Origin of the sequence: Microbacterium sp. CFBP 13617, assembly GCF_014839445.1 — a bacterium.
Lineage (GTDB): Bacteria > Actinomycetota > Actinomycetes > Actinomycetales > Microbacteriaceae > Microbacterium.
In genome coordinates this window covers 1-112,672 of record NZ_JACYNW010000005.1, presented here as the reverse complement: position 1 = coordinate 112,672, position 112,672 = coordinate 1, and the positions used below count along the sequence as shown (strand labels likewise).

The window sequence follows — 112,672 nt, the reverse complement described above, 5'->3', positions numbered from 1 at the left end:
TCGACGGCAGCATGGTGACGATGACGCCGAAGAGACGACTTCCGATCGCCTGCAACTTATCGACCGCCGCCGTCAGCTGCGGCTTCTTGGTCGTGCCCGACGCGGCGACCATCAGCACGCCGCTGGTGAAGCGAGAGATGACGGCGGCGTCGGTGACGAGCAGCAGCGGCGGAGCGTCGACCAAGACGTAGTCGAATGCATCGGCGAGGGCCTCGAGAGTCCGCTGCATGGCCTGGCTGCCGAGAAGCTCGGAAGGGTTGGGAGGCGTCCGGCCCGAGGGAAGGACGAAGAGTTTGCCGGTGCCCCACTGCTGAAGGACGTCCACCAGCTCGGCGCGTCCGATGAGCACATCGGTCAGCCCTACGCCGCCCTCGATTCCCATGTAGTCGGCAACGCGAGGGAGACGCAGGTCGCCGTCGACGAGGACCACTCGGGCACCCGTCTCCGCGAGCGCGATTGCCAGGTTCGCCGTTGTCGTGGACTTACCCTCGCCGGGCCCGGCGCTGGAGACAACGAATGACCGAGAGGTTCCGTCGACATCGATGAATTGAAGGTTCGTACGGAGGCTGCGGAAAGACTCCGCACGAGGGTTGCGCGGATCCGCGTGGACGATGAGTGGACGCTTTTTGGCATCCGGGTCCAGTGCGATACCTCCGAGAACCGGGGCTTCCGTTGCGGCCTCAATGTCATGCAGAGAGTGGATGCGGGTGTCGAGAACCGATCGCAAGAGGGCCACGCCGAGGCCGAGGGCCAGGCCAAGAACCACACCCACGGCAATGTTGAGCGCGGTGTGGGGCGCAGCCGGCGACGTCGGGACGAGAGCCGGTTCGATTGTCTCGACACGAACAAGGCTCGTGGCTTCGCCTTCCGGCTTCTCCAGCTGATTGACCACGACGTTCGCGAAGTTCGTGCCGACCGAATTTGCGATGGCGGCGGCGAGCTCAGCGTCGGTATTGGTCACCTTCACCGAGATGATGACCGAGTTGAGAGGTGAAGACGCCTCGACCGATCGGGCAAGCTGCTGAGGCGTCGTGTCGAGGTTGAGGTCGTCGACGACTCGATCCAAGACGACGGCGCTGTCCACGACGTCGACGAAGCTCACCACGGCTTGACGAGCGAAGTTCGTTCCTTGCGCCAGCTCACTGACCCCAGAGCTATCCGAGCGCACCGACACATAGAGCTGGGTGTTCGCTTCGTACGAGGGCGTCTGGAGCAGCGAGTACCCGAAGGCTCCGGCCCCTCCGAGAATTGTCAGTGCAAGGATGAGAATCCAGTTGCGGTGAAGGATTCTGAGATAGTCGCGCAGTTCCAAGCCTCGTCCATTCGCCGGTGGGGAGATGAGCGGGTGCCCGGAGGATACGCACGGATTCTCGGGCTATTCTGTCCCGGAGCAATCCGCGCCGTATCCGGCGCCCCCTCGACTACCCTACGACATTCGCAGAACGGCGCCGGAGATGGCGCCCGGGAGACGCCATGACCGATCTCAGAACGCTCTTCGGGCCCGACGCGGACTCCGAACGAAACGCTCGACCGGCGGGGGAATCATCCACCGACACGGCGTCGCTTCGTGCATTAGTTGGAGCGCCCACGACGGCGGCGCAGTCGCCGCTAAACGACCGGTCCATAGGTCTGAGGGCATTGGTGGGCGATTCTGAGGCTCCGCACGACGAGAGCACGGCGTCGGAGTTGGCCGCACTTGTAGGAGGGACTCGTGCGGGGGCGCGGCCGTCCATCAAGACGGACCTTTCCTCTCTCGTGGGCTCGGGCGGCGTCGCCGCCGAAGGGTCAGGCTGGCAGGCGCCGGAGCTTGCGCAGGTCGGTAAGCGCCCGATGTTCGGTGGCCGTCGCAAAGCGGGCGCCGTCAATTACCTGAGCGTTGCTGCCGCGGTGATTGCGATCGTTGCCCTTGTGGGGACGGCATCGTTCGCCGTCATCCAGCGAGCGACGGCGAATCCGGCCGACGACGCGATGGTGAGTCTCCGAGAGCGCGAGGCGGAGCTTGCGAATGAGACCAAGACGTTGCAGACGGCGGCTGATTTGTTCAACGCATCCGTTTCGGAGGCGGCCAGCCTCGGTCAGGCCAGTGGGTCCGTCTTCATCTCGCTGCAAGGGCGCGTGGATGCGGCGCCACTCGCGACGGCCGAGGCCTCGCGGCTGAATCTGCTTCAGGTGGCAGCAGCAGCAGAGCCGGTGTCGATGCCGACCTATCAGCGCGGCTCCATCGATGAGAAGGACCTCGCGGACGTCGGAGAGGCGATTGATGGCGTGCGGCTCTCTCGCGAGTCACTGCCCCCTCTAGTGACGCAGGCGCGGGAGGCCCGATCCACGGTGACCGCCGCCCTGAACGCGTTCCGTGGTGAGCTGTCCAACCTCGGCTCAGCCATCGAGTCCGAGGCTGCGAAAGCCGTGACGGTCAACGACTCCGCATCGCAGAGCTTCCGTGCCGCGGTCACCGATGCAGCGGCGCGTGTCAAGGCGGCGCAGCAGGCCGGCGGCGACGGACTGGCGGAGATGCCGGTCTACGCGGCGGCGCTCGACGCGCTCCGCACCGAGAATGCGCGCATCGTGGCCCTCGAGCAGGCGGAGAGGGATGCGGCACCCACGACTCCCCGTAACCCCGGAAGCGGGTCGAACACCGGTGGCGGAACGAACTCGGGTGGCGGTTCGAACACGGGTGGTGGAAACCAGGGCGGCTCCCCGGATACGGGTACCAATCCCGACCCGGCGCCGTCTCAGCCCGCGCCGGATCCGGATCCGGAGCCGGTCCCCGACCCGACGGAGTCAGAAGAGCCCCCCATCATCATCGATCCTGAGCCCGCCCCGTCCGGCACCGTCCCGGGTGCCACCTCATGACGGACGCACACGACACGCCATCGAGGCGTCGGCGTCGCGTCGACGTGGAGCCCGAAGCGGCGACTTCCGGGCGTGGACGCGTGGCGGCAGCCATCGCGGGCTGGACTCTCGGGGCCCTCGGCTTCGCCGTCTGCGCGACCGCCGCGGTCGCCCTCGCCTTCGCTCATCAAGCGGGCGTCGTCCGCACCGACCTTCTCGGCGCCCAGGCCAAGCTCTCGTTCGTCCCGCAGATCGTCGCCAATCGCGACATCGCGGGCCTCAATCAGGTCTCGAACGAAGTGCTCGAGCAGACGAACCGCGCGGATGCCAATTCCTCCGGCCCGCTGTGGGATCTGGCATCCTCGATTCCCCTCGTCAAAGACAACACCGAGGCGGTGCAGAGCCTCACCGCCATGACCCGCGAACTGACCGGGCGCGCCCTGCCGCCGACGGTCGCCCTGCTGTCGGCGTCGGACTTCTCGTCGCTCGCGGTCGAGGGCGGTGGCATCAACCTCGAACCGTTCCGCCAGGCCGAGGGTGCGCTTCCCGAGATCACCGCGGCGTTCACCGACGCCAAGGTCGTCACCGACGGCATCGACCGCACCAATCTGCTCCCGATCGTCACCGAACCCCTCGATCAGGTCGCCCAGATCGTCGACCAGGCGGCACCGTCGCTCACTCTCGTGCAGAAGTACCTGCCGTCACTTCTGGCTGCGGCGGGCGGCGGCGGACCCAAGACGTACCTCGTGTTGTTCCAGAACAACGCCGAGATCCGCGCCACCGGCGGAAACCCCGCGGCGTCGAGCGTGATGGTCGTCGACAACGGACGCATCGAGCTCAAGGAACAGTCGGACTCGATGGCGTTCTACGCGGCCGGGCAGGCGGGGCGCTCGGCGCTCGACCTCCCCGAGAGCACGCTGGCGCTGTACCCCGACACCTTCACGCGCTACTCGCAGGACTTCACGTTCACGCCCGATTTCCCGACCACCGCGCGTCTTTTCGAATCGCTGTGGGATCGCACCGACGGCTCGCAGTTCGATGGCGTGATCTCGATCGACCCCGTCGTGCTCGCTCACATGCTCGAGGTGCTGGGCCCCGTCGATCTGCCCACCGGCGAGCAGATCACGGCCGAGAACGCGGTTAAGCTCGTGCTCAGCGACGCCTATCAGCGTTACGGCGACGCGGGTGACAACGGGCGCTCGTCCGACGAGTTCTTCGCCTCGGTGTCGTCGACGGTGTTCTCCCGCCTGTCGGGGGGACAGTGGAACCCCATCGCGATGTTCGACCAGCTCACGCGCAGCGCTCAGGAGCAGCGCATCAACCTCTGGTTCACCGACGAGCAGGCACAGGCTCTCGTGACGGAGGTCGGTCTCGACGGCGGTCTGCGTACGGACAACGCCGCCTCGACGCAGGTGGGCATCTACCTGAACGACTTCTCGGTCAGCAAGCTCGAGTACCACCTCGCCACCGAGGTGTTCGCGAGCTGCAACGCCGCGGATCGCACCGTCAACGTCTCGATGAACCTGCGCAACAGCATCACGGATGACATCACCAACGCCTACACGCTGGGTGCGCGTAACGGCACCTACGGTCTGCCGCGGACGACGATGATGCTCGACACGCTGTTCTTCGCGCCTCCGGGTGCCACCATCACCGCGATGGACCCCTCCGACGGTGACATCCCGTCGCTGTCGCGCAGCGGCACCGAGAACGGCAACACCGGTGAGAGCCGGATGGTGACGCTCGGCCAGAACCAGACGCGCACCGTGTCGTACACGGTGCAGCTCCCGGGCGGACCGCTCGGCCCGCTCGACCTTCGTCACACGCCGACGGCGAGTGATACACCGGTGACGGTCGACGCGTCGTGCGACCCGTTCCTGGCGGGTTTCGCGAGCTGACCAGCAATCGTCCGTGCCGCCGGGATGCCAGAGCGTATGGTGGTCGGAGTCGTCGGGTGCGGCTGGTCGTTCTTATGCGCGACAGCTCCTCATTGAAATGTAAGGAAGACATGCCTTCGTTGAAGAAAATCGCGCCGCGTGCGTTGCGCCGATCGTTGAAGCAACTCAAGGTGCGTCTCGATGTTCGCCGGGAGTTCGCTTCGGATCGGCGAAGGTACCTGGCCTCAATGCTTCCCGATGACAAATCCGTCGGCGCAACTCTTTCAGGTATGAATCTGGAAGCGCAGATCACAAAGGATTACCACCGCATCGAGAAGGGGCTCGCGCTCCAGTCTCCGCGCCGCCCGTTCGGCGTTGAGGTGCAGAGGCGACTGGAGCGGCTGATTCCATTGGCGGATCAGACCGCGCCGTTCGTTCAGCATGCGCGAAGCGCGCTCGCCGCTCTTCAAGACTGGAACACCGGTGGAGGGGTTGCGGACGAGATCAGCCCCGTCCGAGACACGTCGCTTGCGCCGCCGCTCCCCGACCCCGCGTCTTTCTTCGCCACACGCCACAGCGTGCGAGATTTCTCCTCACGCGTCGTAGAACCGGCCGTGCTCGAACGCGCCGTCGAGCTTGCGCTCTACTCACCCTCGGTCTGCAATCGGCAGAGTTGGCGCATCCATATCCGCCACGGGGAGCAGGCCCACGAAGTACTCGGGTTCCAGAATGGCAGTGCAGGTTTTCGCGACATCGTTCCCTCCGTCGCCGTGATCACGGTAGACGCACGCGCATTCGCTGGTGCGAAAGAGCGTAATCAAGGATGGATCGACGGCGGGATCTTCGCCATGTCATTCGTGTGGGCTCTGCACGCACTCGGCTTGGACTCGTGCATGCTCAACATGAGCGTGCCCACCGCCAAAGCCGATGCTTTGCGGCGCCACCTCGGTGCGGATCAATCGGAACTGATCATCATGATGGTCGCGATCGGATACGGCAGCGAAGGTCACCGCCGAGCCCGATCCCCACGGCGTGACGTCTCCGCAGTGATCGAGGAACGGCGGGCTGGCTAGCGGCAGCAGGCCTAGCTCGCGCGAACCCAGCCTCCGGTGGTCCACGCAAGCGTGACCGACCGACCAGGTTGGAGGATTCGTTCCGACTCGTCCGTGAGGACAAGGCGGGCTGATGCGTCGTCGCTCAGACGCAGTACCCCGCTCTCGGCAGCGCACATGAGCGTCACTAGCTGAGAATTGCGTCTGGGGCGTCCCATTACGACGGACATCGGTGCACGGTTGTCGGACTGAAGCTCCACCAACAGATGAGGATCCGTCGCTCTCCACAGCTGTGGCATCTGGGCGCTCAGGTCACCTCTAAAGCTGTACGCCGCCGACGATTCGACGGGCGTAGTGGGGCTGGCCGGTTGAGTTTCCCACTGGAGTGCGCTGCGGTCATCGACCGCTCCGAGTCCGCTCCGGGGCAGGCCGGAGAAAGAGACCGCCTGCAGACCGACTGTTGGAGGGGAGCCGGTGAAGATCGTTTCCGCCTGCGCGAGAGCGGACGCGCTCATCGTCACGGATACATTTCGCAGAACGATCTGTGCGTTTCGATCGGTACCAGTCGTTGACGCCACCGGTGACCACTTCGCGGAGACATCCGCGCGGAGAACGCAGTTCTCGATCTGCACGTCTGAGGCTTCGTTCTGCACGAAACTGGATCCCTCTTTGTCGCCACTCACGAGGATGGTCGCCCCCGTCATGACAATGGTGGCGTTCCTCGCGCGGACCCCGTTGCGTGCTCCGTCGACCGTGACGCCGGTCACAGTAAGCACGGGGCGCATTTCCAACTCCCCAGCATTCGGATGACCGGTCGGATGGATATCGGCTGCCACGGCGGCTCCGCGGATTGACCGCGCGGTGAACGCCTGCACCACATGACCGAAAGATTGTCCTCCGCGCTTCGCCTCGGTGAAGGCGCGGACACCCATGCCGATGTTCTGGGCCGAGCACCCGATGACACGGTGATTTCGTCCGCGCAGAGAAAATGCGGCAACGTCATCGCCGCCGGCGCTCGCAGTGCAGCCCGAGAACGTGGTCGCTTCACTTGCGTGGTGAGTGTCGAACCCCGCACGCGAGGGCGCCACGGCGTTGCAATCAACAATCGTGTTGCCGTACGAACTGCCGTACCCGTGAGGATTCGTGCTATTCCGGGGGATCGCTGGAGTGTCATCCGTGTAGGCGTGCCGGGCGTGCCGAACGGTACTGTCCTGTACCGTGCCGAACTCGCTGCAGTTATCGAGGACTCCGTACCCGAGCCGGTGGGGTGCGTCGTCTTCCGCGAAAGACACATCGAGCCGTGCGACGTTGAACGCGTAGCAACTCTTCAGATGGACGACTGGTCCGTGTGCGCTAACGCATCGGATGTCTTCTACGAGCGGTGCGAGGAGCCCCGCCAGGTACATCATCGACGCACCGACGACCTTTGCTGAGGGGGATCTACCCTCCAGCGTGAATCCTCTGATTTGTGCCGTTCGACGGCTGGTTTCGACGACCCTCGCGTTGTCAGAATACTTCCCACGAAGAGGCGCAGTCGTCGTGATCTCGTTTCCTCCGCTTGACGCGACGATCGCGTACTCGCCCATCCGCGAGGAGCGACCGTCGGACGGAGTACGAGATCCGGGTATCGAGTCGTTGGAAAAGACTTTGATGAGCGTGCCCGGCGCCCAACTGACGCTACCGTCGACCACGATCTTGGAGGTTGGTCCGGCCGCGCCGTCGCTCCTCGCAGTCGTACCGAAAGATGTGACGGTCAGCGGCGTCGGCCAGCCCGCCTTCACCGAAATCACCGGTGACGCCCCCGTCTGAATGAGAGTGACCCCGTACCCCGAGAGCCGGAAGGACTCGGTGTCCGCAGTAATAGGGCTGCTCAGCAGGTAAGAGCCGGGGGCGATGACCGCCTCCCATCCGGGCGGAACGGAACTGAGAGCCTCGGTGAGGGCTCGCCCGCATTCTCGCCGTCCGGTCGGATCGATTCCCGGATGGCTGTCGGAAGATATGAGAACGGAATTACCGGCTGAGCCGGACCCCGGGGTGGGAATGGGTGGCCGGGCCGCCAGATTCTCTCGGATGGTGCGGTCGAGGAGGACAGCACCGCCAGCCGCGACCACCCCGCCAGCCAGGAGCTCACGGCGGCTCGGGGAGGCGGGGCGAGGGTCAAGATGGCCCGATTCGCCACCCGCCCGCGATGTCACCGCCGGACCCGCTTGGCCATTCGGAGCACGTCCGCGACGTCTCGTCTGATGCTCGGGATGGCGATGTATGCAAGGACGAGGACGGCGCCCATTGTCGGCACGATGGCGAGAATCTGCCACCAGGGCTCGAGGTTCCACGTCAACCAGATGACGGGCGCAGCGATCAGCAGCATTGCTGTGTACAGAGTCATGGGACGAATCGCCGCCACCACGAGTGGCCGCGGCGCGAGACCCGCCTTAGGCATCGCTCGGAACGTCAGAATCACCCAGTTGAGGAGCAGTCCCGCTGTCATACCGATCGCAACCCCGAATGCACCCCAAGGAACCCCGGCGAACATGAGTGCGATCATGAAGCTTCGGGACAGGAGCGTGTACCTCAGCTGCATACCGGTGAGTGCCCTGGACAAGAACACCCAAAAGTAGACGTAGCCGAGAGTTTGAAAGACGCCACCAATGGCGAGTACCGCGAACAGGCCCTTCGTCTCGTCCCAATCCGGCCCGAGAACGATCTCGACGAGTGGGGAGCACAAAGCCGTGGCCGCGAAGAACACTCCGCCGATGACATACATCTGCAGGAGTTGTGCTTGACGGACGTATCGCTGGAAGGTGGCGTCGTCTTCGATCTTCGAGAGCACGGGAAATGCGACCCTCGTCATCGGCGCGGCGAGCTGCTGCAGGGGCAATCGGTACAGCTGATAGGCCCGACTGTAGAGGCCCAGCTGTTCGACGCCCCAGAACCGGCCGATGAGCACGGAGTCGATGTTGTTGCTCGCGTAGGTGATGAGCTGCACACCGAGGTTGTTCACGCCGAAACTCACGAGAGGTCGGATACTGGCCTTCCTTGAGGGCCAGGTCGGCGTCCATCGCGAGGCCACCCACAACATCACGAGGAGCAGGAAGGCCGACAGAACCTGCTGGAGAACCAGGGCCCAGTATGTTGACCCCAGTAGGGCGGCCACGATCGCTGCGCTGAAGGAAAGAAGTTGAGCCACGACGTCGGCGATGGCCATAGCTTTGAATCTGAGCGCCTTCGACGCTTCGGCTCGGAACTGAGCGGTCACCGCGTAGAGCAGGAACACGACAGAAAGAACCTGGGCCACGGGGACCAGTTCCGGCCGGCCGTAGAACCAGGAGATGGGGTAGGCGGCGAAGAACACCACCACAGACACCACGAGGCCTACGGCGGTGTTCAGCCAGAACAGGTTCGATTTCTGCTGGTGGGATATCTCTCGCGCCTGGATCGCCGCAGACGAGAGCCCGAAGTCTGCCAGCAGGAGGGCGAGCCCCGTGATGGCGGTGACGAGGGCAACAGTTCCGTAATCCCCGGGGGTCAAGAGCCTGGCGAGGATCATCAGCGCGCCGAACTGGATGGCGAACCTCAAGAACTGAGCCAGCAGTGATTGCGCGGCGCCTCGAGCAGCGGCACCTGCGAGCGAGGTCATGCGACGAGGGTCATTCCTGGCTTGTAGGTCATGCCACTACCGCCCGTGCACCGGGGGCGCCGGCGGATTGGCTGGAAACGAACGGGGCGCCGCCGATACCAGAAACGTTCTGTCGCCGGAGCATCCCAAAACTGAACCCCATGCACAGGAACCAGATCATAAAGATCGACCCGTTCATCAGGCCCCATCCGGTGACGGCAGTGACGAGAGTGCCTGCGGCTGCGGCGATCGCGCCGCGGCCCCAAGCCCCTCTTTCGTCTAGGCGTCGCATGTGCCGGAGGCTGAGGACAAGGAGACAGATGGCGGGCAAGAAGAAGAAGAGTGTGGTCGGTATGCCGAGCTCGGTGGTCTCGAGCAGGAAGACGTTGTGCACACGCCATCCTTGCGCGGTCAAGTTATCAGTTTGGCCGACAACGGGAATGTAATTCCCGGGACCGACGCCCAGCCAAGGGTTCTTCGAGATGGCCTCCAGAGCCACGTCAGTGAAGTGCTGACGTGCGCCACCCTCAGGGTCGCCTGTGAAGCGGTCGATGATGGTGCCGGAGAAGATCAGAGCCCCGGCCAGGACGACTGCAGGTACGACGAATCGGGATGCGCGCGCAGAGCGGGCGGGCATGATGATGAACCACACGAGGAGTGCAAGGAGGTAGCCGACGAAGTTGGCCCTGCTCTCCGAGAGCCCCACTGGGACGAGCGCTATCAGAACGGCGAAGTATGCGAGCCTTCGAGTTCGACGGGTCGTCGCGGTCGTAAGTGGGAGGAGGATCGCCATGAAAAGGATCATGACCTTGCCCACGGTCCCCGGGTGACTGAAGGTTCCGCTCGCGCGGCCACCCTCGAGTTCCGCCGTCCGACCCTCGAGCGCGAAGATCGGCACACCACTCGCCTGCAGCACAGTCACGACTACCTGGAACAAGATCACGGCGGTCAGCGCCAGAATCAGCACAGTCTCCTGACGTGTGCCAGGGACGTAATGCTTGGCGAAGTAGTGGCCGATCGCCCACGCGGCGACGCCGACCAGGAGATAGACAACGTTCGTCGCGAGTTGCGGACTGTGTTCCCACTCGAAGATCACGCCGATGGTGAGCAACGTGACGAACGGCACGAAGAGCAGGAAGTTGGGGCGGCCGCTCGCGACAAAGCCCACAACCAGCACTGCCAGAATGGCAACGTCGTATGTCTGGGCCGGCACCCCGAAGATCTCGATGCCAAGAGAGCGCGGCACGAGTGTCATCGCGAAGACGACCCCGATCAACGCCGTCGCCCACCAGCGCAGCGTCCCCAGCATCACGATGAAAACGACCACTGCTAATAATCCGAGAAGGAGAGTCGGCACGATGATCCCTCCCACTCGTCACGGTCACGCGCGTCCACGACGATCGTAGGTCACGGAGAACCTGCGCGCGCGCACTACCCATCCGTCGGCCGGTTCGCGGCGTGAGGATGCCGGTGGCGGGTGGCTTTCTTTGCGCTCGTCTAGAATGAAACACGATCGCGTCGTGTGCCAGATTGTGCGTCGTTGACAGAGATGGGGGCTTCGAGGCGATGGTGAACCCGAGAAAACTAATGGTGTCCGCGGCGGAGCGGGTTCGAGCAGCCGCGTTGAATGCATCCGTGCACGGTGCGCTCCTCGGCCGCCGGCAGGGTCGGTACCACGTTCTGTTCGCAGCTCCCGGCGGAGGAAACATCGGCGACCAGGCAATGGCTGACGTATTTTGCGAGCAGGTCGTCGGCGACGTCCGCGTGCTCCTGGTCAAGCCCGATGCCGTAATCGTCCCGCAGTATGGCGAGGGTTCCCGGCGTGGGGTCGTGATCGAAGGACTGATGTCGCGCAATCCGCTCACTTTCGTCGCCGCATTCGCCCGCCTCGCGCGGCTGCTGCGGGGCGCCTCCAGCTTGTCGGTGACGGGCGCGGACATCATGGACGGCGGCTACAACTCGTTCGCGAGCTTGTTCCGGTGGAGACTTGCGCTGGCCGCTCAGCGGGGTGGTCTGCAGACCCGAATACTTGGCTTCAGTTGGAATGGTCGCGCGTCTCGCCCGGTCTCCCACGCGGCTGCCAGGGCTGCTCGCGCAGGGGTCCGGCTCTATGTTCGCGACCCTCTCAGTCGAGCCCGCATGGCGAAGGCCTCGATCGGTCCGACCTACGAAGCTAGCGACACGGTCTTCGCGCTGGGTCAGCAAGATCGAGACACCGACGTCTACCGCCTTCTTAGCCAGGCTCGAGAAGGCGGCGAGCGCATTGCGCTCGTGAATGCCAGCGCGCTCGTGTCGAAGCGTGTGGACCAGCCCCGGGAGTATCAGGTCGTTCTGAATGCCCTACGCGACAGCGGTTATCTTCCCGTTCTCTTGCCTCACGTCCACCGGGGTCCCGGCGGTGACATGAAGGCTGTTCAGGATGTCGTTGCGGCCACTCCCGACGCTCCGTGGTACGTGGTCGAGGAACTCCTGCGACCGGCGCAGATCCGGGCTCTTCTGTCGCTGACGGACGTTGTCGTCACCGGTCGGATGCACCTCGGCATCATGGCCTTGTCAATGGGAAAGCCAGCATTCATCATCTCGACCCAGGGCAAAGTCGAGGGTCTGGGCGAGCTTTTCGAATGTCCTGAGATCGCGGTCGCGGCCGACTCCGGTCTGGGAAACGTCATCGCTGAGCGCATCGCGGATTCTCCTCTTCTCCATTCGATGGGTCATCGGATTGCTGAGCGCTTGCCCCTCGCCAGCTCGCTGTCGATGCAGAACTTCGAAGGGCTGATCGGAAGGCGATCGGAGCGAGCCCCGGTCGGCGACCCGGATCACATCAATGAGACGTCCCGGGTGTCGGTGATCGTTCCCACGCACAGGCGGGCGTCGTTCCTCCCCGCGTCCATCGGGTCTGTTCTGGCGCAATCGCGACCGCCCGTAGAGATCATCGTCTGCAGTGACGTGGCTGACGAGGACACGGAGAAGGCCGTCGCCGACTTGGCGGCGACGACAGACGTCCCCATCCACTACGTCCACGACCCGGAGACTGTCGGTGGGGCCTCTGCTTCGAGGAACGGTGGAGCGAAGGTTGCTCAAGGAGATGTCCTCGCATTCCTGGACGATGACGACTCTTGGGAGCCTGGCTACCTTCTCGCCGCGATCCAGGCGGGGTCCGCAGCCCGGACGGACATGGCCGTCGTGGCGCGCTGGATGGTCAAGGGGGATACGCGTGTCGAAGCGCCCACCCTCGAACCCAATAAGTCCGCTCAGGATGTCGTCGCGGTGAGTCTGGGGACGACCGGGAGCAATATGGTGCTCACGCGCCGGGCGTTCGATCGCTCAGGCGGTTTCGATGAGTCGATCCCCGTCAAGAACGACACGGACTTTTTCTTCAGGTTCCTGCTCGCAGGACATACTTATGTGTCGGTGTCGGATCGTTTGGCGCTCCAGGTGAAGCACGGTACCGGGCAGCTGACAGGGAACACCGAGCGCAGGGCTGCCGGGACGAAAACCTATATGGCCAAGCATGCAGTACATCTCCGTGCTCGCGACAGGCGTCATCTTCGCCTGTCCTACTTCCGGATCCGGTACCACCTCGCGAAGAACCCCTTGACGAAGTACATGTACCTGGCCATGGCCTTGATCAACTACTCGCCGAAGAAGTACCTGGAGGAACGATCCGTAAGACGGGCGTGGATTGAGCTGGAGGGCGCGGGCAAGTGAGTCGCAATTCATCGAAGCGTCGTAGCGTCGCCATTCTGGGGACCCGTGGGTATCCAAGTTTCTACGGCGGTTTTGAGACCGCCGTCCGTGTTCTGGCGCCCTATCTCGCGGAGAATGACTGGGACGTGACCGTCTACGGTCGTCCCGGAGGGACGGTCGCTCCTGACTTTGCTGTCGATCCCCGTGTTACGTCGCGGGCGACGCGAGGGATCGAGACCAAGTCCCTCAGCACTCTGTCCTACGGATTCACTTCGTCCCTCGATGCGATGAGGCGTCGTCCAGACGTCGCTCTTGTCATGAACGTCGCGAACGGGTACTGGCTGCCGTTGCTCAAGGCAAGGGGGATCCCGACGGTCGTCAACGTCGACGGCATCGAGTGGGAGCGGGACAAGTGGGGGCGTGTCGCTAAGACTGTATTCAGAACCGGTGCCGCTGCGACCGCGCGCTGGGCTGATTCGCTGGTTTTCGACGCCGTCGCGATAGGCGACTATTGGGCGAAGGAGTTCAACAAGAGCGGCGTTTTCATCCCCTACGGGGGTGACATCCCCGGGCCGCTCCCTGTGCCGCTGGACATGGAAAGCACACGGTACGTTCTCGCGGTCGCGCGATTCGTTCCTGAGAATACAATCAATGAGTTCTTCGACGCCGTCCCCGTGATCGCACGTCGGCATCCTGTCGTTATCGTCGGGTCGTCGGGCTACGGGGGAGGTTTCGACCAGCGTGCCAAGGCGCTGGCTGAGTCACACGCAAACGTAACGTGGCTGGGCCATGTCCGCGATGACACCCTTCTCCTCGCGCTGTGGCAGCACAGCGGGGTGTACTTTCATGGGCACAGCGTCGGGGGCACCAATCCCGCGCTCGTACAGGCGATGGCCTGCGGAGCGTCGGTGGTGGCCCGCGACACCGTTTTCAATCGAGAAGTACTCTCGCCCTCGGGCGGCAAGTTCGTCCAACCCCAGCCACAGGCGATCGCCGACACCGTAAACGCGCTCATGGACAACCCCGGCGAGCGGGCTCGTCTATCGGGCGTCGTGGCGGCGCGGGCCGCTGAAATGTACTCGTGGGAGCTAGTGAGCGCTTCGTACGAAGCCGAACTCGATCGTGTGAGGCGGAAGTGATCATGGATCAGAGCATTGCGACGTTCCCCATGCATGGGCAGCGCAAATTGTCTAACGAGGGTTATCGCACGAGAGACGGCCACTTCATCGAGTGGTTCGGGCGCCTCCTTTCAGGTCAAGGCCCCGTCGCGGTCCGGTCGCGGCCGGAGCCGCAGGTCCTCCGCCCCGCGTATCGCGCAGGCGCACTCGCGGACAACACGTTCGCCGTCGACAGTTGGAGTTGGCGCGTTCCTGCGAGGGGCCCGCGACAGAGGTGGTGGTGGACCTCTCGCGATTCGTACAGCGCGCAGGGCTTAGGCGGATCTGCTCCCGTCGTGATCTGGAATCCCTTCGTCAGCGTGTCGAATGTGTGGAACGTTGTCGCTGACGAGAACCGTAAGGTCGCCTTCGACATGCTCGATGACTGGACTGATCACTACGCCTTCAAGGCCATCGAAAGCGAGGTCCGGCTTGCGTATCAACGACTGTTCGACCGCGTTGACGTGGTCACCGCGAACTCCGAGGCCACCTTGGCGACCGCACAAGCGTTCGGTAGGTCCGACGCGCAACTGGTTACTAACGGCTGCGACCCAGAGCGATTCCCGACAGAGTCGCTTGCCAAGGGCCCGACAACGGTTGGTTATGTTGGCAAGATCGGAAAGCGTGTCGATCTCGATTTGGTCCTTCGCGTAGCGGCGGCGTTCCCGCAAATCTCGTTCACCTTTGCGGGTCCGATTCTCGATAGGGAGTACGAGGCGCCTCTCCGCTCGCAAAGCAACATTCGTTTGCTGGGCGACGTGCATTATGACCGAGTTCCCGCGCTGCTCCAGACTTTCGACGTCGGATGGGTGCCGCACCGCGTCGGTGAGGGCGAGGTCGGCGGAGACGTCATCAAGACCTACGAGTACAGGGCGGCGGGACTGCCTGTCGTGACGACGCCCGTGCTCGGGGCCAATGACCGCGGTTTAACGGGTGTGCGCGTCGCTGACAGGGATTCGCAAGAAGCTGTCTTCGCTACCTTGGTCGCAGGCGGCGCCCGCGTTCCGCGCGAGACGACAACGATTCCTTCAGGAACCACATGGCGCTACAAGGCCGTCTCACTTCTCGATCGGCTCGGCGTTGAGCACTCCTGAGCCCGTCGCGATTTGCGTCGCGACATATCAGCGACCCGAACAATTGCGCACCCTCCTAGCATCACTCCAAGACCTCATCGCTCCGGGGCCGTTTCGCGTGTACGTGGTCGACAACGACGCGGCTGGGACCGCAGAGCAGGTAGCGAGCGAGTCAATTCTTGACCTGGTCTATCTGCAAGAGCCCACCCCCGGCATCGTGGCGGCTCGAAACGCGGCGCTGATGAACTCCACGGAGCCGATCCTCGCCTTCATCGATGATGACGAGTATCCAGATGCCTCCTGGTTGGCTACTCTCCGGGCTTGTATGGACTCCAGCGACGCGGATGCGGTTTGGGGTCCGGTGGTGTCCGTTTTCCCGGCCGAGACCCCGGAGTGGGTTCACGAAGGCGGGTTCTTCAGCAGGTCGAGATACCCGACGGGCACCGTTTTCGATCAAGCCGCGACGAATAACGTGCTTGTTCGTCGGACGGCGGTGGAGCAACTAGAGCTCCCTCGGTTCGATGAACGGTTCTCGGCGAGCGGTGGCAGTGACTCCCATCTCTTTCACCGCATCCATAACAAGGGCGGCAAGATCGTGTGGTGCGACGAGGCGATCGTCTACGAAGACGTTCCTCTCAGTCGCATGAGCGTCGCTTGGCTGCGTCAGCGCGCCCGGCGCACGGGAAACGTGCGAGGTCGACTTCTGGTGGAAGACGGTCATCGTCTCAGAGCGTGGATCGAAGGCTCCGCACGGCTGGCAGTTGGATTCCTGCGAATGTCAGCGGATCGGGTTCGACGAGTTCCCGTCAACAGTGCCTCACTCAATACGTGGATGCGGGGATGGGGTGTTCTCGATGCGGCGCGGGGACGCGTGGTGATCGAGTACCGACGCCCGCAAGGAGATCAATCATGAAGGCATTCATCGCCGCCCACGGGCAGGCGGACAATCTGGGCGATTCGGTACTGCGTCGGGCGATGCTCGACGTGTTCATCCACCCTGGAATCAAGCGCCACGTACTCGTCGGCCAGAGCGTGGGCGACTATGCGGCGGGCCTAGGCCTGACCGACGGCGACGAAGTGTACGAGTCCAGGGGGAGTTGGCAGCGGGCAGCTCTCTCCGCAGGCGTGTCGAGCCGGGTTGGTTTTGTCACCAACGCGGGAGAGGTCCAGCTCAACAGGAGACGCACCAAGATTGCTGTCGTTGACATCCCTACCGCGGCCATTGTGCGCGTGCGCGGGGGAGTGCCCATCCAGACCGGTATGGCCTTCCGCGAGCCACGCGGTTCCTTTCCCTGGCAGATAGCGGTCGTCTCGCGGCTCAGCAAGATCGCGACGTGGCGGGATCTACCGAGCCGCGACTTTGGGGGAACCGGCGAAGTGACACCGGACTGGGCGTTCGCCCTGAAGGGATCGGGCGAGGCCTCCGTGAGGAGAGACCTCCTCGTCGTGACCATGCGCGGCGACCGCCCTGAACCAACACCGGCATTCCTCGAGTCGGTGACGGCTCTCGCCCAGGCCAAGGGCCTGCGTCCCGTCGTGATTAATCAGGTTGTGAGGGACAAGGCACGATCGACTGCGATCGCCGACGCGCTGGGTGTGGAGTTCATCGCTCCCTGGTCCGGCGGTCCGCATCGAGAATTCGAGCGCGTCATCCGGGACGTCTATGCGCGCGCCGCAGTCGTGATGAGCGACCGACTGCACGCCCTTGTGATCGGGCTGACCGAGGGAGCGATACCCATCGGTACCACGAGCGGTTCGTCCGAAAAGCTTGACCGTACTTTCGCTGCCGCCGGGATTTACGATGTCTCCTTCGACTATCGCGATCTTGACGCGAACGCGATCGTGAGGCGTGGGCTGGCCACCGTCGATCGTGGCGAGGAATTGATTTCGGCGGCAGCGAACGCTCGGCTTCGCCTTGAGGAGCTCGGCCAGAGGGTACGCGCCGCGCTCGTCACCCGGTAGCGGGCCGGCTCTTGGGGACGAGACTCCGATACAGGGACGCATACTGTTCCCCTACGGCCGACCAGGACCGGCCTCGGAGCGCGCGCGCCCCTTCGCGAAGGGGCGCGGAGGACGCGAACTGCTCCACGGCTGCACTCAGGATCGCGGGGGTCAGATCGCCGTCATAGGTCTGCACCCATTGCGGTCCGGACTCGGCCATGAGGTCGTTCATGGTTGCTGACGTGGGTACGAGGATGGGAGTTCCGCAGCTCAAGGAGAGCAACGCGGCGCCGGAGTTGTACATGCGCCGATACGGCAGCACGACGAACCCACTCTCACGGATCTGAGCCACGAGCTCTTCGTACTCGAGCAGTTCGCCACGGAACTCCACCCCTGTCGCGCTTGCGCCCACGCGCTCGTCGACTGCGCGTCCATACTCGGGGTCCACCGGGCGTCCCATAACCGCAAGGCGTACGCGCTCGTCCACATGGCGGAGGGCATCGAACGCGTCGAGGAGTTGCTCGATGCCCTTATACGGGCGTAGAAGGCCGAACAGGAGCATGCGGTGTGGGTCGCGTTCCACCTGCACGTCGCCCATAAGTCGATCAGCGACCTGGCTGTAATCGCCGAACGGAATGAAGGCCGCCCCTCGTTCGTCGGGGGTGACCGATGGGTAGAGGTAGACCCGTCGAGCCGTAGCCCGTTCCCACCATCTCAGCAGAAGGGATTCAAGATGCTTCCCGCGCTCGTGCGGAGATTCATTATGTACGGTCCACACTGCGGGCTTCCGTCCGAACTGAATCCGAAGCAGCAATAGCGCGAAGAGAACGTACTTCAGCCAGCGGCGCGTGCGCGTGGAGGCGCGAATCGCCGATTCGGGCCAATGCAGATGTATGACGTCCCACTTGCCGATCAGGGCACGCCTCCAAGAGAACTTGACGACGTTGATGTCGTCGGGCAGCGCATCGACCAGCGCGTAGATCGGCGCGCGTGGATTGGTACCCTTCGACGGGCGCATGAGGACGTCGACAGATGGCCGGTAATCTTCCTGATGCGTACTCTTCACCACACCACTTTAACGACCCGTGGCTTCCATCTCAGGCGAGCTGCTGCCATATCCTGCCTGTCCAGACGAGCGACATCATGGAATTCGGAGTCATGCGGCGGTTGGCCCCACCTCGGAGGCTCGTCAAATAAGCGGCACCGTGTCGGACGGTCACCGTCGCCGAGCTCTCGCCCGAATTGACGACGTACAAGATCTGACCCGGAACGGCGCTCGCCACGAGGGCCGGCACGGTGCGCCCATCGGTTACGGTGCACAGAAGAATGATCTGCGGATCACCGGCACGATAGATGAGTCGAACCGTCTCGCTGTTGCTGACCTCATCCTGCCGGCGCGTAATCAATCGCGACGCTTGAGTCTTCGCCGTCCAATCGATGGTCGACCCTCGCGCGAACCCGACCGATGGCGTCGCGAGAGGCTCGCTCAGACGGACGTTTCTCACGGTCACCGTCACGGAGGACTCTCCCACCGCCACGCCCTGGACCCGCGCGGCGTCGCCGTCCCGCCATCGCAATTCAATCCCGTCGGCCACCATCTCGCCGGACTGACGACTCTGGAAGCCTCGCAGAGATGATCCCGAAGTGACGTTCTGCAGATCGATTGTCCAATCTCGCGCGCGCACAATACTGTTGCTCAGGATTGCTCCATTCGCGACGTCGTCCACCTGCTCGCGGGCCGTCGCGTGGAACCCGTCGACGTCGAGGACGATGTTGTTCGCCTGGAGAAATGGCATTGCGGAACCGCGGAGGGTGATGTTTCGCAGAAGCACATCCCTTGTCTCGCGACGGTTGTATTGCGAATGTGACGACGATGTCCGGGGGATGATCCGGATCCCGGTGCCGGTCAGACCGTCGCCGTGGAAGTCCGTGATCCGGTGTCCCCATGAGGCGTCAGCGCCGCTCGACTCGGTAATAACCTGGGCGCCCGTCGTGCATCGAACGGCCGCGCAGCTCTTGACCACATGTTTGCGCCCGCGGAGCGAGAACCCTTCACGGCTGTCGACGGCGATACAGTTGTCGAAGGTCACGAACTCGGAGCACGAGTGAGTATCGAAGGCTGCGGCGGATGCGCCGTGGCAGACCGAGTCGATGACGCGGGTTCCGTATGTCGCGCCGTAGAGGACAACGGACGAGTTTGCGGCGATCCGCGGTGTGTCATCGGAATATGCGTGGCGCACCCGCCGAGCATGCAGATTTCGGACCACCCCGTACGCACTCGAGTTGTCCAGGATTCCGTATCCGAACTGGCCGGCGGACGGATTGTCGACCGCACGATCAATCTGGACGTTCTCTATGTCGTAGGCGTAGCACCCGCGCATGAGAATGGCCGTCGCCGTCGAAACTCGCACGTGAATGTCGCGCACCGCGGGTCGCATGAGCGCGGACAACACGATCGTTGTCCCGCCCCAGCCAGCGTTGACGCCACTGGCGTCGGTGTCGACACGAAAACCTTCGAAACGGACGGGGACGTCCCGTAGCCGAGCAGCCCGAATGTTCGAAGTGAACTTGCCGTTCGGAGTACCCACCAGGATGGCCGAGTTCCCCGAGGTGCGATCAACGACCATGAAGTCGCCGACGCGCGACTTGTTGCTCGAGTCCTGTCTCACCTCAGGGATCTCATCGTCGGCAAAGACTTTGACGACGTCTCCACGCGACCATCCAGTAGCGGACGACATCGCCAACTGCACTCCGGGCTGTTGGCCACCGCCGAGCTCCACGGAGACCGGCGAGATTGAGGTCACGCGAATCGGGTCGTCGTAGACGCCCGTGAGAAGCACGGCAGATGAGGTCGGGTGCGCACGAACCAAGGTCGCCTCGTGACCGATGAGGCTGATGCTTTTACCCTCGTTCGAGAGAGTCGATGCGAGGCGGTATGTTCCCGCGGGTACGATCACGGTGCCGCCGTCCGGGCAAGCCGCGATCGCGGCCTTGAGGGCGGGAGCGGAGTCCCCGGCACCGCTCGGGTCTAGGCCCGGAAATCGTTCCGGAGTCGCGACGACTGCAATCTGATCTACCGTCTCGGCCTCGACCGCCGCCAGATCTGCTGCGGTGAGGGCTACCCGTCCGGCTTTCCCGTTTATGGACGAGACTGACCCGCTATCGGCTCTTGCGCGAGTGGGGAACGTGAGCGCGCCCACGCTGAGACCCCCGGCTGCTGCCATCCCCGCGGCGAGCAGCCGCCGGCGGGAATGGGACGCGTCATTCGAATCTGGCGATGGGGAGACAGTCATTGATCGTCCTCTTGTGTGCGGCTGTGTCGCGAGATGCTTCCCGCGCGAGAAAAGAAAGGAAGGTGGTCCGTCGGGGCGTCACCCGAATTGTGGACACAAGTTCTTCTGTGCTTCCGTGACGATCAGACTGTTGTTGGAACGTGCTGCATCCGAGTCCTCGCCGACGATGTAGATCTCTTCAAGGGGTTTACCTGTCTCAAGCTCTGAACAGGCGTTGTTTCCTAATTCGATCCACGTCGACTCAGATGCCTCTTGTCCTTGCCAGCCGTTTCTCGCCGCGTCTAGGAAGGCCTCCTCGGGGCCGATGGCGAGTTCCTCATCGGCCTCGGGACTCACCGGCTGCGCTTCGTTCGGCAGGTCTGGATCAGCCGAGCTCGTCGACTCCGTGGGTGAGGATTGAGGAACCCGCGGTGAAGTTGCGTCTTCCACGGGCGTGCTGGAGCTCGCGCCCTCGACAGTGCACCCGGCGCACACCGTCGCAACAATGAGCGCACAAACAGCTGCCTTAATCCCCCTCATAGGCTGAACTTTACGCGGGCGATAAGCGCGGAGGCGAATGTAAACCTGCTGTCGCGACCGAGTCCGAGCTCCGATGCCCTATCCAGCTGTTGCGGGGTTCACGCTGGGTGGTGTGCATCATCGGTCGTTCGTCGAGAATGAAGGTCGACACGCCGGCATCCCGCCGGCACCGGCACCGAGGGAGACGCACATGGGTGGCGTGGACGACATCATCGCGAAGGGCAAGAAGCTCCTCGACGAGAACCGCGACAAGATCGAAGAGGCGCTGAAGAGCGAGAAGGCCGAAGAGGTCAGCGACAAGGTCCTCGACGGCGCTGCCGAGGCCATCAAGAAGGTCGTGCCGACCGAGCATCACGCGAAGGTCGACGAGACGCGGGCCAACGTCGACAAGCACATCGGCAACGCCTGACGTCGCAGCTCTGCATCGACGCCGCTCCCGCGAACCGGGGCGGCGTCGTCGCGTTCGGGGTCGGCGATCCTGGGTATCCGCCGGGCGCGACACGCCCGGGTTTGCGACTCGCTTCGGGGCTACGTAGACTAATGCAGTTCCACATTCCGGCGTGCGCTCGGCGCGCGCCAGGATCACTGTCAGGGCAGTGCACAGGCGGCGCGAAAGCGCAGGGTCCTGGGCCGCCGGCAGCAGAACAGACACCGAGCCCCTTCCTTCATCGGATTCGCACGCGTGCGTGCGGGGTGGGCCGGATGCCATGGCATCCGGTTTGACAGCTGAACAGCGGTGCAGCATCTCTCGCGTGAGCGAGGGGAAGTGCCAGGGTGCGAGAGCACCACCGTGCGTCCAATGCCCCAGGTCGGGTAAGACGCGAGAAAGAGAGAGAGCAGACAATGGCGGGACAGAAGATCCGCATTCGCCTGAAGTCGTACGATCACGCCGGGCTGGACTCGTCGGCGCGCAAGATCGTCGACACCGTGACCCGTGCCGGTGCCACCGTGGTGGGCCCGGTTCCCCTTCCGACCGAGAAGAACGTCGTGTGCGTCATCCGGTCGCCCCACAAGTACAAGGACAGCCGCGAGCACTTCGAGATGCGCACCCACAAGCGCCTCATCGACATCATCGACCCGACGCCCAAGGCCGTCGACTCGCTGATGCGCCTCGACCTCCCGGCCGATGTCAACATCGAGATCAAGCTCTGAGGTTCGACATGTCTGACATCAACTCCAAGATCTCCAAGGGCCTTCTCGGCACCAAGCTCGGCATGACCCAGGTGTGGGACGAGAACGGCAAGCTCGTTCCCGTCACCGTCATCGAGGTCGCTCCGAACGTCGTGACCCAGCTGCGCTCGCTCGAGAAGGACGGCTACAACGCCGTTCAGATCGGCTACGGCCAGATCGACCCCCGCAAGGTGAACAAGCCCCTCACGGCTCACTTCGACGCCGCCGGCGTGACCCCGCGTCGCCACCTCACCGAGGTGCGCACGGCGGATGCCGCCGACTACTCGCTCGGCCAGGAGCTGACCGTTGACGGTCTCTTCGAAGCCGGCCAGCGCGTCGACGTCGTCGGCACCAGCAAGGGCAAGGGCACCGCGGGTGTCATGAAGCGTCACAACTTCAAGGGTGTGTCCGCTTCGCACGGTTCGCACCGCAACCACCGCAAGCCCGGCTCCATCGGCGCATCGTCGACCCCGAGCCGCGTCTTCAAGGGCATGCGCATGGCCGGCCGTATGGGTGGCGAGCGCGTGACCGTCCTCAACCTCACGGTGCACGCCGTCGACGCCGAGAAGGGCCTGATGCTCGTCAAGGGCGCTGTCCCCGGTGCTCGTGGCCGCATCGTCTACGTCCGCAACGCAGTGAAGGGTGCCTGATCATGGCTGACTCGACTCTCGCGCTCGACGTCGTGAAGGCCGACGGCAAGAAGGCAGGCTCCGTCGAGCTGCCCGCCGCGCTCTTCGACGTCAAGACGAACATTCCCCTCATCCACCAGGTCGTCGTGGCGCAGCGCGCCGCGGCACGCCAGGGCACGCACTCGACCAAGCGTCGTGGCGAGGTCTCGGGTGCCGGCCGCAAGCCCTTCAAGCAGAAGGGCACCGGTAACGCCCGTCAGGGCTCGATCCGCGCGCCGCACATGACCGGTGGTGGCATCGTCCACGGCCCCAAGCCGCGTGACTACAGCCAGCGCACGCCCAAGAAGATGATCGCCGCCGCCCTGCTGGGTGCGCTCAGCGACCGTGCTCGTGGGCAGCGTCTGCACATCGTCGACAGCTTCGCCATCGAGGGTGCCCCCTCGACCAAGGCTGCCGCTGCCGCGCTGAAGGCCTTCGGCGCCGTCAAGAACGTCCTCGTGGTCATCGACCGCGACGACGAGCTGACGGTGAAGAGCGTCCGCAACCTCGCGTACGTCCACGTGCTGACCGTCGGCCAGCTGAACACCTACGACGTGATCGTCTCCGACGACATCGTCTTCACCAAGGCCGCTTACGACGCGTTCGTCGCGTCGAAGTCCGCTGCCACCGAGGAGGTCTCGGCATGACCGCCGTCAACAAAGACCCGCGCGACATCATCCTGAAGCCGGTCGTCTCCGAGAAGAGCTACTCGCTCATCGACGAGGGCAAGTACACCTTCCTGGTGGACCCGCGCTCCTCGAAGACCGAGATCAAGCTCGCCATCGAGAAGATCTTCGGCGTCAAGGTGGCCTCGGTCAACACGATCAACCGCGTCGGCAAGGCCCGTCGCACCCGCTTCGGCACCGGCAAGCGCAAGGACACCAAGCGCGCCATCGTGTCGCTCAAGTCGGGCACCATCGACATCTTCACGTCTGTCGGCTGACGGTCGGGATAGAGGACAAGAACAATGGCTATTCGCAAGTACAAGCCCACGACCCCCGGTCGCCGCGGCTCGTCGGTGGCCGACTTCGCCGAGATCACCCGATCGACGCCTGAGAAGTCGCTGCTGCGCCCCCTGTCGAAGACCGGTGGCCGCAACAACCAGGGCCGCATCACCACGCGTCACATCGGTGGTGGACACAAGCGTCAGTACCGTCTGATCGACTTCCGTCGTAACGACAAGGACGGCATCGACGCCAAGGTCGCTCACATCGAGTACGACCCCAACCGCACCGCGCGCATCGCGCTGCTGCACTACGCGGACGGCGAGAAGCGCTACATCATCGCGCCGAACAAGCTGTCGCAGGGCGATGTCGTCGAGTCGGGTGCCGGCGCTGACATCAAGCCCGGCAACAACCTGCCGCTGCGTAACATCCCCACCGGTACCGTGATCCACGCGATCGAGCTGCGTCCCGGTGGCGGCGCGAAGATGGCCCGTTCGGCGGGCGTCTCCGTGCGCCTCGTCGCCAAGGACGGCCCCTACGCGCAGCTGCGTCTGCCCTCGGGTGAGATCCGCAACGTCGACGTGCGCTGCCGCGCCACGATCGGCGAGGTCGGTAACGCCGAGCAGTCGAACATCAACTGGGGCAAGGCCGGCCGCAAGCGCTGGCTGGGCGTCCGCCCGACCGTGCGTGGTGTCGCCATGAACCCGGTCGACCACCCGCACGGTGGTGGTGAGGGTAAGACCTCCGGTGGTCGCCACCCCGTTTCGCCGTGGGGTAAGGCCGAAGGCCGCACCCGTCACGCGAACAAGGAAAGCGACAAGCTGATCGTCCGCCGTCGCACCGCCGGCAAGAAGCGTAAGTAGGAGTAGAGGAAGATGCCTCGCAGCCTTAAGAAGGGCCCCTTCGTCGACGAGCACCTGCTTCGCAAGGTCGTCTCGCAGAACGAAGCCGGTTCCAAGAACGTCATCAAGACCTGGTCGCGCCGTTCGATGATCATCCCCGCCATGCTGGGACACACCATCGCCGTGCACGACGGTCGCAAGCACATCCCCGTGTTCGTGACCGAGACCATGGTCGGTCACAAACTGGGCGAGTTCTCGCCCACCCGCACCTTCCGCGGCCACGTGAAGGACGACAAGAAGGGCCGCCGCCGCTGACGCGGTGGCGCTAGAGGAGAGAGAAATGGTGGAGTCCATCGCACGCGTGCGACACATCCGCGTGACCCCTCAGAAGGCTCGTCGTGTCGTCGCGCTCATCAAGGGCAAGCAGGCCGAAGAGGCCCTCGCCATCCTGAAGTTCGCGCCCCAGGGCGCGAGCGAGCCGATCTACAAGCTCGTCGCCTCGGCGATCGCGAACGCTCGCGTCACCGCTGACAAGACGAACGAATACCTGGATGACGCCGACCTGTACGTGAAGAACGCGTACGTCGACGAGGGCACGACGCTCAAGCGTTTCCGTCCCCGTGCACAGGGTCGCGCCTTCCAGATCAAGAAGCGCACGAGCCACATCACGGTCGTGCTCGCGACGCCGGAAGACGCTGCTGCGGCCCCGGCGCGCGCCAACAAGAAGGCGAGCAAGTAATGGGACAGAAGGTCAACCCGTACGGCTTCCGCCTCGGCATCACCACCGACCACGTGTCGCGGTGGTTCTCGGACTCGACGAAGGCCGGTCAGCGTTACGCCGACTACCTCGCCGAGGACATCAAGATCCGTCGCCTGCTGACCACCTCGCTTGACCGCGCCGGTGTCAGCAACATCGAGATCGAGCGCACGCGTGACCGCGTCCGCGTCGACATCCACACCGCCCGTCCGGGCATCGTGATCGGTCGCCGCGGCGCCGAGGCCGAGCGCATCCGTGCCGACCTCGAGAAGCTCACCAGCAAGCAGATCCAGCTGAACATCCTCGAGGTCAAGAACCCCGAGGCCGATGCTCAGCTCGTCGCGCAGGGTGTCGCCGAGCAGCTCACCGCTCGCGTGGCGTTCCGCCGCGCGATGCGCAAGGGCCTGCAGGGCGCGCAGCGTGCCGGCGCCAAGGGTGTCCGCATCCAGGTGTCGGGTCGCCTCGGCGGCGCCGAGATGAGCCGCTCGGAGTTCTACCGCGAAGGCCGTGTGCCCCTGCACACCCTGCGCGCGAACATCGACTACGGCTTCTACGAGGCCAAGACCACCTTCGGCCGCATCGGCGTGAAGGTCTGGATCTACAAGGGCGACCTCACCAACAAGGAGCTCGCCCGCGAGCAGGCCAACGCGCCCAAGTCCCGCGGTCGTGACGACCGCGGTGGCGACCGTCGTCGTGGTCCGCGCAACGAGGCCCCCGTGGCAGAAGGAGCGTCGGCGTAATGCTCATCCCCCGCAAGGTCAAGTACCGCAAGCAGCACCACCCCGGCCGTTCCGGCCAGGCCACCGGTGGCACCCAGGTGTCGTTCGGTGAGTACGGTATTCAGGCGCTGACCCCCGCTTACGTGACCAACCGTCAGATCGAGTCCGCTCGTATCGCCATGACGCGTCACATCAAGCGTGGCGGAAAGGTGTGGATCAACATCTACCCCGACCGCCCCCTCACCAAGAAGCCGGCCGAAACCCGCATGGGTTCCGGTAAGGGTTCGCCCGAGTGGTGGGTCGCGAACGTCAAGCCCGGCCGCGTCCTCTTCGAGGTCGCGGGTGTCGACGAGCAGCTCGCTCGTGAAGCACTGACCCGAGCCATTCACAAGCTGCCCCTGAAGGCACGCATCATCAAGCGCGAGGAGGGCGACGCGTAATGGCGATCGGCACCAAGCAGCTCGCCCCGAGCGAGCTCGACACGTTCGAAGACCAGCGCCTCGTCGAGGAGCTGCGTAAGGCCAAGGAAGAGCTGTTCAACCTGCGCTTCCAGTCGGCCACCGGCCAGCTCGAAAGCCACGGTCGCATCCGTGCAGTCAAGCGCGACATCGCGCGTCTGTACACCGTGATCCGTGAGCGCGAGCTCGGCATCCGCGCCACCCCGGCCCCGGTCGAGGCGACGAAGGCGAAGAAGAGCAAGGCGAAGAAGGCGGACGCCGCTGACGACGCCGCGAAGGAAGAGGCGGAGTAATGGCTACCGCGAAGAAGGCAGAGGCCGAGGCGCAGGTCGTCGGTCACGAGCACTCCGAGAACGATGTGCGCGACGAGAACGCCCGCGGTTACCGCAAGGCGCGTCGTGGCTACGTTGTCAGCGACAAGATGGACAAGACCATCGTCGTCGAGGTCGAAGACCGCGTGAAGCACCCGCTCTACGGCAAGGTCATCCGCCGCACCTCCAAGGTCAAGGCGCACGACGAGACCAACTCGGCGGGCATCGGCGACCTGGTCGTCATCAACGAGACCCGTCCGCTGAGCGCCACCAAGCGCTGGCGCCTGGTCGAGATCCTCGAGAAGGCCAAGTAAGCCTCGCGCTTACTTGGAACCCAAGGAGTAAAAAGTGATTCAGAACGAATCCCGGCTGAAGGTCGCCGACAACACCGGTGCCAAGGAGCTGCTCACCATCCGCGTGCTCGGCGGCTCCAACCGTCGTTACGCGGGCCTCGGTGACGTCATCGTCGCCACGGTCAAGGACGCGATCCCCGGTGGAAACGTCAAGAAGGGCGACGTGGTCAAGGCCGTCGTCGTCCGTGTCGTGAAGCAGACCCGCCGTCCCGACGGCTCATACATCAAGTTCGACGAGAACGCCGCCGTGATCCTGAAGAGCGACGGGGAGCCCCGCGGCACCCGCATCTTCGGACCCGTCGGTCGTGAGCTTCGTGACAAGAAGTTCATGAAGATCGTCTCGCTCGCCCCGGAGGTCATCTGATCATGGCGAAAATCAAGAAGGGTGACCTGGTTCAGGTCATCACGGGCGCCAAGCCCGAGCGTGGCGGCGACCGCGGCAAGCAGGGCAAGGTCCTCGAGATCCTGACCGAGCAGAACCGCGTCATCGTCGAAGGCGTGAACTACGTCACCAAGCACAACCGCGTGGGCCAGTCCCAGCGCGGCACCAAGACCGGTGGCATCGAGACGTTCGAAGCCCCGATCCACATCTCCAACGTCGCGCTCGTCGACCCCTCGACCAAGAAGCCGACCCGCGTCGGCCGCCGGGTCGAGGAGCAGGTGAAGGACGGCGTCAAGCGCACCGTCCGCGTGCGCTTCGCGAAGAAGTCAGGCAAGGACCTCTGAACATGAGCACCGTGACTGCCGCGGAGACTGGCAAGATCCAGCCCCGCCTGAAGCAGAAGTACAACGCCGAGATCAAGAAGGCTCTGCAGGAGGAGTTCGGTTACCCGAACGTCATGCAGATCCCCGGACTGGTCAAGGTCGTCGTGAACACCGGTGTCGGCGAGGCCGCTCGCGACAGCAAGGTGATCGATGGTGCGGTCGACGACCTCACCAAGATCACCGGCCAGAAGCCCGTCGTCACCAAGGCTCGCAAGTCCATCGCGCAGTTCAAGCTGCGTGAGGGTCAGGCGATCGGCGCGCACGTCACCCTCCGCGGTGACCGCGCGTGGGAGTTCGTGGACCGTCTCGTCAACCTCGCTCTGCCCCGTATCCGCGACTTCCGCGGTCTCTCGGCCAAGCAGTTCGACGGCAACGGCAACTACACCTTCGGTCTCCAGGAGCAGTCCGTGTTCCACGAGATCGATCAGGACCGCATCGACCGCGTGCGTGGATTCGACATCACCATCGTCACCACCGCGAAGACGGACGAGGAAGGCCGCTCGCTGCTGCGTCAGCTCGGCTTCCCCTTCCAGTCGGCCGACGCTCAGGCCTGAACTCGGGCCCCCGGGTTTCCGGGGGCCCCTCATCGAAGGTCGGCTGTCGCGTAACGGCAGTCGAAACCTCATGAACGAAAGAAGCAACACATGACGATGACAGACCCGGTCGCAGACATGCTGACCCGTCTGCGCAACGCGAACTCGGCTCACCACGACTCCGTGTCGATGCCGAACTCGAAGCTGAAGACGAACATCGCCCAGATCCTCAAGCAGGAGGGTTACATCGCCGACTGGACCGTCGAAGACGCCCGTGTCGGCCAGACCCTCAACATGACGCTGAAGTACGGCCCGAACCGCGAGCGGTCGATCGCCGGCATCAAGCGCGTCTCCAAGCCCGGCCTCCGCGTGTACGCGAAGTCGACCGAGGTCCCCACGGTCCTCGGCGGGCTCGGCGTCGCCATCCTGTCCACCTCCTCCGGTCTCCTCACCGACCGTCAGGCCGAGCAGAAGGGCGTCGGCGGGGAAGTCCTCGCCTACGTGTGGTGATCTGAGAATGTCGCGTATCGGACGTCTTCCCATCGACATCCCCGCTGGCGTCACCGTTTCGGTGAACGGCCGGGAGGTCGCCGTCAAGGGCCCCAAGGGCGAGCTCGAGCTCACCATTGCCCAGCCCCTCGAGGTGTCGGTCGAAGAGAACCAGGTTCTCGTCACCCGCCCCGACGATGAGCGCGAGTCGCGGTCGCTCCACGGCCTGACCCGCACGCTCATCAACAACAACATCATCGGTGTCACCCAGGGCTACACCAAGGGCCTCGAGGTTGTCGGTACGGGTTACCGCGTGGCGCAGAAGGGCAGCTCGATCGAGTTCGCCCTCGGCTTCTCGCACCCCGTCCTGATCGAGCCGCCCGCAGGTATCACCCTCACGGTCGAAGGCAACAACAAGGTCACCGTGAGCGGCATCGACAAGCAGGCCGTCGGCGAGGCCGCCGCCAACATCCGCAAGATCCGCAAGCCCGAGCCGTACAAGGGCAAGGGTGTGCGGTACGCGGGCGAGGTTGTGCGCCGCAAGGCCGGAAAGAGTGGTAAGTAGCCATGGCTGTCAAGACAAAGTCCGTCGCCCGTGCCCGTCGCCACGCGCGCCTTCGCAAGAAGGTCGTCGGCACCGAGCTGCGTCCCCGTCTCGTCGTGACGCGCTCGGCGCGCCACGTGTTCGTCCAGGTCGTGGACGACAGCAAGGGCCACACCGTGGCCTCTGCCTCCACCCTCGAGACCGACCTGCGCGGCTTCGACGGTGACAAGACCGCCAAGGCCCGCAAGGTCGGCGAGCTCGTCGCCGAGCGTGCCAAGGCCGTGGGCGTCGCCGACGTCGTGTTCGACCGTGGCGGTAACCGCTACGCCGGCCGTGTCGCCGCGATCGCCGACGGAGCTCGCGAAGGAGGGCTGAACCTGTGAGTGACAACAAGGAGACCGAAGTGACCGAGCAGACTGCACCGGTAGAGGGTGCGGCTGCGGCCACGGCCCCCGCCGAGCGTGAGCGCGAGCCGCGTCGCGGTGGTCGCGAGCGCAACACCAACCAGCGCGACCGTGGTTCGCGCGACCGCAACGAGAGCCAGTTCCTCGAGCGCGTCGTGACGATCAACCGCGTCTCGAAGGTGGTCAAGGGTGGTCGTCGCTTCAGCTTCACGGCGCTCGTCGTCGTGGGTGACGGCAACGGTGTCGTGGGTGTCGGTTACGGCAAGGCCCGCGAAGTCCCCCTCGCCATCTCCAAGGGTGTCGAAGAGGCCAAGCGCAACTTCTTCCGCGTTCCGCGTTCGGGTTCGACCATTCCCCACCCCGTCCAGGGTGAGGCTGCCGCCGGTGTGGTGCTGCTGCGCCCCGCCGCTGCCGGTACCGGTGTTATCGCCGGTGGTCCCGTCCGCGCCGTCCTCGAGTGCGCCGGCATCCACGATGTCCTGTCGAAGTCGCTCGGCTCGTCGAACACGATCAACATCGTGCACGCGACCGTCGCAGCCCTGAAGCAGCTCGAAGAGCCCCGCGCCGTGGCAGCCCGCCGTGGCCTGGAGTTCGACCAGGTCGCCCCGGCCCGCCTCGTGCGCGCCGAGGCCGCCGCCCAGAAGGTAGGTGCCTGATGGCCGAGCGTCTGAAGGTCACGCAGATCAAGTCCAAGGTGAGCGAGAAGCAGAACCAGCGTGACACGCTGCGTTCGCTCGGTCTCAAGCGGATCGGCGACTCGGTCGTCCGTCCCGACGACGCGCAGACGCGCGGTTACGTCAAGACCGTCGCCCACCTCGTCAAGGTTGAGGAGATCGACTAATGGCTGACAAGAAGGACGAGACCGCAACGGTCGCCGCCCCGAAGAAGGCCTCGGCCCGTAAGACGGCTGAGAAGAAGGAAGCCCCCGCGGCGCGCCCCGGCGTGCTGAAGGTCCACCACCTGCGTCCCGTCCCGGGAGCCCACAAGGCCAAGACCCGCGTGGGTCGCGGTGAGGGCTCGAAGGGTAAGACCGCCGGTCGCGGTACCAAGGGAACCAAGGCCCGCTACCAGGTCCGGGTCGGCTTCGAGGGTGGGCAGATGCCGCTGCACATGCGCACCCCGAAGCTCCGTGGCTTCAAGAACCCGTTCCGCGTCGAGTACCAGGTCGTGAACCTGGACAAGCTCGCCGAGCTCTACCCGCAGGGTGGCGACGTGACCGTCGCCGGCCTCGTGGCCAAGGGTGCCGTCCGCAAGAACGAGAAGGTCAAGGTGCTCGGCACCGGCGACATCTCGGTCGCGCTGACCGTCTCGGTCGACAAGGTCTCCGGCTCCGCTGAGCAGAAGATCGTCGCCGCCGGCGGTTCCGTCAACTGACGCACGACCCCTGAGGGGCCGGCGGCCTTACGGCCGTCGGCCCCTTCTGGGTTAGTCTGATTTGGTGTGCGCCCTGCGGCGTGCCGAGATCGTTCTGGAGGAATCCCCTTGTTCAGCGCCATCGCGCGGGTTTTCCGCACGCCCGACCTGAGGCGGAAGATCGCCTTCACGCTGGGCATCATCGCCATCTACCGGCTGGGTGCCCACGTCCCCACGCCCTTCGTCGACTTCCCCAACGTCCAGCAGTGTCTGAACCAGTCGGGCGGCACCGAGGGGCTGCTGTCGCTGGTCAACCTCTTCTCGGGCGGCGCTCTGCTGCAGCTGTCGATCTTCGCGCTCGGCGTCATGCCCTACATCACGGCCACCATCATCGTGCAGCTCCTGCGCGTCGTGATCCCGCACTTCGAGACCCTCTACAAAGAGGGCCAGGCGGGGCAGGCCAAGCTCACCCAGTACACGCGCTACCTGACGATCGCTCTCGCTCTCCTGCAGTCGACGACCCTCGTCACCGTTGCCCGCTCGGGACAGCTGTTCGGCTCGGCCGGCATCCCCGAGTGCCAGCAGCTGCTCACCAACGACATCTGGTGGGCGCAGCTGCTCATGATCATCACCCTGACCGCCGGCACCGGCCTGGTCATGTGGTTCGCCGAGCTGGTCACCGAGCGCGGTGTCGGCAACGGCATGTCGATCCTGATCTTCACCTCGATCGCGGCGACGTTCCCCGGCGCCATGCTGTCGATCCTCACCTCGCGCGGCGTGGAGGTCTTCCTCCTCGTCCTCGCCGTGAGCATCGTGATCGTCGCGCTGGTCGTCTTCGTCGAGCAGTCCCAGCGCCGCATCCCCGTGCAGTACGCGAAGCGCATGGTCGGGCGTCGCACCTACGGCGGCACGAACACCTACATCCCGATCAAGGTGAACATGGCCGGCGTCGTGCCCGTCATCTTCGCCTCGTCGCTGCTGTACATCCCCGCCCTCATCGCGCAGTTCAACCAGCCGCAGGCGGGCCAGGAGCCGGCCGGTTGGGTGACCTGGATCTCGCAGTACCTCACGCGCGGTGACCACCCGCTCTACATGCTCGTGTACTTCCTGCTGATCGTCGGCTTCACGTACTTCTACGTGGCCATCACCTTCAACCCGGTCGATGTCGCCGACAACATGAAGAAGTACGGCGGGTTCATCCCCGGCATCCGTGCGGGTCGTCCGACGGCCGAGTACCTCGACTACGTGCTGACGCGCATCACCCTGCCGGGATCCATCTACCTCGGTCTGATCGCCCTGCTGCCGCTCGTGGCGCTGGCGACGGTCGGGGCGAACCAGAACTTCCCGTTCGGCGGAGCATCGATCCTCATCATCGTGGGTGTCGGTCTCGAGACGGTGAAGCAGATCGACGCGCAACTCCAGCAGCGTCACTACGAAGGGCTGCTGCGATGACCGCGCGTCTTCTGATCGTGGGGCCCCAGGGCTCGGGCAAGGGAACGCAGGGCGTCCGCGTCGGCGACGCCCTCGGCATCCCGGTCGTCTCGACGGGCGACGTCTTCCGTTCGAACGTCGCCGAGGGAACAGACCTCGGTCTGCAGGTGAAGTCGATCATCGACGGGGGAGACCTCGTCCCCGATGAACTGACGAGCGCGGTCGTGCGCGACCGCCTCTCGCAGGCCGACGCCGCCGAGGGCTTCCTCCTCGACGGGTATCCGCGGAACCTCGCCCAGGTCATGCACCTCGACGAGTTCCTGGGCGGACGCGACGAACGTCTCGACGCGGTCATCGCCCTCGTGGTGCCCCGCGACGAGTCGCTCGCGCGCTTGACGGCCCGTGCGGCCGAGCAGGGCCGTGCCGACGACACCGAAGAGGCCATCGCCACGCGTCTGGGCATCTACGAGCGCGAGACCGCGCCCATCCTCGACGTCTACGGCACGCGCGGCATCGTCGACGAGATCGACGGTGTCGGCGGGCTCGACGAGGTCACGGCACGCATCTTCGCCGCCCTCGAGGCGCGCGGAATCGCCTTGTCGGCTGTCTGACGTGGCGCTGCGTTCCTCCATCTACAAGAAGCCCGCCCAGCTGCGGTCGATGATCGAGCCGGGTCTCATCACGGCTGATGCTCTGGATGCCGTGCGCGCACGGGTCGCGCCCGGGGTGACGACCCTCGAGCTCGACGCCGAGGCATCGCGCGTGATCACATCGCGCGGAGCGGAATCGAACTTCCAGATGGTGCGCGGCTACCGTCACACGATCTGCGCCTCGGTGAACCAGGAGGTCGTGCACGGCATCCCGAACGACCGGCCGCTGCAGGCGGGCGACATCCTCTCGATCGATGCCGGAGCGCAGTTCCGCGGGTGGAACGGCGACTCGGCGTTCACCGTGATCGTGCCCGGGGATGCCCCCGAAGAGGTCGTCGCACCGCGTCGCCGTCTGTCCGAGGTGACCGAGGGGTCGTTGTGGGCCGGAATCGCGGCGCTCAGCCGGGCTTCCCACCTCGGCGAGGTGGGCGCGGCGATCGAGCAGTACATCGACGACAACGCGCCCGACGGCGGGTACGGCATTCTGCGCGACTACGTCGGGCACGGCATCGGACGCAAGATGCACGAGTCGCCGAGCATCTTCAACTACGCCGTGGCGGATCGCGGACCCGTGGTGCGCCCCGGTCTCGCGGTGGCGATCGAGCCCATGGTCGTCATCGGCGACCAGCAGACCTTCACCGAAGACGACGGGTGGACCGTCTCGACCGTCGACGGCACGGCCGGCTCCCACTGGGAACATAGTGTCGCCGTGCATGATGGGGGCATCTGGGTTCTCACCGCACATGACGGCGGTGCCGAAAAACTGGCGCCGTTCGGTGTGGTGCCGAAGGAGATCGATTGATGATGATGGCGGCTGTACGCAAGTCCACGAACTGGTTCGCGATCGGCGTCACCGCCGCCGCGCTCGTGGTCGTGCTCATCGTGGGCGGGGTGGTGTGGTTCGCCAACAGTCAGGCGACCTCGGCCGGCACGCTGCCGCAGGCGTCGGCGGTGAACACCGACACGGGCGCCATCGCCGTCGGCTCGGGCCCCAAGACGGTCGACACCTACGTCGACTTCATGTGCCCCATCTGCAACCAGTTCGAGCAGAGCTACGGGCCCACTCTCGACCAGCTCGTGGAGAGCGGTGAGATCACGCTGAACATCCACCCGATCTCGATCCTCGACCGGCAGTCGCAGGGAACGCAGTACTCGACTCGGGCGGCGTCGGCCGCGTACTGCGTGGCCGTCGACGACGCCGCGAACGTGCCGGCCTTCGTGAAGGCCCTGTATGCGCAGCAGCCCTCGGAGGGGACGGCCGGTCTCGACGACGCCACCCTCACCTCGATCGCGACGACGGCCGGAGCATCGGATGCCGTTGCCTCCTGCATCTCGGATGGCACCTACACGAGGTTCGTCACCGCGATGACGCGCGAGACGCCCCTTCAGCAGGGCGCGGCCGGAATCTCGACCCCGACCATCGCGGTCGACGGCACGGTCCTGACCAACCAGACCGATCTGTCGGGCGATCCGCAGAAGGACATCGTCGCGCGCCTCAACGGGTGAGCGCGGCCCCGGCGAGTTGCCGGGTCACGTGATACCACGTATGCTTGATCTTTGGTGCGTTGCGCCTTCATTGGCGTGTCGAAGCACCGAATCCCCATCCACCGCAGACCAGCCGGTCTGTCCAGAGCGTGAGCGAGTATATGGCGAAGAAAGACGGTGTCATCGAGATCGAGGGCACGGTGTCCGAAGCACTGCCCAACGCGATGTTCCGTGTCGAGTTGACGAACGGGCACAAAGTGCTCGCGACCATCTCGGGCAAGATGCGACAGAACTACATCCGTATCATCCCCGAGGACCGCGTCGTCGTCGAGCTGAGCCCGTACGACCTCACTCGTGGTCGTATCGTCTACCGCTACCGCTGAGCCCGGCTGAGAAGTAACGATCCGCATCCGCGGATCGAAGACAGCGAAACAGGAACATCATGAAGGTCAATCCCTCCGTCAAGCCCATCTGCGATCACTGCAAGGTGATCCGTCGTCACGGGCGCGTGATGGTGATCTGCAAGAGCAACCCGCGTCACAAGCAGCGCCAGGGCTGAGTTCGCTCAGAGCTCGACACTTTTCAACTGAATACACATCGGCAGGATCAGATCTCGTCCGCGTCAGCGGGTGGGGGACACCTCGGGTCGGAGGCCCGAGCACCGATCCTGCTTCACACCTCCACGACACTCTGAGGAGAGCCGCATGGCACGTCTCGCCGGCGTCGACATCCCGCGCGACAAGCGCGTGGTGATCGCACTTACTTACATCTACGGCGTGGGTCGCACCCGCTCCGTCGAGATTCTCACGGCAACGGATATCAGCCACGACATCCGCGTGAAGGACCTCACCGACGACCAGTTGGTCGCGCTTCGCGACTACATCGAAGGCACCTACAAGGTGGAGGGTGACCTCCGTCGCGAGGTCGCCGCCGACATCCGCCGCAAGGTCGAGATCGGTTCCTACGAGGGCATCCGCCACCGCCGCGGCCTCCCGGTGCGCGGTCAGCGTACGAAGACGAACGCTCGCACCCGCAAGGGACCCAAGCGCACCGTCGCCGGCAAGAAGAAGGCGCGCTAGGCCTCCGCCGGCGCAGGATTCAGGAGAACCGCACATGGCACAGGCCAAGTCTGCAGCGCGCAAGCCGCGCCGCAAGGAGAAGAAGAACATCGCCGTGGGTCAGGCCCACATCAAGTCGACGTTCAACAACACCATCGTTTCGATCACCGACCCCTCGGGTGCCGTCATCAGCTGGGCTTCGTCCGGCGGTGTCGGGTTCAAGGGCTCGCGCAAGTCGACGCCGTACGCCGCCGGCATGGCCGCGGAGTCGGCCGCTCGCCAGGCGCAGGAGCACGGCGTCAAGAAGGTCGACGTCTTCGTGAAGGGACCGGGTTCGGGTCGTGAGACCGCGATCCGTTCGCTCACGGCCGCCGGCCTCGAGGTCGGCTCGATCCAGGACGTGACGCCCCAGGCTCACAACGGCTGCCGTCCGCCCAAGCGCCGCCGCGTCTGACGCGTCCGTTCCCGGGGAGTGCTCGTCGCTCCCCGGGAACGCCGCGCTTACGCGCGACTCAGACTTCCGGATGCCGCGGCTCACCCTCGGCGCATCGCTCAGGTGACTCGGCATCCCGCGAGTACAACTCAACACCTCACCCCATTACACGTGTCATATAGCGGGCACGTGATCGAAAGGAACACATAGTGCTCATCGCACAGCGTCCCACTCTGACCGAGGAGAAGATCGGGGAGTTCCGCAGCCGTTTCATCATCGAGCCGCTGGAGCCCGGTTTCGGTTACACGATCGGCAACGCGCTGCGTCGCAGCCTCCTGTCGTCGATCCCCGGCGCGGCCGTCACGAGCATCCGCATCGACGGCGTTCTGCACGAGTTCAGCACCATCCCGGGCGTGAAGGAAGACGTCACCGAGATCATCCTGAACATCAAGCAGCTCGTCGTTTCGAGCGAGCGCGACGAGCCCATCACGGCGTACCTGCGCAAGACGGGTTCGGGCGAGGTCACCGCCGCCGACATCTCCGCCCCGGCGGGTGTCGAGGTGCACAACCCCGAGCTGGTCATCGCCACGTTGAACGACACGGCCAAGTTCGAGCTCGAGCTCACCATCGAGCGCGGCCGCGGCTACGTCTCGGCCACGCAGAACCGCAACGAGTACGCCGAGGCCGGTCAGATCCCGATCGACTCGATCTACTCGCCGGTGCTCAAGGTCAGCTACCGCGTCGACGCCACGCGCGCCGGAGAGCGTACCGACTTCGACAAGCTCGTCCTCGACGTCGAGTCGAAGGCGTCCATCGCGCCGCGCGACGCCGTGGCGTCTGCCGGTCGCACCCTCACCGAGCTGTTCGGCCTCGCCCGCGAGCTGAACGTCGAGGCCGAGGGTATCGAGATCGGACCCGCCCCTGTCGAGACCGTTCTCTCGAACGAGCTGTCGATGCCGATCGAGGACCTCGATCTGTCGGTGCGCTCGTACAACTGCCTCAAGCGTGAGGGCATCAACACCGTTTCGGAGCTGGTCGCCCTTTCGGAGACGCAGCTGATGAACATCCGCAACTTCGGTCAGAAGTCGGTCGACGAGGTGCGCGACAAGCTCACCTCGCTCGGACTGTCGCTCAAGGACTCGGTGCCCGGTTTCGACGGCGCCCAGTTCTACAGCGGCTACGACGAAGAAACCGTCTGACCCTGTCGGACCCGACCGAACCTTCTACTGGAGTAATACGACATGCCTAAGCCCACGAAGGGTCCCCGCCTCGGAGGCGGCCCGGCCCACGAGCGTCTGCTTCTCGCGAACCTCGCCGCAGCGCTGTACACGCACAAGTCGATCAAGACGACCGAGACCAAGGCCAAGCGTCTTCGTCCGCTCGCCGAGCGACTGATCACCTTCGCCAAGCGCGGCGACCTGCACGCTCGTCGTCGCGTGCTGTCCGTGATCGGTGACAAGGGTGTCGTGCACACCCTCTTCACCGAGATCGCGCCGCTGGTCGCCGACCGTGAGGGTGGCTACACCCGCATCACGAAGGTCGGAAACCGCAAGGGCGACAACGCCCCCATGGCCGTGATCGAGCTCGTCCTCGAGCCCGTCGCGAAGAAGGCGTCGAACAAGGCCGCCGCGGCTCCCGCCGCCGCAGCCCCGGTCGCCGAGGAGCCCGTCGCTGACGAGGCCCCCGCCGAAGAATCCACCACCGACGAGGCCGCCGACGCCGGCGCCGAGTCGCACGAAGAGGGCGCAGCGGCCGAGGCCGCAGCCGAGGACGCCGTCCAGGACGACACCAAGGCCTGAGTTCTCCCTCTCGGTACGATGCCCCCACCCTTCCGGGTGGGGGCATCGTCGTCTCACCGGGGCCCTTCGGGCAGGGTGCGCGGGGGAGGGGCGGGAGATCACCCCGCGTAGGCTGATCGGGTGCGCATTCGTCTCGACATCGCCTACGACGGAACGAATTTCCGCGGATGGGCGCGTCAGCCGGGTCTGCGGACGGTGCAGGGGGAGATCGAAGAGGCGCTCGAGCGCATTCTCGGCGGAGACCCGCGCCTCGTCGTCGCCGGCCGCACCGACGCGGGTGTGCACGCCTCGGGGCAGGTCGCGCACATCGACCTCGATGCGGGGCAGATCGCGCGCCTTCCGCGCCGGCGGCGTGACAACGACGAAGCGGATGCCGTGGCGGCCCTGGCGGGCCGTCTGCGCGGCGTTCTGGGCTCGTATGCCGACGTGACGGTGCGCTCGACGAGCGTGGCGCCCGAGGGCTTCGACGCGCGATTCTCGGCGGTCTGGAGGCGCTACTCGTACCGCCTCGCCGACGCCACGACGGGCTACGACCCCCTCGATCGCCTTCGCACGACCGCGGTGCGCAGCACCCTCGACCTCGCGGCGATGGATGCCGCGGCTCAGCGGTTGATCGGCCTGCACGACTTCGCGGCGTACTGCAAAGCGCGAGAAGAGGCGACGACGATCCGCACCTTGCTGGAGTACGACTGGCGCCGTGCCGACGACGGCGTGCTCGTGGCGAACGTGCGCGCCGACGCGTTCTGCCACAGCATGGTGCGCGCGTTGGTCGGTGCGTGCGTGGCGGTGGGCGAGGGGCGTATCGAGGTCGACGATGTCGTCGCCATCCGTGACGCGAGGATGCGCATCCCGGAGACGAAGGTGCTGGCGGCCCGAGGATTGGTGCTGGCCGAGGTCGGATACCCGGCCGACGACCTGCTCGCCGCCCGCGCGGAGCAGACCCGTCGGCGGCGCGACGACGAGTGACGCGACATCCTGATCCCCTCGGGCGGAACGGGTGCAACCCCACCGCCGGCGCAGATCGCGCGGTCGTATGCTGTGATCGCCATGAAGGTCATCTCGTACAACCTCAACAAGCACCGGGCCGCCGGTGAACTCGTCGCTCTCGTCGAGAAGCACGAGGTCGACGTGCTGTGCCTGCAAGAGTGCGACAGCACAGACATCCCGGAGCACATCGGTGGGCTTCGGCTCGCCGACGCGACGCAGCGCAACAGGCTCGGGCTCGCGCTGTACTACCGCGAGAACGCCTACCGCGCCGAGGACGTCCGGGCGATCAGCCTGAAGAAGTCCCTGCACGACTACGTGCTGAAGCCGGCCGAGGAGCGCATGCTGGGCGTGCGACTGCGCGACATCGACAGCGGTCGCGACATCATCGTGGCCTCGTTCCACGCGGCTCCGCTGACGGCGCTGAACTCGTTGCGGCGCCACCAGATCCGCACCGCTCTCACCGAACTGCAGAACCTCGGACCGGGTCTTCCCGCCCTCATGGTGGGGGACTACAACTACCCGGTCTTCAAAGAGAACCTGGGGCAGAAGGTGCGCGACCAGGGGTATGAACTGACCCTCAGCGACACCCGCACGTACACCCGGTACCGCTTCTTCCGCGGGCACTACGACTTCGCGACGTCGATCGGCTTCGACATCGCGCACATCAAGACGCTGCCGCAGGGCCTGAGCGACCACTTGCCCATCCTCATCACCGCCGAGGTGACGAACTCCCGTCCGGCGAGCCTCGAGGCCCACACGGACGGACAACGCTGAAGGGGGCCGCCCGAAGACGGCCCCCTCCGCGTTCGCGGCGGTGACTCAGGCGGAGGCCGCCTGACGGCGACGGCGTACCGCGGCGCCCACGGCGACGGCGCCACCGGCAGCGACCAGCGCTGCGCCGGCGACCCAGAAGCCCGTGGTGCTGTTCGCGTCGAAGCCCGTGACGGCGAGCCCGCCCTTCGAGGTGTTGTCGGAGGTGGGCGCGGTGACGACGACGCTCGAGTGCAGCACGACCTTGCTCGAGAGGCCGGTGAAGGTGAGGTAGTACGTGCCCGTCGCGTTCGAGGGGAGCTTGATCGCGACGTTGAGCTTTCCGAACGCGGCGGTCGTGCTCAGTGAGTTGTTCGTCTGCACCGCGACCGACCCGAGCGTGACGGCGCTCGCGTTGGCTCCCGTGATCGAGATCGCCACCTGCTCGTCGGTCTGGAAGGGGGCCGTCGAGGTGGTGAACGTCGCGGACCCGCCCGGGACGACCGTCGACGGCGACACCGAGACGGCGGCGGGGTCGGTGTACGCGTTGGCGGCCGTCGGCGCCATCAAAGCGGCCGCGGCGAGTGAGAGGGCGGCGACGGCCCGGATGATCGTGGTCTTCATGATGTGCCCCATCTGCTTGGCGTAGTCGAGCCGGTGTGCTGAGTTCGAAGTGGTGCTCGCTCCCCTGAGATGAGGGAAGGCGACTCCTCGTCAGAGTCTCGGGGAACCGTCGCGCGCGAACCCCCGCGCTGCGCCAGGTTTCACGTCTCGCCGTGCCCGACTTCACCCGGGCGTCGGGCGGACTCAGCCTCGCGGGAAACGGCACTCGCCCCCGCGCGGGATCTCCGACGGATCGCGCGTCGGGGTCGCGTGAGCGCCGAGCTCGGCGGTGCGGGGGAGCTGCACCTCGAGATCCAGCTGCGCGCGCTGCCCGGGTGAGAGGGTCACCGACCACTTCACGACCTCCCGCCCGTGCGCGGTCCCCCCGGCGAAACCGGGAGTGACGGCGGTGTCGCCGCCGGTCTGACGATCGAGGAGCCGCGCCCCCTCGGGGAGGTAGACGTAGACCCCCGTCAGGGCGTCGCCGACGGGTACGCCGTACTCGCCGCCTCCGGTGACGTAGGCCGGGAGCGACGCGGGGTCGGGTGCGTCGCTGCGCAGCTCGACGTGCAGCGACGCGCGGTCGGGGCCGCACCAGGCCGTCTCGACCTCGGGGCGCAGGTAGTAGTCCATCTTCGAGCCCGTGCCGTCGTTCAGGTACACCCCGAACATGCTGCGCGTCGCGTCGGTGGCGGGCAGCGCACCCTGCAACGGGGTGCCGTAGAGAATGGCCTGGGTCTCGGCATCCGCGTTCCACACCAGCAGGCGTCGCTCCTCACCCGCTCGCGTCACCGCCGAGATGAGAGCCGTCGGATCGGCGCGCCCTGCGGCGAGCGACTGGAACACCGCCGTCGCGGCGCTCTGGAAGAAGGCGTCTTGCACGTCGGGATCGTCGTAGCGGCGGTAGACCTCGTCGAGCAGCAGCGAGACCGCGTTGTCGGCGGTCAACTCCTCGCCCGAGGGCAGTGCGACCGGACCGGTGGCGCGCAGCAGGTACGACAGCGTGACCGGGTCGAGCGTGACCACCCCGTCGACCGAGACGCCGTGCAGGCGCCGCCACATCTCGCGCGCCAGGGGCGCGCCGACGGAGAAATCGGGGATCTGCGTCGCGTTCTGCACGAAACGGGCCGGGCGCGTGTCGAAGAGCGCGCGGTCTTCGTCGGTGAGGGGGAGGACGGGACCCGCCTCGGCGACGTCGGTGAAGTCGCTCGACGACGCCTGCGACACGAGCGAGATGCGGCCGCCCGCCGTGTCGACCTGGGCCACGGCGCCCACGACACCGCCGAGGGAGCGCCACTCGGCGTTGTTCTGGAAGAGCACCAGGTACGAGCGCGGTCCGTCGGCGCCGAACATGGTCGGCACGATCTCGGTCGCCCGGTGCAGCGCATCGGCGCTGTCGGCGGCGCGGATCAGCAGGGCCGTCGACTGTTCGACGGTGCGGGCGAGATCGCCGAGAAGGGGTGCCCGATCGATTCCGGACAGGTCATCGGCCGCGCGACGCAGCGCCGCCGCCGCGAGGGCGGCGGTGGGTTCGACGGCGGCGATCCGCGCGACGTCGATGGTGCCGTCGACGGGGGTCAGCGCCGCCGGGCTCAGGTCGGACGCCGACGCGGCCAGCGGGGCGAAGGCGTGCGCGGCGACGTCGTCCAGGGCCGCCGCGGAGCGTGAGACGGCGGCGAGCTGAGGGCCGACCCACGGCAGGTGGGTGGCCGCCCGCCAGACCGGATCGCCCGTGAGGGCCGCGGCCGCCGCGGTGTCGTCGCCGATCGTGGCGAGGGACGCCATCGCGGCCGAGGGATCGTCGACCGCGGTGGCGGCGGCGACCGTCGCCTGCGCGGAGCGAAGGTGGTCGGCGGCCAGCCCCGCTCGCACCCCGATCCACGTGGCGCCGCCGAGGCCCGTGACCAGGAGCAGCGCCACGGTCCACGAGAAGACGCGTGCGGCCACGTCGGCCGGACGGCGAGGGGTGTCGATCACGCGAACACCCTAGACGGGGCCTTCGGTGGTGGCGCGACCGGGTCGCCGCGGGCGTCTTACACTGGGCAGAGGATCCGGGGGAGAGTACATGAGGCTCGCAGCGCGCAGAAGCAAGGCGATCATCGGGGTGACCCTGATGGGGGCGACGCTCGTGGCGTTGACCGGGTGCGGAGCCCCTCCGTGGGCCCAGGGCGGCGCGCAGGCGTCGTCGTCGGCGTCTCCCACCGCGGCGAACAGCGCCGCACCGCAACCGGTGCGCAACGATCTCTCGAGCGGCTCCACCAAGAGGACGCTGACCGCGGGAGCAGTCGGCGCAACGGTCGACTACTGGTCCACGCTGTCGATGGACCGCTGGACGCCGACCGCTCTCAAACCCGTCAGCATCTCGATGGTGACAACGGTGACGCCCGACGACGGTCAGAAGGTGTACCTGCAGCGCGCGACCATGACCGCGGTTCCCGGCAACGCCTCGCAGTCGTTCGCCCCCCTGACGGCTCAGAGCGATCAGACGGATGCGCCGGGGTATCTGGTGCTCGCCCCGTACAGCTACTCGCAGACCTTCAACGTCGGCGAGGTCCCCGATGACTCCACGTTTGTCACCCTTCAGTTCACCTTCGAGTTCCTCGTTCAGACCACCCCGAACTCGAGCGAGTTCGCGAAGCAGACCGCGACCGACACCCTGACCGTCGCGATCGCCGGGGGCGGCCAGGCCACACCCGCGAGCTGATCAGCCGCGCACGCGCTCCCAGCGGTCGCCGCCCTGACGCGTGGCCGTGGCGGCGGCATCGTCGGCCGCGGCGATGAGAGCGCGGAGGTCGAAGTCGGCCGCCTCGGCGGGGACCCATCCCACGCTCGCGGAGAGCTGGACGTCGATATGGCCCGAGACGTCCACCTCGGTGATGCGGCGGAGGGTGTCCCTGACGTGCTCCCGCAGGACGGTGTCCGGGCGGGCGAGGACCACCACGACCCGTCCCCGTGTCTCGCGGCCGAGGTCGGCTTCGGCGGGGAAGGAGTCGGCGACGATCCCCTCGAACTCCGTGACGAGCCGGCCCCAGCTGCTCTCGCCCGCGGCGCTGCGCAACTGAGCGGGGTCGTCGAGACGAACGGTGAGAACCGCCCACGACTGCTCACGAGCGCGCCGTGCGCGAGCGAGGCGATCGGATGCCGTGGCGACGAAGTGGGGCCACGACGAGGCGGAACGGGTCCCCGTGGGGGAGACCGAGGTGAAGTACAGCAGGGACACCGTCGCGCAGACGAGGTACACCAGCATGGCGAGACCGTTGAGGACGCGGGGGAGCGTGAGGTCGCCCATCTCGGCGGGGGCGGCGACGCCCGCGACCATCACCGCCGCCCCGAGCGCCACGAACGTCGCCGAGACGATGGCCAGAGGAAGGGCGAGGCGTTCGAGCCGATCGGCCGCCCGGAGCAGCTCGAGGTTCGTCAGACCCGCGAAGACGGCGGCGCCGAGGAACGCGACACGGAAGGCGAAGCCGTAGGCCGAGAGATCGGGGACCACCACGAATACGGCGGCCGTCGCGACCGCCTGCGCGGCGCCGACCCAGGGCAGGGCCCGCACGCCGCGTCGGGCTCGGAAGCCCGACCAGACCAGCGCGGGGGCGCCGAGCATGAGTCCGAGCCCCGCGCGCCGGATCGCTTCGTCTTCGACGATCGATCCGGCTACCGAGACCCAGGTGCTCGTCATCGCCAGCACGAACGCCAGCGACCAGAGCAACGCCGACCGCGAGGGGCGGTGCAGGAAGCCCAACCCGATGAGCATCACGGTGCCCACCGTGGCGACGGTGGCCTGGGCGAGACCCAGGTTGGAGAGGGCGTCGGCGGGGATCACGAGGACTCGGCGGGGGTGTGCGCGGGCAGCACGACGGTCACCGTGGTGCCGGTGCCGAGCTCGCTCTCGATGAGGAGGGAGCCGCCCTCGTCTTCGATGATGCTGCGGATGATGCCCATGCCGAGCCCGGTTCCCGGAGTCGAGCTCTCGCGCACGGACTGCGCGCGGAAGTACGGGTCGAAGACACGCGCCAGATCGGAGGGATGGATGCCGATACCCGTGTCGGCGAAGCGGAGGATGACGTCCTCGGGGGTGAGCTCGCCCGAGATGAGGATCGAGCCGCCGGCCGGGGTGTACTTGATGGCGTTGCTGAGGATGTTGTCGAACGCCTGACGCAGCCGGAAGGCGTCGCCGACGACGGCGGCTGTCTCGGGCAGGTCGTCGACCACGCTGACGCGGCGGGAGGCCGCCGCCGGTCGGAAGGACTCCAACGACGACGCGATGATGCGGGTGGCGTCGGCGACCGAGGGGGTGTTCTGCTCGCGGAAGACCCCGCGCGAGTTCGCGAGGATCTCGGAGATCAGCTTCTGCATGCGCTCGCCGGCGCCGGCGATCACCTCGAGCTGGTCGCGCACCTTGGGGGTGAGGCCCGGGTCGTCCAGCGCGAGGTCGGCGTGACCGATGATGGCGGTGAGCGGGTTGCGCAGCTCGTGCGAGACGGTCGCGGCGAGACGCTCGCGCGCGCGCTCGGACTCGATCAGCGCCGTGATGTCGTGCACGATGAGCAGCGTGCTCTCGGGTTCGTCCGAAGAGATGAGGCGCCGCGTCGACACCGACAGCGCGTGCCACTCGCCGTGGGTGTCGAAGAGCCACGTGCGTTCGTCGTCGAACTGCTCGCCGCGTGCCGCGCGGGTGAACGGGCGCTCCGCCTCGGGCAGCGGGTCGCCGCGAAGAGTGGCGTACTCGACGGCTCCCCCCGGACGCTGGGACTCGTCACGCTCGATGCCGTACAGGTCGACGTAGGTGTCGTTCAGCGCCAGCACCTCGCCGTCGGCCGACAGCCGGGCGATGCCGGTGTCGAGCCCGTTCAGCATCTGCGAGACGCGGCGCTCCTGCCCCGACACGCGCTGCAGGGTGCCCTGCAGGCGGCTGGCCTGCCGTCTGAGCAGTTGCTTGAACGCCCGCGTCTGCCGGGCCGAGAGGAACGACGTGATGGCGATGAACGTGAGCGAGAGCAGCACGACGATGAGTCGCAGAGCGGTGACGGGTCCCGCCGCGTTGACCGCGGCATCCACCACGATGATGAAGCCGACCGTGGCGAGCGCCGAGATCATGTACGCGAGGCTGAAGTGGGTGGCGATCCAGATGATCGGGAAGACCCAGAAGAAGCCGAACCGCAGATCGGTCCCGAAGCTCAACAACCCGATGCCGACGATATCGGCGAAAGGGATCGCGGCGACCGCCGCACGCGGGAGGCGGTGCCAGGGCACGACGATCGCGACGGCCGTCAGGGCGATGATCACACCGACGCCCGACGAGAACGGCCACAGGAGGAACAGGGTCGGTTCGAGGGCCTGCACGAGCAGTACCGTGATGACCACGCTCGCCCCGAGGACGAGCTGCAACAGCCACACGGAGCGTGTGTAACTGCTGGGTCCGGTGCCGTCGTCGTCCTGTGCGCTCACGGGAGGAACCGCCGGCGGCACGCTCCTCATGGATGCCATGAGATCGAGTGTATAGAGAGTGGTGTAGTCTTCTGCGCGCCATCCTGTCTCTGCTCGCCGCACGTGCCCTTCTGGGGCGCGGTGCCCGGTCAGACTCCCCCTGAGGCCTGCATCCCGCAGCGTGATGGTCGATTCTCGACCTCTGCGCGCCTTGCGCCGTTACCTCAGGAGACACCTGTGAGCACGCCCCTCCGTCGTCGCGCCCTGCGCGCGAGCGCCCTCGCCCTCGTTCTGGCTTTCGCCGGGCCGGTCGCGCTGACCGGCTGCGGCCAGATCAGCGACGTCATCGGTGCCTTCCCGGGGCAGGGCGGCAATCAGGCGGCCGTCGTCCCGACCCCTGCGCCGTCGGCGTCCGCTGACAAACCGTTCGACTCGCAGTTCACGTACGACGGCTCGGTGTCGCTCTCGACCGAGGTCGCCGACGGCCTCGAGGTGCGTCTCGACGTGTGGGCGGTCAACCCCAAGCGCACGATGGAGTGGACGCCGACCAACGACAAGCAGTTGGGCTTCGCGGTCAACGTCGTCGACCACCGCGTCGACGAGAAGGCCGTGCTCGCGCAGAAGCGTCGCGTCTACGTCTCATCGCTCTCGGTCACGTCGCAGACCGCGCAGACCAGCGGTCAGGTGTCGAGCCCGTTCCAGTTCAGCGCCGACCCGCGCACGCTCGTCCCCTCGGACACACTCCGTTCCGACCGCGGCCTTCTGCTCAACAGCTTCCAGGGCGGCCTGCTGGTCCCCACCACCTCGATCCGCCAGCTGCCCGGTGACACCTACGGCATCACGCTCGAGTTCGCCCTCAACGTCGCGGTCGAGGGCTCGGCCAACACCGAGACGTCGTTCGGGCAGCAGACGGTGTACCAGTACCTGCCGATCGCGATCTTCGCCGACAGCGAGCAGGGGTCGGCCTCGTCGGGTTCCACCACCGCACCCGGCAGCGGTCGCGCTCCGGGGTGGGGGCAGTCCGGCAGCCAGGGCTGATCCCGCCCGCGCGCCCGCCGCGGGCGGCCGGGTAGGCGCAGCGGCTCAGCGAGGACGGAGGCGGCGGCTCTCGAGCAGGTGGGAGAGCTCACCGACCTCGGTGATCACGACGTGCTGGAAGGCCAGGTCGGGGACGTCGTCGTACCCGATGCCCGGCATGCGGGAGGCGAACGCGCGTCGGACGGCGGCATCCTGCGCGTCGCGGTCCGACGCCACGGGCGCCACGACGACGACGGTGTCGCGCGCGGGGATGCCGGTTGCGGCGCGGGGGATCGCGTCGTTGGCGGCGTCGAGCAGCTGTCGCATCATCGTCTCGGCGCGCTCAGAACTGTGCGCGGTGCGGATGAGGTCGAGCTCGGGCACGCGGATGACGGTGACCTGGGCCGTCGCGGCATCGGCGAGCAACGCCGCCGCCTCGGAGCGCAGTGATCCGCGATCGTGCTCCCGTGTTCCCGGGATCGGAGCGTCGTCGAGGTGGCGACCGATGCGCACGGCCGCGAGCGAGACCAGCGCGATGGCGACGGCGCTGACGGCGGCCGTGGTCTCGGCCGAGACGAGTCCTCGTCCGAGGAGGGGATCGAGGCCGGCGACCGCCACCACGGCCAACCGGGCGATGTTGTAGACGCCGTACAGGCCGAGGGTCCACGTCATCAACCGCGCTCCGGAAAGGTCCGCGAGCGGGCGGCGCGCCATCTCGAAGGCGCCGAGCGGGGCGAGCACCGCGAGGCCGGCGGTCTTGACCAGCGTCGCATCGTCGAGGGGGACGAGGAACGTGAGTCCGAACATCAGGATGCCCCCGGCACCGACGCTGATCGCACCGATCGCCGATCGGGAGTTCAATCGACGTGCCCCGGCCCAGAGCAGACCGACGGCCACGACGTTCGTGGCGTTCCCCGCCGCTGCAGCGGTGGTTCCGCCTCCGGCCGCCTCGAACAGGTTCATCGCTCCGCAGAGCAGCGCCGACACGGCCGACAGGTTGCAGTACCGCACGAGGTCTGCCCGGGCTCCGCCGCGATCGTCGCGGGCGCGACCGTGCGTGAGGACGATCGTGGCGAGAGCGAGACCCGCGGCGAGAATCGCGGCGAGGAGGGCGAGGAAGATCACGGAACTCTCGCCTCCTTCGGGGGGCCGGCGCAATCTTGAGCAAATCTTGCGGGGAAGAACGACGTGTGTCCTGGCCGTCTTGCGGCGAACCTACCAGAGTGGGTCTTGGCCGATCCGCCACCGCTCCCACAGGAAGACCACCGTCATGACCGATGCGCGCAGCTTCTCCTCCCCCTCCCGGGAGTTCTCCCACACCGCGGGCGAGCTGACGACGGGGGCTGTCGAGGAGAACCACGGCTTCGCCGACGACTTCTCCGCCGTGCTCGAGAACACCACGGTGCACCGCTCCACCATCGGGTGCGTCATTCCCGCGTACAACGAGGAAGAGTCGATCGCCGACGTCATCGAGGCACTTCTGTCGCAGACGCGCGTGCCGGACGTCATCCACGTGGTGGTGAACAACACCTCGGACGCGACCGTCAAGATCGCCTCGGAGTACAGCGGCCCGCACGAGATCACCACCGAGCTCGGCGAGCAGTTCACCGAGGTGTTCGTGCACGACATCGGCAAGAACCCCGACAAGAAGGTGGGCGCCCTGAATTACGGGTACTCGCTGGTCGAAGGATACGACTACCTTCTGGGTGTGGACGGCGACACGATCGCCGATTCGAAGGCCGTCGAGTATCTCGAGACCGAGGCCGTCTCCGACTCGCGCATCGGCGGCATCTCCGCCATCTTCACGATCGACGACAAGCCCATCAAGGGCCTCGTGGCGCGATTCCTCACCGCGGGTCAGCGCACGCAGTTCGCCGCGTTCAACCTGCAGAACATGCTGCGCGGTCGAAACATGGCGGTGCTCGGCGGGCAGTTCTCGATCTTCTCGACCAACGCGCTGCGCGAGGCGATGAAGCAGAATCACCAGGTCACGCCGTGGGTGAAGGACTCCGAGGTCGAGGACTCGCTCCTCTCGCTGCAGATCAAGAGCGCCGGGTACCTGACGAAGATCAGCCCCTACGCCCGCGCCGACGTGGGCGGCATGACGACGCTGTCGGGCTACGACGCCCAGCAGGTGAAGTGGACCTACGGCGCCATCGAGCTCATGTGGCCCGGCCAGCGCGGCGACACCAAGGGGCAGCCGTTCCACCCGAACCTCCGTCTGCGGTGGTTCGAGAACTTCGGCATGCTGACCAACCTGTTCGTGCGCGTGGCGTTCCTCACGCTGCTCGCCGGCTCGCTGACCCTCAACGCCTTCGTCTTCTCGCCGCTGTGGCTGATCCCGCCCGTCATCGCGATGCTGCTGAACCTGCGCATCGCACGCACCATCAAGTCGGTGGACCGCTCGGACATCCTCTTCGCCATCCTCTTCTTCCCGGCGGAGATCTTCATGTGGATCCGCATCAGCCACTTCGTGCGCTCCTGGACCCGATTCCTGTCGCGCAAGAAGGTCGACAACTGGGCCATGCAGGCCAAGGCCGAGCGCGGTGGCGGACTCGGCCACTGGACGCCGCTGGTCGTGCTGGTGGCTGTCGCCATCGCCCTCGCCGTCATCTGGATCATGGTCGGACCGATGGTGCAGTCCTCGATCCTCTGGATCGGCTGGCCCATCGTCGGTGTGGTCACCGTGCTCCAGACCGTCATGATGTTCACCAAGCTCGTCCGTCGCCACCACGGCTTCAAGGTCTGACGGACCCACGGTCTGATCGCCCGAATGCATCAGAAAGACGGATGCCTCGGCCCTGGGGAGGGTCGAGGCATCCGTGCTGTCCGCGGGGTTCGCGCGAATCAGGTGGGAGCGAGCAGCTCCGACGTGAGGCGGTATCCGACACCGCGTACGGTCTCGATGTACCGCGGGTTCGCGGGATTGTCACCGAGTTTGCGTCGCAGGTTCGTCATGTGGGCCTCGATCGCCCGCTTGTCGGCCTCGCCGACGAAGTAGCTGGTGACGTAGGACTCCCCGCGGAGCACGAGCGTCAGGTCGGCCTTGCTGCGCACCCGGCGCTTGGACTCCATGAGGGTCGCGAGCAGGTCGAACTCGGTGCGCGTGAGTTCGAGCTCGTCGCCGCCCACCCGCACGAGGCGGCTGTCGGGGTCGAGTTGCAGATCGCGGTGGACCACCCACTGGGCACCGGTGGGGGTGAGGTCGTTCGTGGCCATCGCGCCCGCGGCGGGGCGCGGGACGATCTCGGCGCCCGCGGGTGCGGAGCGGGGGTCGGGGCCCTGCGAGGAGGGCACCACGACGGGAGCGCTCGGGGTCGCTACGGGGGGCGGCGTCTCGGTGCGAGGAGTGGGGAAGGACGGCCCGACATTGTCTTGGCGCGGGGCCGACGACACGGCGGGCCCGCCGCCGCGCGGGCGGCGCAGCAGCGCCTCGATCCGCGCGCGCAGCTCGCGAGGGCGGAACGGTTTCACGACGTACTCGTCGGCTCCGGCTCCCAGGCCCAGCACGACGTCGGCCTCTTCTTCGAGGCCAGTGAGCATGATGATGTAGGTATCGCTCTGCTGCCGGATGCGACGGGCGGCCTCGAACCCGTCGATGCCGGGCATGTTGACATCGAGCGTGGTGATGAGGGGCTGGTAGGCGATCACCGCGCGGACGCCGTCGATGCCGTTGCCGACCGAGACGGTGGAGAAACCCGCCGCTTCGAGGACCTCGACCAACAGGTGTCGGATATCGGGATCGTCCTCGACGATCACCGCGGTCTTCAGCATTTCAGTGCTGTCGCTCATGTCACCCACTCTTCCGGCTTCGCACGCTGGCGTGCCCACGTTCTCCCCCGAGCCGCGGTGTCGCAGAGCGACGAGCGCAATCCTGGCACATATTCGGCCCGTCCCGGCCCGATTGCGCGGGATGCGACGGGCCTCAGCCCCGCTCGCGCGCCAGTTCGGCGGCCGCAGCGGGCCACCAGGTTCCGGCCACCGGGCCGCCGTTGCATTCGCCGTCGCTCTCGCCCGGCGGCTTGATCCAGAGGTTCGTGTCGACGACGTCGTCGCCGTACGATCCCCCCGCGCTGCCCACCAGTCGGCCCGAGGGGTTGCACCACTCCGCGCCCGCGGGTCCCGCGCCGTTGCGCGACGTGTCGATGACGGCGTGAGTGCCGCCGAGCTGTTCGGACAGCGCGTGGGCGTAGGCGAACTCCGCGGCGGTGTCCTGGTAGTTCGAGACGTTCAGGGCCACGCCGCGGACGTCGGAGAGCACGCCCGTCGAGCGAAGGAGATCGGCCATCTCGGTGACGGGATGCCATGCCGAGTGGCCGCCGTCGATGTAGATCCAGGTGTTCGTTCCGCGGATGTTGTCGACGGCTCCGCGCAGGTAGGACGCCCGGTCGGAGAACGAGCCGCAAGAAGAAGACAGTGCGATGCTGTCGGGTTCGAGCACGACGATCTTCTGGATGTCCGACGCATTGCCCAGCGCATCGCCGATCCGGGCGGTCCACTCGCGATAGGCGTCGGGGTCGAGGCCGCCGGCGGAGTGGTTGCCGCAGTCGCGATCGGGCAGACCGTAGACGGCGATCGACAGCGCGGCGTCCTGATCCCGCGCCTCGGCGGCCAGGTGCGCGACGCGGTCCCAGACCTCGTCGATCGGGTCGATCTCGGGGGTGAGCCAGTAGGTCGTCGGTTGGGTCGAGAGCCAGCTGGCGGCGTCGTTCTCGTCGGCGCTGCCGGCGGCGGCGCTCGCTGCCTGCGCGGCCTTGGACTCGTCGGGCGCCACGATGCGCGTGTCGACCGCGGGAGGTCGAGCCGACAGAGTCTGGAAGAGGGTGGTGACGAGACTTCCCACGACGGCGATCACCGCGATGAGCGCAGCGATCACGACGACCGCGCCGATCGCCAGGACGGCCCGGGGAACGCGGCGGCGGGGCCGGTTCGGGCGGTGTGTTCTCACCACGTTCAGGACTCTAGTCGAGCGTTCGGCGGCCGGGGCCGCGTTAGCTAACCTTGGTGCCCATATAGGCTGTATCGGTGGGCAAATTGGTTTACAACACGCTCGGGCACTCGTTCGACATCGAAGACCGGACCCTGTCGCATCTGCGACTGGTGTTCATGAACAAACTGCGTCGCGCGGAGCCGTTCATGTTCCATTACGCCCACGGCGACGGCAGTGGTACGCGGAGTCTGTGGATCCATCCCTCGATCCCGCTGGTCTTCCACTTCTACGGCAGCCGAGCCCCCCAGCTGAATCGGCGCTGGATCGACGACATGATGAACGAGGCCAGTTCACCGAACGGCCTCGCGGTCGGCATCGAACCGGAACCCGACGGAGCCGTGGCGGTCGTGTGATCCGGCGTCAGCCGCACTCGGCGTCGACGACCTCGCGGACGCGGTCGAGGAACGACACGATCTGATCGGCGGTGTCGGCCGGGAGGTCGAGGGCGAACTCGCGGATGCGGGCGGTCACCGGGTCGATGGCATCCGGATCCTGATCCCGGTCGAACGGGACGACGAACTTGCTGCGTCGGTCCGCGGGGTTCGCCACGAAGGTGATGAGCCGGCCCGCGTGAAGGCGGTCGAGCATCCCGGTGACGGATGCCGTCGAGATGCCCAGCGCCTGGGCGATCTCGGTCGGGGTCACGTGATGGCCGTCGTCGGTGCGCTCGAGGATGAGTCGCATCGCCGCGCGCGCGTTCTCGCTCGGGCCGCAGTCGGTCTGCCGACGGCGGGAGAGCCGGGCCTCCGCCAGGCGGAGTCGTTCGACGGCGCGGGCTGCGCTCGTGGCGGGTTCGTCCGTCGCGATCGTCATACGCCTCCTGTCGGATCCGGGCGAGGTGACCGACAGTCTAGTTAGGTTAACGAGATTCCAGGCGGTCGATAGATCTTGGGCGGCGTCCGATAATTCACCTCTGCGGCCGCATATTGTCGGGTTTTCCTGGCCGATAGTTAGGCGGCCTAGTAGAATATGAATGCGAAATATCTCCCGAGGGAGACGTTCCTGGGCTTTCCGTACTCCGGGTCGTCCGTACAGCCCATCTCTCTCCCCGACTCGTCGGGCGGGTTCGTTCTCGACCCCGAGCGCACCGACCTCGACGGCGCCCACGGCGCCCGCCTGACGCGTCCGCTCAGCGTTGGCCGGCGGCGTGCCGGTGAGCGATGACCGACATCCACTGCATCCCCGGACACGGCGGCGCCGAACGGCCGCGCATGCGCTCCCACGCCTCGACGTAGATGCCCTCGAGAAGGGCGTCGGCGGAGGCGGCGACGCCGGTGAGGGAGAGCAGCACCGCGTATACGCGCGGGGCGGTGGCGTCGTAGAACGCGACGAAGGCGTCGCAGTCGCCACTAGCGGCGCGGACGAGCAGAGCGTCCACGTCGGCGTCCTCACTCGCTGTAGACGCTGTCTCGGTCATCGTCATTGTCACCCCCTTCGTCGCGTATCGTCAGTCAACCGCGCAGCGCCTCGAGGACACGGGGCTTGCGCGATCCGGCCGGGTGGCGTAGTCGCCGCGATCCGTCGCGCAGAACGCGCGCGTCGTCGTCAAGCCCACCGGATCCACGTCTCGCGGCTCGTACCGTGGTCGCATGAGATCTGTCGTACGGTGGGCGCTCGCCCTGGCAATGCTCTTCGCCGGTGTATCGCATCTGAGCTTCGCGCGCCGCGATTTCCAGGCGCAGGTGCCGGATGCCTTGGTCGAACGGGGGCCCCTCGACCGCGACGCCGTGGTCGTGGCATCCGGGGTCGTCGAAGCGGGTTTCGGCCTGGCCCTGCTGGTGCTGCCGAAAGAACGTCGCCGGGTGGGGGCCGCCCTCGCGGCCTTCTTCGTCGCGATCTTCCCGGGCAACATCGATCAGTGGCGCAAGCGCCGTTCGGCGTTCGGTCTGGACACGGACCGCAAGCGCCTCGTTCGCCTGTTCTTCCAGCCGGCTCTCGTCGCGGCGGCCTGGTGGTCGACGCGATGACCGCGCGATGAGCGACGTCACCAGCCTGGAACTGCTCTTCGACGACGACACCGACGCGGCCGTCCGACGCGAGTGGGACCTTCTCGTCGCGGCTGACCTCCCCAGCCAAGCTCGGCACACGGGCGAGAGCAACCGCCCGCATCTGACCATGCTCGTGCGCGGGGCCCTCGACGAGATGGATGCCACGGGACTGGCTTCGTCGCTCCCGCTGCCGCTCACGCTCGGGGCGCCGCTGCTGTTCGGCGTCGGTCGCACCCGCGTCATCGCCCGCTCGGTCGTTCCCACATCGGCCCTGCTCGACCTGCACGCGCGCGTGCACGAGCGCGCGGGTGCCGGCGACGACGCCGACCACACGCGTCCGGGTTCGTGGACGCCGCACGTCACCCTGGCGCGACGCGTGCCGGTGGACCGGATCGGCGAGGCGCTCTCGGCGTTGGCACGAGGAGGCGGGGCGGACCTCGCGGGGCGGGCGACGTCGATCCGTCGCTGGGATGCCGCCACGAGAACGGTCTCGGACATCGCGTGACGTGGCACCCTGGAGGAGTGCTGACCGATGACGCCTTCGCCTTCTTGCGCGAGTACCACCTGGCCACCCTCTCGACCGTCGGCCGTTCGGGTCGGGTGCACTCCGTTCCCGTGGGCTTCACGTACGAGGACGGCATCGTGCGCGTCATCGGCTCGCGCGGCACCCAGAAGTTCGTGAACGCCGCGCGCAGCGGCCGCGCCTCGGTGTGCTCGGTCGCCGGGGCGCAGTGGATCAGCTTCGAAGGGCCGGCGCAGGTCACCGATGATCCGGAGGCCGTGGCCCGCGCAGTAGAGCTGTACGCCGCGCGGTACCGGCAGCCCCGTGAGAACCCGGAGCGCGTCGTGCTCGAGATGACGGTCGAGCGCACGCTGGGTTCGGCGGCGTTCCGGGCCTGACGGGCGTACCCTGGAGGTATGTCCCTCGTCACTCCTTCGATGCCCACCGGGCGTGAGGGGGTCGTCGGCGCGCGGAGCGCCGGCGGCACAGGCGTCGTGCGCGCCGCTTCCCCCGCCGTCTGACCGACGGGGCCCGCTCGCCGGTGTGCGAGCGACCACCTCGATCCCGTGTCGTCCTCTCGACCGGTCGATCACCTTCGCGCGTGCGCTCCTTCTCGCACGCACGTCTTCGTTCCGCCCGCGCGGGCGGACCCTCTCTTCGGGATACCTCCATGCACGCTCTCTCCGCCTCCACCCTCCGTTCCGCCTTCGTCAACGTCTCCACCCGTGAGCGCAGCGCCCTCACGGTGCCCACCGACATCGAGGCTTCGCCGTGGGACCGCCTCGACTACGTCGGATGGCGCGACGCCAAGTCGCCCCTGCTCGGGTTCGTCGTCGCCGAGATCGACGGCACGCCGGTCGGTCTGCAGTTGCGCCAGACCGAACAGCGCACCCGCACTCGCGCACAGTGCTCGTGGTGCACCGACGTGACGCTGCCGAACGACGTCGTGCTGTTCTCCGCGCGACGGACGGGCAAAGCCGGCCGGACGGGGAACACCGTCGGTACCCTGCTCTGCGCGGGATTCGAGTGCTCGCGCAACGTGCGTCGGCTCGATCCGCCCGCGTACCTCGGTCATGACGCCGCGGCGGCGCGCGATCGTCGCGTGGCGTCTCTGCGATCGCACGTCGACGCGTTCTTCCGCGACCTGCGCGACGGGGTCTGACCGCGCGGCGCGGGAACGGACTCGTCGCGGCGAGGCCCTCGGCGGTCCGCTCTGCTGCGATACTCGACCCGATGTCCGGGTTTCGTCGTCTGGTGCCGCTCCTCGCCGTGGTTCTCGCGCTGTCCGCGTGCGCGGGCGGACCGGGGCCGGTCGTGCCCGATGCCGGCACGACGGCGGGACCGGCGTGCGCGCCCGGCGCGGTCGAGGTCGGACCCACCGCCGACGCGCTGCAGAGCGCCATCGACGCCGCCCGCCCGGGCGACGCGCTGCAGCTCGCGCCGACGACGTACCCGGGCCGTTTCCACGTCTCGACCTCGGGCACGGCCGAGGCCCCCATCGTGCTGTGCGGCGTGCGAGGGTCGATCATCGACGGCGGCGACACGGGGGAGGGGTACGCCCTGCACCTCGACGGCGTCGCGTACTGGGAGGTGCGCGACCTGTCCGTGCGGGGCGCGCAGAAGGGGGTGGTCCTGGATGCCGTCTCGTACACCGCGCTCTCGGCACTCACCATCTCGGACGTCGGGCAGGAGGGGCTGCACCTGCGCGCGGGCAGCAGCGACAACACCGTGAGCGACGTCACCGTCGAGCGGACGGGGCTGCGTGATCCGCAGTTCGGGGAGGGCGTGTACATCGGTTCCGCCGAGTCGAACTGGTGCCGCTACAGCGACTGCCGACCCGACCGCAGCGATCGGAACGTCCTGGAGCGTCTGCGCGTGAGCGACACCACCGCCGAGGCCGTCGACGTCAAAGAAGGGACCAGCGACGGCGTCATCCGCTCGTCGACCCTGTCGATCTCTCCCGGCGCCGTGGTCGACAGCGCGGTCGACCTCAAGGGCTCGGGATGGTCGCTGACCTCGAGCACGGTGACCGCACCCGCCGAAGCGGTGTCGGTCCACGTCATCCTTCCCCCGTGGGGGTCGGGCAACACCGTCTCGGGCTCCGCTCTGATCACCGACGGGGGAGGGATCGGCGTGCATCTCGTGGGTGCGGCCCGCGCCGCCGGCAACGTGATCGCGTGCGACAACACCGTGTCGAGCGGGGCGTCGCTGGGCTCGTCGTCCTGCCCCTGACGACACCGGGTCGTCGAACACGCTATCGTTCAGTGTCTCCCCCGGGCAGTGGCCGGCGGCATTCGCCGGGTGCGGTGCCGACAAGGGGAGAATGGTGTCGAACGGCTCATTCGGTGAGCAGCTCATGTGGGTGCTGCCCTTCGGCTACCTCGGGATCGTCTCGTGGGGCTTCTGGATCGTGCGTAAGATCCTCGCCGCCACCGCGCGCCCGGTGCGCAACGACTACCGCACGACGGCCACCGTCGTCGTGCCCTCGTTCCGCGAAGACCCCGACGTGCTGCTGCGCTGCCTGCAGACGTGGGTGCGCCAGGGGCCCTCGCGCATCATCATCGTGCTCGACGTCGACGACGTCGAGGCGCAGCGGAGGATCGAAGCCCTGAACATCCCGACCGTCGAGGTCGTGATGTTCGTGCACCGTGGCAAGCGGTCGGCGCTGGGGGTCGGCATCCGGATGGTCGACACCGAGCTCATCGTCTTCGTCGATTCGGACACGGCCTGGGACGAGGGAGTGCTCGCGGCCGTGCAGATGCCGTTCATCGACCCCGCCGTCGGGGCCGTGAGCACTCGGCAGAACGTCTACATGCCCCAGTCGAGCGTCTGGCGTCGGGTCGCGGACTGGATCATCGACCTGCGCTACACCGACTACGCCCCCGCCATGGGGCGCTTCGGGGGCATCATCTGCGCGTCCGGGCGCACCGCGGCGTACCGGCGCTCCGTCATCCAGCCGCGGGTGGAGGACCTCGAGCACGAGATCTTCTTCGGCAAGGAGTGCGTCGCCGGCGACGACGGGCGGATGACCTGGCTCGTCCTCTCGCAAGGGTTCCGGGTCGCCCATCAGGACAGCGCCCGCGCCCTCTCGATGTTCCCCGGCACGTTCCGGGCGTTCGTGAAGCAGCGGGTGCGCTGGAGCCGCAACTCGTACCGCTGCTATCTGACCGCCATCCGCCACGGATGGGTGTTCAAGGTGCCGCTGATCTCGCAGATCACGATGATGCAGATCCTGCTGACGCCCTTCACGATGTTCATCGCGCTGGCCTACATCGCGCTGTCGGTGCGGTCGGACCACCCCTGGCTCGCCCTCGGGTTGGCCGTGGTCTGGCTCTTCGTCGGCCGCGGCATCCGCGGGATGTCGCACCTCTGGCGGCGTCCCGAGGACATCGTGCTGCTGCCCCTGGTCACCCTCGTCATCATCTTGGTCGCCCTCCCCATCAAGGTGTTCGCCCTGTTCACGATGAACACGCAGGGCTGGCTCACGCGTTCGGCCACGACCCGCGGTGGCGAGGGGCAGACGGAGGCGAGCCTGCTCTCGCCCACCGACGACGGAGAGCCCACGGCGGCCTCCGACGGGGAGGTCCGGATCGCGCACGCCGCGGCCGCGGCGACTCCGAGCGCGACGGCCCCGAACGCGGCGACCCCGGACGGGGAGACCACGCATGCGGGATGACGACGGCACGCTCACGGCCGAGGAACGCGGCGACGGTCACGTCACGGTGCGCGGCGCGGCCCGGGTGATCATGGTGCTCGCCGTGATCGTGCTCGTGGCCGGCGTCATCCTCGCCGGGAACTTCGTGCACACCGGCACCTTCCTGCCGTGGCTCAGCTCGCCGGGGCAGTCCGACACCGCCCTGGTCGACTCCGCGCCCGAGCCCGAGCCGACCGCGGGTCCGGACGGCGCCGATGCGGCCCCGCAGACGCCGGCCGCCCGGGTGGCGGCGGAAGACGCGCGCCTGTCGGCGATCTCGGTGCTCTCCAGCGACGATCCGGCGCTGAGGCAGCAGTGGAACACCGTCGTGCTCGCCCCGCGCAATGGGGCGCAGACGGGGTACACCGCGGCGGACCTGATCGCCCAGGGCGCGATGCGGCAGGACGACTCGACGACCTTCACTTTGACCAGCAATGTGGTGGTGCGAGCCGGTGCGGAACTCGACCTGTCCGGCGCGGGCTCCACGGTGCGGATGGCGAGCTCGGCGCAGGCGACGACGAGCATCGTCGCCTGGGGCGGCATCCTGGGGTTCGGTGGCACGCCCGATGCGCCCCTGGTCGTGACGTCGTGGGACGAGTCCGCGAACGCGGCGGACGCCGATGAGAGTGATGGACGGGCCTACATCCGCGTCCGCGACGGGGTCGTCGACGCGAGGTCGACGCAGTTCCGCGACCTCGGCTACTGGAGCGGTCGCACCGGGGGCCTCTCGGTGACCGGCACCGGCTACGGCCAGGCGTACGCGGGCCTGAGCGAAACCACCCTCAGCGGCCTGCACTACGGACTCTTCCTCTCCGACACCACGGGCGCGCTCATCCAGGACTCCCGCATCGAAGGCTCGACCCTGAGCGGTATCGAGGTGACGAACGCCGCGGCCGACACGACCATCGAGCGCACGACGGTCACGGGCTCGGGCGGCGACGGCATCGCGATCTCGCGCCAGTCGAAGAACGTGCGGGTCACGGGGGCCACCGTCGAGGACTCCGCCGGCTGGGGGATCCGCGTCGACGGGGCGGCCCTGGCCGACGGCCCGACCACCGGCGGGTACGCACTGACGCCCTCGACCGGGTTCACCCTCTCCGAATCGCGCGTGCGGAACAGTCGAGACGGAGGGGTCCGCGTCATCTCCACCGATCAGACCGAGATCGCCCGCACCACCGTCGACGAGGCCCGCACGGCCGTGCTCGTCCAAGGGCCGTCCACCGGACTGGCGGTCACGGGCGTCGACCTGTCGTCGAGAGAGCTGCGTGGCCTGGAGATCGCCGGAGACATCGCGGATGCCGAGGTCTCGGGCTCCCGCCTGGTCGGGCGCCGCATCGCGCTGGAGCTGGCCCGGGCCGCCGTGATCGTGCGCGACAACGACCTGACGGTGTCGTCGGGATACGCCGTCGAACTCGCCGACGCCGCGCGGGCCGACATCACCGGCAACGTCTTCCACGGCGTCGGCGAGGACGCCGTGGCGTCATGGTCGGGGGCGAAGACGATGCAGGCAGACAACGACCAGGGCGACTGGAGGTTCCAGTGGGCCTGGGTGGGGTGGATGAACGAGCACCCCATGATGTGGATGTGGGGGCTCGTGCTGCTCGTGCCCGCGATCGGGATGCCGGTGCTCTGGCGTCGTCGGGCGGAGCACCGACGACTGCGGGAGCTGCTGCAGGAAGCGCTGCTGCGTCATGGACAGGAGCAGGTCGCCGCCTATCGCGGCACGGCGGTGCCCGCGCTCGCCGCGGGGATCCCGGCATCCGCTGACCCTCCGACCGCGGGGAAGCCGCAACCTCCGATCGACGACGGGTCGGAGGACGCATCCCGTGCGGGACGCGGCCCCGGATCATGGTCGGCGAGGGGGACGCGCCCCGGCACGCCCGCCGAGCGCGCGGGCAGACCCCGACCGGCGGGTCCCGCGCAGGTGGGGCGCCCGTCGTCCGGTCGCCCCCGTTCTTTCGCGGACCTCCGCACCGGGGTGCTCGAGGGGCGCACGTTCGCGTCGTTGCAGGACTTCGCCGTCGCCGCTGTCCTCGAGGGCGGATACTCGGTGTCGACCATCGCGCGTCTGTTCCGCATCCAGCAGTGGCGTCTGCAAAAGTGGGTCGATGAGGCCGCCGCCGCGCCTCGGGTGAGACGGGGATGACACGGATGACGGACGTGACGGTGGACGATCGACTCGACGGTGTTCTGCGTGGCCTCGCCGACCGGGTGCGGGCACTGCGAAGGGCGCGGGACTTCTCGGTCGCCGGGTTGGCTTTCGAGGCCGGCATTTCGGAGTCACGCGTCCGCGCGATCGAGTCGGGACGCGCGACGGCGTCGCTGGCGACGCTCGTCGCCCTCGCCGAGACCTTCGAGATCGAGATCGCCGAGCTCTTCGGCGGCGTCGTGCGCACGGGGCCGGGCGACGAGGCGGCGCACAGCGAATACGTGGTGCCGAGCGAGGTCGTGTGGGGAGGCGACCTTCCCCCGGCGCCCTGGATGAGCGCGCCCGCAGCGAAGGTCAGCCCGTACGTGGTGCCGAGCGAGGTGGTGTGGGGCGGGGAGCTCCCCGCCGCGCCCTGGAGTTCTGCGGTGGCCGCGCCGACCATGCCCGAGCCGCCCCTCGCGCCCGTCCGGCCCGAGTCGACGGTCTATCCTCCGACGGAGCAGACGTGGGGCGGGCCGCTGCCGCCCGCGCCGTGGGTGCGCCACGAGGCGCCGATACGCCCGCCGGAAGCCGCGTGGTCTGTGATGCACGCACCCGCGCCCATCGAGACGGCGTCCCGCCCGGTCCCGCCGGCGACCGGGGTCGTCGCCTCGCGACCTCAGCCCGTCGCCTCGCGACCTCAGCCCGTCGCCGGCTCGGTCATGACCGGCGTCGAGCGTGCCCCGGCGCCGCGTCGGCAGCCCCGCACCTTCACCGAACTGCGCGAAGGAGTGCTGGCGGACCGCGAGTTCCGCTCGCTGCGCGAGTTCGCCGTCGCCGCGGTCGTCGAGGCCCGGCATCCGGTCTCGGTCGTCGCCCGTGTCTTCCGCCTGCCCTCGTGGCGCCTCGAGAGGTGGATCGCCGAGACCGGCGCCTCTCCGCGCTGATCCCGTGGTCCGGGGCGTCGTCGCCGACGCGCCCCGGACCACGGCTCACAGGGCGCGGAGCTTGTCGAGCAGGGGAGCGGCGATCTCGTCGACGAAGCGCTGCTGCTGCTCGTCGCCGACCTGCACGATGGCGATGTCGGTGAAACCGGCGTCGATGAACGGCCGCACGCTCTCGGCCAGCTCATCGAGGTCGGGGCCGCAGGCGATCGACTCGGCGACGTCTTCGGGCCGCACGAACTGCGATGCGCCCGCGAAGCCCGCGGGGGTCGGGAGGTCGGCGTTGACGGCCCAGCCTCCGGCGAACCAGCGGAACTGGTCGTGGGCGCGTGCGATGGCGGCATCCTTGTCGGGGTCCCAGCTGATCGGGATCTGACCGATCTTGCGCGACGCGCCCTCGTGGTGCTCGTCCCAGCCCTGGACGATCTCGGCATCGGGCTCGGTGGTGATGAGGTGGTCGCCCAGGGGAGCGAAACGTGCGATCGAGTGCTTGCCCGACACCGCCACACCGATCGGCACGCCGCCGTCGGGCGCATCCCACACGCGCGCGGAGTCGACACGGAAGTATTCGCCGTCGTAGGTGACGAGGTCGCCCGTGTGCAGGGCGCGGATGATCTCGATGGCCTCGACCAGCATGTCCTGGCGGGCGTGGACCGCCGGCCATCCCTCACCGACGACGTGCTCGTTGAGGTTCTCGCCCGAGCCGAGGCCGAGAGTGAACCGCCCCTCCGACAGCAGCTGAAGGGTGGCCGCCTTCTGTGCGACGACGGCGGGGTGGTAGCGAACCGTCGGGCACGTCACGTACGTCATGAGCTCGACGTCGGTCGTCGCCTGCGCGACGGCACCGAGCACGGTCCACGCGTAGGGCGCGTGACCCTGGCTGGTGAGCCAGGGCGAGTAGTGGTCGCTCGAGACGAGGAAGTCGTAGCCGGCGCGCTCGGCGCCGACGGCGTAGTCGACGAGCGCCCGGGGGCCGCTCTGCTCGGTCATGAGGGTGTAGCCGAATCGCGTCATGACCGCCACGGTAGGACCGCCGAGGGACGCGTCCGCCGGGGTTGCGCACGACGCCCGGATACGGCAACGGGCCCACGGCGATCGCCGCGGGCCCGTCGTCGTGCGGGGTCAGTCCTCGGGTGCGTGGATGACCTTCTCGCCGTCGAACGTCTCGCGTTCCTTCTTCTGGTCGTCGTTGCGGGTCTTGCGCAGGCTGAGGAACGTCGCCACGGCCACGGTCGCCGCGATGAACAGCAGCGAGAACCAGATCGGGATCTCGGGCACCCACAGCAGCGGCTCGCCGCCGTTGATGAAGGGCAGCTCGTTGACATGCAGGGCGTGGAAGACGAGCTTCACACCGATGAACGCCAGGATGACGGCCAGTCCCTGCGCGAGGTACACGAGGCGCTCGAGCAGTCCGCCGATGAGGAAGTAGAGCTGACGCAGGCCCATCAACGCGAAGGCGTTGGCGGTGAAGACGATGTACGCCTCGTTGGTCAGACCGTAGATTGCGGGAATCGAGTCGACCGCGAAGACGAGGTCGATGAAGCCGATCGCGATGATGACGAGCAGCATCGGGGTGACGAAGCGCTTGCCGTCCTTCTTCACCGTCAGCTTGTCGTCGTTGTACTCCTCGCTCACGGGGAGGACGCGGCGGACGAACTGCATGAACTTGCCGTTCGCGGGGTCGCTGTCGCCGTGCGAGAACGCCTGGCGGTAGGCGAGGAAGAGCAGCAGGGCGCCGAAGATGTAGAAGATCCACGAGAAGTTCTCGATCAGCGCGGCACCGACGGCGATGAATGCGCCACGCATGATCAGCGCGATCACGATGCCGATCATCAGCACCTTCTGCTGATAGATCTTCGGCACGGCGAACCCGGTCATGATGATCAGGAACACGAAGAGGTTGTCGATCGACAACGCCTTCTCGGTCAGGTAGCCGGCGAAGTACTCGCCGCCGTAGGTCCACCCCGAGACGGCGCCGATACCGACGCCGAAGAGCAGGGCCAAGCCGATGTAGAACGCCGACCATCGAGCGGACTCGGCGATCGTGGGCTCGTGGGGCTTTCGCACGTGCGCGAAGAACTCGAAGACGAAGAACGCGATCGTGATCGCGATGGTGATGATCCAGACCAGGGGTGTGACGCCCAAGACGGCCTCCAGGGAGAATAGGTGTACGCCAGAACACCAAGGTCTCTTCCACCCGGCGAAGCGGGCCGACGTCCCGGGTCCACGATGGCGTGGCCGTATTGACGAGATCGTCGCGTGGGAGTACTCCCCTTGCTGCGCACGATTCTACGGGATGAAGGTGTGCGTGGGTGGGCTGGACGCCGTTTCGGGCGATGTGCTATCCGATCCTGAGTCCTGCGGCCGCCGCCGGGTCAGGTGCGAGCACCCACGATCGCGTCGACGAGAGCGAGCATGTCGTCGCGATGGAAGGCCTCGCGACTCAGGGCGCGCAGGATCACTGCTCCGACCAGTGCGTCGGCGGCGGCGTCGAGACGGGGTCCGGTGGCTCCTCCCAGCGCTTCGGACAATCGCGCCATGAGAGGCGCCGCGAGGATCTCGGTGCGCAGTCGTCGGCCGGTCTCGGCGCTTCCGGCGGCCGCGGCGACGAGCGAGTGCAGCATGCCCTCGCCCTCGGGGCTGGCGCGCAGGGTGAAGAGTTCGTCGAGCCAGTCGGCCAGGTCGATGCGCGCGTCTCCGGTGTCGGGGAGGTCGCGCCGGCCGCCGAGCAGGCGGCCCTCGAGGATCGCCTCGGCGATGACGTCTCCCTTGCTCGGCCACCAGCGATAGATGGTCTGCTTGCCGACGCCGGCGCGCCGGGCGATGCCCTCCATCGTGAGGTGGTCGTAGCCGCGCTCCACGAAGAGGGCGACGGCCGCATCGATGATCGCGAGGCGCGCCGCCTCGCTGCGAACGGGTCCACTGCGCGGAAGAGCCATGACACACATTCTGGACGACCTCGAGCCGAATCGAGACGAGACGGTGCGTGTTATCTTCGACGGACTGGTCGGAGCCGACGGTGCTCCTCCGCGCGCACCGCACGAGAGGAACACCCCGCATGGCTGAACTGCTGCACCGTCTCGGAACCTTCGCGGCGCGCCGCGCGTGGACGGTGATCGTCGCGTGGGCCGTGATCCTCGGCGTGGTGGTGGGCGGCTTCCTGCTGGGCTCCAAGGGCCTCAGCTCGAGCTTCGACATCCCGGGCACGGCATCCGGGGACGTCATCGCGAAGCTGCAGGAGGAACTGCCCGACTTCAGCGGCGCCTCGGGAGCGGTGGTATTCCGCACCGCCGACGGCTCGGCGCTGACCGACGAGCAGAAGAGCGAGATCTCGGGGCTGGTCGCCTCGGCAGGTAACCTGCCCGACGTGGCGCGCGTCACCGACCCCTTCTCGACGCAGCAGCAGCTCGACGATCAGCGACAGCAGGTGGTCGACGGCCGCCAGCAGCTCGCCGACGCGCGCGCGCAGGCCGAGTCGGGCGCGCAGCAGCTCGACGCGGGGACGGCGCAGCTCGACGCGGGCCAGCAGCAGCTCGACGCTGCCCGCGCGCAGCTCGAGGCCGCGCCGCTGCCCACCGCGCAGAAGCAGGCGCAGCTCGAGGCCCTCGGCCAGCAGCAGGGGCAGCTCGACCAGCAGCGCGCGGCGCTCGCGCAGCAGCAGACGCAGGTGACCGACGGCCTCGCGCAGATCTCCGCGCAGGAGACCCAGCTCGCCGACGGAGCCGAGTTGCTGTCGTTCGCGGATGCCATCCGTCTGGTGTCCGACGACGCGTCCACCGCGATCGTCAACGTCGGTTTCAGCGAGCCGCGGCTGGAGCTGTCAGAAGCCTCGAAAGACGCCGTCGTCGAGCACTTCACCGCCGAGCCGGTGCCGGGCGTCGACGTGGCGTTCAACACCGAGATCGCGCAGGGTGTGCCCGAGATCCTCGGCGTCGGCGAAGCCATCGGCGTCGCGATCGCCGCCATCGTGCTCGTCGTCGTTCTGGGCTCGGTGCTCGCGGCCGCGTTCCCCATCGTCACCGCGCTCGTCGGCGTCGCCATCGGGGCCATGGCCACGCTGTCGTTCTCGGGGGTGGTGCAGATGGCATCCGTCACCCCGATCCTGGGCGTGATGCTCGGCCTCGCGGTCGGCATCGACTACGCGCTGTTCATCCTCTATCGCCATCGGCGCCAGCTGCTGCAGGGGGCCGAGGTGGTCGAATCGATCGGCCTCGCCAACGGAACGGCCGGGAACGCCGTCGTCTTCGCCGGCACGACCGTGATCGTGGCCCTGCTGGCGCTCAACATCACCGGCATCCCCTTCCTCGGCCTGATGGGAACGGCGGGCGCGGTGAGCGTGCTGGTCGCCGTGCTCATCGCGGTGTCGCTCATCCCCGCGCTGCTGGGGCTGGCCGGTCCACGGATCCTCACCCGCAAGGCCCGTGCCAGGGCGACGGCCGCCGCCGACGCGATGGAGCGCCCGCGCCGGGCCGCGGGCTCGGCCCCGGCTCCCGTCGACTCCGCCGAGCACCCGCGTCGCGCAGCCCGGTCCGCCGAGCCTCCCGTCGACTCCGCCGAGCACCCGCGTCGCGCCGCCCGCACGGGGTCGATCGCGACGGTCTCCGCGGTGAAGCCGATGTCGACGCTGCGTGCCGTGCTCACCATGGTGATCGCGACCCTGGCGCTGCTGGTCGTGGCGATCCCCGCCCTGTCGATGCGGTTGGGCCTGCCCGACGGCGGGTCGGAGGCCGAGGACTCCACCGCGTACCAGGCGTTCACCTGGACCGACCAGGCGTTCGGCGCCGGGGCCAACGCCCCCCTGCTCGTGACCGCGGCGCTGCCCGCCGGCACCGCCGAGGCCGACGTGCAGGGTATCCAGCTCGACGTCGCGCGCGAGCTGTTCGCGCAGGACGATGTGGCCGCGGTAGCCCCGGTCGCGGTGTCGGACGACCGGACGCTCGCGGCGTTCCAGGTCATCCCGAAGGAGGGCCCGAACGCGGTGTCGACCGAGCAGCTCGTGCGCGACCTGCGGTCCCTCCCCGCGGTCGACGGCGACATCGAGCTGGGGGTCGCGGGCGCCGCCGCCATCAACATCGACATCTCCGAGGGTCTCGCCGACGTGCTGCCGATCTACCTCGTGGTGGTCGTGGGGTTGTCGTTCCTCATCATGATCATGGTCTTCCGCTCGCTGTTGGTGCCGTTGATCGCGACGGTGGGCTTCGTGCTGTCGTTGTTCGCGACCTACGGCGCGGTCACCGCGGTCTTCCAGTGGGGCTGGCTGGGCGGCATCCTGGGCGTGCACAACCCCGGCCCGATCCTCAGCTTCCTGCCGGTGATCCTCGTCGGCATCCTGTTCGGTCTCGCGATGGACTACCAGTTGTTCCTCGCCACCGGCATGCGCGAGGCGTGGGCGCACGGGGCCGCGCCCCGACTGGCGGTGGCGCAGGGGTTCCGCGCGGGACGCACGGTCGTGACGGCCGCGGCGATCATCATGATCGCGGTGTTCTCGGGCTTCATCGCGTCGGACGCGGTGATCATCAAGTCGATGGGTCTCGGCCTCGCGCTCGGCGTGCTCTTCGACGCGTTCATCGTGCGCATGCTCCTCATCCCCGCGATCATGCACGTTCTCGGAGGGTCGGCCTGGTGGCTGCCGCGATGGCTCGACCGCATCGTGCCGAACGTCGACGTCGAGGGCTCGGCGCTCGAGCGTCGTCACCCGGCGCATCACGACGCGTGAGCATCTCGGGCCAGGTCGGCGCAAGCCCCGGTCGGCTCGCGACGAAGGGGGTCAGGATGCCAGTCACCACCCTTTCCGAGGAGGACGACGATGACTGACCGCGAAGAGACCCAGGACGCCCCCGTGATGGACGGTGCGACCGACGCCGGGGTCGAAGAGAAGAAGCAGGGCGAGCAGGAGCAGCGCGCCGCTGACGCCCAGGTGAACGACGACGTGTCGAACGAGGACCTGAAAGACGACCTGCGCAGCATCCGCGGCTACGGCGAAGACCGCTGAGAACGGCGGCGACTCCCGTCCGGAGCCGCGTGGGGGAGGGCTCGACGGACGGGAGTCGTCGGTGGCACCGAGATCGGTGCCTTCCGCGCCGGCGATGCCGGGGTGGTGAGAGGAACGTTACGCCTGCGTGGGCCGGATGGGTCCGGATCTCAGCCGATCCGAAGGCGGCGCCGCAACATCTCGCGGGTGCGCCAGGTGGTCCCCCGGAGCCGGTGTCTCCGTCGGGCCCGAGAGAGCGCGCGCCCCCACAGGCGCAGGACCGCAGCCTCGTCGTACGCGCGTGCCCTCTCGACGGCGGCACGGCGCATGCGGGCGAGGGTCGCCGGGCTCGCGGATGCCGCGTGCACGAGCGCCTCACTCAGCGCGGCGACATCACCGGGTGCCACGAGCCACCCGGTGCGTCCGTCGGCGATGAGCTCGCGGGGGCCGTACGGCACGTCGTAGGCGATGGGCAGACAGCCGGCGGCCATCGCCTCGGCCACCACGAGCGAGAAGGCCTCGGAACGACTCGTCAGCAGGAGGGTCGAGGCGCGCCGGAGGGCATCGCGCGCGGCGGGATCGAAGCCGTGGAACACGACGCCGTCGCCGGCCCGTCGCTCCAGAGCGGCGCGGGAGGGACCGTCGCCGTAGACGTCGAGGTGCACCTGCGCGCCGCTCGACCGTGCCAGCCCGATGGCGTCGACCGCGTCCTCGACACGCTTGATCGGCTCGAGCCGGGCCACCACCACCGTGCCGTCGCGCGGTGCACGAGTATCGGTGTCGGGCACGTCGACCGGATGCGGTACCGCGGTCAGCAGGGGGATGGGCCCGACTTCGCGCCGCACGTCGGCCACCTGCCGTGGCGTGCAGAACACGACGGCGTCGAAGGCGCTGAGCCGCGAGAACACCTCCGCGCGGGAGGCGCGGATGGCGCTGCCGTCGTCGGTCAGGTGGGAGCCGTGCACCACGTGCAGCACGACCACGCCGGCTCGGCGATACCCGGCCGCGAACCGTGCCATGGCCTTGCTGTCGACGAGCAGGAACGACCGGGCACCGCCGGTCAGCCGGTCGAGCCACGCGGTGTACAGCTCCCTCACCCCGCGCCACGCGGCGCGGGGGGCGCCGCTCTCGTCGCAGGCGACGATGACGCGCCGGGTACGGCCGGAGCCGTGGGCGACATCGCGGCGGTCGCTGACGGCGAGCGTCCCGTCGGCGCGGAGGTGATCGATCTGCTGCACCGCCCCCGCGGCATCCGTCCGTATCCGCCGCACCAGGATGCCCCCGGTGTACTCGGCGGTGGCCGAGGCCGGCAGGGGCGAGAATCCCGCGCCGGCTGCGACCGGACGGCCTCGCAGCGTGTTCTCGCGAAGCCAATCCCACAGGTTGGTGAGGTGCACCCCCGGGGCGAGGGCACCGCGACGCTCGAGCTGCGCCGACACGGCGACCCGATCGTCGCGGTCGTCGCACGTCAGCACGTGCACGGGGGAGCCGTGGTCGGCGAAGGCGCGCGACCGCTGCAGGAGGGCGGCGGTGAGGCCGCCGTACTCAGCGGGTATGCCCCACGTGAGGACGAACTGCCGACCGCGGGGAAGAGAGGGGCCGCGCGTCATCCGGCGTCGTCGGGGGAGATCTCCCCGGCGGCGATCGCGTCGGCGTACGTGCGGATGTCGGGACCCGGCTCGTAATCGATGAAGCGGTCCTTGATGCGGGCGTTGATCTGCGCGAACGCCTCGTCGGAGGAGATGCCGTCGCTCTCTCGGGCGATGGCGACGACGGCCTCGCGCAACACCGCGTCGGCGTCGTCGAGGATCTTCTGACGGGCGGGCTCGTTCCAGCGGATATCCGAGGTGTCCATGGCCACAGGTTACGACGGGCCGCAGACGCCACGGCGCGGGTTGCGCGCACCGAGCGGGTGTGCCGCCGGGCCTGTGGGCGCAACCCGGTCCCCTCGCGGAACGGCCTCGACGAGGATGGGGAGATGGTGATCGCCAAGCTCCGGACCGGCGTCCGCGACCTCGGGTGGTGGGTGCGCGACTACGTCTACGCCGTGCGCGGTCAAGTGCGGGCGCTCACCGGTCGGGACGCCCCCGATGCGCTCGCCGAGGGGAGCGGAACCCCGATCGTGCTGCTGCCCGGGATCTACGAGACCTGGCGCTTCATGGAACCCCTCGCGAAGGCCCTGCACGACCGCGGGCACCCGGTGCACGTCGTCACCGAGCTGGGCGGAAATCTTCGGCCCGTGGCCGAGGCCGCCGATCGCGTCGCCGCGCTGCTCGTCGCGCGGGGGCTCGACGACGTCGTGCTCGTGGCCCACAGCAAGGGCGGGCTGATCGGCAAGCACGTCATGGCCTTCCACCCGGAGGGCGAGAGGCTGCGCGCCATGGTGGCCGTGGCCACGCCCTTCGGCGGCTCGCGCTACAGCCGGCTCATGCCCACCCCGTCGTTGCGGGCTTTCGCCTCGGGCGACGCGACCATGCGCGCGCTCGCCGCTGCGGCCGAAGCGAACGTGCGGATCGTCTCCGTCTACGGTCCGTTCGACCCGCACATCCCCGAGGGGAGCGAGCTGGCGGGGGCGCGCAACGTCCGGCTCGCCGGTGGCGGGCACTTCCGCGTGCTGGCCGACCCGCGGGTGATCGCGGAGGTCATCCGCGTCGCGGAGTGACGCCTCGCGGACGTCGTCCCGCCACCGTCTCGAGCTGCGGCCCCGACGGCGTCACCGACCGCCGCCTCCGCCTCCGCCCATTCCGCCGCCCGAGAAGCCCCCGCCGAACGACCCGCCCGAGAAGCTCCCGGATCCGCTCGTCGTGGCCGTCGCCGGGGCGCTCGCGGTGCGCATCGATCCCATCGTGGCGAGGAAGGCCGTCGACGAGAAGCCGTTCGAGCCGGCGTACCAGCCCAGCTCGCCGCCGTTCTCGCGCACGCGCGTGTCGAGGACCTGCGCCCATTCGCGCTCGACCCCCCACACCACGGCCCACGGCAGAAGGCGCTCGCACAGGTGCAGCACGTGCGCCGAGTCCGCGGTGTCGACCGGGCGCCGCTCGGCTCCCTCGGGACTCTGCAGAACGCGCAGGCGGTCGGCCTCCGCGAGCTGCAGGTAGTCGCGCAGGCCCCGAAGGTGGTCGCGGGCGGGGGCGCCGGCGTCGGTGACGCGGTCGCGGTAGCGCAGCAGGACGAAAGCCAGGATGCCGAGGACCACGGTCGCGGGAATCGCGGCGATCTGCCACCACGTGGGGGCCGTTCCCATCGCCGCGAAGATGAGGGCTCCCACCGCGACGACGAATGCCGCCACCGCGGTGATGCCGGCGCCGATCGAGAGGCCGTGACGCTGCGGGTGGGTCCATCCCCGCGCCCGCAGTTCTGCGGAGGCGCCGGGGGGAAGCGCCTGCAACGCCTTCGCCACGTCTTGCCGGTCGGGCCCCAGCACGACGCGGGCACCGGGCCGGGCTCCCGAGCCGAAGACGGCCGTGAGCACCGCGGCGTGCAGGGGGCTCGCGTCGTCGGTGCGCACGAGTTCGAGCATGAGGGTCTGTACGTCGTCCGCTGACTCGACGATGCGCAGATGGCCCGCGATCGCCGCGTCGAGCAGAGCGGCGGGGATGCCGGCGCCCCCGCGCTGCACGAGTTCAGCGCCCTGCAGCACGTCGACGTCGGACGGTGGGGCGTACTCGGGCACGATGACACCGCGCCCGGCGGCATCCCGTCCGCGGCGGCGCGCGACGACGGCGGTCCCGATTCCGGCCACCGCCAGGCCCACCGCGCCGAGGGAGAGCCCCGCCAGAGCGGGCGCCGCGTCGACGGAGAACTGCTCCATGGGGGTGCGGACGACTTCGCCCGGGACGAAGGTGCCGGGTGAGAAGCCCACCGCGACCGTGACGTTCTCGCCCGCGTCGAGGTCCCGTGCCCCGGCGGTCCAGACGAGCGACCCCGTTGCATCCGAGGTGCGGGTGATGTCGCACCGCGCGTCGGAGCCCTGCTCTCCGACGTAGCACGCGGCCGCCCCGTCGATCGCCGTCGAGGAGAGCGACGGGTCGACGCTGAGTCGGACCGAGACCTCACCGAACGGCTGTTCCCAGTCGGTGCCGTTGATGTCCCGGTAGAACTCGTCGGTGTCGGTGTCGGCGAACGACCGGATGGTGTCGCGCTGCGTGTACGAGATGACGTAGGTCTGCACGCCGCGCACGTAATCGTCGTCGCCCGTGAGCACCCGCACCTCACGGCGCCCCTCCTCGATCTCGTAGGGCACGTCGGCACCCGACGCGTCGGTGACCGACACGACACGGGTCTGCAACGGCACTCCGTCGTAATCGTCGGGGATCGCCCGCACGATTCCGCGGTTCTGATCCTCGTCGGGGAAGCGCGCCACGATGGTCTCGACGACGGCGAGCTCGGCGTGCCCGTCCGAGGTGCGCGACAAGCTCATGTCGGCGTCGAAGGAGTCGAAGGTGAAGTCGTCGGTGTCGGCCGCGGCCGGGCGGGGGATGGCGACGAGCAGAACCGCCAGCGCGAACACCGCCACGAGGGCAACGGCGCGGCGAAGGGTTCGAGACGGCGGGGGGAAGACGTCCATGCTGCGACGTTACCGCGCGGGGTTCCGGCGGGGATCCCCCGTGAGGGGGACTCAGGGTAGGAGCACCGCGCCGCGATGGTCGTCGGTGGTGAAGGCGCCGATGGCGACGGCGCTGACCTCGACGGAAGACAACGTCATCGTTCCCGACAGCGTGGTGAGGAAGGCCGTGTCGGCAGCGTCCCGCCCCGTCGCGATGCGGACGAAGTGGGGGCGCGGCGCCAAGCGGGTGGCATCCACCACCTCCCACCGTCCGTCGACGAAGGCCTCGACGACGGCGTGGAAGTCCATGGGGGACAGGCCGGGGGCGTAGACGGAGACGAGTCGGGCGGGAACGCCCAGGGCGCGCAGAAGCGCGATCGTCACGTGGGCGTAGTCGCGACAGACCCCTTCGCGGCTGCGGAGGGTGTCGAGAGCGGTATCGGTGGGCCCGCTGGACCCGCTCACGTAAGACAGCGCATCCGCGACCCACTGCGGCACGAGCGAGACCAATTCGCGGGGTGCGGCCCCGCCGAAGTTCGGGATGCCGTCACCCAGGGCGTCGGAGGGGACGTAACGGCTGGGCCGGAGGTAGCGCACGGCGTCGAGCTCATCCGAGGGAGCGGGGGCGGTCGGGCTCGTGACCTCGGCGTCGTAGTCGATCCGCACGTGGCCGACCGGCAGCGTCACGCGATGCAGGCGTCCGCCGTGGTGGTCGACGCTCTCGGTGACGGGCAGCACCCCGGCGGTGGTGCGCACCTGGAGCCGCTCGTCATCCGACCACCCCGAGGCGGCCGCGATCGAGAGGACGACGTCGGCGTCGCTGTCGACCTGGAGCTCGATGGCCGCGGTGACTCGCGCTCTCACGCCGCCACGTCCGGGACGGTCTCGGGAACAACGGCCGAGGGGGAGACGGCGGGGACCCCCGCGATCGCGCAACACGGTTCTCCCGTCGAGGCGCAGGCGTTCGTCACGGCGCACCGCATGCGCCCGAGGAAGGCGGTGACCGCCGTGGTCTCGGCTTCGCTCATTCCGCGCGTGGCCTGCATCATGCGTCGATGCATCGCCGCCAACGTGTCGCGCATCTCGTCATCGGCGTGGATCGTCGCAGCCACGAGCACCTTCCGGCGATCCGTCGGGTGCGGACTCCTCCGCACGTGGGCACTCTTCTCGAGACGGTCGAGCAGCGCGGTGATGGATGCCGTCGACACGCCGAGATGGCGCGCCAGGTGGATCGGAGTGACGTCCTGACCCGACCCCGCAGCCCGCGTCAGATAGCGCAGAACGAGCAGCTCGTTCTCGCCCATCGCCATCGAGTCCTGGGTGCGACGGCGCATGGCCATCTCGGCGCTGCGATACGCACGCAGTGCCTCCATGACCCGGGATCCCCGTTCGTCGTCGGCGCTTTCGCTGTACCAGTACGACGGAGGCGTGCTGCTTTCGGTCGTCATCCGGTCCCCTAATATCTTGTTTGCCTATTCGCTAGTCTAACTAGTAAGTTCTCAAATAAGCAACGAGCAGAGGGGTACACCATGGCCAAGCTTTTCTACGGCACGACCGTCGAGCCGATCATCATCGAGGACCGACTGCTGGCACACGTGAAGGTCGTCGTGGCGACCAAGCTCCGTCGTGGCGAGAGCTTCACCCTGTCGTGGGTGCACGGCCCGAACGAACCGGCCGGACGCTCGACGATCTGGCTGCAGCCGTCGATCCCCCTGCGGTTCGTCTTCGACTCCGAGCAGCCCGAGTCCCTCGACCAGAACATCCTCAAGCGCATGGCCAACGACGCGAACTCCTCGCGCGGACTCAGCCTCGACGGAATGCTCGACGCAGCTCCGGCGGCCGAGGCCCCGGCACGTCCGGCGCCTCGATCCGCGAACGCGACGCGCTCGCTCGCCCGCGTCGCGTGATCGGGGGCCCGCCGGGGGCCCCGACTGCCGCACCGCCGGCCCGCACGCGCATCGTCGCCGATCTCGCGGTGGCGATGCGTGACACAGCGCAGAACCTCACCTCACGTCCGTCGCAAGAGAGAAGCTCATGAACCCCGTCGCCGCCTGGGACCTGCCCACCGAACCGATCTCGGTCGTCTTGATCGAAGACCGGGAAGCGGTCACTCCCCGCTGACGCGCTTTGCGGGCTCGTCCGTTCCCCGCGCGCTCGCGGCGCCTTCCCGGCGGATGCGCAGCGCTCCCAGGGCGAGGATGATCGTCCCGACCACCAGGAACGCGACCTTGGGTCCCGTCGGCGAGTCCGCGGCGAGAAAGAGCGTCGGGGCGGCGAAGACGAGAGCCGCGATGCCGCAGAGGAAGACTCCCGTAAACGGTCGGATCGACGTCATGAGCTTCCCCTCCTCGTGGATGTCGAGCACAGCCTAGCGAAGCGGGTCGGACGGCGATCCCTAGCGCTCCCCGGCGTCCGCGTCCACCACCGCGCGGTCGGTCGCCGCGGTGGGTACCGTTACGCGGACCGACGAAGGGACCCCCCGTGCGCCTCCGACCGGCCGTTCTGGCCATCTCCGTACTTTTCGCCTCGCTGGCCCTCGCTCCCGCGGCGGCACAGGCCACGACGGGACCGGCGGTGACCATCGACCCGGCGGCCGTGGCGATCGGCGAGACCACCACCGTCACGGCGACAGGTCTCGGGGGCCTCGAGACGGCCACCTTCGGGATGGATGCCACCGACGCCGCGGCCTTCGACGGAGACGGCGTCGACGCGGGCGGGACGACCGCCCGCGTCGCGGTGGTCGACGGATCAGCGACCGTCGAACTCATCCCGACGCGCGCCGGTGAGATCGTGGTCGCGGTCGGCACGGGGGAGTCGACGTTGGCGCAGGCGACGGTCACCGTCACCGCGGCGACGGCGGAGCCGGTTCCGGCGACCTCGGCGCCCTCGTCGGCACCCGAGTCGTCCGCCTCCCCCTCGGCGGGGGAGGATTCCGCTCAGGCGGAACCCGACGCCGAGGCGGAGACAGGTCGACTCGCGTTCGTCCTCGTTCCGCTGATCGCCGCCGTCATCGTCGGAGTCGGCCTCATCGTCGTGATCTCCCGCAGTCGCCGGGGGCGTCGCGGCGACTGAGACACACCGGTCAGGGGACGACGTAGCCCGCGGCGCGCACGAGCGCGTACCACTCGGCGCGGGTGAGGTCGATGTCGGAACCCGCCGCAGCCTCGGTGAGGCGCTCGGGCGTGGTGGTGCCGAGCACCACCTGTATTCCGGCCGGGTGTCGGGTGATCCACGCGACCGCGATCGCGAGGGGCGTCACCCCGTAGCGCGCGGCGAGCTCGCCGATGACCGTGTTGAGCTCGGCGTAGGCCGGGTTGTCGAGGAAGACCCCACCACCCCGCGATCCCTGCAGCGGAGACCAGGCCTGCAGGGTGATGCCCTCGATGCGGCAGTACTCGATCAGGCCGCCCCCGTCGAGCACGGCCGACTGCGCCGTGCCCTCCATGTTCGCCGCGAGCCCCTGGGTGAGCAGAGGCGCGTGGGCGATGGACAGTTGCACCTGGTTGGCCACGAGAGGCTGGCGTACGGCCGTGCGCAGCAGGTCGATCTGACGCGGTGTGTGATTCGAGACGCCGAACGCCCGCACCTTGCCCGCGGACTCGAGGTGGTCAAAAGCCCGAGCCACTTCGTCGGGCTCGACGAGGGCATCGGGGCGGTGGAGAAGAAGCACATCGACGTAGTCGGTGCGCAGAGCCCGCAGGGATTCTTCGACCGATGACACCAGATGGTCGTACGAGAAGTCGAAGTACGGCCCCTCCCGAACGATCCCCGCTTTGGTCTGCAGGCGGATCTCCGACCGTTCGGCCGAGTCGAGCGACAGGGCTTCGGCGAACCGGCGTTCGGCGGAGTGCAGTTCGGCCGCGTAGATGTCGGCGTGGTCGAAGAAATCGATTCCCGCGTCGCGCGCGGCGCGGTAGAGCCGGCGGACGTCCTCGTCGCTCTTCCCGTCGATCCGCATCATTCCGGCGACGACGTGGGGGACTCGAGTGCCGGAGGGGCCGAGGGGGACGGTGCGCATGCTTCCCACGTTAGCCGGGGAGCTCCGGGAGAGCATGCGCGCCGAACGTCAGCTGGGAGGATCGACCTCGTCGTCCTCGTGCGCGCCGACCGTGACGTCTCGTTCCACCTCGGTGTGCTTCTCGTCGTGTTCGGTACTCGAAGTCGGTGCGTCGTCTTCGAGGTCGAGACCCGTCGACCCACCGCGGGGCACAGCGCGCAGAAGCTCGTTCATCTCGGCCATGAAGCTGCTCAGCTGCTGCTGCTGCCACCGCAGATCACGGGTTCGGTCCTCGGCGTCTCGGAGGACCGACGCCGCGTGCGTCGTGATCGTGTCGGCGATGCGCTGTGCTTTCTCGCGGGATCCGTCGAGGATGTCGCGCGCGCGCACGTGCGTGTCGGCCTCGACCTGCTGCGCCTGGGCGCGGGCCAGCCGCTCGTAGTCGTCGGCCCGGGCGCTGATCCGGCGCGCGTGCTCGAGTGCCGCCGCCACCTGATCGCTCGCATCGGAGGTGATCCGCTCGGCGTGGGCGACCGCTTGGTTGTGCAGCACGAGGAACTCCTGCTGCGCATCGTCTTGCCGTCGCGTGAGGGATTCTTCGAACTCGAGCACCCGCGCGGTCATCTCGCGGACGTCGCGCTCCGCCTTCGCGCGAAGATCCCCCGTCTCGCGAGACACCATCGAACGCAGGGCGGCCGCGCCCTTCTCGGCCTCGGTGCGCACCGCCACGGCCTCGCGTTCCGCCTGCGACACCCGTTCGGCGGCGTGCGCGCCTTCGCGCTCGAGACGCGCGGCGTGCGCCGTCGCCTCCGTCTCGATGCGGAGGCGGATCTGGTCGGCGTCGTGCTGGGCTTCGGCACGGAGGCGGGACTGCTCGGCGACGGCGTCCTCGCGGATGGAGGCGGCTTCGTCGTGAGCGCTCGTCAGCAGGCGCTCCGCCTGCCCGACGGCGTTCTGCACGAGCACGGTCGCCTGTTCTTCGGCGACGCGCAGGATCGCATCGAACTGCTGTCGCCCCTGTTCGGGATCGATGTCCTCTCCGAGCCGGGCGGCGAACTCGCCGGACAGCGCCGATGCCCGTGTCTCGGCCTCGGCGGCACGCGCCGCCGCTTCGCGCAGACGTTCCTGCAGCTCGCCGTTCTCTTCGCTGTGCCGCCGCGCAGCCTGCTCGAGCTCGTCATCATGCTCCGCGCGCTGCTGGGCGAACATCGCTTCGGCGCGCATCTTCGCGTCGTGCGCGTCGTCCGCCGCCCTTCGCAGACGTTCACCGAGTTCACGAACGGCTTCGTCGACGACGTCGCGATCGTAGCCGCGGAAGCCGACGGGGAAGATGGGCGCCCCTTCGTCGCCGTTCTCGGACGCCTGAAGAAGGGCATCCAGGCCGGTCTCGTGGTCGGCGCGGTCGTCGGTCACGGGGTCCTCCTCGGGGTGGCGCGTCCGATCCGGGCGCCCTTTGATTCAACCCCATCGGCGTGCGGGCGTAAGGCGTTCGGAGGAGGCTCTAAGGGGATGCGCGGTCTCGCGGCCGGGTGCCGAGGCGGCGAGACCGCGCATCCGAGAGTGAGCGATCGCGGTGGAAGAGTTCGAATCTTGGGGGAGAACAACTCGACGATCGCTCGATCTCGACGATTGCATCGATCCGACCCGGCGGGTGCGTAGATCCCCCCTTTTTCACCCCGGCGCTCGCCCCACCCGGAGTGCTCCGGTGAATGGGCGCGCCGGCGCCCGTTACGACCGGGTCGTCGACGCGAGGTACCGCCGAAGGGGGAAAGGTGCGGGCAGAGCGAGACATTCAGCAATGCGGCCCCCCGGCTCGCAGGCGACGTGCTCGCTCTGCCCGCGGATCCAGCATCGGGTGCGCCGCGCGAGCAGGCGGACCAGGGCGTGGGGAATTCACCCCGCTGGATCGACAGATCACCTCAGCGTCGGACAGCCCGGGGTGAAGCGATAATGTGGCCGAGCCCCGTTGTCCCCCAGGAGGAGTCGATGATCGACACCGTCGACCAGTCCGCGCCCGCACGATCACGGGTGAGACCGCCTCGACCCGCCACGCTCGCGACCGTGGGGGGATCGGCCGCTTTCGTCAGTGCCGCGCTCATCTGGGTCTGCCGGGGTGTGGACCCGAGCGTGCAGTACGTCAGCCAGCTCGGTGCGACCGGCATGCCCACGGCGCCGCTGTTCAATCTCGCGCTGCTTCTGCTCGCCATCGCGGCGGTGCTCGTCGATCGCGCCCTCGTCGGTCGAGGCGGGGGATACGTCGTCGGATGGCCGGTCGCCACGACCCTGCTGGTGTGCGGGCTCTGCTTCGCCGTGGCCTCGGTCATCACGTGCTCCCCGGGCTGCCCGGTTCCGTTCACCCCGGGCGCACAGGTGCAAGACCTCTTTCACATCTCGTTCGCCGTGCTGGGTTTCGTCCTCGCCATCGTGGCGATGGGCCAGGTAGCGGCTCTGCGACGACGGCCGTGGATGCGCGCGGCGAGCGTCATGACCCTCGTGGCCGTCGGGGTGACGTCGTTCACCGGCGCCATGCTCTCGCTCTTCGGCGGGGACACGGTGCTCGGAGGCAACCTGGAATTCACCGCCGCGACGCTGGCGATCGCCTGGTTCGGCGTCTTCGGCCTGCAGGTGGCGGCCGATGAGCGGGCGGCTCCGGGGCGTCGGTCCACCCGACCGGTCTCCTGAGGTCGCGGGGCGAGCCCTGCGGGCGAGAGGTTAGCGTTGTCGCCGTGACTCGACGACGTGTATGGCAGATCGTGATGTTGCTGGCTCCGCTGGCGGCGCTGATCGTCGTCGTCGCGGTCCTGCGCGGTGCCGGGGTTCCCCTGTCGGTGCCCGGGGTGATCGTCGTCCTGGTGCTGCTGGTCGTGGCTCGCGTCGTCGTCGGTCGACTGCGTCGGCGCCGGCCCAAGTGATCAGGCCTCCGTCTCGATCTCGATGAGGCCCCACGCGTGGGCCGCGCGGATCGCGCTGGAGCGGTCGGACACCTCGAGCTTGCGGTACAAGCTCTGCAGCTGGGTCTTGACCGTGTTCGGCGACACGACGAGGACCCGTGCGATGTCGGCGATCGTCGAGGTGGGCGTCAGGTGGGCGAGCACGACCTGCTCGCGCTTGGTGAGGTGCGGCACGCTGACGGATGATGCGAAGAACGAGCGCCGTTCGCTCACCCGCTCTCGCGCAGCGGGCGTCAGCATCTGAAGGACCAGCGCGCCGTCCTCCGGTGCGACGGCGCTCCATGGACTCCACAGATCGTGCTGGATGCTCAACGACTCCGCGCGTTGCGCGGCGGTGCGATGTGCGCTCACCCCGTTGAGGCGGACGTCGGCCACCACGCTGACGACGAGACTCTCGAGAGCAGCACGCGGAGCGGGTTCGTGGTGCAGACCCCACTTGACGCTCATGACGAACGCTTCGTGCGTCCGCCCCGCGTACAACTGCGACAGTGCGATCGCCGGCGCGGTGGCCGGGGAAAGAGAGAACGGCCCTTCGAAGAGGGCGAGCGCCTTGCGCGCCTGTCGCAGCGCGATCAGGACTTTCGCCCGTGCGGTGAGCAGCTGGGTCGACTGGTAGTGCGAGGGCGGGGTGCTGCGCGCGCGAACGGCCCAGACCCGGAGCAGACCCAGGGAGTCGGATGCCGCTCCCGAGAGCAGGAAGGCGAGGGCGTGGATCGACGCGGCGTATGGCCAGAGCTCACGTGCTCCCCGGGTCGACGGGATCTGGTCCAGCAGCGCCCGAGCCGACGCCGGATCCCCTCCCTCCAACTGCAGCCATGCCGTCGCGACGCGGAGCCCTTCTCCCCAGGGGGACGCCGTCCAGTTGTCGTCTCGGTTCTGGCCCACGATGCCCGACGCTCCCCGGACGTCGCCGTCGAGGAGCGCGATGACCGCGAGCGCCCCTCTCACGCGTGATCGGCCGGCGGGTGAGGCGAGGCGTTCCGATTGACGGAGGGACTGCGCCGCGTCGCGCAGTCGCCCCATCGCGAACGCGGTCATGCCCGCTTGGTACCACCCCTCGGCGGAAGCCTCCGGCTCCGCATCGCGGTGGCGGCGGAGGCCGTCGACGAGGAGAGACGCCGACTCCGTGGCGAGAGCGAAGCGCCCGGCCGCCCTCAGGAGACTGATGCGCAGAGTCAGAGCCTCGAGGTTGCTCGCCGCCGCGGCCGTCTTCGCATCGGGGAGGCGGCCCAGTGCGGAGACGGCGAGCCCGGGAGTCTCGGGTGACAGCGCCGTATCGGGGTCGAGCGCGAGGAGCACGTCGATCGAGAGGGGGTCGGTCGGCGCGCTGTCGCGCAAGCGCCCCACCAGGTGAGCGAAGCTGTCCGCGTCGCGAGCCCAGATCTCCGGAGCGGAATCTCGCAGCACCGATGCCAGCGTCTGCCACTGTTCGGCGTCCGCCGCGATCTGCGCGGCGAGCAAGGGTTCGCCCGCTTCGACGAGATGATTCAGCAGGCTCAGACGGGCGGTCGTCACCACCCCCGGCGTACGTGCCGAGATGTCGCGCAACCATTGCTCGCGGATGGGCTCGGCGAGGACGAGCCGTGTCGAGCTCGGCCAGACCAGACCCGCGTGTTGCAGGTGCACGAGGAGTTCCGCCGTCGAACCCGTCGTGGAGTCGATGCCCATCGCCTCCGCGAGTGCCGCGTTGATGAAGGGGGCGACCGCGAGCAGGCGAACCTCGTCGGTGATCGGGATATCGAGCCGTTGCTCCATGTCGGAGGTCAGAGCCGCGCCCGCATAGTCGGCGACGGCGATCGCCTCTTCGCGCGTTCTCAGCGGCAGGCCCTCCAGACGGAGCCGGGCGCTTGCGAGCTGGCCGAGCGCGGGCCATCCGTGGGTGCGCTCGGCTAGTTCGTCGGTGGCGGCCTCGGTGGTCTCGACCCCGTTCAGCGCCAGGACGAGTGCGAGCTCGTCACGTGTCATCCGCAGGCGAGCGGCCGGCACGACATGGACGTCGAACTCGAGAGCCACGAGTGGGCTCTCCAGACCGGTGGCGTACCGGGTGCCCACGACGATTCGCAGCTCGGAATCGGCGTGAAGCATCTGCAGGAGGTGCTCGGAGGAGACGCCGACGCCCTCGACGTGATTGTCGATCAGCAGCACATGCCGCGACGGCCCGCTGGCGAAGCCCTCGGCGATGCGGTCGATGCTCTCGGGCGGCGTGAGGTTGCCGTCGATGAGCTGCACACCGATCTCGGTGTCGTCGTGCAGGGTGAGCGCGAACTGGCGCAGCAGGGAGGTCTTCCCGACCCCGGTGGGTCCGCGCAGCAGCACGATGTCGCTCGCGAGGGCCTCGCGCAGATGAGAGATCGGCCCCTCGCGCGGTGCCCAGAAACGGCTCGTCCGCCGGGTCACGCGCGCTCCGGCCGGAAGGGTGTCCACATCGATCAGCATCGTCATCTCCACTAGGGCGGGGCCTCCCCCCGAAGGGTGGGAGTTCTCGGCGCGGCACGTCTCGGCCGCTTGGTGCTGATCCTGAGGGTGAGGACCGGGCGAACTCGGCGGAGAACAGGTCTTTCATCCCCCTCGTCACCCCGGCATCACCCCATCCGCATCACCCTCTTCTCGACTGCCGACCGGCATCCCCTGCGGTTCGTGTCGTGAGTGTCTCGCCCGCCACCCCGGCCGTCCGTGCCGAGAGAAGCGTCCTCGCGCCTGTGCCTATGCTGCGGGCGACCCGACGGTCTCGCCGTCGCGTCATGCGAAAGGCGGACACAGAGTGGACATTCAGCGAGTGATGCGCATCTTGCGCGCCTACTGGAAGGCGATCGTCGTGATGACGGTCCTGGGAGGGCTGGCCGGACTCGGGTGGAGCGCCACGCAGGCGCGGGTGTACTCCGCCGACGCGAGCGGGTACGTGGCGGCCGTGGCGTCGGACGGTTCGACGGGTGCCGCCCTTGCCGGCGACCAGTTGGCGCTGTCCAAGGTCAAATCGTTCATCGACATGGGGTACTGGCGCAGCGTCGCCGATACGGCTCGACAGCAGCTCGGCCTCTCCGACAGTCCCGAGGCTCTCGTGGAGCGCATCCGCGTCTCCAACCCGGTCGACACCGTGAACGTCCGCGTCGACGCCACCGGGGCGACCCCGGAATCGGCCCGCGATCTCGCCGAGGCGTGGATCCGCGCGATGACGACGCAAGTGGACGAGCTCGAGTCGGGGGGCAGTGGTCAGGGCGCGGTGCGACTCGTCGCCGGCGACTCGGCGCGACTGCCGACCTCGCCGTCCTCACCGAACGTACGACTGGACGTGATGATCGGTGCGCTTCTCGGCCTCGTCGCCGGTGTCGTGTTCGCGCTGGTGCGACGCACCTTCGACCGACGGTTGCGGTCGGCCAGCGACATCACCGATGCCGTCGATGCGTCGGTGGTCGGTGTGCTCCCGGTGGACAAGGAGTTGGCGGCGGGGCGCGCCGTCTTCTCGTTCGACGACATCCGCGACGGGCGCGGGTCGTTCGCCCACAAGGAGGCCATGCGCGAACTGCGCACGAACCTCCAGTACGTCGACGTCGACCGCCCGGCGCGCATCATGGTGGTCACCAGCCCGCTCCCCGGCGACGGCAAGTCCACCACCGCCGCGAACCTGGCGGTGAGCATCGCGGCGACCGGGCAGTCGGTCATCCTCGTCGACGCCGATCTCCGTCGCCCTGTTCTGGGCGGCATGTTCGGGTTCTCGGACGACGTGGGCCTCTCCGACGTCCTCGCCGGCCGCGCGCAGATCGAACAGGTCGCTCATCAGGTCGACGAGAACGGACGGCTCTTCGTCGTGGCGGCGGGGCGAACCCCGCCCAACCCGAGCGAGATGGTCGGGTCGAAGCGCATGCAGGCGCTGTCTCGGAAGCTCGCCGAGGATCTGGTCGTCATCGTCGATTCGCCTCCGACGCTCGCCGTCGCCGACGCCGCGGTGATCGCGAGCTGGGCCGACGGGACCGTCCTCGTGGTGACGGCCGGGCGCACCACCGACGACATGCTGACGCGGGCGACCGCGAACATCGCGAAGACGCGAGGACACCTCCTCGGGGTCGTGCTGAACCGCGCGCCGCTCCGCGGGGCGGATTCGGGCTACTACGGGATGCAGTACGGCGGCTACTACGGCTACGGAATCGGTCGCACCGAGAAGAGCACGTGGTGGCGGCGGGTACTGCGGAAGTCGTCGTCCCAGCCCAGCGCGACCGAGGAACACGGCAAGCGGCGCACGTCGGCCGACCTTCCCGCCGAGAACGTCAGCGCCCTCCGCCCCCTGTCTCATCGGAGGACAACGGACGGGGCGGCGGGTGAGGCCACGAGTGAAGTTCAGGTGGCGCGGACGACTGAGCCCACGGTCGACGCGAGCGCACCGCGTCGACGACGCACGACCCCCTGACGCTTCCTCGCAGACACGACGAAGGCGCCGACCCGTCCGGGTGGGCGCCTTCGTCGTTTCCGTGTCAGTGCGCGGTGGACCCGGGAGCGACCACCGCCTTGAAGGTGCGGGCGAGGATCACGAGGTCTCCGATGAACGACCAGTTCTCGACGTAGAAGAGGTCGAGCCGAATGGCGTCGTCCCACGCCAGGGCCGAGCGTCCGCTGACCTGCCAGAGGCCGCTCATACCGGGCCGGACGATCAAGCGCCGGTGCGCATCGTCGTCGTAGAACTCGACTTCGGCGTCGCGCTGCGGGCGCGGTCCGACGAGACTCATCTGCCCGCCCAAGACGTTGAAGAGCTGCGGGAGCTCATCGAGGGAGTATTTCCGCAGCCAGCGACCGACAGGGGTGATCCGCGGGTCGTTGTCGACCTTGAACAAGGGCGTTCCGTCGCGCCCCTGTGCGGCCAGAAGGTCGTGCAGGCGGGCGTCTGCCCCGTCGACCATCGAGCGGAACTTGAGCATGCCGAAGTGTGAGCCCCCTTGGCCGACGCGCTCCTGGCGATACAGAATCGGTCCCGGTCCCGACGCGCGGACGAGCCCGGCCAGAACGAGCAGTACCGGGGACAGGAGAAGAACCAGGGCGCCGGCGCCGACGATGTCGAAGGCGCGTTTGAGTACCCGTTGTCTGGCGGAGTACTGGGGCGTCTCGATGTGCACGAGGGGGAGCCCGGCGACGGGGCGGGTGTGCAGGCGGGGCCCGGCGACGTCGGTCAGGTTCACGGCGACGATCAGGTGCTGGCGGCCGGGATCGAGGCTCCAACCGATCCGGCGGATGTCGTGAGAGTCGAGCAGAGCGCCGCCCGAGACGAGGACGCTGTCGGCATCGAGCACGCGAAGTTGCTCGCGCAGGAGATCGGCCTGCCGCTCCGTCCACGTCGGACCGGACGACACGCGCGCCAGGGGACGTATCCCGACCACATGGAGTCCCGCGGCGGGCTGGCGGGCCAGTTCGGCGGCGACGCGCGCGTTCTCTTCGTCTGCGCCGACCAGGACGACCCGTGCCCCCATGGCTCCGGACCGTCTCTTGCCGGCGAGCCATCGGCGGCAGAGGACCCGCCCACCGAGCAGGGCCGCGGAGCCGACGGGGAGGCTGAGGAGGAAGTACCCGCGCGAGAGGTCGGCGCTGGTCAAGTAGGCGGCGATGGCGACGATCCCGAAGACCTGGGTGGAGGCGGCGAGCACGAGCCGGTACTCCGTGACGCCGTAGCCCACCACGCGGGGGTGTCGGCTCCCCCAGAGGCCGAGGGCGAGGAGCCACGCCAGGCAGAGGCCGACCGACACCGTCGTGTAGTCGACGGCGACCGAAGCCACGTCGACGGGGTGCGGTCCCAGCCAGAGCAGCTGGGTGCCGACGACGGCGATGACGACGACGAGGGCATCGACGACGACGACGAGTCGGGCGTATCGACGCTGCCAGGTACTGCGTCGGGCCGACTCGAGCGGGGTGAGCCGCGTCAGCCGCGCGGGTGACTCGGTGAGTGAGACGGCAGGATTCATGGGTGCTCCGCAGTCCGGGCCCGGGGGACATTCACTGGAGAGCCGCGCCGGGATGGAAGCGGCCGTGGGCGCGGGGACTCTCTCATCGCGTCGGAGTGCGGAGGGCAGAGCGCCCGACGTGCGAGCGCGGGTGAAGAGAGCCCCTCCGGCCGGTGTGGCGGGTCTCCCGCTCGTTGCGTGGGCGGGCATCGGCGGCGAGTTCCCGTCTCGGATCGCCTGGCGCGTCACCCTGCGGCATCTGGGTGTCACCTCGGCGCGGCGAGGCTGCGAGCACGAGCATCCCCGCGATCACGGCATGTTTGCATGTGTATGTGAGCGTGAGTCCCCGAGCAAGCTGGGAGCATGACCGACGCGCCCGATCCCTGGAACGACTTCGTCCGCGAGCTGGGAGTGCGGCTTCTCCGCGCCCGGGCGGACAAACGGATGTCGCAGGAGCAAGTGGCGCACGCCGCGGGGCTGGCGACCTTCACTTACCGCAAGCTCGAGAAGGGCGAGTCCAACCCGGGCACCTCGGCGAATCCGCGGCTTCGCACTCTGGTAGCCCTCGCCGAGGTGCTGGAGGTTCCTCTGCGGGACCTCCTGCCCACCCCTCCCGAAGGCCTCGCTCCCGGCCGCTGAGGGCGGTGTCGGAGGTGTGCGATTTACTTCTTTCGTGCCCGCCGATGTTCGGGTCGTCGGTGTCGCCGGCGGCTCCACGAGAGAGGTGTCAGGCATGGAACGGCGAGTAGCTTCCGAAGACGTCGAACGGCGAGCGCGGTGCGCGTTCGAGTGGTGCACGACGGATCACGGTGCGACGGCCCACCCCGACGATGAGGATCACCGCAGCGAAGGGTGGGGGTGGCTCGGCCGCGTTCGCGACGGGCGGGGGAGCGGACCGGGGGTCATGACGACGCTCGAGGTCGGCGTACTCCGCCGTACCGATGACGCCGCGGCATGGATCGTCATCGAGACCGGTATCGGCACCTCGCTCGCGTTGTCGCCCGAGGCCGCGCAGACCCTTGCGCGTCGACTTCTCGACGACGGCGACGTCAGGGCGGTATCCGCCCCTCCGGGCTCAGCCGACTGAGAGGGCGCGGCGCGCGGCTCGACGGTCGTGCACCCACGCCCACGCCGCGGCGCCGATGTACAGCAGGCACAGCGGCAGGGCGATGAGGGCCATGCTCATCATGTCGGAGGGCGGGGTGACCGTCGCCGAGAAGATGATGATGACGACCAGGGCGACACGCCATCCCCGAATGATGGATCGCGCGCTGAGCACCCCGACCGCGTTCAGCGCGATGATTCCGAGGGGGGAGACGAACGAGATCCCCACCCCGACGATCAGTTTGAGGAGGAAGTCGAAGTACTGGCTCGCGGTGAGCATCGTCGAGGAGCCGACGGGGGCGAAGCCGGCGAGCAGGGTCACGATCTGGGGGACGACGATCCACCCGAACCAGGCTCCACAAAGAAAGAGGGGGACTGCGGTGCCGACGAAGACGACGCCGATCCGCCGTTCGCGCGAGGTCAGGCCGGGGACCAGGAACGCCCAGACCTGGTAGAGCCAGACGGGCGCGGACAGAACGATGCCGAGGGTCATTGCGATCTTGAAGCGCAGATCGAACGCCTCGCCCAGACGTGTGAAGTTCAAACCGGTCAGCGACGGGCCCTGGATGTGCGTGAGCGGCGCCGCAGCCGCTTCGATGACGACGTCCGAGAGCGCGAAGCCGGCGATTCCGGCGAGCGCGATGGCTGCGGCCGAGATGGCGATCCGCCGACGGAGTTCCGCGAAGTGGGAGAGGAGGGGCATGGCCCCCTTCTTGCCACTCGTGCGTCGCGAGCGCGGGGACTTCATGCGGGCGATGACGGGCCCGACTCGGAACGGTGAGGGAGTTCGTCCTGTGCCGCGCCGGTGGTGACCGGTCCTTCTTCGGCCTTGGCCTTCTTGTCACTGCCGGATTCGCTGCGCAGGATGCGGACCGACTCTCCGACGCTCTTGGCGAGCCCCGGGAGCTTGGCTGCGCCGAACAGAAGAAGGATGACGGCGAGGATCAGGATGAGGTGCCACCCCGAGAATGCGTTCCCAAAAATACCCATGGGGGACCTTTCGATAGCCGGACGGTTCTTCCATGCTCGACGGGGGTCGTGACTCAGCCCGCGGCCCGGGGGCAACATCGCCCGATCTGCTGCCGCACTTCACCAGCCCGGCGCTCGCGGGGTGTGCATCCGCTCCGGTTCATCCCCGTCTGGCGCTCCGGTTGACTGACGCCGCGTGGCAGGTGTCGCGCAGAGGGAGACGTGCGATGCGCCGATGCGACCGATGATCACCAACCGCGTGCTGGTGGTCTGCACGGCCAACATGATCCGATCCCCCTTCGTCGCCGCGCTCCTGCGCACGCGTCTGGCCTCCGGCCCGGCCTCGGTGTTGGACATCTCGAGCGCCGGTACAGCGGCGCGCCCGGGGGACGCGGCGGCCGACGGTGCGATCGAGATGGGGCGTACCTACGGCCTCTCGCTGGACGAGCATCGCACTCGACGACTCGACGAGGGGGTGCTGCAGACCGGCGACACCGTGCTGTGCGCGGAACGCGCCCACCGCCGTGCGGTGCTGGACCTTCGCCCCGATCTCATCTCGTCGGTGTTCACGGTGCGAGAGTTCGCCCGCTCGGTCGAGACCGTGACGACCGCGGGCGGGGCCGGGAACTGGCCCGCGCTCGTGCAGGCGGCCGCTCGGGCTCGTTCCGTCGAGCGACGCGGGCTGGACGACGACATCGTCGACCCGGTCGGCCGACCGGCTGATGTATGGCTGGCGTTCGAACGGGAGGCCACCCGGGCGGTGTCGACCATCCTCGCGTCGATCGCCTCGCTTCCCCGCATCGATGCGGAGGCCGCCGCGCAGGGCTTCATCCCCGCCACGCGGCGGGAATACAGGGGAATGCAGCTGGCGGAGCCCCCGGCCGCGCCGCCCGCGGGCTGGAGGAGCTGAAGTGTTCGACATGGGGATGGACAAGCTGATCTTCGTGGGCGTCATCGTCGGGTTGATCATCGGCCCGGAGCGGTTGCGCGAATGGCGGCACTCCCTGCCGCGCGCGGTGGGTCGCATGCACGCGCTCTATCTACAGGGGAAGTCCCAGGTCGTGGACGACCTGAATGAGCTGGCCCCCGACTGGCGCGAGTACGACCCCCGCCTGTTGCACCCGAAGCGGATCATTCGAGACCTCACCGACGCAGCGGCCCAGCAGGCGCTCGAAGCGGACCGCGACCGGGCGAAGTCAGGACATACGGCGGGTGTCTCGCCGGGTGACGTATCGGCGTCGGATCCCCACCCCGATGGCGCCCATCACTCCGCCGAGGGTGTTCGCGGCGACGTCGATCGCACTGCTCGTCCGGCCGGGGAGGAAGACACCCTGAGCGATCTCGACCAGCAGCGGGACGGTCCACGCGATGCCCAGGAGCAGCCAGGGGCGACCGGGCAGGAGTCGCGCGAGCAGGACGCCGAAGGGGATGAGGAAGACGACGTTCGCGATGACGTCGAGGTCGACCGCGGCGGCAGCGGGCACGACGGCGTACAGGCAGTCGTAGAGGAAGTCGACGCGGCGCTCGAGGTGCACCGGCCAGAACACGATCACTCCGAGGGTCACCAGGTACAGAGCCGCCGCGACGGCTCCACGGCGACGAGCGAGTGACGCGACACGGACGGAGAGCACGTCTCACCGTACGAAGGGCGCCCACCGCGGTGGAGCTCCGCGGGAGCGGGTGAGGTCAGAGGCGCGCGGGGACGAGGAGCGGGTCCGACGAGCGGCTCAGCACCGTTCTGGATTCTTCGGCGTCGGCGCGCGCCATGACGCGACCGAGCCCGATCCCCGCGGCGAGCGAGACCGTCGCCCAGACGGCTGCGGCGATGAGGATCACGGCGAGAACGACCATGGGACTTCTCCTTCGGAGTCCGAGCGGCCACCGAACGGTGGTTGTGCTCAAAGTAGCGGTCGATCGGGCCCGGGGTCGCACCGGTGCGGGCGTGTCGTCAGTCCTTGCGACCGAACGTCCTGCGCACGATGCGGAGCAAGCCGAGGAATCCGAAGAGACCGACGACGGCTCCGAGCACGGCGAAGAGCGTGACGTCGCCGCCGAGGACCGGACCGCCTCCCGCGAGGATCAGGACCACCGCGATCACGACGGCGGCGATCGAGACGAGGGTGGAGGCCACCTCGGCCGTGACCCGCCCGAGGATCCCGCTGACGTCGTCGCCGTCGTCACTGCGCAGCGTGATGCCGATCGACCCCTTCTCCACACCGGTCAGCAGAGCGTCGAGGCGGCGCGGGATGTTCTCCAACCGCGCCATCGTGATGACGCTCTGCGCTTGGAGGTCGGTCGCCATGCGCTTGAGAGACACCGTGCGGCGCAGCAGCGTCGGCATGAGCGGGAGCGCGCGCCCGACCATGTCGAAGTCGTCGACGATCACGCGCAGGCAGCCCTCGAGGGTGGCGAAGCTGCGGAACGCGGAGGCCAGCTCGCCCGGGAGAGCGATGCGGTGCTGACGGATGACGTCGACCATGCGCGTGAAGATCGATCCCTGGCCGCCGGTGCGCAGATGCTCCGTGGTCAACACGATCCCGACGTCATGACGGAAAGCCTCGAGGTCGACGTCGGCCGGGGCGTCCACGATGAGCAGAAGCGCGTCGGTCGCGGCGACGTCGTTCTCACTGAGGGCGGCGAGGAGCAGAGCGGTCATGTGCTGTCTGCGGCTGCGCTCGATGATCCCGACCGCGCCGAAGTCGATGAGCCCGAGGGTGCCGTCTTCTTTCAGGAGGACGTTGCCGGGGTGCAGGTCGGCGTGGAAGACGCCGTAGACGAGGATCTGCTCGATCACGGTGGACATCAGCACCTGGGCCAGCCGGTCGCGTTGCGCGGCGTCGAGGGCGGCGAGGTGGTCCGCGGAATCGCTGAGCGCGATGCCGTCGACGAGCTCCATCGTGAGGACACGCTGCCCGGACGCGGCGGCGAACACCTCGGGCACGGTGACCACACCGCGCCGCTCGGGCTCGGCGCGATCGATGAGATCGAGGGTCGAGTGGATCATGCGCGTGTTGCGCGCTTCGATGCGGTAGTCGAGCTCTTCGACGAGGGTGGCGGTGAATCCGCGGGCAACGGACTCGATGCGCAGATCCCGACCCACCCGCGTGCGCGCCTCGGCGCGATGAGCGAGCCGGCCGATGATGTCGGCATCCGCCTCCACCTGCGCGCGTGCCGCGGGGCGCTGGACCTTCACCACGACGGGGGTGCCGTCGAGGAGGTGGGCGCGGTGTACCTGCGCGACCGAGGCCGCGGCGAGGGGAACAGGGTCGACGTCGGCGTAGACCTCGTCGATGGAGGCGCCCAGATCGTCTTCGATGACGGCGCGGACGGTGTCCCAGGGAAGAGTGGTGGCGCTCGTCTGCAGAGATGCGAGCGCGCTGAGATATGGCTCGGGGATGAGGTCGCGGCGGGTGGAGAGCACCTGGCCCAGCTTGACGAAGCTGACTCCGGCATCGTTGATGGTGGCGACGATGGCCTTCGCGCGTTCCTCCGAGGTGCTGAGCTCGGCCTCGACGCGGGAGCCGCCGCCGTGGAAGAGCCAGCCGACGCCGTGGCGGGAGGCGATCGTCAGGATCTCGAGGTAGCGCCGAGTGCGTTTGCGCTGACGCAGGGCCGCCCGCACGAGGTCGACCGGGTTGGGAAGTGGTCTGGTCGGGAAGATCGCCTCGATGGCGACGAGGGTGGCCACCCCGAGGGCGAACACCCACGCCAGGGACAGGGCGATCAGGCCGATCCACAGCCAGACGTCCTGCGCGGGGATCACGGTCGTTCCCTCGGGAAGACCGGTCTGACGCAACGTCCATTCGGCGGAGGGGACGCCGAGGAAGAAGACGAGGAGCCCGACCACGATGCTGCGGGGCCAGCCGACGGCGGTCCCGAGAATGCGGCGCGCCACGAACCCGACCAGGACCGCCGAAACGATGGCGGAGATCGAGATGAGGATGCTGGCGATCACGGGGTCAGCGTATCCGGCCGTCAGCCGATCTGCGGCAGAGCGCACTCGAGGCAGCGCCACCAGACGCCGCGCCGCCCGCTCTCGGGCGTGGTCATGGCGAGACAGCGCCGGCAGGTCGGTGCGAACCCGCCGAGGAGGTCGAGGTCATCGCCGGCGTCGTGCGAGGCGGCGTATGCGGTGAGGCGTGGCGCAAAAGGCACGGGGTCTCCTTCGGGTTGTGCAGCATCTTTGCATGCGCATGCGCGAGGAGGGTGGCGTCATCCACAGGGGAGCATCCGCCCTCGGGGGCGACGCGAGTACGACGTCCGCAGAAGACGACCCCGGGCCGCACCGAAGAGGTGCGGCCCGGGGTCATACTCACTTACGCAGCCGGCGCATCGTCTTCTTCGCGCGCTTCTCAGCGGCGGCGGCGGCCTTCTTGGCCGCCTTGTGGCGACGCTTGCGTGCACGGGGGTCGTTCCACAGGCGCACCACCTGATGACCGACCGACTCCCGGTTCTTGACCTGCACACGCGATGCCCGCGCGCCGATGACGTAGGCGATGAACACGATCGCGCCGACCGCGATGACCTTGTTGCGCATGGCATCCTCTTCCTCTTCGATGTGCTCGTGGCGAGAGGCCACGACGATCCGCTCACGATGGAGACGTATCGGGACGCCGATTCGTCACGCGCACGGCCGAACCCGGGTCGCGGATCTCTTTGTCGCGGCGCGCTCGCCGGAATGCGGAAGACGCCCCGACCGAGCGGCCGGGGCGTCTTCCGTCGGGCAGGGATCAGGGGCGACCCATGCCGAAATAGGTCCAGCCGGCGGCTCGCCATGCGGCCGGGTCGAGGCAGTTGCGGCCGTCGACGACGACGCGTCCCCGCGCGAGCGAGGCGGCGTGCTCGGGGGAGAGCTCGCGACGGTACTCGTCCCACTCGGTGACGACGATGACGGCGTCGGCGTCGCGCAGGGTCTCGTCGAGGTCGCGCTCGTACGTCAGCTGCGGGTGGATGCGGCGGGCGTTGTCGATCGCGGCCGGGTCGGTGAGAGTGACCTTCGCGCCCAGACCGTGCAGACGCACGGCGACGTCGAGCGCGGGGGAGTCGCGGATGTCGTCGCTGTGGGGCTTGAAGGCCGCGCCGAGCACGGCGATCTTCTTCTCGAAGACGCTGCCGCCCAGGGCCTCGGTGGTGAGCTCGACGGCCCGGTCGCGTCGGCGGAGGTTGATCGCGTCGATCTCCCGCAGGAAGGCGACGGACTCGCCCCGCCCGAGCTCCTCGGCACGAGCCGAGAAGGCGCGGATGTCCTTCGGGAGGCACCCGCCGCCGAAGCCGATGCCCGCACCCAGGAAGCGCCGGCCGATACGGGCGTCGTGGCCGATGGCATCCGCCAACGTCGTGACGTCGGCACCCGTGACCTCGGCGATCTCGGCGATCGCGTTGATGAAGCTGATCTTGGTCGCCAGGAACGCGTTGGCCGACACCTTCACGAGTTCCGCGGTGGCGTAGTCGGTGACGATGAAGGGCGTGCCCTTGGCGATGGAGGGGTGGTAGACCTCGCGGAGCACCTGAGCAGTGCGCTCTCCTTCGGCCGAGGGGGCGCCGTTCTCGGTGGGCACACCGGCGACGAGGCGATCGGGGTCGATCGTGTCCTGGACGGCCCAGCCCTCGCGGAGGAACTCGGGGTTCCACACCAGGGTCGCGCCGCGCTCGGCCACGCTCGGCGCGAGCCGCGCGGCGGTGCCGACCGGCACGGTCGACTTGCCGGCGACGATGTCGCCCTCGCTGAGGAACGGGAGAAGGCCCTCGATCGCGGCGTTCACGTAGGTGAGGTCGGCGGCGTGGCTTCCCGCCTGCTGCGGCGTTCCGACGCCGACGAAGTGCACCTTGGCACCCTGGGCGGCGGACATGTCGGTGGTGAAGGTCAGGCGGCCCGACTCGATGCCCTCGGTCAGGATCTCCTGCAGGCCGGGCTCGAAGAAGGGGGCCTCCCCCTTGGACAGGGTGGCGATCTTCCGTTCGTCGACATCGATACCGACGACGTCGTGACCGATGGAGGCCATCGCGGCCGCGTGAACGGCTCCCAGGTACCCGCAACCCACTACAGACAAGCGCACGATTCAGAGCCTTCCAGATTCCTGACGACGCGACCCGGTGACACCAGGTCGCGGACCCGCGAGGGAGCGCGGGGATTTCACGCGGCCGTCTCGCCCGGCGCCAGGGCGGCGCGGGCGGTTTTGCCGAGAATGACGAAGTCGCCGAGAAGGGTCCAGTTCTCGACGTAGGAGAGGTCGAGGCGTACCGACTCCTCCCAGGACAGTGACGAGCGGCCGCTGACCTGCCAGAGACCCGTGATGCCGGGCTTGGCGAGGAAGCGACGGTGCACGTGGTCGGCGTACAACGCGACCTCGGACGGCAGAGGCGGACGCGGGCCGACGAGCGACATCGAGCCGCCGATGACGTTGAACAGCTGGGGGAGCTCGTCGAGGCTGAACTTGCGCATGATGCGGCCGATGCGCGTCACGCGCGGATCGTTCTTCATCTTGAACAGCACCTCGTTGCCCGCATCGCGCTGCTGCGCGGCGAGCTCCTGCAGGAGCTCTTCGGCGTTGACGACCATGCTGCGGAACTTGATCATCGTGAACTCGCGGCCGCGGAATCCAACGCGCGTCTGCCGGAAGAAGATGGGCCCGTCGCTGGTGAGGCGCACGGTGATCATGAGGAAGAGCAGGAGAGGGCTGAGCAGGACGACGCCGATGGAGGCGGACACGAGGTCGACGCTGCGCTTGAGGAAGCTCTGGCCGCGCGAGAACTTGGGCGTCTCCACGTGGATGAGCGGCAGCCCCGCCACCGGCCGCGTGTGCAGGCGGGGACCGGCGATGTCGATGATGCTGGGGGCGAGCACGAGGTGCTGCTTGCCCGCTTCGAGACTCCAGGAGATCTGCTTGACCTTGTCGGCCGGCAGATCGTCGGCGCTCGTGATCGCGACGGTGTCGGCGCCGGTGGCATCGAGGGCGCTCGTCACATCTCCGACGTGTCCCATCACGGGGATGTCGGTTCCGGGGATCACGTCGGCGATCTTGCCGTTCGGCACGCAGGCGCCGACCACGCGGTAGCCGGCGCTCGGCGTGCGGGCGAATTCGCGAGCGAGCTGCGTCACCGACGCGAGCGAACCGACGAGGAGCACGTTGGCCGAGTACTTGCCGGTCGAGCGCTGGACGATGAGCCAACGACGCCACATCCAGCGGGTGAAGATGAGCACCAGGATGCCGAGGGGGAGGCTGATCAGGAGGTACCCGCGGGCGACGTCGATCTGGGTGAGGAAGGCGATGATCGCGACGGTGCCGAAGAGTCGGAAGCTGGCGTCGGCGATGCGCACGTACTCTTGCGAGCCGGTTCCGATGACCCGGTCGCTGCGGGAGTCGACGAAGGCCAGGGCCCACATCCACGTGAGGATGAGGAGGGCCGAGAACACCCAGTACGACAGGTCGGAGATGCGGGAGTCGCGCCCCGCGGCGACCTGAGCGTTGCCGAGACCGAACCACAACAGCTGGGTTCCGTACACGACCCACGTCAGGGAGAACAGGTCGGTGAGGGCGAGATTGCGTCGATAGCGACGGCGCCACGGAACGTGTCGGCTGGAGGCGGGCTGGGAGATCCGCTCAGCACGAGGGGTGACGGGGAACTCCGCGTCGAACGACGGTGTCGCGCTTTCCCTGAGGTCGAACGTCACGTGTGTAGCTCCTCCCCCCGGGTCGAGCTCGTCGGTTTCACCTCGTGAACAATAACAGGGAAGATTCACCCGACAAGTCACCTAGCGTTTCCTGTCATCTCGCCGTCAAATGCCGGAAACCGGGGCGGCATCACCCAGAGGGTGAATCTTGGGCCCGACGGGGAGCGTCCCCTACACTCGGGCAGCGGGTCGGCCCTCTCGCCGGACCTGCACACGCACCCGCCGAGCGAGGTGTCGCACCGCCCGCCCGAAGGAACACAGATGTCCCGCGTCTCGACGCCCTCGCGACGTTCTCGCCGTCGGCGCCGATCCGCCGGACTGATCGCCGCCATCGTCGTCGCCGCCGTCGTGCTCGTCGCGGTCGCGGCCACCGTCGCCTTCTCGCTCGGCCGCGCGGCCGACGTCGTGGCATCCGCGACACCGTCGGCCACGGGCACGCCGACTCCCTCCGCCACGCCGTCTCCCTCGGTGACCCCCACGCCGACGCCGACGCCGACCCCGCCCCCCGCACCGGCGCCCCTGTCGCCGGCGGCGCAGTCCTGCGACGGTCGTCCGACCCTCATGAGCGTGTGGGCGCATCCCGACGACGACATCATCTTCGGCAACCCGGCCATCTCCGACGCCATCTCGGCCGGCGACTGTGCGCGGACCGTCTTCCTCACCGCCGGCGACGCGGGCAAGGGGCGGGGATACACGTCGTCGCGGGAGCTCGGCATCCTGCGCGCGTACAACTCCATGCGCGGGGTGAGCGGATTGTGGGACACCGACGAGATCGTGCTCGACACGGGGATGCACGTGACCCGTCTCACTCCGCAGAACGATCCACGTCTGTCAGTCGTGTTCGTGCGCCTCCCCGACGGCAACATCACCGACGGGGGATTCGCCTCGACCGGCCACGCGACGCTCAGCAAGCTGCTCGACGGGACGATCCCCACGCTGTCGCCGACCGATGACTGCCCCGATGTGACGCTCGCTCAGCTGTCGGACAGCCTCATCGAACTCGCCGAGGCGTGGCAGCCGAGTACCGTTCTCACCCACATCCCGCGTGGCAGCGCCTTCGCGCCGGGAGACCACCCCGATCACTCGGTCACCGGCACCCTCGTGCGCGATGCCCTCGGATCCCTCCCCGCGGTGGCACCCGGCATCCGGTACCTCGTGGGGTACCCGTCGGAGAAGCTGCCGCGCAACCTCGACGGCGAACAACTGGACGCCAAGATCGAGACCTACCGCGTCTACACGCAGCAGGACGAGGTCATCCGCTGCGCCGATCGGTCGGCCTGCCTCGGCACCCGGCGTTTCGGCGAGTGGCTGCAGCGGTCGTACCCGAAGAGCGAGGCCGAGCTGCAGATGGGCTGAGCCCGACGGCTCAGTCGGCCTGCAGCTCCTGCTCGACGCGGGCGCGGGCTTCGCGCTCGGCGATGATGTCGACGAAGTCCTTCACCGGTGCGTCGGCGAACTTCTCGACCGCGACCACCGCTTCGTGGTGGACCACGTCGGGCTCGGCCTCGGGGAAACGGTCGTGGAGACGTTCCTCGACGCCGGAGACGGTCGCGTCCTTGTCGAAGCCCTCGCTGCGCTGCGTCATCGGTCGTCCTCAGTGCTGGTAGGTGCCGTGGACGATCGCGCGTCCGAGGGTCGAGAAGGCCAGACCGAACGAGACGGCGGCGGGAGTGGCATCCGGATCCGCCCCGAGGGAGTCGGCGCCCACCGCGTGGACGACGAAGAAGTAACGGTGGGGCTGATCGTCCTTCGGGGGAGCGGCGCCCAGGAAGCCGGCTTGACCTCCGTCGTTGCGGACGTGGAACGCACCGGCGGGGAGCTCGCCGCCGGCGAATCCGGCCGGGATCTCGGTCAGGTCGGCGGGGAGATCGACGAGGACCCAGTGCCAGAAGCCGCTCGGCGTCGGGGCATCGGGGTCGAAACAGGTGATCGTGAACGACTTCGTCCCCTCGGGGACGTTCGACCAACGCAGGTGCGGGGACGTGTTGCCCTTGTCGGCCACCTGGTCGTCGGAGAGCGGCTGCCCCTCACGCACATCATCGCTGACCACATCGAACGCCGCCACGGAGGGGAGGAGCGGATACGGGTCGGGCGACTGCGCACGCGTGAGGTCGGTCATGACGGAACTCTAAACACGGGGGCCGCCGACCCACGAGGGCTTGCCGAGGCAAGACCGGGGAGGTAGTGGATGCCGGGAACTCACCGCGCCAGCGCGAGCAGCGATCGCGCGGCTTCGCGGCATCCGTCGGGGGCGGGCAGACCGTAATCGACCTCGACGACCGTTCTGAGATCGTCGGCCAACTGCTCGACGGACGGGCGGGAGGAAAGCGCCGCGAGGATCGGGAGGATCAGATCGTCGTATTCGTCATCGGGCCAGCCGTGGCCGATGTGATGCACGCCGATCGGGTCCCACTGGTTCAGGACGGCGCGTACGCGCAGGGCGGCGGGCGACAGTGACCGCGGCTTCGAAGACGTCTGCATGGGGCGAGTGTCCCCAGCGGTCCTAGGTGCCGGCTGGGTGTCTTCGATGTGTGGGGTGCGTGCGCCGCGGCGGGGTGAGGGCCGATCTCCGCCGGGTGGTCACACCGTCCCCGCCGCGCGGCGGGGGTGTGCGGGTCGGGCCAGCGAAAGGGTGGGCGTGCGCGATACCGTCGAGACGGTGATGCCGCCGCGACGACCCGAGTGCAGAGCGGCACGGCACGAAGAAGAACGGAGCCACCGTGAGCGACGCACAGCCGCCGTCCCCCGACGAATCCCGGGACGGCGAGCCCTCGCGCGACGCTGACGCGGCGTTCGCCCGGGCGCGCCGTGTCGTGGTGACTCGACGGGTGGCCATCGCCGGGGGTCTCACGCTTCTCGGGCTGGGCGGAGGGGCGCTGCTCTATCGTCAGGCGCGGCGCTCGGACGGCCCCGACGGGGCGTGGGTGCCGCTGGCTCCCATCGTGCCCGGACCGCTGCCGTCTGCGGTACCGACCTCGCCGGCCGCCGAGCCCCCCGGCCTCGACACCACGCTCGCGGTGTGGGCCCACGCCGACGACGACATCATCTTCGCCAACCCCGCGCTCGCCGGGGCCATCCGCAGCGGCGGGACCGTGCGCGCCGTCTACGTCACCGCCGGCGACGCCGGGCGGGGCCTCGCCTACGCCGAGAAGCGCGAGGCCGGCATCCGCGCCGCCTACGACTGCATGCGCGGAAGCACCGCGCCCTGGGCGACCACGCAGATCGAGCTGCACAGCGGTGCGCGGGTGACCCGCTTCGTCCCTTCGGACGATCCTCGGCTCTCGATCACCGTGCTGCGTCTGGCCGATGGAAACCTGGATGCCAAGGGGTTCCCCTCGACGGGGAGTGCCGGCCTGACCCAGCTCATCAACGGGAAGACGTCGACTCTGCAACCGATCGACGGCGCACCCGCGTACACGCTCGACGGGCTCACGGCGACCCTCGCCGAACTCGCCGATGCGGCCCGGCCCCAGCGCGTGTCGACGAACGTGCCGCACGGCAGCGCCTTCGCGCACGGCGACCACCCCGATCACTCCGCCGTGGGGTCGCTGATGCGGGCGATCGTGCCGACCGTCGGCATCGCGGCCGCAGCGGTGTCGTACTTCGTCGGGTACCCCTCGAAGCGCGAGCCGGCGAACGTCACGGGGGCCCTCCTCGACGACAAGGTCGACATCTACGAGACCTACGCCGCTCACGACCCGGTGGTCACGTGCGAGAACGCCTCGGCCTGTCTCGCCCAACCGGGCTTCGGGCAATGGCTGCGGCGGTCGTACGCCAAGAGCGACGACGAGCTCCGGCTCACCTGACGCCCGCTCAGCTCTCGGTCTCGCGCCGGGGCACCGACACGGCCAAGCGGAAGCCGCCGTCGACACCCTCGGCCGCGTGCAGGCGGCCGCCGAGGAGTTCGGCCCGTTCGCGCAGCCCCCGCAGCCCCGTGCCGCTGGAGGGGAGGCGCAGGCGGGCCGCCCGGGCGGCGTCGTTCTGCACGACCACGTCGATGCTCGAGGTGGAGGCCGTCGCGGTCACGCGAACGGGGGCTCCCGGTGCGTGCTTGCGCGCATTGGTCAGCCCCTCCTGCACCGTGCGGTACACCGCGCGCTGCACCGCGGGGGTGAGGTCGGAGGGGAGGTCGGCCTCGAGCCGGGCATCGAGTCCGCTGTCGGCGATCAGCCGGGGGAGGTCGGCGAGGGTGGGCTGCGGGGCGGGGGAGTCGGTGGTCGCTCCGTCGGCGCGCAGCACGCTCACCATCTGCCGCAGCTCGTCGAGGGTGCGCACCGAGAGGGTGCGGATGATGCCGGCCACGCGCCGCGCTTCGGGATCGGGCGAGGCGACCTGGAGCGCACCGGCCTGCACGGCCGTGAGGCTCACCTGGTGCGACACGACATCGTGCATCTCGCGCGAGATGCGGGCCCGTTCCCGCCGCAGGACGTCCTGCTCATCGCGGCGGCGCTCGCTCTCACGCGCGGCCGACAGCTCGGCGACCCGGGCGGACAGCTCGAGGCGCGTGCGCACGAGGGCGCCGAGCGCGATCGGGGTCGCGGCGTACATGAGGGCGTACAGGAGCGAGGGCGCCAGATAGTCGAGCGGGGGCAGCTGCCAGTCGGGGAGGAGGAAGCAGGCGAACGTGACTGCGCCCGCCCCCACCAGCAGCGGGATCCGCCGCACGCGCACCGCCACGGAGTACAGGGCGATGGGAGCGGCGACGGTCATGGCATCCACCACCAGCCCCGGGAGGACGAGGGCGAAAGCCACCCAGGGCAGGCGCCGGCGCACCAGGAGCCCCGCCACGGCGAGCAGCGCCCACGCCGACTCGATCGGCGACCACCCCGGCAGCGACACGGCCACGTCGAGCAGGGCCGCGGCGGCCAGGGCGACATCGATCGTCGCGTCGAAGACCCGGCTCCCGGCGAACGCCGCCCATCGCGCCCGGACCGCCGAGATCATCCGCGCCCGCCGCGACGCCCCGCGCGTTCGGCGATGAGCGCCGCCTCCAACCGCGATGAGACCGACATCTTGCCGAGGATCGCGCTCACGTGGTCTTTCACGGTGGCCCCGCTGAGGTGCAGCCGCTTGCCGATCTCGGCGTTCGACTCGCCCGTCGGCAGGCAGGCCAGTACGTCGCGTTCTCGATCGGTCAGCAGTGCGACCCGTCGAGACGCCTCGCGGTCGGTCGCCCCCGCGTACCCCTCGACGAGGGTGCGCGAGACCTGGGGCGAGAGCACGACCCCGCCGGCCGCGAGCGTGCGCACCATCGCGGCCAGGTGCTCGGGAGCCGTGTCTTTGACGAGGAACCCCGCGGCGCCCTCGTGCAGGGCGCGCGCGATGTACTCGTCGGTGTCGAACGTCGTGAGGATGCCGATGACGGGGCGATCCGCGTCGGTGGCGAGTTCCGTCAGGATCTCGAGCCCACTGCGGCCGGGCATGCGGATGTCGAGCAGCACCACGTCGGGCTTCTCGCGGCGGATCACCTCGACGGCGACGTCGCCGTCGACCGCCGCGACCACGTCGATGTCGGGGGAGGCGCCGAGGATCATCTCGAAGCCGGAGCGCACGAGCGCCTCATCGTCGACGACAACCACGCGGATCACGACAGTCACTGTACGCGCGGGGCTCCACGCGCGGGGCTCCGCCCGGGTGCAGGCGGGCGACAGAACGACGCCGCCCGCGGGGAGCGGGCGGCGTCGGGGTTCTTCGCGGGGCGAAGTCCGGAACGGGGTGCGATACGTGGGGCTCAGCACCCCGCCCCGGGGTCGGGGAGAGGTCAGTCCTCGGAGACGGTGACGGTGACCTCGATGTTGCCGCGGGTGGCGTTGGAGTACGGGCACACCTGGTGGGCCTCGTCGGCGAGCTGCTGGGCGAGGTCGTGCTCGATACCGGGCAGGACCACCTCGAGCAGGACGGCGAGCTGGTAGCCGCCCTGGCCGTTCGGGCCGAGGTGGACGCAGCCGCCGACCGAGGAGTCGTCGATCTTCACCTTGTGCGCGCGGGCGACGGCGTGCAGTGCGCTGTGGAAGCACGCGGCGTACCCGGCGGCGAAGAGCTGCTCGGGGTTGGTGCCCTTGCCCGAGCCGCCCAGCTCGGTGGGAGGGGCGACCTCGAGGTCGATGTAGGGGCCGGCGGTGACGTGGCCGGTGCGGCCCTGACCGGTGGAGACGGCTTCGGCGGTGTAGAGAACGTCCATGGGTGTTCCTTTCGAGGGGCGGGTGGGGAGGAGGAGTCGAGTGGGGCTCACGCGGGCGGCCGCGGCACTCCGGCGGCGGCGAGCACGGTGTCGGGGCGGTCGCGCAGGTCGCGCATCGCGTCGGTGAGCTGGTGCAGGGCGTCGATCAGCTCACGCGCGCTGTCTTCGTCGGTCAAGCCTGAGCCTGCGGCGATGCACCGGGGGACGTGCGCGAGTTCCTGTCGCATCTCGTGCCCGCGATCGGTCAGCGCCACGGTGACGACGCGCTCGTCGTCGGATCGGCGCGATCGGGTGAGGTAGCCGGCGGTCTCCATGCGCGCGAGCATCGGCGACAGAGTTCCGGAGTCGAGCTGGAGGGCGTCGCCCAGGCTGCTCACGGTCTGGTCCCCGTCGACCCACAGCGTCACCAGGGCGATGTACTGCGGATACGTGAGGTTCCACGGCTCGAGCAGCACCCGGTAGGCCTGGGTGGTCGTACGGTTCGCGGCGTAGAGCGCGAAGCAGACGAGGTCGTCGACGGCGGGCATGACAGAAGCATTGCACACAACTCGGTTGTGCACAACTTTGTTGGATGCGCCTCATCGACAGCCGGTGCGCGGGGTCCGGACCGGACCCCGCGCACCGGGGTCACACCGGGCTGGACGCCTCGGTGTCGGGAGTCTCGTCGTCGAGGGGATGCCGCGTCACCAGCAGTTCCGCTACGCGTCGTCGATCCACGGCCTTGACCTGGAGCGTGGCGCCGTCGACCTCGACCGTGTCGCCGACACGGGCCAGCCGGCCCAGGCGTTCGACCACGAAACCGGCGACCGTGTCGGAGGCGCCGCGGGGGAGGCTGACCCCCGTCGCCTCCTCGAAGTCCTGCAGGTTCAGCCGACCCTCGACGGTGCCGTGCTCGCCCTCGGCGAGGGGTTGCTCGGCGTCGGTGTCGTACTCGTCGAAGATCTCGCCGACGACCTCTTCAACCAGGTCTTCGAGCGTCACGATGCCGTCGGTTCCGCCGTACTCGTCGACGACGACGGCGATGTGGCTGCCCTCGGCGCGCATCGCGGTGAGCGTGGGCAGCACCCGAGCCGTCGACGGGAAGTACCGGATCGCGCGCATCACGGCGGCCAGGGGCCGCTCCGGGTCTTCGTACAGGTCGCGCACGTGGACGAAGCCCACGACGTCGTCGATGGTCTGCTCGGCCACCGGGTACCGCGAGAACGGGAGGTCGCGCACCTGATCCATGGCTTCGGCGATCGTGCCGCCGGCATCCAGGGTCACGACCTCCGGTCGCGGGCGCATGACCTCGCTCACGTGGCGGTCACGGAGGGACAGGACGTCGTCGAGGATGCGCCGTTCGTCGGCCGGAAGCCCCTCGTGGCTCGACACGATGTCGCGAAGTTCTTCTTCGGTGAGCTCCTCACCGGTCTTGTTCGGGTCGCCGCCCAGCAGGCGCACCAGCAGGTTCGTCGACAGCGACAGCAGCCAGATGACCGGTCGCATCAGCTTCGCGAACCCGTTCAGCACCGGTGCCGCCGCGTACGCGAACGCGGCGTTGCGCTGGATGGCGAGGCGCTTGGGCACGAGCTCGCCCAGAACGAGCGAGAGGTAGGCGATCACCAGGGTGAGCGCGATGGTCGAGACCGTGGCCGCGAGGCCCGGCTCGAGACCGAGACCCTCGAACAGCGGGGTGACCGAGGGGGCGATGGAGGAGGCGCCGTAGGCGGCCGACGCGAAGCCCGCCACGGTCACGCCGATCTGCACCGCCGACAGGAAGGTGTTCGGGTTCCGGGCGAGCTCGGCGACCTTCTGTCCGCGCTTGCCTCGGGCGGCCAGGGCGTTCACCTGACTGTCGCGCAGCGTGACGAGCGCCATCTCGGTCGCGGCGAAGACTCCGCCGACAAGAACGAACACGACGACGAGAACGATGTTGAGGACGAGATCGTTCATCGCCTTCCCTCCTCCGATCCGCGAAGGACGGCACCCGGGGTCACCCGGGCGCTCGGACTGTGACCGTCGGAGTCGGCAGCGTGGCTCATGACGGAATCGTATTCAGGCGGGCCCGGGGCGGGCAGCTTCCCGTCCGGGCTTGCGTGGTCACGCCCGTTCTGCTTCAGCGGCCGGTGCTGACGACCGCGCCGTCGCCGGCGGAGATGCGCACCACGGCACCGCTCTGCATCTCGACCGTCCACGACCAGTCCCCTCCGTCGTCGTCGAGCTCCACCTCGTCGATGCGGTCGCCGCCCGGGTTCTGGGCGGCGGCGATGCGGACGGCGTCGGCCAACGTCGTCACCGCCGCATCGAGGGCGGCGCGCTCGTCGGCGTCGATCCCGTCGTCGTCGCTCCGGGACTGCACGGTCGCCCCGTCGGACGCGAGGTGCACCTCGACCTCGCGGTCGCCGACGGCGACGTGGACCTCCCAGGAGTCGTCGTCGCCGCGGTCGAGGGCGAACGCGCGTCCGCCGGCATCGGCCTCGGCGGTGTTCGCCGCCCTGATCGCGGTCTCGTCGGTGGCGGACGTGTTCGCGCCTCCGGGTGCCGGGGTGCAGGAGCTGAGGGCGAGAGCGCTGACGACGGCGAGCAGGGTGATGCCGGGGATGCGGGTCGAATCCATAGCGGCAGGTTAGCCAGCCCGCTCGCGCGCGCGGCGGTCGTTGCATCCGGGCGACCGCTGTGCGAGTGGTGCTCTAGCAAGCCGCGGGTGGAACGTCAACGGCAGGCCCGCGTACAGGTGCGGGTCGAAGCATGGCGGTCATGAGCGAGATCACCGCACACCATGGACTTCTGACCGACATCGACCTGCACGTCGACGACACGGGCGGCACGGGTCGCCCCGTCGTGCTGATCCACGGATGGCCCCTCTCGGGCGAATCCTGGGCCCATCAGGTGCCCGCCCTCGAGGCGGCCGGCCACCGCGTCGTGACGTACGACCGTCGCGGCTTCGGCCGGAGCGACAAGCCCCGTACCGGGTACGACTACGACACGTTCGCCGACGACCTCGAGGCCGTCCTCACCGCCCTCGACCTGCGCGACGTCACGCTCGTCGGCTTCTCGATGGGCGGCGGCGAGGTCGCCCGCTACCTGACGCGTCACGGATCGGGTCGCGTGCACAGCGTCGTCTTCGCCGCAGCCGTGCCCCCGTACCTGGCGAAGACCGAGGACAACCCCGAGGGCCCCCTCGACGACGAGACCGCCGACGGCATGAAGCAGGGCCTGAAGGGCGACGAGAAGGCGTTCTACCACCAGTTCACGACGGACTTCTTCTCGGTCGACGGCGCGCTCGCCGTGCCCGCGGCCGAGCAGGTCGAAGCCGAGCGCCTCGCGAACCAGGCCGACCACCACGCAGCACTGAAGTCGATGGAGGCGTTCGCCACGACCGACTTCCGCGAGGATCTGCCGAACGTGACCGTTCCGACCCTCGTCATCCACGGGGACAGCGACGCCACGGTGCCCTTCGAGGGGTCGGGCAAGCGCACGCACGAGGCCATCGCGGGCAGCGAGCTGCACGTGGTCGCGGGGGCCCCGCACGGCGTGAACGTCAGCCACGCCGACGAGTTCAACCGCGTGCTGATCGACTTCCTGCAGCGCTGATCGGTCCGCGTCCCTCTCTCGCCCGCATCCGCGGAGGACGCGCACACGACATCACGGACGCCCCGTCACCTCACCGGTGGCGGGGCGTTCGTGCGTGCGGGTGAGAACGCGTGATCCAACGGGTGAGTCGACGCGGGGGAGGCGCGGGGTGACCGGGTCGACGGCGACCTGCAGCCCTAGCCTGACGCGCATGAGCGACGAATCCGCCGTCCCGAGCCCCGCCCGGCGTGCCCGGCGTCGTCGGCCCCGCCGGTGGCGCGAGGGCGGCTCCACGACCGCGCGCTGGGACGTCGAGATGCTCGGCTGGGCCGTGCTCGCGCTGGGCGCGGGGGCGCTCGCGTCGCGCGCCGCGTCGGAGATGCTGCCCGTCGAGACCCGCGCGGCGTCGGCGCAGGCGGTGATCTGGCTCGCCTTCGCGGTGCCCGTCGTGTTCGCTCTCGGTCGTTCCCGTCCTCGCGGTCTGCTCGTGTTCCGAACGGTGGACCTGCTCTACGGGGTCGTGTTCGGCGTCCTCGTGCGCCTGGCCCAGGGGGCGATCGCCGGAGCCGGGGGAGAGCCGGCCCCCTGGCCGACGACGTTCTCGGCCGACGGCGCGCTGCCCACGTCTTTCGTCTTCGACGCCGTCGCCGGCACGATCGTGTCGTCCGCGGCGGAGGAGTTCTTCTTCCGCGGCGTCGTGCTCGTGTGCGTCTATACGGTGCTGCGACGATTCAGCGGCCCGGTTGCGGCCGGCGTGGCCGCGGCGGCTCTGTCGACCGGCTCGTTCGTCGGCGCGCACCTGCTGGTCGCGGCGCCCGGCTCGGTGGATGCGCCGACCCTCGGCATCCTGGGACTGGTCGCCAGCGCCCTCGTCCTCGGCTCGGGACGTCTGGGCGGCGCGCTTTTCACGCATATCGTCTTCAACGCGACGGGGTACGCCCTGATCGCGGTGGGGACCCTGTCGGCCTGAGCGGGCCGGCGACGTTTGGTGCTGGCATCCGGATGCCGTAGTCTTGTTCTTTGGTGCCCGCCTCTCTGCGAGCGGGTTGCCCGAACGTGAGCCCTCCACCGGCCCTGTTCCCCCGTCATCGGCGGGGAACGGACCACCGGAGCGGGATTCACGAACTCCTCCGTTCGAACAAGAAAGCAGCACTACTGTGACGCGCACTTTCACCCCCAAGGCCGCTGAGGTCACGCGCGAGTGGGTCGTTATCGACGCCACCGACGTCGTCCTCGGCCGTCTGGCCTCGCACGCGGCGGTCCTCCTCCGCGGCAAGCACAAGGCCACCTTCGCCAACCACATCGACTCGGGCGACTTCGTCATCGTGATCAACGCCGAAAAGGTGGCGCTCACGGGTCAGAAGCTCCAGAAGAAGAAGGCCTACCGCCACTCGGGCTACCCGGGCGGCCTCAAGTCGGTCACGTACGAGGAACTCCTCGACAAGAACCCCGTCCGCGCGGTCGAGAAGGCCATCCGCGGCATGCTGCCCAAGAACAGCCTCGGCGCGGCGCAGCTCAAGAAGCTCAAGGTGTACCGCGGCGCCGAGCACCCCCACGGTGCTCAGCTGCCCACGGCCTACACCTTCGACCAGGTCGCCCAGTAAGCGCCGCCGGATAAGGACGAAACAGTGTCGAACATCGACCCCAGCAACTACAGCACCGAGACGCCGGCCGAGCAGTCCGTCGTCGCGGCCGAGCGCCCCGTTCTCTCGGTTCCCGGCGCAGCCGTCGGCCGTCGCAAGCAGGCCATCGCCCGCGTGCGTCTGGTTCCCGGCTCGGGCACGATCACGGTCAACGGCCGCACGATCGAGGACTACTTCCCGAACAAGCTGCACCAGCAGCTGATCAACGACCCGTTCACGGTGCTCGAGCTCGCGGGCTCGTACGACGTGATCGCACGCATCTCCGGTGGCGGCCCCTCGGGTCAGGCCGGCGCGCTGCGTCTCGGCATCGCCCGTTCGCTGAACGGCATCGACGAAGAGAACAACCGCCCCACCCTGAAGAAGGCCGGCTTCCTCTCGCGCGACGCTCGCGTCAAGGAGCGCAAGAAGGCCGGACTCAAGAAGGCCCGCAAGGCGCCTCAGTACTCCAAGCGCTGAGTTCGAAACTCCGGATGCCTCTTTTCGGCACGGACGGGGTGCGGGGGCTGGCCAACGGCCTCCTCACCGCCGAACTCGCGCTGCACCTGGCCCAGGCGACTGCTGTCGTCCTGGGCCAGGGCCGTTCGGCGGAGGCGCGGAAGGCCGAAGGCCGCCGCCTCACCGCCGTCGTCGCGCGCGACCCGCGCGTCTCGGGGGAGTTCCTCGCGGCCGCGGTCGCTGCGGGACTCGCTTCGTCGGGCGTCGACGTGCTCGACGCCGGGGTCATCCCCACCCCCGCCACCGCGTTCCTCATCGCCGACCATGACGCCGACTTCGGTGTGATGGTCTCGGCGTCGCACAACCCCGCTCCCGACAACGGGATCAAGATCTTCGCCCGCGGGGGCACCAAGCTCCCCGACGAGGTCGAGCAGCGCATCGAGCAGGCGCTCGAGGGCGAACGACTGCAGCCCACCGGGGCCGGCGTCGGTCGCATCCGTCGGTTCGCCGACGCGGAGGACCGCTACGTGCTGCACCTGCTGGGCTCGCTGCCGCACCGCCTCGACGGCATCCACGTCGTGCTCGACTGCGCCCACGGCGCCGCGGCCGGCGTGTCGCCCGAGACGTTCAAGGACGCCGGCGCGACGGTCACCGTCATCGGCGCCGAACCCGATGGTCTGAACATCAACGACGGCGTGGGCTCGACGCACCTCGACGTGCTCGCTGAAGCCGTCGTGCGCCTCGGCGCCGACGTCGGCATCGCCCACGACGGCGACGCGGACCGCTGTCTGGCCGTCGACGCGCAGGGCAACATCGTCGACGGCGACCAGATCATGGCCATCCTCGCGGTGGCGATGAAGCAGCGTGGAGCGCTCGTCGACGACACGCTCGTTGCGACGGTCATGAGCAACCTCGGCCTGCACCGCGCGATGGAGGCCCATGGCATCCGGGTCCTGCAGACCGGCGTCGGCGACCGTTACGTGCTCGAGGCCATGAACGAGGGCGGCTACTCCCTCGGTGGCGAGCAGTCGGGCCACGTCATCATGAGCCGCTTCGCGACGACGGGTGATGGCCTGCTCACCGGCCTGCACCTCGTCGCCGAGATGGCGCGACAGGGCAAGACGCTCGGTGAGCTCGCCTCGATCATGACGGTGTACCCGCAGGTGCTCGTGAACGTGCGCGGCGTCGACCGCGACGGCGTGCACGACGAGGGGGTCCAAGAGGCCGTCGCCGCGGCGACCGCCGAACTGGGTGACTCGGGCCGCGTACTGCTGCGCGCCTCGGGCACCGAGCAGCTCGTGCGCGTCATGGTCGAAGCCGCGTCCGAAGAAGACGCCCGCGCGCACGCGGACCGTCTCGCCGAGGTCGTGCAGGAGCGCTTGGCGCTGTAGTCCGGCCCGTCGGCGGGCTCACGCCCCTTCACACGAGGGGCGGAGCACGCCGACGCGGCGGCGTCAGTACTCGAGCGACTCGATGTAGCGCAGCAGGACGCCCTCGCGGAGCGCCCAGGGGGAGACCTCGAGCTCCTCGACGTCGAGGGCCTTCATCGCCCGCTCCACCACGATCGCGGCGGCGACGATCTGGAACGTGCGATCGGCGGTGATGCCGGGAAGGGCCTCGCGGGCGTCGGCGGGGATGCGCGCGAGGCGCGGGATCCAGTCCTTCAACTCCCGCCGGGGCAGGACCATGCGGTCGATGCCCGACCACCCCGGCACCGGGTAGCCCGCGAGCTTCGCGAGCGAGCGGATCGCCTTCGACGAGCCCACGACGTGGTCGGGACGGGGGAGCGCGGCGAAGCGCTCGGCCACCGGCGCGAGCACCGTCATGGCGTGCTGGCGCAGCGCGTCGATCTCGTCGGCGCTCGGCGGATCGTGCGGAAGGAACTGCACGGTCGAACGGCCCGCGCCCAGGGGCACCGACTCGGCGAGATCGGGCAGCTCGTCGGCACCGCCGGCGATCTCGAGCGACCCGCCGCCGATGTCGAACAACAGGATCTGCCCGGCCGACCAGCCGAACCACCGCCGCACCGCGAGGTAGGTGAAGCGCGCCTCGGTCTCGCCCCCGAGCACCTGCAGGGGCTGGCCCAGGGCCTCCTCGATCAGCGCGATGACGGCCTCGCCGTTGGTCGCATCGCGAACGGCCGACGTCGCGGTCGCGAGCAACTCGTCGACGCCCTCGGCCTTGGCCGTCGCGCAGGCCGCGGTCACGGCATCCACGAGGCCCTTCACACCCTCGGGCGAGATGGACCCGTCGGGCTGCAGATACCGCATGAGGCGCAGGACCGAGCGGTGCGAGGTCGTCGCGGTGGGACGACCTCCGGCCCGGGCGTTCGCGACGAGCAGATGGACGGTGTTCGAACCGATGTCGAGGACTCCCAGGCGCACGGTCCGAGCGTAGTGGGGCACGCGGTGACGGGGTGATCCGCGGGGGAGGAAGGCGACGCCGGTAGCATGGGCGGGTGTCCGCCGCCGAGACCGCCGCTCCCGCGCCGTCGCTGAGCCCCTACCGCCAGATCGATCGTGACGACTGGGCCCGCATGGCCGGGGGGATCGCGCAGCCGCTCACCGACAACGAGATCGTGCAGCTGCGGGGCATCGGTGACCGCCTCGACCCTCGCGAGGTGGCCGAGGTGTACCTGCCGCTCAGTCGTCTGCTGAGCCTGTACGCGCGGGCGACCCGCCGACTCGGCGCCGACACGAGCGAGTTCCTGGGCGAGCCCGATGCCACGACCCCCTTCGTCATCGGCGTCGCCGGTTCAGTTGCGGTGGGAAAATCGACCATCGCGCGCCTGCTGCGCGAACTCATGAGCCGCTGGCCCGACACTCCCCGCGTGGAGCTCGTGACGACCGACGGCTTCCTCTATCCCAACGCCGAGCTCGAGCGACGCGGGTTGATGGACCGCAAGGGCTTTCCCGAGTCGTACGACCGGCGGGCGCTGGTGGAGTTCCTCAGCGAGGTGAAGTCGGGCGCCGGCGAGGCCCGGGCACCGTTCTACTCGCACGTGCGGTACGACATCATGCCCGACGCCCACGTGAGCGTGCACCGCCCCGACGTCGTCATCGTCGAGGGGCTCAACGTTCTGCAACCGCCGCCGTCGCCCAACGAGGTCGCCGTCAGCGACCTGTTCGACTTCTCGATCTACGTGGATGCCGACGCGGCACACATCGAGCGCTGGTACGTCGACCGCTTCCTGGCGTTGCGCGACAACGCCTTCACCAACCCCACGTCGTTCTTCCGGGTCTTCGCCGACATCAGCGACGACGAGGCCGTCGAGCGGGCCCTGGGGTACTGGCGCGAGATCAACCTGCCGAACCTCGAAGAGAACGTGCTCCCCACGCGCCACCGCGCGAAGCTCGTGCTGCAGAAGGGCGCCGACCACACCGTCGAGTCGGTGCTGCTGCGCAAGCTCTGAGCCGGCGTCGTCATCCCGATGGCGGGGTGCAGCGCGCGGCGTCCCGGTACTACGGGGTCGTCTCACACGCGCGCTCGCGAGGTGCGCGCTGCGCGCTACCGATCGACTACCTAGGGCTGCGCAGAGGCACTACGCATCACCGGGTTCCCGCACGCGAACCGGTAGCCGACGCCGTTCACAGATTCCTCACAGGCGACTTAGCTGACCCCACGGCTGTCTCCGGCGGCCGTGATGGGTGCCGCCACGGCATCCGGGTACCAAGGGGAGTGCTTCATGGATCGCGTGCAGCGGGGAGCGCCGGGCGTCGAACCCGGCGGGGTGACGAGAAGACGTGGGCTGTGGACCGGCAGTCGACTCGGACGAACGGCCGTCAAGACCGTCGCGGCCGTCGGCGCGGCTTCACTGAGCTTGTTCGGCGGTGTGACAGCCGCCCAGGCGGCGGCGGGCGACGAGGCACGCGCGACCGGGACGTTCCTCGGCGGGAGCATCCTCACCTCGCTCGACCTCGACGCGATCGCGCAGATCAACGGCGCTGCCGCCGAGAACAACGGTGTGCAGGAAACCGTCGCCAGCTACAACACCCTCGACCTGACCGCGCTCGGAACGGTCAACGTCACCGTGAGCCCCGGCGTGCAGATCCCCCTGAACCTCGGCTCGCTGGGCGTGGTCGGGCAGTACGCGAGCGCGAGCCCGGATGCGTCGTCGGTCGGAGCGTCGGGTGCGGTCGGCTCGGGCGGCATCATCGGCACCGGAGCCCCCGCCGCCGGGCCCCTGACCCTGAACCTCGGCACGGCCGTCGACGCGCTGGCGCCGACCGTCGGCAGTGCCCTGACCAACGAGATCGGCAACCTCGATCTCACCCTCGGGGTCTCGAGCTCCCGCGCCGAGCTGGCCGCCGCGTCGGGTGGCCCCGCGGGTACTTACACGATCGCCGGCGGACAGCTCGTGATCCAGAGCCAGACGCTGCAGAACCTGACCGGGACGATCAACACCACGGTGGGGGGCCTGCAGGCCACCGTCGACAACGTCGACACCGGTATCACCTCTGCTCTGCAGTCGCTGCTCGGCCCCGTCAACCTGCTCATCGCGGCCAACGTGCAGGTCGGCACGACGAGCCTCACCGGGGCCGTCAGCGGGCTTCTCACCGAGCAACTCACCTCTCCCCAGTACCCCGGCGTCGCGATCGATCTCAGCACCGGCTCGATCCTCATCGACCTCGATCAGATCCAGCCGCTGAACGGCCAGGCGCCGGGCACCGAGGTGCTCAGCGGCGCCACCGTCGACGCCATCCAGGCCGCGGTCGTCGCGCTGGTCGACGGTCTGCTCGACCGCGTCTCCACCACCCTGACGGGGGCCGTGCGCGGACTGAGCGTCACCGGTGGTGCGCGACTGGGCCAGCTGAACGTGGTGACGCTGAACACCACGGTCGGCGCGATCCTGGACGGCAACGTCAGCAACGTCACGGTCGCGGGTATCTCGGTACCGGGCGGCGTGGGTGCCATCGTCGGCGCACTGGCGACGCCTCTGCGCGGACTGGTGACGAACATCGGCGGATCGGTCGATGCACTGATCACGCCGGTGAACAACCTGGTCAGCCCCGCCATCGACGCGATCGTGCCGTCGGTGGCGAGCATCACCGTCAACAACCGCAGCAGTGAGGCCGAGTTCACGGCATCCGGAATCTTCTCGATCACCGCCGCGATCGTCACGGTGCTGCCGCCGCTGTCGGGTGGCGTCACCCTCGAACTCGCGAACGCGACGGTCGGCCCGAACGTCGTCGACGACAACGCCGACGTGGCGATCACCGCTCCGACCGACGGTCAGGAGTTCGTCGTCCCGGGCCCCACCGACACCACCACGGTGAACGTCGAGGGCACCGGAGAACCCGGCGAGACCGTCACCGTCGCCATCGCCGGTCAGCCCGATCAGACACCCACGGTCACTCCGGAAGGGACCTGGACTGCCCCGTTCACCGGTCTGGCGCCGGGAAGTTACACGGCGACGGTGACGCAGGCCGCCGACGGGTCGACCGACACGGTGACCTTCGTCGTAGCCGCGGCACCGGACGTCGCCATCGCCGCCCCCACCACGGGCCAGATCATCGTCGTCGCCGACGCGGATGACCTCACCCCGGTGACGGTGTCGGGTACCGGCTACGCCGGCTCGGACATCACCGTCGGACTCGCCGGTCAGACCCAGACGGTCCCGGTCGACGGGGCCGGCAACTGGACAGCGACCTTCACCGGAATCGGCGTCGGCTCGTACACCGCCACCGCCAGTCAGGACTTCGACGACTCGAGCGACACGGTGAGCTTCACGGTCGCGGAAACCCCCGACGTCCTGATCGGCCAGCCCGGTCCGGGCGCCGAGTTCGCCGTGGGCGGCCTGACACCGACGACTACCGTCGGCGTCTCGGGCTCCGCCGCGCCGAACGCCTCCGTGACGGTGACCTTGAACACCGGAGCCACGCAGGGCACGGTGGCCGCGGCCGACGGAGCGTGGAACGTCGAGTTCGTGGGGCTCGGCATCGCCGAGTACACCGCGACGGCGACCCAGGATGCCGACCAGTCCACCGATTCGGTGACCTTCGAGGTCGTGCTCGCGACCCCGGTCGACATCACGAGCCCGGCCAACGGCGATGAGCTGCTCGTCGCCGGACCCGACGCGACGCGTGCCGTCACCATCACGGGAACCGGTCAGGCCGGCGCCGAGGTGCAGGTGCAGGTCGCGTTGGGCACGTCGCGGACGGGGACGGTCTCGCCGTCGGGCATCTGGACGGTGACCTTCCCGGCCCTGCCCGTCGGTTCTTACACGGTGTCGGCGACACAGGACATCGATCTCAGTACCGACATTGTCACCTTCGGGGTGGCGGCACAGGTGGCTGACGCCGAGGCCGACGTTCTCGACCTCGTCGACATCGACGTGGACGTGCTCGACATCGACGCTCTCGACCTCGATGTCGACGTGACGGACGCGGATGCGGTCGACGCGGATGCCGACGTCGACGCGGACGCGGATGCGGATGGTGCGGATGCGGAGGCGTTGGATGTTCTCGACGTCGATGTGCCTGACGTG

121 protein-coding genes (1 of these 121 cut by a window edge) are annotated in these 112,672 nt (G+C 68.5%); 73 read left to right on the top strand and 48 right to left on the bottom strand.

From position 1 onward, the window contains the following. Positions 1-1,312, bottom strand: partial view of a polysaccharide biosynthesis tyrosine autokinase gene (locus IFU40_RS15920; RefSeq protein WP_191926946.1) — the 5' portion only. It extends 113 nt beyond the left edge of the window; 1,312 of the gene's 1,425 nt are visible here — the first part of the coding sequence; the start codon lies at positions 1,310-1,312; its stop codon lies beyond the left edge, outside the window. Positions 1,313-1,755: 443 nt separating this feature from the next. Between IFU40_RS15920 and IFU40_RS15915 the strand changes: the two genes are divergently transcribed. From IFU40_RS15915 to IFU40_RS15905, 3 genes are all read left to right on the top strand, one after another. Continuing rightward, the gene (locus tag IFU40_RS15915) at positions 1,756-2,853 is read left to right on the top strand and encodes a hypothetical protein (RefSeq protein WP_191926945.1); all 1,098 of its coding nucleotides are present in this window, start codon (positions 1,756-1,758) and stop codon (positions 2,851-2,853) included. An 80-nt stretch (positions 2,854-2,933) separates the two neighbouring features. Next, positions 2,934-4,730, top strand: coding sequence for a DUF4012 domain-containing protein (locus IFU40_RS15910; RefSeq protein WP_191926944.1), 1,797 nt, complete (start codon positions 2,934-2,936; stop codon positions 4,728-4,730). Positions 4,731-4,840: 110 nt separating this feature from the next. Further along, positions 4,841-5,782, top strand: a complete 942-nt coding sequence (locus IFU40_RS15905) for a nitroreductase family protein (protein WP_162239389.1) — start codon at positions 4,841-4,843, stop codon at positions 5,780-5,782. 11 nt (positions 5,783-5,793) lie between these two features. Here IFU40_RS15905 and IFU40_RS15900 read toward each other — a convergent pair whose 3' ends face one another. The 3 genes from IFU40_RS15900 to IFU40_RS17285 all read right to left on the bottom strand — a co-directional run bounded on the left by IFU40_RS15900 (position 5,794) and on the right by IFU40_RS17285 (position 10,704). Further along, positions 5,794-7,551, bottom strand: a complete 1,758-nt coding sequence (locus tag IFU40_RS15900; protein ID WP_191926943.1) for a hypothetical protein — start codon at positions 7,549-7,551, stop codon at positions 5,794-5,796. 401 nt (positions 7,552-7,952) lie between these two features. Next, on the bottom strand, positions 7,953-9,398 hold the full coding sequence (locus tag IFU40_RS15895) for a lipopolysaccharide biosynthesis protein (protein ID WP_055936014.1): 1,446 nt from the start codon (positions 9,396-9,398) through the stop codon (positions 7,953-7,955). A gap of 28 nt (positions 9,399-9,426) precedes the next feature. Then, positions 9,427-10,704: an O-antigen ligase family protein gene (locus tag IFU40_RS17285; RefSeq protein WP_191926942.1), complete on the bottom strand. Its 1,278-nt coding sequence runs from the start codon at positions 10,702-10,704 to the stop codon at positions 9,427-9,429. 308 nt (positions 10,705-11,012) lie between these two features. Between IFU40_RS17285 and IFU40_RS15885 the strand changes: the two genes are divergently transcribed. From IFU40_RS15885 to IFU40_RS15865, 5 genes are all read left to right on the top strand, one after another. Then, complete coding sequence (locus IFU40_RS15885) at positions 11,013-13,085, top strand: glycosyltransferase (protein WP_191926941.1); 2,073 nt, start codon at positions 11,013-11,015, stop codon at positions 13,083-13,085. Then, positions 13,082-14,203, top strand: a complete 1,122-nt coding sequence (locus IFU40_RS15880; RefSeq protein ID WP_191926940.1) for a glycosyltransferase — start codon at positions 13,082-13,084, stop codon at positions 14,201-14,203. Before IFU40_RS15885 ends, IFU40_RS15880 begins: the two co-directional genes overlap by 4 nt. 314 nt (positions 14,204-14,517) lie before the next feature. Next, the gene (locus IFU40_RS15875; protein ID WP_198424694.1) at positions 14,518-15,315 is read left to right on the top strand and encodes a glycosyltransferase; all 798 of its coding nucleotides are present in this window, start codon (positions 14,518-14,520) and stop codon (positions 15,313-15,315) included. Then, positions 15,302-16,207, top strand: coding sequence for a glycosyltransferase family 2 protein (locus tag IFU40_RS15870; RefSeq protein WP_191926938.1), 906 nt, complete (start codon positions 15,302-15,304; stop codon positions 16,205-16,207). Before IFU40_RS15875 ends, IFU40_RS15870 begins: the two co-directional genes overlap by 14 nt. After that, positions 16,204-17,256, top strand: a complete 1,053-nt coding sequence (locus tag IFU40_RS15865) for a hypothetical protein (protein WP_191926937.1) — start codon at positions 16,204-16,206, stop codon at positions 17,254-17,256. Before IFU40_RS15870 ends, IFU40_RS15865 begins: the two co-directional genes overlap by 4 nt. On the opposite strand, the gene IFU40_RS15860 is transcribed toward IFU40_RS15865, so the two are convergent. The 3 genes from IFU40_RS15860 to IFU40_RS17280 all read right to left on the bottom strand — a co-directional run bounded on the left by IFU40_RS15860 (position 17,246) and on the right by IFU40_RS17280 (position 20,864). After that, entirely contained in the window at positions 17,246-18,301 is a 1,056-nt protein-coding gene (locus IFU40_RS15860; protein ID WP_191926936.1) for a glycosyltransferase, read from the bottom strand. The two genes, IFU40_RS15865 and IFU40_RS15860, sit on opposite strands and share 11 nt — an antisense overlap. 31 nt (positions 18,302-18,332) lie before the next feature. Next, the gene (locus IFU40_RS15855) at positions 18,333-20,435 is read right to left on the bottom strand and encodes a hypothetical protein (RefSeq protein ID WP_156458703.1); all 2,103 of its coding nucleotides are present in this window, start codon (positions 20,433-20,435) and stop codon (positions 18,333-18,335) included. Between the two features lie 171 nt (positions 20,436-20,606). After that, a complete protein-coding gene (locus IFU40_RS17280) occupies positions 20,607-20,864 on the bottom strand; it encodes a DUF732 domain-containing protein (protein ID WP_162239394.1) in 258 nt (85 codons plus the stop codon). A 373-nt stretch (positions 20,865-21,237) separates the two neighbouring features. Between IFU40_RS17280 and IFU40_RS15845 the strand changes: the two genes are divergently transcribed. The 33 genes from IFU40_RS15845 (at position 21,238) to IFU40_RS15685 (ending at position 39,974) form a co-directional block, all read left to right on the top strand. Continuing rightward, positions 21,238-21,456 (top strand): hypothetical protein, encoded by a 219-nt coding sequence (locus IFU40_RS15845; RefSeq protein WP_191916657.1) that lies wholly within the window; start codon positions 21,238-21,240, stop codon positions 21,454-21,456. 434 nt (positions 21,457-21,890) lie between these two features. Continuing rightward, complete coding sequence (gene rpsJ, locus IFU40_RS15840; RefSeq protein ID WP_013584016.1) at positions 21,891-22,199, top strand: 30S ribosomal protein S10; 309 nt, start codon at positions 21,891-21,893, stop codon at positions 22,197-22,199. A gap of 8 nt (positions 22,200-22,207) precedes the next feature. Then, positions 22,208-22,867 (top strand): 50S ribosomal protein L3, encoded by a 660-nt coding sequence (rplC, locus tag IFU40_RS15835; RefSeq protein ID WP_055833690.1) that lies wholly within the window; start codon positions 22,208-22,210, stop codon positions 22,865-22,867. A 2-nt stretch (positions 22,868-22,869) separates the two neighbouring features. Continuing rightward, a complete protein-coding gene (rplD, locus tag IFU40_RS15830) occupies positions 22,870-23,532 on the top strand; it encodes a 50S ribosomal protein L4 (protein WP_055833692.1) in 663 nt (220 codons plus the stop codon). Beyond that, on the top strand, positions 23,529-23,828 hold the full coding sequence (rplW, locus tag IFU40_RS15825; RefSeq protein ID WP_055833695.1) for a 50S ribosomal protein L23: 300 nt from the start codon (positions 23,529-23,531) through the stop codon (positions 23,826-23,828). Before rplD ends, rplW begins: the two co-directional genes overlap by 4 nt. A 24-nt stretch (positions 23,829-23,852) precedes the next feature. Next, positions 23,853-24,692, top strand: coding sequence for a 50S ribosomal protein L2 (gene rplB, locus IFU40_RS15820; protein ID WP_055833696.1), 840 nt, complete (start codon positions 23,853-23,855; stop codon positions 24,690-24,692). 12 nt (positions 24,693-24,704) lie between these two features. Continuing rightward, complete coding sequence (rpsS, locus tag IFU40_RS15815) at positions 24,705-24,986, top strand: 30S ribosomal protein S19 (protein ID WP_013584011.1); 282 nt, start codon at positions 24,705-24,707, stop codon at positions 24,984-24,986. 25 nt (positions 24,987-25,011) lie between these two features. Then, the gene (gene rplV, locus IFU40_RS15810) at positions 25,012-25,410 is read left to right on the top strand and encodes a 50S ribosomal protein L22 (protein WP_055833699.1); all 399 of its coding nucleotides are present in this window, start codon (positions 25,012-25,014) and stop codon (positions 25,408-25,410) included. Next, positions 25,410-26,168, top strand: coding sequence for a 30S ribosomal protein S3 (gene rpsC, locus IFU40_RS15805; RefSeq protein WP_055833702.1), 759 nt, complete (start codon positions 25,410-25,412; stop codon positions 26,166-26,168). Before rplV ends, rpsC begins: the two co-directional genes overlap by 1 nt. Further along, complete coding sequence (gene rplP, locus IFU40_RS15800; protein ID WP_055833705.1) at positions 26,168-26,587, top strand: 50S ribosomal protein L16; 420 nt, start codon at positions 26,168-26,170, stop codon at positions 26,585-26,587. Before rpsC ends, rplP begins: the two co-directional genes overlap by 1 nt. Beyond that, the gene (rpmC, locus tag IFU40_RS17115) at positions 26,587-26,898 is read left to right on the top strand and encodes a 50S ribosomal protein L29 (protein WP_013584007.1); all 312 of its coding nucleotides are present in this window, start codon (positions 26,587-26,589) and stop codon (positions 26,896-26,898) included. The genes rplP and rpmC overlap by 1 nt, the downstream gene beginning before the upstream one ends. Continuing rightward, the gene (rpsQ, locus tag IFU40_RS15790) at positions 26,898-27,230 is read left to right on the top strand and encodes a 30S ribosomal protein S17 (RefSeq protein ID WP_070408572.1); all 333 of its coding nucleotides are present in this window, start codon (positions 26,898-26,900) and stop codon (positions 27,228-27,230) included. Before rpmC ends, rpsQ begins: the two co-directional genes overlap by 1 nt. A gap of 34 nt (positions 27,231-27,264) precedes the next feature. Then, positions 27,265-27,633 (top strand): 50S ribosomal protein L14, encoded by a 369-nt coding sequence (rplN, locus tag IFU40_RS15785; protein ID WP_055833708.1) that lies wholly within the window; start codon positions 27,265-27,267, stop codon positions 27,631-27,633. 2 nt (positions 27,634-27,635) lie between these two features. Then, on the top strand, positions 27,636-27,995 hold the full coding sequence (gene rplX / locus IFU40_RS15780; RefSeq protein WP_055833711.1) for a 50S ribosomal protein L24: 360 nt from the start codon (positions 27,636-27,638) through the stop codon (positions 27,993-27,995). Between the two features lie 2 nt (positions 27,996-27,997). Continuing rightward, positions 27,998-28,588 (top strand): 50S ribosomal protein L5, encoded by a 591-nt coding sequence (rplE, locus tag IFU40_RS15775; protein ID WP_055833716.1) that lies wholly within the window; start codon positions 27,998-28,000, stop codon positions 28,586-28,588. A 90-nt stretch (positions 28,589-28,678) separates the two neighbouring features. Then, positions 28,679-29,077, top strand: coding sequence for a 30S ribosomal protein S8 (gene rpsH, locus IFU40_RS15770; protein WP_055833719.1), 399 nt, complete (start codon positions 28,679-28,681; stop codon positions 29,075-29,077). Between the two features lie 7 nt (positions 29,078-29,084). Further along, positions 29,085-29,621, top strand: a complete 537-nt coding sequence (gene rplF / locus IFU40_RS15765; RefSeq protein WP_055833722.1) for a 50S ribosomal protein L6 — start codon at positions 29,085-29,087, stop codon at positions 29,619-29,621. Positions 29,622-29,623: 2 nt separating this feature from the next. Further along, entirely contained in the window at positions 29,624-29,983 is a 360-nt protein-coding gene (gene rplR, locus IFU40_RS15760; RefSeq protein ID WP_055833725.1) for a 50S ribosomal protein L18, read from the top strand. Beyond that, the gene (rpsE, locus tag IFU40_RS15755) at positions 29,980-30,660 is read left to right on the top strand and encodes a 30S ribosomal protein S5 (protein WP_070408571.1); all 681 of its coding nucleotides are present in this window, start codon (positions 29,980-29,982) and stop codon (positions 30,658-30,660) included. The genes rplR and rpsE overlap by 4 nt, the downstream gene beginning before the upstream one ends. After that, a complete protein-coding gene (gene rpmD / locus IFU40_RS15750; RefSeq protein WP_013583998.1) occupies positions 30,660-30,845 on the top strand; it encodes a 50S ribosomal protein L30 in 186 nt (61 codons plus the stop codon). Before rpsE ends, rpmD begins: the two co-directional genes overlap by 1 nt. Further along, positions 30,845-31,378 (top strand): 50S ribosomal protein L15, encoded by a 534-nt coding sequence (gene rplO / locus IFU40_RS15745; RefSeq protein WP_070408570.1) that lies wholly within the window; start codon positions 30,845-30,847, stop codon positions 31,376-31,378. Before rpmD ends, rplO begins: the two co-directional genes overlap by 1 nt. 108 nt (positions 31,379-31,486) lie before the next feature. Further along, the gene (secY, locus tag IFU40_RS15740) at positions 31,487-32,809 is read left to right on the top strand and encodes a preprotein translocase subunit SecY (RefSeq protein ID WP_055833728.1); all 1,323 of its coding nucleotides are present in this window, start codon (positions 31,487-31,489) and stop codon (positions 32,807-32,809) included. Further along, positions 32,806-33,399: an adenylate kinase gene (locus IFU40_RS15735; protein ID WP_055833731.1), complete on the top strand. Its 594-nt coding sequence runs from the start codon at positions 32,806-32,808 to the stop codon at positions 33,397-33,399. The genes secY and IFU40_RS15735 overlap by 4 nt, the downstream gene beginning before the upstream one ends. A gap of 1 nt (position 33,400) precedes the next feature. After that, positions 33,401-34,240 carry a type I methionyl aminopeptidase gene (gene map / locus IFU40_RS15730; protein WP_191926935.1) on the top strand — a complete coding sequence of 280 codons (840 nt, stop codon included), beginning with the start codon at positions 33,401-33,403 and terminating at the stop codon, positions 34,238-34,240. Next, positions 34,240-34,944 (top strand): DsbA family protein, encoded by a 705-nt coding sequence (locus tag IFU40_RS15725; protein WP_191926934.1) that lies wholly within the window; start codon positions 34,240-34,242, stop codon positions 34,942-34,944. The genes map and IFU40_RS15725 overlap by 1 nt, the downstream gene beginning before the upstream one ends. A 140-nt stretch (positions 34,945-35,084) precedes the next feature. Next, the gene (gene infA, locus IFU40_RS15720; RefSeq protein WP_013583992.1) at positions 35,085-35,306 is read left to right on the top strand and encodes a translation initiation factor IF-1; all 222 of its coding nucleotides are present in this window, start codon (positions 35,085-35,087) and stop codon (positions 35,304-35,306) included. A 59-nt stretch (positions 35,307-35,365) separates the two neighbouring features. Beyond that, a complete protein-coding gene (rpmJ, locus tag IFU40_RS15715) occupies positions 35,366-35,482 on the top strand; it encodes a 50S ribosomal protein L36 (RefSeq protein WP_005050492.1) in 117 nt (38 codons plus the stop codon). 145 nt (positions 35,483-35,627) lie between these two features. Then, positions 35,628-36,002: a 30S ribosomal protein S13 gene (gene rpsM / locus IFU40_RS15710; RefSeq protein WP_055833737.1), complete on the top strand. Its 375-nt coding sequence runs from the start codon at positions 35,628-35,630 to the stop codon at positions 36,000-36,002. A gap of 34 nt (positions 36,003-36,036) precedes the next feature. Next, positions 36,037-36,435: a 30S ribosomal protein S11 gene (gene rpsK, locus IFU40_RS15705; RefSeq protein ID WP_013583990.1), complete on the top strand. Its 399-nt coding sequence runs from the start codon at positions 36,037-36,039 to the stop codon at positions 36,433-36,435. A 188-nt stretch (positions 36,436-36,623) separates the two neighbouring features. Then, positions 36,624-37,613, top strand: coding sequence for a DNA-directed RNA polymerase subunit alpha (locus IFU40_RS15700; protein ID WP_055833740.1), 990 nt, complete (start codon positions 36,624-36,626; stop codon positions 37,611-37,613). A gap of 42 nt (positions 37,614-37,655) precedes the next feature. Continuing rightward, complete coding sequence (gene rplQ, locus IFU40_RS15695) at positions 37,656-38,213, top strand: 50S ribosomal protein L17 (protein WP_191926933.1); 558 nt, start codon at positions 37,656-37,658, stop codon at positions 38,211-38,213. A 120-nt stretch (positions 38,214-38,333) separates the two neighbouring features. Beyond that, on the top strand, positions 38,334-39,179 hold the full coding sequence (gene truA / locus IFU40_RS15690) for a tRNA pseudouridine(38-40) synthase TruA (protein ID WP_191926932.1): 846 nt from the start codon (positions 38,334-38,336) through the stop codon (positions 39,177-39,179). 81 nt (positions 39,180-39,260) lie between these two features. Then, complete coding sequence (locus IFU40_RS15685; RefSeq protein ID WP_191926931.1) at positions 39,261-39,974, top strand: endonuclease/exonuclease/phosphatase family protein; 714 nt, start codon at positions 39,261-39,263, stop codon at positions 39,972-39,974. Positions 39,975-40,019: 45 nt separating this feature from the next. Here the strand turns inward: IFU40_RS15685 and IFU40_RS15680 are convergent, their stop codons facing one another. Both IFU40_RS15680 and IFU40_RS17275 read right to left on the bottom strand, forming a co-directional pair. Continuing rightward, positions 40,020-40,574, bottom strand: a complete 555-nt coding sequence (locus tag IFU40_RS15680; protein ID WP_191926930.1) for a hypothetical protein — start codon at positions 40,572-40,574, stop codon at positions 40,020-40,022. Between the two features lie 183 nt (positions 40,575-40,757). Continuing rightward, positions 40,758-42,530, bottom strand: coding sequence for a DUF4012 domain-containing protein (locus IFU40_RS17275; RefSeq protein ID WP_191926929.1), 1,773 nt, complete (start codon positions 42,528-42,530; stop codon positions 40,758-40,760). An 88-nt stretch (positions 42,531-42,618) separates the two neighbouring features. Here IFU40_RS17275 and IFU40_RS15670 point away from each other — a divergent pair, with 88 nt between their 5' ends. After that, positions 42,619-43,257: a hypothetical protein gene (locus IFU40_RS15670; RefSeq protein ID WP_055833754.1), complete on the top strand. Its 639-nt coding sequence runs from the start codon at positions 42,619-42,621 to the stop codon at positions 43,255-43,257. On the opposite strand, the gene IFU40_RS15665 is transcribed toward IFU40_RS15670, so the two are convergent. Continuing rightward, positions 43,258-44,376 (bottom strand): diguanylate cyclase, encoded by a 1,119-nt coding sequence (locus IFU40_RS15665; protein WP_055833757.1) that lies wholly within the window; start codon positions 44,374-44,376, stop codon positions 43,258-43,260. Further along, positions 44,373-46,040, bottom strand: a complete 1,668-nt coding sequence (locus IFU40_RS15660; protein ID WP_156459377.1) for a sensor histidine kinase — start codon at positions 46,038-46,040, stop codon at positions 44,373-44,375. The genes IFU40_RS15665 and IFU40_RS15660 overlap by 4 nt, the downstream gene beginning before the upstream one ends. 177 nt (positions 46,041-46,217) lie before the next feature. Here IFU40_RS15660 and IFU40_RS15655 point away from each other — a divergent pair, with 177 nt between their 5' ends. Continuing rightward, positions 46,218-47,018 carry a fructose 1,6-bisphosphatase gene (locus IFU40_RS15655; RefSeq protein WP_070408566.1) on the top strand — a complete coding sequence of 267 codons (801 nt, stop codon included), beginning with the start codon at positions 46,218-46,220 and terminating at the stop codon, positions 47,016-47,018. Positions 47,019-47,063: 45 nt separating this feature from the next. Here IFU40_RS15655 and IFU40_RS15650 read toward each other — a convergent pair whose 3' ends face one another. Beyond that, the gene (locus IFU40_RS15650) at positions 47,064-48,122 is read right to left on the bottom strand and encodes a hypothetical protein (RefSeq protein ID WP_191926928.1); all 1,059 of its coding nucleotides are present in this window, start codon (positions 48,120-48,122) and stop codon (positions 47,064-47,066) included. A 145-nt stretch (positions 48,123-48,267) separates the two neighbouring features. Here IFU40_RS15650 and IFU40_RS15645 point away from each other — a divergent pair, with 145 nt between their 5' ends. Then, positions 48,268-49,746: a glycosyltransferase family 2 protein gene (locus IFU40_RS15645; RefSeq protein ID WP_055833768.1), complete on the top strand. Its 1,479-nt coding sequence runs from the start codon at positions 48,268-48,270 to the stop codon at positions 49,744-49,746. Positions 49,747-49,844: 98 nt separating this feature from the next. On the opposite strand, the gene IFU40_RS15640 is transcribed toward IFU40_RS15645, so the two are convergent. Both IFU40_RS15640 and IFU40_RS15635 read right to left on the bottom strand, forming a co-directional pair. Further along, on the bottom strand, positions 49,845-50,789 hold the full coding sequence (locus tag IFU40_RS15640; RefSeq protein ID WP_181015995.1) for a response regulator transcription factor: 945 nt from the start codon (positions 50,787-50,789) through the stop codon (positions 49,845-49,847). Positions 50,790-50,922: 133 nt separating this feature from the next. Next, positions 50,923-51,948 carry a glycoside hydrolase family 6 protein gene (locus tag IFU40_RS15635; protein WP_235560518.1) on the bottom strand — a complete coding sequence of 342 codons (1,026 nt, stop codon included), beginning with the start codon at positions 51,946-51,948 and terminating at the stop codon, positions 50,923-50,925. A 74-nt stretch (positions 51,949-52,022) separates the two neighbouring features. Here IFU40_RS15635 and IFU40_RS15630 point away from each other — a divergent pair, with 74 nt between their 5' ends. After that, a complete protein-coding gene (locus IFU40_RS15630) occupies positions 52,023-52,340 on the top strand; it encodes a DUF7882 family protein (RefSeq protein WP_055833774.1) in 318 nt (105 codons plus the stop codon). Positions 52,341-52,347: 7 nt separating this feature from the next. On the opposite strand, the gene IFU40_RS15625 is transcribed toward IFU40_RS15630, so the two are convergent. Together IFU40_RS15625 and IFU40_RS15620 are read right to left on the bottom strand one after the other, a co-directional pair. After that, positions 52,348-52,800: a MarR family winged helix-turn-helix transcriptional regulator gene (locus IFU40_RS15625; protein ID WP_055833777.1), complete on the bottom strand. Its 453-nt coding sequence runs from the start codon at positions 52,798-52,800 to the stop codon at positions 52,348-52,350. A gap of 316 nt (positions 52,801-53,116) precedes the next feature. Further along, on the bottom strand, positions 53,117-53,365 hold the full coding sequence (locus IFU40_RS15620; protein WP_156459378.1) for a hypothetical protein: 249 nt from the start codon (positions 53,363-53,365) through the stop codon (positions 53,117-53,119). Positions 53,366-53,576: 211 nt separating this feature from the next. Between IFU40_RS15620 and IFU40_RS15615 the strand changes: the two genes are divergently transcribed. The 8 genes from IFU40_RS15615 to IFU40_RS15580 all read left to right on the top strand — a co-directional run bounded on the left by IFU40_RS15615 (position 53,577) and on the right by IFU40_RS15580 (position 61,246). After that, positions 53,577-53,954 carry a DoxX family protein gene (locus tag IFU40_RS15615; protein ID WP_191926927.1) on the top strand — a complete coding sequence of 126 codons (378 nt, stop codon included), beginning with the start codon at positions 53,577-53,579 and terminating at the stop codon, positions 53,952-53,954. 7 nt (positions 53,955-53,961) lie between these two features. Beyond that, entirely contained in the window at positions 53,962-54,480 is a 519-nt protein-coding gene (locus tag IFU40_RS15610) for a 2'-5' RNA ligase family protein (protein ID WP_070408562.1), read from the top strand. 17 nt (positions 54,481-54,497) lie between these two features. Next, entirely contained in the window at positions 54,498-54,875 is a 378-nt protein-coding gene (locus IFU40_RS15605; protein WP_191926926.1) for a TIGR03618 family F420-dependent PPOX class oxidoreductase, read from the top strand. A gap of 272 nt (positions 54,876-55,147) precedes the next feature. Next, complete coding sequence (locus IFU40_RS15600; RefSeq protein WP_191926925.1) at positions 55,148-55,639, top strand: FBP domain-containing protein; 492 nt, start codon at positions 55,148-55,150, stop codon at positions 55,637-55,639. A gap of 71 nt (positions 55,640-55,710) precedes the next feature. After that, positions 55,711-56,709 carry a right-handed parallel beta-helix repeat-containing protein gene (locus IFU40_RS15595; protein ID WP_191926924.1) on the top strand — a complete coding sequence of 333 codons (999 nt, stop codon included), beginning with the start codon at positions 55,711-55,713 and terminating at the stop codon, positions 56,707-56,709. A gap of 91 nt (positions 56,710-56,800) precedes the next feature. Further along, positions 56,801-58,153 carry a glycosyltransferase gene (locus IFU40_RS15590; RefSeq protein WP_191926923.1) on the top strand — a complete coding sequence of 451 codons (1,353 nt, stop codon included), beginning with the start codon at positions 56,801-56,803 and terminating at the stop codon, positions 58,151-58,153. Continuing rightward, complete coding sequence (locus IFU40_RS15585; protein WP_191926922.1) at positions 58,143-60,317, top strand: right-handed parallel beta-helix repeat-containing protein; 2,175 nt, start codon at positions 58,143-58,145, stop codon at positions 60,315-60,317. Before IFU40_RS15590 ends, IFU40_RS15585 begins: the two co-directional genes overlap by 11 nt. Before the next feature lie 5 nt (positions 60,318-60,322). After that, on the top strand, positions 60,323-61,246 hold the full coding sequence (locus tag IFU40_RS15580; RefSeq protein ID WP_191926921.1) for a helix-turn-helix domain-containing protein: 924 nt from the start codon (positions 60,323-60,325) through the stop codon (positions 61,244-61,246). 45 nt (positions 61,247-61,291) lie between these two features. Here IFU40_RS15580 and IFU40_RS15575 read toward each other — a convergent pair whose 3' ends face one another. From IFU40_RS15575 to IFU40_RS15565, 3 genes are all read right to left on the bottom strand, one after another. Continuing rightward, positions 61,292-62,257, bottom strand: coding sequence for an LLM class F420-dependent oxidoreductase (locus tag IFU40_RS15575; protein ID WP_191926920.1), 966 nt, complete (start codon positions 62,255-62,257; stop codon positions 61,292-61,294). 108 nt (positions 62,258-62,365) lie between these two features. Beyond that, a complete protein-coding gene (locus tag IFU40_RS15570; RefSeq protein WP_055833798.1) occupies positions 62,366-63,388 on the bottom strand; it encodes a TerC family protein in 1,023 nt (340 codons plus the stop codon). Between the two features lie 230 nt (positions 63,389-63,618). Next, positions 63,619-64,182, bottom strand: coding sequence for a TetR/AcrR family transcriptional regulator (locus IFU40_RS15565; RefSeq protein WP_055833802.1), 564 nt, complete (start codon positions 64,180-64,182; stop codon positions 63,619-63,621). Between the two features lie 119 nt (positions 64,183-64,301). Here IFU40_RS15565 and IFU40_RS15560 point away from each other — a divergent pair, with 119 nt between their 5' ends. Both IFU40_RS15560 and IFU40_RS15555 read left to right on the top strand, forming a co-directional pair. Further along, positions 64,302-66,959 carry an MMPL family transporter gene (locus IFU40_RS15560; RefSeq protein WP_191926919.1) on the top strand — a complete coding sequence of 886 codons (2,658 nt, stop codon included), beginning with the start codon at positions 64,302-64,304 and terminating at the stop codon, positions 66,957-66,959. Positions 66,960-67,049: 90 nt separating this feature from the next. Then, positions 67,050-67,235 carry a hypothetical protein gene (locus IFU40_RS15555; RefSeq protein WP_055833809.1) on the top strand — a complete coding sequence of 62 codons (186 nt, stop codon included), beginning with the start codon at positions 67,050-67,052 and terminating at the stop codon, positions 67,233-67,235. Between the two features lie 149 nt (positions 67,236-67,384). Here the strand turns inward: IFU40_RS15555 and IFU40_RS15550 are convergent, their stop codons facing one another. After that, positions 67,385-68,824 (bottom strand): glycosyltransferase, encoded by a 1,440-nt coding sequence (locus IFU40_RS15550; RefSeq protein WP_191926918.1) that lies wholly within the window; start codon positions 68,822-68,824, stop codon positions 67,385-67,387. Continuing rightward, complete coding sequence (locus tag IFU40_RS15545) at positions 68,821-69,069, bottom strand: hypothetical protein (RefSeq protein WP_055833812.1); 249 nt, start codon at positions 69,067-69,069, stop codon at positions 68,821-68,823. The genes IFU40_RS15550 and IFU40_RS15545 overlap by 4 nt, the downstream gene beginning before the upstream one ends. A gap of 123 nt (positions 69,070-69,192) precedes the next feature. Here IFU40_RS15545 and IFU40_RS15540 point away from each other — a divergent pair, with 123 nt between their 5' ends. Then, on the top strand, positions 69,193-69,876 hold the full coding sequence (locus IFU40_RS15540) for an esterase/lipase family protein (RefSeq protein WP_191926917.1): 684 nt from the start codon (positions 69,193-69,195) through the stop codon (positions 69,874-69,876). Positions 69,877-69,927: 51 nt separating this feature from the next. Here IFU40_RS15540 and IFU40_RS15535 read toward each other — a convergent pair whose 3' ends face one another. Genes IFU40_RS15535 through IFU40_RS15525 form a run of 3 tightly spaced genes read right to left on the bottom strand, consistent with a single transcriptional unit; the run spans position 69,928 to position 73,208 of the window. Then, a complete protein-coding gene (locus IFU40_RS15535) occupies positions 69,928-71,781 on the bottom strand; it encodes a DUF2207 family protein (RefSeq protein ID WP_191926916.1) in 1,854 nt (617 codons plus the stop codon). A gap of 51 nt (positions 71,782-71,832) precedes the next feature. Next, positions 71,833-72,624, bottom strand: a complete 792-nt coding sequence (locus IFU40_RS15530) for a transglutaminase family protein (RefSeq protein WP_191926915.1) — start codon at positions 72,622-72,624, stop codon at positions 71,833-71,835. After that, positions 72,621-73,208, bottom strand: coding sequence for a MarR family winged helix-turn-helix transcriptional regulator (locus IFU40_RS15525; protein ID WP_083285732.1), 588 nt, complete (start codon positions 73,206-73,208; stop codon positions 72,621-72,623). The genes IFU40_RS15530 and IFU40_RS15525 overlap by 4 nt, the downstream gene beginning before the upstream one ends. An 81-nt stretch (positions 73,209-73,289) precedes the next feature. On the opposite strand from IFU40_RS15525, the gene IFU40_RS15520 reads away from it, so the two are divergent. Next, positions 73,290-73,667 carry a DUF7882 family protein gene (locus IFU40_RS15520; protein ID WP_055833824.1) on the top strand — a complete coding sequence of 126 codons (378 nt, stop codon included), beginning with the start codon at positions 73,290-73,292 and terminating at the stop codon, positions 73,665-73,667. Between the two features lie 200 nt (positions 73,668-73,867). On the opposite strand, the gene IFU40_RS15515 is transcribed toward IFU40_RS15520, so the two are convergent. Further along, positions 73,868-74,095, bottom strand: a complete 228-nt coding sequence (locus IFU40_RS15515; RefSeq protein ID WP_191926914.1) for a hypothetical protein — start codon at positions 74,093-74,095, stop codon at positions 73,868-73,870. A gap of 146 nt (positions 74,096-74,241) precedes the next feature. Between IFU40_RS15515 and IFU40_RS15510 the strand changes: the two genes are divergently transcribed. Then, a complete protein-coding gene (locus IFU40_RS15510; protein WP_055936094.1) occupies positions 74,242-74,832 on the top strand; it encodes a hypothetical protein in 591 nt (196 codons plus the stop codon). 10 nt (positions 74,833-74,842) lie between these two features. Here IFU40_RS15510 and IFU40_RS15505 read toward each other — a convergent pair whose 3' ends face one another. Together IFU40_RS15505 and IFU40_RS15500 are read right to left on the bottom strand one after the other, a co-directional pair. Further along, positions 74,843-75,778, bottom strand: coding sequence for an aldo/keto reductase (locus IFU40_RS15505; protein ID WP_055833833.1), 936 nt, complete (start codon positions 75,776-75,778; stop codon positions 74,843-74,845). Positions 75,779-75,826: 48 nt separating this feature from the next. Next, positions 75,827-77,170 (bottom strand): cell division initiation protein, encoded by a 1,344-nt coding sequence (locus IFU40_RS15500; RefSeq protein ID WP_181015993.1) that lies wholly within the window; start codon positions 77,168-77,170, stop codon positions 75,827-75,829. A 573-nt stretch (positions 77,171-77,743) separates the two neighbouring features. On the opposite strand from IFU40_RS15500, the gene IFU40_RS15495 reads away from it, so the two are divergent. Together IFU40_RS15495 and IFU40_RS15490 are read left to right on the top strand one after the other, a co-directional pair. Further along, positions 77,744-78,439 (top strand): DUF998 domain-containing protein, encoded by a 696-nt coding sequence (locus tag IFU40_RS15495; RefSeq protein ID WP_055833836.1) that lies wholly within the window; start codon positions 77,744-77,746, stop codon positions 78,437-78,439. A gap of 44 nt (positions 78,440-78,483) precedes the next feature. Next, on the top strand, positions 78,484-78,669 hold the full coding sequence (locus tag IFU40_RS15490; protein ID WP_156458711.1) for a hypothetical protein: 186 nt from the start codon (positions 78,484-78,486) through the stop codon (positions 78,667-78,669). Here the strand turns inward: IFU40_RS15490 and IFU40_RS15485 are convergent, their stop codons facing one another. Then, complete coding sequence (locus IFU40_RS15485) at positions 78,670-81,144, bottom strand: LuxR C-terminal-related transcriptional regulator (RefSeq protein ID WP_191926913.1); 2,475 nt, start codon at positions 81,142-81,144, stop codon at positions 78,670-78,672. It lies immediately after the preceding gene. 325 nt (positions 81,145-81,469) lie between these two features. Between IFU40_RS15485 and IFU40_RS17270 the strand changes: the two genes are divergently transcribed. Continuing rightward, positions 81,470-83,110, top strand: a complete 1,641-nt coding sequence (locus IFU40_RS17270; protein WP_191926912.1) for a polysaccharide biosynthesis tyrosine autokinase — start codon at positions 81,470-81,472, stop codon at positions 83,108-83,110. 64 nt (positions 83,111-83,174) lie between these two features. Here IFU40_RS17270 and IFU40_RS15475 read toward each other — a convergent pair whose 3' ends face one another. After that, positions 83,175-84,650 (bottom strand): sugar transferase, encoded by a 1,476-nt coding sequence (locus IFU40_RS15475; RefSeq protein WP_191926911.1) that lies wholly within the window; start codon positions 84,648-84,650, stop codon positions 83,175-83,177. A gap of 342 nt (positions 84,651-84,992) precedes the next feature. Between IFU40_RS15475 and IFU40_RS15470 the strand changes: the two genes are divergently transcribed. After that, the gene (locus IFU40_RS15470) at positions 84,993-85,268 is read left to right on the top strand and encodes a helix-turn-helix domain-containing protein (protein ID WP_070408548.1); all 276 of its coding nucleotides are present in this window, start codon (positions 84,993-84,995) and stop codon (positions 85,266-85,268) included. A gap of 265 nt (positions 85,269-85,533) precedes the next feature. Beyond that, positions 85,534-85,716: a hypothetical protein gene (locus IFU40_RS15465; RefSeq protein ID WP_070408547.1), complete on the top strand. Its 183-nt coding sequence runs from the start codon at positions 85,534-85,536 to the stop codon at positions 85,714-85,716. On the opposite strand, the gene tatC is transcribed toward IFU40_RS15465, so the two are convergent. Together tatC and IFU40_RS15455 are read right to left on the bottom strand one after the other, a co-directional pair. Then, positions 85,705-86,436, bottom strand: coding sequence for a twin-arginine translocase subunit TatC (gene tatC / locus IFU40_RS15460; RefSeq protein ID WP_070408546.1), 732 nt, complete (start codon positions 86,434-86,436; stop codon positions 85,705-85,707). The genes IFU40_RS15465 and tatC overlap by 12 nt on opposite strands. 41 nt (positions 86,437-86,477) lie before the next feature. Further along, on the bottom strand, positions 86,478-86,723 hold the full coding sequence (locus IFU40_RS15455) for a twin-arginine translocase TatA/TatE family subunit (protein WP_070408545.1): 246 nt from the start codon (positions 86,721-86,723) through the stop codon (positions 86,478-86,480). Between the two features lie 223 nt (positions 86,724-86,946). Between IFU40_RS15455 and IFU40_RS15450 the strand changes: the two genes are divergently transcribed. Next, positions 86,947-87,612: an arsenate reductase/protein-tyrosine-phosphatase family protein gene (locus tag IFU40_RS15450; RefSeq protein ID WP_070408544.1), complete on the top strand. Its 666-nt coding sequence runs from the start codon at positions 86,947-86,949 to the stop codon at positions 87,610-87,612. Between the two features lie 286 nt (positions 87,613-87,898). Here IFU40_RS15450 and IFU40_RS15445 read toward each other — a convergent pair whose 3' ends face one another. The 7 genes from IFU40_RS15445 to IFU40_RS15415 all read right to left on the bottom strand — a co-directional run bounded on the left by IFU40_RS15445 (position 87,899) and on the right by IFU40_RS15415 (position 94,374). Continuing rightward, on the bottom strand, positions 87,899-88,333 hold the full coding sequence (locus IFU40_RS15445) for a VanZ family protein (RefSeq protein WP_191926910.1): 435 nt from the start codon (positions 88,331-88,333) through the stop codon (positions 87,899-87,901). Positions 88,334-88,388: 55 nt separating this feature from the next. Beyond that, positions 88,389-88,553 (bottom strand): hypothetical protein, encoded by a 165-nt coding sequence (locus IFU40_RS15440; protein ID WP_191926909.1) that lies wholly within the window; start codon positions 88,551-88,553, stop codon positions 88,389-88,391. Positions 88,554-88,650: 97 nt separating this feature from the next. Beyond that, positions 88,651-90,657: an ABC1 kinase family protein gene (locus tag IFU40_RS15435; RefSeq protein WP_070408542.1), complete on the bottom strand. Its 2,007-nt coding sequence runs from the start codon at positions 90,655-90,657 to the stop codon at positions 88,651-88,653. 20 nt (positions 90,658-90,677) lie between these two features. Further along, positions 90,678-90,857, bottom strand: a complete 180-nt coding sequence (locus IFU40_RS15430; protein WP_191926908.1) for a hypothetical protein — start codon at positions 90,855-90,857, stop codon at positions 90,678-90,680. A 157-nt stretch (positions 90,858-91,014) separates the two neighbouring features. Next, the gene (locus IFU40_RS15425; RefSeq protein ID WP_342343545.1) at positions 91,015-91,281 is read right to left on the bottom strand and encodes a hypothetical protein; all 267 of its coding nucleotides are present in this window, start codon (positions 91,279-91,281) and stop codon (positions 91,015-91,017) included. A gap of 151 nt (positions 91,282-91,432) precedes the next feature. Beyond that, complete coding sequence (locus IFU40_RS15420) at positions 91,433-92,758, bottom strand: UDP-glucose dehydrogenase family protein (RefSeq protein ID WP_055833870.1); 1,326 nt, start codon at positions 92,756-92,758, stop codon at positions 91,433-91,435. A 77-nt stretch (positions 92,759-92,835) separates the two neighbouring features. After that, a complete protein-coding gene (locus IFU40_RS15415) occupies positions 92,836-94,374 on the bottom strand; it encodes a sugar transferase (RefSeq protein WP_446724827.1) in 1,539 nt (512 codons plus the stop codon). Positions 94,375-94,635: 261 nt separating this feature from the next. Between IFU40_RS15415 and IFU40_RS15410 the strand changes: the two genes are divergently transcribed. Beyond that, positions 94,636-95,730 (top strand): PIG-L family deacetylase, encoded by a 1,095-nt coding sequence (locus tag IFU40_RS15410; RefSeq protein WP_191926907.1) that lies wholly within the window; start codon positions 94,636-94,638, stop codon positions 95,728-95,730. Between the two features lie 10 nt (positions 95,731-95,740). On the opposite strand, the gene IFU40_RS15405 is transcribed toward IFU40_RS15410, so the two are convergent. The 3 genes from IFU40_RS15405 to IFU40_RS15395 form a co-directional block, all read right to left on the bottom strand. Continuing rightward, positions 95,741-95,959, bottom strand: coding sequence for a three-helix bundle dimerization domain-containing protein (locus tag IFU40_RS15405; protein WP_055833876.1), 219 nt, complete (start codon positions 95,957-95,959; stop codon positions 95,741-95,743). A gap of 9 nt (positions 95,960-95,968) precedes the next feature. Continuing rightward, positions 95,969-96,493: a YbhB/YbcL family Raf kinase inhibitor-like protein gene (locus tag IFU40_RS15400; RefSeq protein ID WP_191926906.1), complete on the bottom strand. Its 525-nt coding sequence runs from the start codon at positions 96,491-96,493 to the stop codon at positions 95,969-95,971. A gap of 80 nt (positions 96,494-96,573) precedes the next feature. Next, complete coding sequence (locus IFU40_RS15395; protein ID WP_156458716.1) at positions 96,574-96,855, bottom strand: hypothetical protein; 282 nt, start codon at positions 96,853-96,855, stop codon at positions 96,574-96,576. Between the two features lie 239 nt (positions 96,856-97,094). Here IFU40_RS15395 and IFU40_RS15390 point away from each other — a divergent pair, with 239 nt between their 5' ends. Further along, positions 97,095-98,180, top strand: coding sequence for a PIG-L family deacetylase (locus IFU40_RS15390; RefSeq protein ID WP_191926905.1), 1,086 nt, complete (start codon positions 97,095-97,097; stop codon positions 98,178-98,180). 7 nt (positions 98,181-98,187) lie between these two features. On the opposite strand, the gene IFU40_RS15385 is transcribed toward IFU40_RS15390, so the two are convergent. The 6 genes from IFU40_RS15385 to IFU40_RS15360 all read right to left on the bottom strand — a co-directional run bounded on the left by IFU40_RS15385 (position 98,188) and on the right by IFU40_RS15360 (position 103,151). After that, complete coding sequence (locus IFU40_RS15385; RefSeq protein ID WP_191926904.1) at positions 98,188-99,318, bottom strand: sensor histidine kinase; 1,131 nt, start codon at positions 99,316-99,318, stop codon at positions 98,188-98,190. After that, entirely contained in the window at positions 99,315-99,962 is a 648-nt protein-coding gene (locus tag IFU40_RS15380; protein ID WP_191926903.1) for a response regulator, read from the bottom strand. The genes IFU40_RS15385 and IFU40_RS15380 overlap by 4 nt, the downstream gene beginning before the upstream one ends. 173 nt (positions 99,963-100,135) lie before the next feature. After that, positions 100,136-100,555 (bottom strand): organic hydroperoxide resistance protein, encoded by a 420-nt coding sequence (locus tag IFU40_RS15375; protein ID WP_191926902.1) that lies wholly within the window; start codon positions 100,553-100,555, stop codon positions 100,136-100,138. 47 nt (positions 100,556-100,602) lie between these two features. Next, positions 100,603-101,082 (bottom strand): MarR family winged helix-turn-helix transcriptional regulator, encoded by a 480-nt coding sequence (locus IFU40_RS15370; protein WP_055833893.1) that lies wholly within the window; start codon positions 101,080-101,082, stop codon positions 100,603-100,605. A 100-nt stretch (positions 101,083-101,182) separates the two neighbouring features. After that, complete coding sequence (locus IFU40_RS15365) at positions 101,183-102,487, bottom strand: hemolysin family protein (RefSeq protein WP_055936125.1); 1,305 nt, start codon at positions 102,485-102,487, stop codon at positions 101,183-101,185. A gap of 163 nt (positions 102,488-102,650) precedes the next feature. Next, a complete protein-coding gene (locus IFU40_RS15360; RefSeq protein ID WP_191915772.1) occupies positions 102,651-103,151 on the bottom strand; it encodes a PepSY domain-containing protein in 501 nt (166 codons plus the stop codon). A 140-nt stretch (positions 103,152-103,291) separates the two neighbouring features. Between IFU40_RS15360 and IFU40_RS15355 the strand changes: the two genes are divergently transcribed. The 5 genes from IFU40_RS15355 to glmM all read left to right on the top strand — a co-directional run bounded on the left by IFU40_RS15355 (position 103,292) and on the right by glmM (position 107,576). Continuing rightward, positions 103,292-104,128, top strand: coding sequence for an alpha/beta fold hydrolase (locus IFU40_RS15355; protein WP_055835851.1), 837 nt, complete (start codon positions 103,292-103,294; stop codon positions 104,126-104,128). Positions 104,129-104,318: 190 nt separating this feature from the next. Further along, entirely contained in the window at positions 104,319-105,077 is a 759-nt protein-coding gene (locus IFU40_RS15350; RefSeq protein ID WP_083285725.1) for a CPBP family glutamic-type intramembrane protease, read from the top strand. A gap of 187 nt (positions 105,078-105,264) precedes the next feature. After that, entirely contained in the window at positions 105,265-105,711 is a 447-nt protein-coding gene (rplM, locus tag IFU40_RS15345; protein WP_055833904.1) for a 50S ribosomal protein L13, read from the top strand. 24 nt (positions 105,712-105,735) lie between these two features. Continuing rightward, entirely contained in the window at positions 105,736-106,206 is a 471-nt protein-coding gene (rpsI, locus tag IFU40_RS15340; RefSeq protein ID WP_055833907.1) for a 30S ribosomal protein S9, read from the top strand. A gap of 14 nt (positions 106,207-106,220) precedes the next feature. Next, positions 106,221-107,576 carry a phosphoglucosamine mutase gene (gene glmM / locus IFU40_RS15335; RefSeq protein WP_191926901.1) on the top strand — a complete coding sequence of 452 codons (1,356 nt, stop codon included), beginning with the start codon at positions 106,221-106,223 and terminating at the stop codon, positions 107,574-107,576. 63 nt (positions 107,577-107,639) lie between these two features. Here the strand turns inward: glmM and IFU40_RS15330 are convergent, their stop codons facing one another. Continuing rightward, positions 107,640-108,569: a Ppx/GppA phosphatase family protein gene (locus IFU40_RS15330; protein WP_055833911.1), complete on the bottom strand. Its 930-nt coding sequence runs from the start codon at positions 108,567-108,569 to the stop codon at positions 107,640-107,642. A 74-nt stretch (positions 108,570-108,643) separates the two neighbouring features. On the opposite strand from IFU40_RS15330, the gene coaA reads away from it, so the two are divergent. Together coaA and IFU40_RS15320 are read left to right on the top strand one after the other, a co-directional pair. Further along, positions 108,644-109,597, top strand: a complete 954-nt coding sequence (gene coaA, locus IFU40_RS15325; RefSeq protein ID WP_055833914.1) for a type I pantothenate kinase — start codon at positions 108,644-108,646, stop codon at positions 109,595-109,597. Between the two features lie 273 nt (positions 109,598-109,870). Next, the coding region (locus tag IFU40_RS15320; protein ID WP_191926900.1) for a choice-of-anchor G family protein at positions 109,871-112,672 on the top strand (2,802 nt) is incomplete at its 3' end.

Bases quoted from the DNA above. Each gene is read 5' to 3' on its own strand.
- rpmJ (WP_005050492.1), top strand. From the start codon at position 35,366: ATGAAGGTCAATCCCTCCGTCAAGCCCATCTGCGATCACTGCAAGGTG.
- IFU40_RS15615 (WP_191926927.1), top strand. From the start codon at position 53,577: ATGAGATCTGTCGTACGGTGGGCGCTCGCCCTGGCAATGCTCTTCGCC.
- IFU40_RS15365 (WP_055936125.1), bottom strand. From the start codon at position 102,487: ATGAACGATCTCGTCCTCAACATCGTTCTCGTCGTCGTGTTCGTTCTT.
- IFU40_RS15555 (WP_055833809.1), top strand. From the start codon at position 67,050: ATGACTGACCGCGAAGAGACCCAGGACGCCCCCGTGATGGACGGTGCG.
- IFU40_RS15625 (WP_055833777.1), bottom strand. From the start codon at position 52,800: ATGACGATCGCGACGGACGAACCCGCCACGAGCGCAGCCCGCGCCGTC.
- IFU40_RS15455 (WP_070408545.1), bottom strand. From the start codon at position 86,723: ATGGGTATTTTTGGGAACGCATTCTCGGGGTGGCACCTCATCCTGATC.
- IFU40_RS15565 (WP_055833802.1), bottom strand. From the start codon at position 64,182: ATGGCTCTTCCGCGCAGTGGACCCGTTCGCAGCGAGGCGGCGCGCCTC.
- IFU40_RS15470 (WP_070408548.1), top strand. From the start codon at position 84,993: ATGACCGACGCGCCCGATCCCTGGAACGACTTCGTCCGCGAGCTGGGA.
- rplQ (WP_191926933.1), top strand. From the start codon at position 37,656: ATGCCTAAGCCCACGAAGGGTCCCCGCCTCGGAGGCGGCCCGGCCCAC.
- rplX (WP_055833711.1), top strand. From the start codon at position 27,636: ATGGCGAAAATCAAGAAGGGTGACCTGGTTCAGGTCATCACGGGCGCC.
- IFU40_RS15735 (WP_055833731.1), top strand. From the start codon at position 32,806: ATGACCGCGCGTCTTCTGATCGTGGGGCCCCAGGGCTCGGGCAAGGGA.
- IFU40_RS15845 (WP_191916657.1), top strand. From the start codon at position 21,238: ATGGGTGGCGTGGACGACATCATCGCGAAGGGCAAGAAGCTCCTCGAC.
- IFU40_RS15600 (WP_191926925.1), top strand. From the start codon at position 55,148: ATGCACGCTCTCTCCGCCTCCACCCTCCGTTCCGCCTTCGTCAACGTC.
- tatC (WP_070408546.1), bottom strand. From the start codon at position 86,436: ATGCCCCTCCTCTCCCACTTCGCGGAACTCCGTCGGCGGATCGCCATC.
- IFU40_RS15595 (WP_191926924.1), top strand. From the start codon at position 55,711: ATGTCCGGGTTTCGTCGTCTGGTGCCGCTCCTCGCCGTGGTTCTCGCG.
- IFU40_RS15610 (WP_070408562.1), top strand. From the start codon at position 53,962: ATGAGCGACGTCACCAGCCTGGAACTGCTCTTCGACGACGACACCGAC.
- rpsH (WP_055833719.1), top strand. From the start codon at position 28,679: ATGACGATGACAGACCCGGTCGCAGACATGCTGACCCGTCTGCGCAAC.
- infA (WP_013583992.1), top strand. From the start codon at position 35,085: ATGGCGAAGAAAGACGGTGTCATCGAGATCGAGGGCACGGTGTCCGAA.
- rplF (WP_055833722.1), top strand. From the start codon at position 29,085: ATGTCGCGTATCGGACGTCTTCCCATCGACATCCCCGCTGGCGTCACC.
- IFU40_RS15905 (WP_162239389.1), top strand. From the start codon at position 4,841: ATGCCTTCGTTGAAGAAAATCGCGCCGCGTGCGTTGCGCCGATCGTTG.
- IFU40_RS15440 (WP_191926909.1), bottom strand. From the start codon at position 88,553: ATGGTCGTTCTCGCCGTGATCCTCATCGCCGCAGCCGTCTGGGCGACG.
- rplC (WP_055833690.1), top strand. From the start codon at position 22,208: ATGTCTGACATCAACTCCAAGATCTCCAAGGGCCTTCTCGGCACCAAG.
- rpsS (WP_013584011.1), top strand. From the start codon at position 24,705: ATGCCTCGCAGCCTTAAGAAGGGCCCCTTCGTCGACGAGCACCTGCTT.
- IFU40_RS15360 (WP_191915772.1), bottom strand. From the start codon at position 103,151: ATGGATTCGACCCGCATCCCCGGCATCACCCTGCTCGCCGTCGTCAGC.
- IFU40_RS15375 (WP_191926902.1), bottom strand. From the start codon at position 100,555: ATGGACGTTCTCTACACCGCCGAAGCCGTCTCCACCGGTCAGGGCCGC.
- IFU40_RS15410 (WP_191926907.1), top strand. From the start codon at position 94,636: ATGTCCCGCGTCTCGACGCCCTCGCGACGTTCTCGCCGTCGGCGCCGA.
- IFU40_RS15495 (WP_055833836.1), top strand. From the start codon at position 77,744: ATGATCGACACCGTCGACCAGTCCGCGCCCGCACGATCACGGGTGAGA.
- IFU40_RS15465 (WP_070408547.1), top strand. From the start codon at position 85,534: ATGACGACGCTCGAGGTCGGCGTACTCCGCCGTACCGATGACGCCGCG.
- IFU40_RS15685 (WP_191926931.1), top strand. From the start codon at position 39,261: ATGAAGGTCATCTCGTACAACCTCAACAAGCACCGGGCCGCCGGTGAA.
- IFU40_RS15540 (WP_191926917.1), top strand. From the start codon at position 69,193: ATGGTGATCGCCAAGCTCCGGACCGGCGTCCGCGACCTCGGGTGGTGG.
- IFU40_RS15405 (WP_055833876.1), bottom strand. From the start codon at position 95,959: ATGACGCAGCGCAGCGAGGGCTTCGACAAGGACGCGACCGTCTCCGGC.
- rpsM (WP_055833737.1), top strand. From the start codon at position 35,628: ATGGCACGTCTCGCCGGCGTCGACATCCCGCGCGACAAGCGCGTGGTG.
- rplW (WP_055833695.1), top strand. From the start codon at position 23,529: ATGACCGCCGTCAACAAAGACCCGCGCGACATCATCCTGAAGCCGGTC.
- IFU40_RS15560 (WP_191926919.1), top strand. From the start codon at position 64,302: ATGGCTGAACTGCTGCACCGTCTCGGAACCTTCGCGGCGCGCCGCGCG.
- IFU40_RS15450 (WP_070408544.1), top strand. From the start codon at position 86,947: ATGATCACCAACCGCGTGCTGGTGGTCTGCACGGCCAACATGATCCGA.
- rplD (WP_055833692.1), top strand. From the start codon at position 22,870: ATGGCTGACTCGACTCTCGCGCTCGACGTCGTGAAGGCCGACGGCAAG.
- rpsJ (WP_013584016.1), top strand. From the start codon at position 21,891: ATGGCGGGACAGAAGATCCGCATTCGCCTGAAGTCGTACGATCACGCC.
- IFU40_RS15515 (WP_191926914.1), bottom strand. From the start codon at position 74,095: ATGACGTCGATCCGACCGTTTACGGGAGTCTTCCTCTGCGGCATCGCG.
- IFU40_RS15590 (WP_191926923.1), top strand. From the start codon at position 56,801: ATGGTGTCGAACGGCTCATTCGGTGAGCAGCTCATGTGGGTGCTGCCC.
- rpsC (WP_055833702.1), top strand. From the start codon at position 25,410: ATGGGACAGAAGGTCAACCCGTACGGCTTCCGCCTCGGCATCACCACC.
- IFU40_RS15645 (WP_055833768.1), top strand. From the start codon at position 48,268: ATGACCGATGCGCGCAGCTTCTCCTCCCCCTCCCGGGAGTTCTCCCAC.
- IFU40_RS15355 (WP_055835851.1), top strand. From the start codon at position 103,292: ATGAGCGAGATCACCGCACACCATGGACTTCTGACCGACATCGACCTG.
- IFU40_RS15640 (WP_181015995.1), bottom strand. From the start codon at position 50,789: ATGAGCGACAGCACTGAAATGCTGAAGACCGCGGTGATCGTCGAGGAC.
- IFU40_RS15575 (WP_191926920.1), bottom strand. From the start codon at position 62,257: ATGACGCGATTCGGCTACACCCTCATGACCGAGCAGAGCGGCCCCCGG.
- IFU40_RS15395 (WP_156458716.1), bottom strand. From the start codon at position 96,855: ATGCAGACGTCTTCGAAGCCGCGGTCACTGTCGCCCGCCGCCCTGCGC.
- IFU40_RS15385 (WP_191926904.1), bottom strand. From the start codon at position 99,318: ATGATCTCGGCGGTCCGGGCGCGATGGGCGGCGTTCGCCGGGAGCCGG.
- IFU40_RS15520 (WP_055833824.1), top strand. From the start codon at position 73,290: ATGGCCAAGCTTTTCTACGGCACGACCGTCGAGCCGATCATCATCGAG.
- rplV (WP_055833699.1), top strand. From the start codon at position 25,012: ATGGTGGAGTCCATCGCACGCGTGCGACACATCCGCGTGACCCCTCAG.
- rpsQ (WP_070408572.1), top strand. From the start codon at position 26,898: ATGGCTACCGCGAAGAAGGCAGAGGCCGAGGCGCAGGTCGTCGGTCAC.
- IFU40_RS15535 (WP_191926916.1), bottom strand. From the start codon at position 71,781: ATGGACGTCTTCCCCCCGCCGTCTCGAACCCTTCGCCGCGCCGTTGCC.
- IFU40_RS15680 (WP_191926930.1), bottom strand. From the start codon at position 40,574: ATGAAGACCACGATCATCCGGGCCGTCGCCGCCCTCTCACTCGCCGCG.
- IFU40_RS15485 (WP_191926913.1), bottom strand. From the start codon at position 81,144: ATGCTGATCGATGTGGACACCCTTCCGGCCGGAGCGCGCGTGACCCGG.
- rpsK (WP_013583990.1), top strand. From the start codon at position 36,037: ATGGCACAGGCCAAGTCTGCAGCGCGCAAGCCGCGCCGCAAGGAGAAG.
- rplB (WP_055833696.1), top strand. From the start codon at position 23,853: ATGGCTATTCGCAAGTACAAGCCCACGACCCCCGGTCGCCGCGGCTCG.
- IFU40_RS15400 (WP_191926906.1), bottom strand. From the start codon at position 96,493: ATGACCGACCTCACGCGTGCGCAGTCGCCCGACCCGTATCCGCTCCTC.
- IFU40_RS15895 (WP_055936014.1), bottom strand. From the start codon at position 9,398: ATGACCTCGCTCGCAGGTGCCGCTGCTCGAGGCGCCGCGCAATCACTG.
- IFU40_RS15580 (WP_191926921.1), top strand. From the start codon at position 60,323: ATGACGGACGTGACGGTGGACGATCGACTCGACGGTGTTCTGCGTGGC.
- rplP (WP_055833705.1), top strand. From the start codon at position 26,168: ATGCTCATCCCCCGCAAGGTCAAGTACCGCAAGCAGCACCACCCCGGC.
- rpmC (WP_013584007.1), top strand. From the start codon at position 26,587: ATGGCGATCGGCACCAAGCAGCTCGCCCCGAGCGAGCTCGACACGTTC.
- IFU40_RS15370 (WP_055833893.1), bottom strand. From the start codon at position 101,082: ATGCCCGCCGTCGACGACCTCGTCTGCTTCGCGCTCTACGCCGCGAAC.
- IFU40_RS15660 (WP_156459377.1), bottom strand. From the start codon at position 46,040: ATGGCATCCATGAGGAGCGTGCCGCCGGCGGTTCCTCCCGTGAGCGCA.
- rplE (WP_055833716.1), top strand. From the start codon at position 27,998: ATGAGCACCGTGACTGCCGCGGAGACTGGCAAGATCCAGCCCCGCCTG.
- rpmD (WP_013583998.1), top strand. From the start codon at position 30,660: ATGGCCGAGCGTCTGAAGGTCACGCAGATCAAGTCCAAGGTGAGCGAG.
- IFU40_RS15475 (WP_191926911.1), bottom strand. From the start codon at position 84,650: ATGAATCCTGCCGTCTCACTCACCGAGTCACCCGCGCGGCTGACGCGG.
- IFU40_RS15865 (WP_191926937.1), top strand. From the start codon at position 16,204: ATGAAGGCATTCATCGCCGCCCACGGGCAGGCGGACAATCTGGGCGAT.
- IFU40_RS15585 (WP_191926922.1), top strand. From the start codon at position 58,143: ATGCGGGATGACGACGGCACGCTCACGGCCGAGGAACGCGGCGACGGT.
- IFU40_RS15545 (WP_055833812.1), bottom strand. From the start codon at position 69,069: ATGGACACCTCGGATATCCGCTGGAACGAGCCCGCCCGTCAGAAGATC.
- IFU40_RS15550 (WP_191926918.1), bottom strand. From the start codon at position 68,824: ATGACGCGCGGCCCCTCTCTTCCCCGCGGTCGGCAGTTCGTCCTCACG.
- IFU40_RS15725 (WP_191926934.1), top strand. From the start codon at position 34,240: ATGATGATGGCGGCTGTACGCAAGTCCACGAACTGGTTCGCGATCGGC.
- glmM (WP_191926901.1), top strand. From the start codon at position 106,221: ATGCCTCTTTTCGGCACGGACGGGGTGCGGGGGCTGGCCAACGGCCTC.
- rplR (WP_055833725.1), top strand. From the start codon at position 29,624: ATGGCTGTCAAGACAAAGTCCGTCGCCCGTGCCCGTCGCCACGCGCGC.
- rplO (WP_070408570.1), top strand. From the start codon at position 30,845: ATGGCTGACAAGAAGGACGAGACCGCAACGGTCGCCGCCCCGAAGAAG.
- IFU40_RS15525 (WP_083285732.1), bottom strand. From the start codon at position 73,208: ATGACGACCGAAAGCAGCACGCCTCCGTCGTACTGGTACAGCGAAAGC.
- IFU40_RS15350 (WP_083285725.1), top strand. From the start codon at position 104,319: ATGAGCGACGAATCCGCCGTCCCGAGCCCCGCCCGGCGTGCCCGGCGT.
- IFU40_RS15505 (WP_055833833.1), bottom strand. From the start codon at position 75,778: ATGCGCACCGTCCCCCTCGGCCCCTCCGGCACTCGAGTCCCCCACGTC.
- IFU40_RS15670 (WP_055833754.1), top strand. From the start codon at position 42,619: ATGAGGCTCGCAGCGCGCAGAAGCAAGGCGATCATCGGGGTGACCCTG.